This window comes from Acetobacter senegalensis, assembly GCF_001499615.1.
Lineage (GTDB): Bacteria > Pseudomonadota > Alphaproteobacteria > Acetobacterales > Acetobacteraceae > Acetobacter > Acetobacter senegalensis.
This window is the reverse complement of record NZ_LN606600.1, coordinates 403700-519042: the sequence shown is the minus strand read 5'-3', so window position 1 is coordinate 519042 and position 115343 is coordinate 403700. Positions and strand designations below refer to the sequence as shown.

Sequence of the window (115343 nt, the reverse complement as noted above, 5' to 3'; positions counted from 1 at the left end):
ATGACCACCGTGCGCAAAGATGCGCCATGGTGCCCAAGCAATTTAGAATTTATCCGCCGTATTAATGACCTTGGCAGCATTGATGACGTGTACAACATTGTCTTTAACGCCAGTTACGTGGTCATGGGGCTGGGAGATGTCTATCTGGGCGCTCCAGTTGCAACGCCGCTAGACCCGCGTCATAGGCTGGTAACCACAAAATATAACCCGGCCCGCACCTGGACAGCAGAAAACTCGGTTGGCATCGGCGGGGCTTACTTGTGTGTTTACGGCATGGAAGGCCCGGGGGGCTATCAGTTTGTAGGCCGTACCTTGCAAATGTGGATGCGGTATCGCTTGCCAGAAGCGTTTCAGGGTAAATCATGGCTCCTGCGCTTTTTTGACCAGGTCCGTTTCTATCCGGTTTCAGCTGAAGAGCTTGAAGTTATTCGCCGAGACTTTCCGTTGGGCCGTTATGATATCAAAATCGAACAAACAGAAATCGCTCTTTCGGATTATCATGCGTTTCTGGAGCAGCATCATGAGGCAATTTCTACGTTCCAAAAATGCCAGCAGGCCGCTTTTGATGCAGAGCGCCAACGCTGGATAGAAAATGGTACGGCTAATTTTGAAAGTAACGATGTAGCTCCAGAGGAAGGGGAGGATGTACCGCTAGCCAATGGCCTACAGGCCGTTGAAAGCGGCATTGCGGGCAACCTGTGGCAGGTACTTGTTAGCCTGAACGACAGAGTTGAAGTCGGTCAGGTCGTTGTTGTTCTGGAATCCATGAAAATGGAGATATCTCTTGTTGCACCCTGTTCTGGCACAGTCATGGAAATTCGCGTTCAACCCGGCGCTCCTGTCAGATCCGGACAATGCGTCATTGTAATCAAGGAAGACTGAACTCATGACAAACAATTTTCCTAATTTACAGATTGATAGTCTTTCCGCAGCTTATACTCGCGGCGATATAACCCCGCGCGACCTTATGGCACAGTTGAAACGCCGTGCGACGCAACTCAATGCAGAATTTAATCTGTTCATACATATTCTAGATGACGCGGAACTCGAGCCTTATTTGGAAAGACTTGAAAATCCGGCAGCCAAAACCAAACCGCTTTATGGTATCCCGTTTGTTATAAAAGATAATATTGACCTAAAAGGTGTTGCAACCACAGCCGCGTGCCCGGCTTTTGCCTATATGCCTAAAAAAAGTGCCACCATTGTGGAGCAGCTAATTGAATTAGGGGCTTTACCTGTAGGCAAAGCTAATCTGGATCAATTTGCAACAGGGCTTAACGGCACACGCTCCCCCTACGGTATCTGCAAAAACAGTGTTCTGCCGGAGTATCCTTCAGGCGGGTCAAGTGCGGGCTCTGCATTGGCGGTTGCGTTGGGTGTGGCCAGTTTCTCTTTGGGAACAGATACAGCCGGTAGTGGGCGTATTCCTGCGGCGTATAACAATCTGGTTGGCCTTAAAGCCAGTAAAGGGCTTATTTCAACAGCTGGTGTTGTGCCCGCCTGTCGCACGCTTGATTGCACGACCCTTTTTACTGCTACGGCGGCAGAAGCCAGCCGCTTGCTGGGGTTGGTTGCCCGGCACGACCCGCGTGATGACTTTAGCCGCCACAACCCGGCATGGAACGATGCAACAGCCTTTGGCGATATTGAACCGGGTTTTCGGTTTGGTGTGCCAAAAGTAACAGAATTTTTTGGTGATGATGAAAGCGCAGCACTCTTTGCGGCCTCTATCACCACACTCAAAAACATGGGAGGAACAGAAGTCTCCCTAGATTTTAATCCATTTTTGGAAGCCGCCCGTTTACTGTATGAAGGGCCATGGGTGGCAGAGCGTTACCTGGTTGCGGGTCCATTAATAACAAAAAACCCAGAAGCCGTTTTGCCTGTTATTCATGATGTCCTTGAAAAAGCACCGCATTATTCAGCGCTCGATCATTACAAGGCTTTATACCGGCTGCAACACCTAAAAATGGTGTGTGATGCCCTGATGGCTGACCTCGACTTTGTAATAACCCCTTCCATGCCGCACCCGGTTACCCTGAATGACTTGTACAGGGAACCTGTTGAGGCCAATTCAAAATTGGGCTGGTACACCAATTTCATGAACCTGCTGGACTACGCTGCTGTAGCCGTGCCTGCCAGTTTTATGACCAACGGCCTGCCATGGGGCATTACGCTGTTTGGGCGGGCGTTTACCGATCAATACCTTCTGTCTGTTGCCAATAAATTCCAGTATACCACCAAGTTAGCGCTGGTGGGCGGCCACACACTGCCGGCTTCTGTGGGCAAAATGCGCCGGGCAAGTAATGACAGAGCCCGCGTTGTTGTTTGCGGTGCTCATCTGGAAGGTTTGCCGCTTAACTGGCAACTGCGTGAGCGGCAGGGGCGTTTGGTCTCTGCCACCACAACTTCTGCGCATTACCGCCTATATGCCTTGCCGGGTGGGCCGCCTATGCGCCCTGCCATGGTACGCGCTAGCGAAGGCGGGCAGGCCATTGAAGTAGAAGTGTGGGAAGTGCCTTCAGCAGAGCTAGGGTCTTTTTTAACCAACATTCCAGATCCACTAGGGCTTGGTAAAGTGGAACTGGCAGATGGCTCATGGGAGACTGGCTTTATCTGTGACGGCTATGCCCTTGCCGACGCACAGGAAATTACCAGTTGGGGAGGGTGGCGTGCATGGCTGAAGTCACGCGCTCCATAAAGCGAGGCGGGTTTGGCTCCATTTTCAATGACGTAATGATTCATTGAATAGTCTTAAAAATGGGTCTGCAATAGCCTTTATCATTAGCGTGGGATGCTGCGTTAGGTAAGCATTGTAATAGCGTGCATACAAGGCAGGTCATGGCATGAAGATAGGCAAAAACATGTGGGAGAAACAGCATTGGCTGCTTATTGCACCAATACTGCTTACTGCGTGTTTTCTTGCTGTTGTTTTGTTTGGGGTCGTGTTTTGGTCTGGTGTGGTTTTGGGGCGAGGTTCTACACTCATCTGGTATAGTGTGAGTGTTATTCTTTGTCTCGGCCTGCAGGCTGGGGCTGGCGTATGGCAGTTGGTTCTACAAGAAAAACGCCACCGCACAGCAGAGGTAGAGGCGCAAAACCACTTCAATGGGTTAAAAGCAGCGCTTGATGAGAGCACAAGAGCGCAGACTGCCCTACGTAGAGCGCATGATGCCGCTCTTGCCGCTAATGAAGCAAAAACACGTTATCTGGTCTCTGTCAGTCATGATGTTCGCTCACCACTAAATACCATTTATGGCTATGCGCAACTGTTAGAGCGAGGCAACCCTTTCCCTCCCAAAGAGGCTGGGGCTGTTATCCGTCAATCAACCGAGTATCTGACAAGCCTTGTCGAGGCCCTGCTTGAGGTCTCAAAAATAGAAAGCAAGCATGTAGAAGTCCAGTCAGACATTGTTTCAATACGAGACTTGTTTGAACATGTTATCATGATGTTTCGGGTACAAGCACAAGCAAGAGGCCTTAAACTAGACTTCATTGTGCATGATCCATTACCAACCACCATCAGGACAGATGAAAAACGGCTTCGTCAAATTCTCGTAAACCTCCTTTCAAACGCCATTAAATATACAGATGAAGGCTGCGTAACGCTTTCTGTCCATTATCGGAATGAGGTGGCACGGATTGAGGTGAGTGACACAGGGGCAGGCATTGCCCCAGATGATCTGGAGCGTGTGTTTGACCCTTTTGAACGTGGTTGCGATGCGCAAACCCAGGGCAAGCCCGGAATAGGACTTGGTCTAGCCATAACACGAGTGCTTACGCAGATGTTGGGAGGCGAGATCACAGTGGACAGTCATGTGGGGGTTGGGACCACATTTTGCCTCAGAATTATGCTGCCCATCGTTCATAACCTGTCCGATACAGCAGAACCCACGCCCTCTAAAGGTCAGATTGTAGGGTATAAAGGTAAGCCGCTTTCCGTGCTGGTGGTCGATAATGATGCGCTCCAGCGTGACTTTCTGGAAGCCTTGTTGGTGCCGCTAGGCTTTGTTGTGCATCAAGCGTATGACGGCCTTTCAGGCCTTCATGCCGTGGCGCAATTCCACCCAGATATGGTGCTGCTGAGCGTGAAAATGCCCATTGAAGATGATCTGGTAACGGTGGCTAAAATACGTTCAGAACACCCACGCAAACCAGCTATCATAATGGTTTCTGCCGGCAATGCCGAGTTAAGTGCAGATGCAGACAGAGCCCCAGATTATGATGCTTTTGTTACAAAACCGGTTGATAGTAACACCTTACTCACCACCATTGGCCATGTACTACACCTTGAGTGGATTTACGTGAAAGATGATGAGGTGGAAATTGACATACCTGATTTTTCTAACGGTTATTTTTCGGGTCTTTCATCAAAAATTCGGCAGTCTTTCGACAAAATTCGCCAAGCGTCAGAACTGGGGCATGTCCGAGGCGTAGAAAACGTGCTGAATTCACTCGCAATCGAAACTGAATCTGATAGAGTCTTTATTGCGATAATAAAACGGTATGTACGTGACTTTGACCTGGCAGCAATAACCAGAGCAATTAACGATGCCGAATTATGATCAACTGACAGAAGGAGCACAGCCATGTGTTCTGGTTGTCGATGATATGCCTCAGTCACTGCATTTTGTGACAGCTGCACTGGAGGAAGCAGGCATGACCGTGCTGATCGCTCGTGATGGTTTTGCGGCACTTGACCTTCTTAAGAAGGTGGTGCCCAACATTATTATTATGGATGGGTTAATGCCGGGTCTAGATGGTTTTGAGGTTACGCGGCGGCTGCGGGCCGACCCAACGTTTACCCATGTGCCCGTTATTTTTATGACAGGCCTGACCGAAACTGAGCACGTTGTGCAGGGCCTTAAAGCGGGTGGCGTTGATTATATTCGTAAGCCGGTTGATGTGAACGAACTGGTTGCACGTGTACGTGTACATTTGCACAATGCCAGAACAGGGCAGGCTGTTACGCAGGCGCTCGATTTTGGGCACCGCCCAACAATTGGTGTCGATAATCAGGGCATCTTGTTGTGGCACACCCCACAGTCTGCTGTTGTGTTAACTAGTGCTTTTCCCGGTTGGGCCATTAATCAGCCCCTGCCAGAGCCACTGCGTGCCGTCATCATCAACCTCCTCGAGCAGCACTCCCTTACGATGCGCCAAACAATAGAGGTTGCTGGTGGGGTTATAGAGTGTGTTTTGATGGGTACAATGGATGACAGCATAAACGCCGTATCGCTTTTATTAAAACGTCCAGGTGATGAGGAGCGTTTGCTTGAAACACGCCTTGGGCTTACGGTGCGTGAGGCACAAGTATTGCTCTGGATCAGCAAGGGTAAGTCTAACAGAGATGTGAGCATTATCTTGAACATCAGCCCACGTACGGTCAACAAACATCTTGAGCAGATCTTTGTTAAACTTGGTATTGAAAACAGAACATCAGCCGCAGCTATTGCTATGGCAACAATGAATAAGTGAGGCAGTTTCAATATTATAAAAATCTGTTAACTCACAAAATAGAATAAGTCTTTTCCTTCTCGTAACTATCACCTAAGGGAGTATAAAATCGATGCCGACATTGCCCGTCGCTCATAATGTCCCTTTGCGGGTAAAGAGCGTAGGAATATCAGTATGTTGCAAGAATAGGCTTTCATGATGCCGCATTTTCTTCTCAGCAACCTGAAGCAGGCTCGTAGCGCGCTTGAACAGGGCAACTTGCCAAAAGCACACTCTCTTGCCATGGCCGTCGTGGCGCAAGATGCGCGTTCAGCCGCCGCATATTTCCTGCTTGGTGTTTGTGAAATAACGAGAGGAAACATACGGGCGGGAAAAGATCTTTTAGAAACATCTGTTGGTTTTGAACCCTCTGTGGAAGGTTGCGCCCAGCTGGCACGTGTTTTTTTACTATTGCGGCGCGATGCAGATGCCTTAACTGCGTTGCAGGAGGCCGAATCTTGCCTAAACGCTGGCAAAAAATCTGATGCTATAACGCGCGATACAATAGGGTGTGCCTATTCTCGTTTAGGTATGCACACGGCATCTCTTGCACATTTTGAAGCGGCAACCCGTGGTGCGCCAAGCAATACAGCATTTTTGTATAATTGGGCAGTAGCTTTAAGCTTTGTTGGGCGTATAGATGAGGCCGATAAGGCTTTTGAGGCCCTTATAGCCCGTGCTCCAGATAATGCACGGGCTCACCACGGTTTAAGTGGGTTGCGGCGGCAAACCCCAGAGCGTAACCATGTGCCCCGTTTACGCGCAACACTGGCTCGGGCAGAAGGCCCAGAAGCGCGCTTACTGCTGGGGTATGCGCTGTCAAAAGAACTCGAAGAAATTGGGCAGGCAAAGGAGTCTTTCCAGTTTTTGTTTGATGCCAACAAAGCACACAAAAAGCAGTTGGCATATAGCATTGAGCAGGATGAAAAAATTTTTGATGCTATAGAACAAAACTGGCCGCTTTATGCTCAATCACCCGTCAATAATGCGCCTGTAGAGGCCCCGGTTTTTATTATAGGTATGCCAAGAACAGGTACAACCTTGGTGGATCGTATTATTTCCTCTCATCCAGATATGGTGAGCGCTGGTGAACTTCAGGCTTTTCCCATCGCAGTCAAAGCCGCCTCTGGTGTCAGAACCAGATTGGTCCTTGATGTTGAGACAATTGCGAAAGCTGCAGATAAAAACCTTGGCATGATAGGGCGCGACTATATTGCGCGTGCACGCTCACATTTGCCAGCACAAGGCATCCGCTTTAGCGACAAATTTCCCGGCAACTTTATGTATGCGGGGCTTATCGCCAGAGCGCTACCCTCTGCACGTATTATTTGTCTGCGCAGACATCCGATGGATACTGTTTTAAGTAATTTCAAAAACCTATTTGCTACAACATCACGGTATTACGATTACAGCTATAGCATAGAGGATATTGCCAGATATTACGTGCGTTTTGATAGATTAATGCGTTTTTGGCAGCAGGAAATGCCGGGTCGTATCTTGGAGGTTCAGTATGAAAATATTGTTCTAGACCAAGAAAATATCACGAGGAATATTCTCGAGCATTGCGGTTTAAGCTGGAATGATGCCTGCCTTTCTTTTCATAAGAACAGTGCCGCAGTGTCAACACCAAGTGCAGCTCAGGTGCGCCGTCCGCTCTACCGAGATGCTTTAGAGCGTTGGAAGCAGCATGAGGAAGCTTTAATGCCTGCACGCCGTATTTTGGAGCAGGCAGGAATCGCATTGTAGAAAACCGTCCTTTTTCGACGTGTGTAAAAGTGGTGGTTTTTCATCCCATTGTATCATTCTTTCTACAAAATGTTTGGTACAGCTGGTTTCTGCATGATGCTCTTTGTTCTTTTAGGCCGGCTCCCATGTTCAGTGTTTGTTATGATTGCTTGTCGAGGGTAAATTGATGTCATGTTCACAAAAAATGTCTTCTGTTAAAGCTGTATCTGAGCTCTCTGGGGCGGAAGATCTTGCGCAGTTTGGCTATGGTCAGGAATTGCGCAGAGAATTAGGGCCATTTGCATCTTTTGCGTCTGGCTTTTCATTTGTCTCTATTTTATCGACAATTTTCGAACTTTTTGCGACGGGTTATGGTTTTGGTGGCCCACTTTTTTTCTGGACATGGCCGATCGTTTTTATCGGCCAGTTTTCTACCGCACTCTGTTTTGCAGAACTTGCCGCGTCTTATCCTGTGGCCGGAGCGGTGTATCAATGGTCTCGGCGTTTATCCAATGAAAGCATAGGCTGGTCTGCGGGCTGGTTTATGCTGCTTGGCTATATTATGAGCGTGGCGGCCATTGCTATTGCCATGCAATCAGTGTTGCCAAGTGTCTGGATTGGCTTTCAGGTTCTTGGGGGTGATACAGCCTTGGGTTCGCCAACAGGTGCGGCCAATGCTGTTATTTTAGGAACAGTGGCCATTGTTATTTGCTCCGTAATCTCTTCTCTAGGGGTGCGGGCAGCAGCTACGGCAACAGCAATTGGTGTGTATTGTGAAATAATCGGTTTGATTATCCTGCTTGTTGTTTTGTTTACCCATACCAGTCGTGGCCCGTCTGTTGTGCTGGGTAGCGGGGTGCCAACACCTACATTCTGGAGTTTTTTGTCATCTACCTTAATGGCAGCCTATGTCATGTATGGGTTTGATAGCGCAGCAGAGCTCTCCGAAGAAACTAATGACCCACGGCGCACCACGCCCAAAGCTATTATTCAGTGTCTTATGGTTTCATTTTTTGGCGGTGCTCTTATGGTCATGGGGGCTCTTATGGCCGCGCCATCGTTAACAGACGGCAATTTGGCCAAAGATGGCGTTTCCTATGTTTTGGCCGCTGTAACAGGTGGTTTTGCAGGGCACATACTGTTTGCAATGGTCGCAATTTCCATTCTCTCTGCCACCCTTGCCATTCAAAACGCGGCAGCAAGAGTTATGTTTTCGATGGCGCGCGATGGTGCGTTGCCTCTATCTTCTTTTTTAACACGCGTGTCAGTCAGAACCGGAACACCTTGGGTTGCAACACTCGTGGTAACTGTACTGGCTATAGCACTGTTGTGGCTTTCTTACGGTGACCCCGCTATTTTTAGTGCTTTGTGTTCTGTTACGACTGTTACAATTTATTTTGCTTATTTGTTGGTTACGCTCCCTATGCTTATTTTGCGCATCAAGGGTGTTAACCCTGTCTCAGGGGGGATGGAGTATTTTTATTTGGGACGGAGCAAAGGGCTTATCATTAATTTTGTTGCTGTCGTTATTGGGGCTCTTCTACTTGTTAACGTGGCATGGCCCAGATTGTCAGTTTTTGATCCCGGCAATACCCATTGGTACCTGCATTATTTCCCGATTATTTTTATGGTCGTTGCATCTATTTCTGGCTTTATTACGTATAAATATAAGAATAAATAAGCCGGGTTATTGTTCAAGCCCACTACCAGTAGCCAAAAAACTGTGGGCTTGGCGTTATAGTGGACTGGGTTCTGCTAGGTTCAATAGCTGTTAATTCATTGAACTAATCTGGCTGTTGTGATTCGCAGTCTTGCCGGTCGAGGTGAGTCTGTAAGTGATGTGTTTTGCTGTCTGAGCGCCAGATGGAACGGATTGAGCCGTTTTTTCCTTTGATGCATGGTGCTTCGCGTGTGGATGGCGGGCGTGTTATGAATGGGATTGTTTATGTGATGCGCAACGGCCTTCAGTGGAAAGATACGCCGCAAACTTATAGCTCGCACTAGACCTTATGTAATCGCTTTATCCGCTGGAGCCGCCTGGGTGTCTTCGACCGGATTGTCATGGCTCTGACTGATCAGACTGGTCGTTCAAAGCGTCTTATGATAGATGCAACACATCTCAAAGCACACAGAACGGCAGGCCTCTGCTTAAAAAAGGCTTTTCGCCGCCATATCGGGCGCACAAAAGGCGACCTGAATTTAAAACTCCATGGCGCGTGTGATGGTCAAGGCAGGCCTGTCCGGCCTTCGTCTGACAGTAGGGCAAGTCAGTGACTTCAGAGGCGCAGACGTGCTGCTGAACAACCTTCCGGATGAGACATCAGAAATCATCGGGGACCGGGGATACGACAGTAACAAGATCAGACAGTCTCTCGCGGACCGGAATATCATTGCCTGTATCGCGCGGAAGAAGAACCGGAAATCAAAGGCACCTTACAACTGGCATCTGTATAAAAAGCGTCACCTTATCGAAAACATGTTCATGAAACACAAAGACTGGCGACATATCGCCACCAGATACAACCGCTGCGCTTATACATTCATGTCCGCAATCCACATCGAAGCAAGCTTCATCTTCTACCTCTACGAATGAGGCCTGAGCCCAATAGACGCTGTTCTTGAGGTGAGCATTTAGAGGAGGAGGGACCTCATGGAGATTTACGGTCCCAGCTATGAATAGAAGAGAATTGTATTTTTCTCTTGTCGTATCTTGCAATTCAGCAAGAGGGCTGCGGCCTGCGCAAAATCATGAAGTTTTAACAGGCTGAAGCTGCCAGAAAGGCGGCGTTGTGCAAGGGGGGGGCTGGCGATCTGGCATTGAACATCGGAATACCGATTAAATTCATTCACGGCTTCCGTCAGGGTGTAGTTATTCATAATAATCTGGCCGTTACGCCATGCCTTGCGTGCAAAAGCATCATCATCAGGCAGTGTCTGCTTGCCGACGAGAACGGGAAAACTCTTGGATTCCTGAGAAAAGAGAAGAATATTAGGAGAGGTAAGCTTTAAAGATTTATCGGGGCTTTTCCAGTTAAGGGCGCCTGAATAAAGTGCGACAATAACGTCAGATCCCTGCACGGAGATATCAAAGTCTGCCTTTTTGCTTCCAAGCCACATTGTTCCCACCGTGACATGCAAAGGGTGACGTTGAATTTGCAGGCCGATTCGGCCATCAGCAATCAGAATGGCGTCATGGTGTTGGGTGGAAGAAAAATATGCGCCCGACCGCGCATCCACAGTAATCTGGTTGCCATGCCATTCATAACGCTGCGGCGCTTGCCGGCCTCGATGGCGCAGAGAAAAATGTTCCGTTATGGCTTTGGGTGCAACAAGCGCCGCTACTCCGGCAGCGCAGGCCGCTGTCAGAAAATGCCGCCGTGCGAGAGACGGGGAAGGTGTGGGAACAGGTGCGGTTATGTGCTGGCCAGAGCGATAGTCAAGCGCATGGTAGATGCTTTTGGCCTGAACAAAGGCCCCCAGATTGCGCGTGTCAGCCTGAAGCCAGTCATCCAGTTGTTTTTGTTCATCAGGCAGCAGCGCGCGCGCATCTGTTAATGCTACCCAATGGGCAGCATCTTCTTTCCGCCGTTGTCCATCCGTTTGAGAGGTGGTGGAGTACACAAGCAAATCTCGTCTGGTTGCCAGACATGTTTTCCGTCAACGGGAAACAGATGTCCATCCCTGATTAAAGGGAGTCTGATGATATGTCTGTCTTGTTATAGAGTATGAACCGGCCAATTTTATTTGGAACGCTTGCTGGCTTCTATCAGTTTCTGAAGTCCGCGCCCTATATGCCGCTCAACAGCGCGGCGGGAAATGCCTAATGACTGCGCAATGTAATCATGGCTGTGATTATAGATTTTTCTGAGAATGAAGACATCCTTGCAGGGGCTGGGTAATGTCATCATTTGTTCGCGCAGCCAGTCGAGCTGTTGGCGGGCTGCCAGGTTCTGCTCCGGGTTGGGGCGATCATCTGCAACATTGCAGGCTTCAAGGCCGAGATCTGCATCCAGATAGCGTATTTTCGATTTTCTGGCATATTCTATCACAAGGTTTCTGGCGCAGGAGAAGAAAAAAGCCCGACCGTTCTGAATGTCCTGAAATGGTGCGGCACAAAACCGTGCATAACATTCCTGAATAATATCATCCTCGGTAACGCCGGGCAGGAGGGTGCGGGAAAGCCATTGTCGCACTGCGTTTTCATGCGGCATCACATCCTGAGCAATCCATGCCAGATGATCCGTATCCGGCAACGGAGACGATGGTTTTGCCGCAGTTTCTTCCGGTGGTGTCGCACGTCGTTTCATAGGGGGCTCAACGAGCATGAACGGATCTCGCAACAGGGGGATAGGGCGGGACGCGTTCATCTACACTGCGCCTGTGTGCAAGCGCAAGAATACGCAGAGTGAGGGATGTTTCCGTTAAGTTGTTGTTATAACAATATTTATTTTGACCACCTGAGACTGACACAAAACCTTAACATAATTCCGGCACGGAAAGAGGGGGGAAGGCGGTGTGCGGTCTCGTCTTAAGGGGTAAGTTTCTTACTGTGTTCGAAGGTAATCTTTCCCCATGCGTTCAGTTAAAGCGATAGGTGCGCTTACTCTGCTTCCTTCTACCGTGTCATGGAGTGCAGCGCTGGGCGCAACACACATGTTCAATATCCCGGCAAGCACCGTGCCCGAGGCCCTGGCGGCGTTTCAAAAGCAGTCCGGTGTAGGGGTGATTGCAAAAGGCGCGGATGTTCAGAAAATTCATGTTTCGCCAGTGCATGGCATGATGGATGATCAGGCTGCTCTTCAGAAATTGCTCGCCCAAACACCTTTGCAGGTGCAGACATTGGGGAAAAGCTCGACGCTGGTGGTCAGCAGGAAACCCGCTCCGCATGTCCGGAAATCGGGGATCAATGACATGGAAGGACTGTTTGTTGTCGGGCACCGAAAAAGCCAGACAGAGAAACGTACTTCAAATATTGTCATGGACACGGTGCCTTATGATCCCTTTGAAAATCTGGGCGGAAATTCCTCAATTGCGTCTTCTCTTGTCTTGCTGCCAGGGGTTACGGGCATCGTGGATGGGGACGAGCCGCGCTATGTGAGTTTGCGCGGCATCAGCCCGGATCTGAACCATACCACTATTGACGGTGTAACGCTTGCCTCGGTCGGGGAAACGGGATCAGGCACCCGGCGTGTCAATTTGCAGGATATTCCAGCAGAAATGACCTCCCGCACCAATGTCTATAAAAGCTTCACTGCCGAGCAGGATGCGGACGCCATTGGCGGCGTGATTGACATGATTCCTATGAGCGCCTTTGACCATAAGGGTCTTTACAAATATTTTGACGGATATGGCATTTATTCAAGTTATCGCGGTTCTGTAGGGCATAATGGCCTGAAGGGGTATGATCCCCACATGGGCGCGGGCGCAAAGGGAACTATTTCCGATACATTCGGTAAAGATCACCAGTTTGGCATTATTCTTTCCAGCCGTTATCAGGCACGTGTGCGGAACTCCCAGAAACAGTATGGCAATATGGGATATACGGACTCATCCGGTAAGGTGATGACCAACCCGGAAGATGGTGACTGGAATGGTCGCACGGCACCCATCAGCTTTCAGTCTGGCAAGTTTGCCAATGCCATTACAACTGTTGGTGGATCTGGCAAGCTGGAATGGCGGCCCACTGGCACCAATCTCTATGCCTCCGTTATGGGCTGGTCTTATGACAGATGGGAACATTCTGTTATGGATAAACAGGATTACAATCTGACCGGCACTGTTTCTGATCAGACTGATGAAGGCGGAACACGCAGGGTCAACAGCATTTATATCCGGCGGCGTCAGGATCAGTGGGATCGGCATCATAGTGGCGTGATCGGCCATGTTGACTGGCACAGAGGGCGCTCAAACCTTGTGGCCCGTGCCGGCTATACATGGGAGACCTATGATAACGTATCCACGTATCTTGCGGGGCGCACGTATCCTAAAAATGTTTATGCCAATTATGATCACAACCCTGCTGATGGCAGCGTGTATCTGCTGCGCTCATTAACAGACCCTTCAATCGCCTCTTCTTCAAAATATGCGCTGAGTACAGCCTCTGTAACGCGTCCGCATGCGTGGGAGGGGATTCCCACAGCCCGTCTTGATTATACGTTCAATGCGTCACCGACCTCCCGCGGGTTTGGTCTTGTTTCCGGCTTTCAATGGCGGGAACTGACAATTACCAATGATGTGAACGAAGATGAATATGGCACCGGCAGTGACATGACCGGCCAGATTGATCATACAAATTATGTCGCGTGGAAGGATAGAACACCGGCCTCCTTCGTAGGGGTAAACGGGTATCACTATCCCTGGTCAAGCCTGAAAAAGAATGCAGCGCAAAGCCTTTATGATTCCCGTGTTTCAGACTACAAATATCGTGAAAACATTGTGGATGGGTACCTCTCCCTTCATTACCAGTTGAAAAACACGACGTTTATTGCCGGTGTGCGGGTGGATAATGTCAATTATTCCTCATGGACACCCACAATTTCCAATGGAACGGCTTCCGCCGGCAAAAGCAAAACGAACGGTTCCTATATCAATCCGTTACCATCCTTTGATGTGGTGCATCATCTGCCATATCAGATGAACCTGCATGCGTCTTACAGCCGTACAATCGGGCGGCCTACGCCGGGGAATATTGCACAGGCCGCCAATATTTCCTGTGATGGAGACGGCGGAGATGGTGGTGGCGTAGCCGAGTGCAGCATTACGCAGGGGAACCCCAACCTCAAACCGCGTCGTTCCCATAACTTCGATATTTCTCTGGATAAATGGTTCAACCATAATCAGGGTATGTTCAGTGTCGCCTTTTTCAGTAAATGGATTCAGGATGACATTTACACCATGCGCACCACGGAAGTGATTGATAATACGCTTTATGATGTGCGCAAGCCCATGAACGCCAGCAGTTCAAACATCAAGGGCGTTGAAGTGTCCCTTCTGAACCGAAACATGAAGCTCTGGGGCCAGTATTTTGATGCCTCGGCCAACGCCACATGGCTTGGTGGCAGCATGAATTATTCAAACGGCACAACCATGTTGCGCAGCCACCATCTGATCTATCAGCCGGATGTTCTGGTCAATGGCGCACTGACATGGCACATCCCCCAGATTGAAGGGGGCCTGCGGGCGACGGCCAATTATTCTGGAAGATATCTGACATCTTTGGGCGCTACCCCTAACCAGAATACGGGTTTCGGATCTCTGTTCACCTTGAATCTGGCTTTCTGGCATCAGGTCTACAAAGGCATCAGCTTCAAATATGAGGTCATGAATCTGGCAAACCAGCAGCCTAAATGGCTTGTCGGGGACAAGCTGCAATATACCAATCAGATGGATAACTATGGGCGGGGTGTTTATTTCCACGTTATTATTCACTGATTTTTCCGGTGTAGTGCGGGCTGTTTGCGGTCTGGCGAGAGAGTTTGTCTCGCCAGACTGTTCTGTTTTCAGGCGTTGTTTCAGGAGGGAAGAAAAATGTCGGTCAGTCGTCGGTCGCTTTTATTAAGGGGTATGGCAGGATTTGCCGGAAGCAGCTTCATGCTGCGGCAGGCATTTGCAGCAGAACAGGCCCCACGCAATATTGAAAAAAATCCAAAATTTGTGTCAACGCCCTTTACCTTGGGCGTGGCCTCGGGTGACCCGGAAGCAGATGGGTTTGTGATCTGGACCCGTCTTGCCCCCACGCCGCTTGAAGAAGCTGGTGGCATGGTTTTGAAACCCATGTGGGTGAACTGGGAGGTTTCGGAAGACGAGCATATGTCTCGCATAGTAGCGCGTGGGCAGGCGTTAGCGCATCCGGAACTGGCACATTCTGTGCATGTTGAGGTGGCCGGATTGAAGGCAGCGCGCCCCTATTGGTATCGTTTCCGCGTTGCGGATTACCAAAGCGCGGTAGGGTGCGCGCAAACGCTGCCTGCGGCTGGAGCATCTGTAGAGAGAGCCCGTTTTGCCGTTGCCGGATGCCAGCATTATGAAGAAGGACATTACACAGCCTGGCGCGCCATTGCGCAGGAACCTGTTGATTTTGTCTATCACTATGGCGATTACATTTACGAGGGCGCGGATAGCGGGCCCGGATACCGTAAAATGAACGGCCAGCCCTTCAAGGTGCTACGCAGGCATATGGGGCCGGAATGTTATTCTCTGGATGAATATCGCCGCCGTTATGCTCAATATAAAACTGATCCGGATCTTCAGGCGGCGCATGCTGCGACATCATGGTTTGTGAGCTTTGACGATCATGAAGTAGATAATAACTGGGCAGGCGATACGGATCAGGACGGCACGCCGGAGGAGATATTCCTGTTCCGCCGGGCCGTTGCCATGCAGGCTTATTATGAACATATGCCATTGCGGCGCAGGTCTTTGCCAAATGGCAGCCACATGCAGATCTACAGAACTGCAGGGTATGGCGATTTGCTGAACGTTTTTGTGCTTGATACGCGGCAATACCGGAGCGATCAGGTTTACGGTGACAAAGATGGTCCGCAGGGGAACGATGTGTGGACCGCAGACCGCAGCATGATGGGGCAGACGCAGGAGCAGTGGCTGTTCAATGGGCTGGCGCAGTCCGATACACGGTGGAACCTGTTGGCGCATCAGGTCATGATGCTGAATCTGGCACATCGTAAATCGCCCAGTTCTCCGCTTCTTTACAGTATGGATCAATGGTCAGGCTATCTTTATAGCCGTAAGCGCCTGCTTGAGTTTGTTCAGGCTCATTGTCCGGGCAACGTGGTGAACGTGACGGGGGATGCACACCGGCACTTTGCTGGGGATCTGCTGATTAACCCGGACGACAAACAGCCTGCTTCTGTGGAATTTCTGGCAACGTCTATTACATCAGGCTCAGATGGTGTGGGCGATGATGATACTTTCAGCCAGTCGGTTCGGCACGAAAACCCTTGGCTGAAAGCCACAACAGATAAACGTGGTTACGTTCTGTGTGATGTTGGCCGTGACCAGTGGAGAGGAGATCTGAAAATAGTCGATCAGGTCATGCAGCCTAACGGGGTGACGTCCACCTATGCCAGCTTTGTCACGGAAAGAGGGCATCCGGGTTTGCAGAAAGTGTAGAGACTGTTTGGGTTTATCAAAGCCCATTCTTGAAGAGGAAGGCTGCACTCTACACCGCTGGCTTTCCCTTCAGGGGCGGACGGCGCTGAGGGGTATTGGCGTTTTTTTTACGCAAGGGGCAGATTAGTCAAGTAGCACTGCTAAACGTCATAAGAAGGAAGGAGACTATTGCGGCAATGGTCTCCTTTTCCGCTGTGGTGCCCCTTCCTTGCGCGCAGGCTCCTCTTTTCAGAACAGGCGGCTACCATCGGGCACAGTGCGTTCAGGCACAGCCAGAACAACCTGTTTGTGTTCGTCAGGAAACCCCAAGGTCAAAACTTCGGAAATAAAAGGGCCAATCTGGCGCGGTGGCAGGTTCACGACACAGGCAACCTTGCGGCCAATCAGATCCTCAGCAGTATACAGGTCTGTAATCTGGGCGCTGGAGCGTTTTAGGCCAATTTGCGGGCCAAGGTTGATGGTTAGTTTCCATGCCGGTTTCCGTGCTTCCGGAAAAGGCTGGACATCCGTGATTGTCCCGACACGGACATCAATTTTAACGAAGTCATCAATAGAAATCATGCTCATGAATGGCTCTTTTCCTACAGCGGGGTGCAAATTTCAAACAGCTTCCAAGCGGCAAATTCAAAATCGGTTCGACGTTTGGGCACTGTTTGAGGGACGGAATGATATGTCAGCGTGTGGGTAATGACAAAGGAAAGGGTGGCAACGTCCTGTCCACGTGGCAAGTATTTTCCCGTAGAATGCTGTAGAGTGGGGGAATGTGTTCCCGGCGGGAGGCATCTTGCCTTTCTTGGGCAGAGGAAGCAGGTGGTTCATGGGTCTCGCACGGGCTACCAAAAAAAGAGAGCGGAGTGGGGCCTCGATAAAGCGAGGCATGGCTTGCGTGGTCTCTTCACGATCAGAATGATTGGGGGCTATGTGGGCGGACAGAGTAGTATGCAGTCTCTGCAACCGCGTCTGTAACAAACGTTCCATCATGAAAATAACGAAGAGGCTCCGGATGGAGGGACACGCACGGGCTCGTGATCAAAACTGGTGAGAGCTACATCCCGGTGGGGATATGAACCTGTTTTTCGCCGGGGTACGCGGCTTTTTGTGACTCTGGAGCCCGCATGGTTATTCCCTGCTCAGTTCGTCAGTGAAGCATGGGCGGAGCAAGGCTGATCAAATAGGGAAGGTGCTTGAAATGTGCAATCGAAGATAATAAGAACAATTCGCACTTACGGATGGCGCTGAACTATAAGGATCCTTCTTTTTTGGGGAAGGTGGCGGAGAAGGGTACGGATCTTGGTGCAGCAAGGCGTGTTACTGGCCTTATATTCAACGTATCGCCGTGACCTCGTAAATTACGCCAATAGTTTTACGGGCGATATGGCGCGGGCGGAGGATATTGTGCAGGAGGCGTGGCTGCGCCTTCAGGATGCCGCACAGAAGCAGGGTTTTCGGTCTCCGCGGAGCTATCTGTACAGTATTGTCCGCAACCTCGCGCTTGATGGTCGCCGCCGGGAAAAGCGCGAGCGAATGGTTGTGGTGTCTCAACCGCTGGATACGGTGGCAGAGATATCAGCCGACCGTCAGCCGTCTGTTGATCAGGTGCTTCTTCATCGGGATGAGATGGAACGTTTGTATGCCGCTCTGGCCGAATTGCCCGAACGAACACGCATAGCCTTTGAAATGCATCGCTTTGGGGAACGAAAACTGCGGGAAATTGCTGCGTGTCTTGATGTTTCTGTGGCCAAGGCTCATACGCTTGTTGTTGAGGCGCTGGAGCACTGCAAGGAGCGTCTGGATCAGCCATGATGTCACGCAGCACAGAATGGCATGCCCTTGCCGCACAGGAAGAGGCGGTCTTTGTGGAAATACCATGTCTTCGCTCGTCTGATAAACGAGGGAGCGCCGATGTGCGTAGCGGTCCGGCACGCGGAATGTTGTGGTGGGATCATGCGGCGGGCTGCGTTGAAGGATAGACATGGCGACATATTCTGAACAGGAGAGGCGACAAGCCTCCAAAGAAGCGTCGGCATGGTTTGTCCTTCTACAGGAAGACCCTGAGGATAGCGGACAGCGCACCAGATTTGAGGCATGGCGTGCGTCATCCTCCCTGAACGCGCAAGCGTGGGAGATCATGCAGCGCACGGTGGGCGTTATCGCCCGCATGCCGCCACAGAATACGGGAAACTGGCAAAGTGGCCGACAACACGCTCGCTGGTGGTCTCGGCGGTTTGCCATGCAGGGCGTTACGGTGCTTGCGGCAGCGGCCTGCGTTGCACTTGTGGTTTTTCCCTATATGGCGGTGCGCCTTCAGGCAGATTGCATGACCGCAACGGCTGAAACACAAAACGTAACGTTGGCGGACGGAAGTACGGCCAGACTGGCGCCACAAAGCGCCATAGCAATAGACTATTCTAATGGGTACAGGCAGATCAGGCTGTTAGCCGGAGAGGCGTTTTTTACCGTCAAGCATGATCCTGCCCGGCCCTTTGTTGTGATGGCGGGGGCCGTGCGGACAACGGATATCGGGACCGTGTTTGATGTCCGGCGCAAAGGGGCGGATGTTATTGTGGCGGTGCGCGATGGGCGCGTTAAGGTTGAAGGAGGGGCCGCGCTGCATGGTGGTCAGGAACTTGGCGCGGGTGAGGTGCTTGATGTGCAGGAGAAGGGCGCTTATCGGAGCACGATAACACCAGATCATGTTGGCGCATGGGGAGAAGGCTGGCTGGTTGCGGATGAGGAACCCATGAGCGACGTTGTGGACCGTTTGCGTCCGTGGCTTGGGGCGCATGTGGTGATGGCTTCCCCTCACGCAGCGCGGCATATTACCGGCGTTTATAATCTTGCCGCGCCTCAGGAGGCGTTGCGGGCCGTGGCCAAGGCGCAGGCCTCTGAAATTTATCGGTTTTCCTCCTGGTTCGAGGTGGTGCGCTAACCCTGAAAAGGGGGATGAGCGCGAAAAAAAAATCAATCTTGTGGAACTTTTTCTGGAAAAGCATTTCCCCCGAACGTCTCAGGAGCGGGAATGCGAATGCAAGCAGATCGCAATAACGCGGTGCCGAAACCTGTCTCCTTTGCTTCCCGGTTGATCATGTTGCGTGAAGGGATAAGCAGAGGTGTGGTCCGGGATTGAATACTTCCTGATAAAAGGAAGAAAAAAGAGGAGTTTTCTACTTTTTGTCAGTGCAGCCATGGCTGCGTCTCTCCCTTCAGTCACATTGGCAGCTTCAAACCCAACAGCGCAGACGCAGGATGCCGGTGCGCGGGTGTTTGATGTTCCCGCACAATCCTTGTCCGCAGCCTTGATGCGTTTCAGCCAGCAGGCCGGTGTGCAGGTTACTGCGGATTCAACCATTTTGCGGGGTGTACAAACCTCAGGCGTGCATGGCCGTCTCACCGTGCAGCAGGCGCTGGCGCAACTGCTGGCGGGCACGGGGTTGAGCTATGTTCCCTCGGGCCGCGGCACCGTGATGCTGACCCGGGCTGCAAAAAATATCGTTCTGGGGCCGGTGCGGGTTCATGGTTCGTTTATGCGGGAATCAGCCATCGGGCCGGGCGTGGGGTATGTGGCGCAGACCTCTTTATCTGGTACAAAAACCGATACACCCATAATGGAAATTCCCAATTCCATTTATGTTGTCACCAAGCAGCAGATGCAGGATCAGCAGGTTCAGAACCTTGCCGAGGCGCTGCGCTATACCCCAGGTATTTATGCGGAAGGCATGGGGCAGCAGACAAACGGGGCGGCAGCCGGTTTTGGCCATGGGTCCTACATGCAGCGCGGGTTTTCCTCGGCACAGTTTATTGATGGTATGATCAGTAATTCTGAGGTTGCGCTGGACCCGTCCTTTATTGAACGTGTTGAGACAATCAACGGCCCGTCTTCCGTCATGTATGGGCAGTCTTCTCCCGGTGGCATTATCAATGAAACGTTAAAACGCCCTACCGATACGCCCTTGCGGGCTGTATCGGTAGGGTTTGGGAACTGGAACCGGTATCAGGCCACGTTTGATATCAGCGACAAGATTACAAAATCCGGCAATCTCAAATACCGGATAGCGGCCATTGGTGTCTCTCAGGATACGCAGACAGATTACGTTCGCTATCATCGGGTAGGCGTATCACCCTCCCTGAAGTGGGATATTGATGAGAATACGGACCTGACCGTTATCGGGAATTACGTCTATACCCCGGAAGATGGTGCTTATTCCTCTTACCTTCCGGCTGTGGGGACCATTTTTCCCGGCCGGTATGGACGCCTTTCCCGGCATCTTTTCATGGGTGAACCAGGTTGGAACAATCATAAGGAAACAGGGGCACTTTTTGAATATGTGTTTTCCCATCGCTTCAATTCCCATCTGACCTTTCAGCAGACGTTCCGATACGAGGAATCAAAAACAAATTTCAGCTACGTTTATACCAAATCCGGTGCGTTGGAGGATGATGGCGTCACCCAGCCGCGTGTTGCATTTGCGGTGCCAAACACTACCCGCACGGCATCACTGGACAGCCGCCTTCTGGGAAAATTCAATACGGGCAAGGTCAAGCATACCGCCATCGCCGGTGTTGATTTCTGGGATTACCATTCCACTGGTGATTATTATAGATCCGATGCCAACAGCCTGAATGTGTATGCGCCCCAGTATGGTCAATTCACGCCGTCCTTTGGGTATCCGGGCATGGGGCCAGCCAATGCAAATTCATGGTCCTGGTTCGGGCGAGACACATATGATCAGGTAGGCGTCTATTTTCAGGATCAGATCAAATACAAACGGCTCACCGTTACGCTAGGCGGACGGGAAGACTGGTATTCACAATATTCGTGGTCGCAATCCAACACGCCTGCCACGGGGGAAAGCACAACAACCAGATCACCTTTTTCCACGCAGGCTTTTACCTGGCGTGCGGGGGCGACTTACGAATTTGATTTTGGGCTGGCTCCCTATTTCAGTTACGCTACCTCGTTCCAGCCGCAGACAGGCACGGACTCTCACGGGAACGCATTCAAGCCCACCAAAGGCGCGCAGTATGAAGCCGGGTTGAAATACAAGCCCCACGGCTTTGATGCGCTGTTTACAGCATCTGCGTTCCATATTGATCAGACAAATGTTCTGACGCAGGACCCGGACAACGCAAATTTTTCAGTGCAGAGTGGGAAGGTGACTTCCAAAGGGGTTGAGGTTTCTGCGCAGGCAAACATAACAAAAAATCTGCGCCTGATTGCATCCTATACTTACGATGATGCACGCTACAGCAAGAGCACCAACACGGTTGTTCCTTACTATTATGATCCCACATCAAATTCTGCGGGGTATCATATGCGGCAGGGGGAAAAGACGCCTCTTCAGGGGAAGTACGTCAATGCCCTGCCACGGAACATGACGTCGCTTTTTGTGAATTACGCCCTGCCGGGCAAGATCTTGTCCGGGCTGGAACTCAATTTCGGCGTTCGCTATGTGGGGTGGACCTACGCGAATACCGCCAATTCCTTCAAGATTCCGGCTTTTATTCTCTTTGATACTGGCATGCGGTATGATTTTGGAAAAGCTGCGTCTTTTCTGAAAGGGCTTGAAGGGCAGGTGACACTCTCAAACCTTACCAACAAGTACTACATCACCTCCTGCGGCACCACGCAGTGTTATCTGGGGCAGGGGCGACGGGTGTATGGCAATCTGAGCTACCATTGGTAAGGCAGGGTATCACGGATTTGTCAGGCCCTGTTTTCAGATAAAATGGGGCAACACGTAAAAAAACGGGCCGCTTGTTCGTCCATGTAAGTAAGAGAGGTGGCTTGAACGCCCGTTGGGGCGTCGTGTGTGTCCTCTAGCATGTTTTCCAGAAGCCAGAGGGCGCATGATGATGGAACGGATAAGCCTTGATCCAGCGCGTTTTTGCGATTTACTCGCACACGCATGTCTGATCGGGGTCGGTACATGACCACGCGAACACTCCGCCGCTGGTTTGTGGTGCATAAATGGTCCAGCCTGGTGTGTACCCTTTTTCTGCTGATTGTATGTGTCACTGGTTTGCCTATGCTGTTTTCAGAACAGATATGGGACACGTTTGTGGGCGATGATGACCCACCCTATGAGGTTCTGCCTCCCGGCACACCCAACGCCAGTCTGGATACGCTTGTAGAAAAAGCGCGCGCCATGTTTCCGGGGCAGATTATCACCAATGTGTCTCCCATGGATGATGAACCTGCTGTTCTGCTTTCCATGGCGCCAAGCTGGCAGGCGCTTGAGGAAGACAAGAAGTATCCAGACCGTAATTCCAGCCACTGGATCAAGTTTGATGCGCGCACCGCCAAGGTGCTTGAACAGTCTCGCCCCGCCAACGCTCCCCCGGAACCCCGCACATGGACCGGTCTGATTATGGGAACGTGCACCCGCCTGCACATGAACCTGTTTGCCGGACTGCCCGGAGCATTGTTCATGGGGGCCATGGGCGGGGTGTTTGTGGTCTCATTGATATCCGGCACGGTCTTGTATGGGCGTTTCATGAAGCGGTTACCGTTTGGCGCTGTGCGGAGAGACCGTGCTTCCCGCCTGACGTGGCTGGATCTGCATAATCTGTTGGGGGTTGCCACGCTGGTGTGGGCACTGGTGGTTGGCTTTACCGGGTTGGTGAATGAATTGCAGAGGCCACTTTTTGGCCTGTGGCGCGTGACGGATGTGCGGCAGATTTTAAAGCCTTATGCCCATCTGCCTGTGCCGCCGCAGGATCATCTTGCGTCCGTGCAGGCTGCGTTTGAAACAGCCAGAAAGGCGGCACCGGGCAACGAGGTGACAGGCCTTTCTTTCCCCGGTGCGTCTTTTGGCAGCCCGGTGCATTACGTGTTGTGGACCAGAGGTGCTACGCCCTTGCGCGCCCGCCTGTTTACCCCGGTTCTGGTGGATGCCCGTACCGGCGCTTTGACGGGTGCGTATCCGATGCCGTGGTATCTGCGGTTTCTTGAAGTGTCGCGCCCGCTTCACTTTGGAGATTACGGGGGCATGCCGCTTCGTATTCTCTGGGCGTTGCTCGATTGTGTTGTGATTGGCGTGCTTGTAAGCGGCGTGGTGCTGTGGGCAGGCAAAAGAAAGATTGCAACAGACGCACGCCTGCGCGCGCTGGGGTATGCGCTTGATGAAGGCGAGGTCTCGCCTGTTTCGGCTTTGGCGAAGGGGGTGTCATGAAGATCACTCCGCCGCCGGAGGGCGCTTTTTCCGTTGTGTCTGATGTGCGTGGCCGTCCGCAGGTTGCTGTGTGGCGGTGGCCCATTGCGCTGGGCGCACTCACGGTGTTTGGCCTGTTCTCCGCCCTGCTGGGGCAGGAGGGGCTCTGGCTGGTGCTTTCATGGATCAGCCTTTCCATTCCCTTTATCGTGACGGTGGTCTGCCTCCTGCAAGCGTGGTGCGTCCCATCAGTCAAAGGAGGTCGCTCATGACCGATATTTCGTTTTCTCCGTGGGAAATGTTTATGAATGCCGGGCCTGTTGTCCGGTGTGTGATGGTTCTTCTGGCGTTGGCATCCCTGCTGACGTGGACGGTCTTTTTTGCCAAAACGGTTGAACTGGTGCGTGTGCGGCTGAAGCTGGGCCGGGCGGAGCGGGCGCAGGAGGAAGCGGGAACGCTGGATCTGGGAGAAGAGCACACGCGCGGTGCCGGGATTGCCCATGCGCTGGTGATGGCTGCGGAAACGGAGCGCGAACGCTCACAGGATATTCCCGATGACCGTGAGGGTTTGAAGGAGCGGATCGTGCTGCATCTTGAACGTCTGGAAGCGGCGGAAGGCCGCCGTCTGATGCGTGGCACGGGGCTGCTGGCTACCATTGGCGCAACTTCCCCCTTTATCGGTGTTTGGCACGGTATGGGGAATCATGACCTCCTTTACCGGTATTGCCGCCAGCAAGGCGACTAGCCTTGCGGTGGTGGCGCCCGGCATTGCCGAAGCACTTCTGGCCACGGCTCTGGGGTTGGTGGCGGCCATTCCGGCGGTGATCATCTACAACCATCTTGCACGTCAGTCCGCCGCGTGCCGGGCGCAGGTGGCAGATCTGACCTCGCTGGTCATGCGGCTGGTCTCGCGCGATCTGGGGCGGATGCAGGCGCAACTGGAAAGCGGGCAGGTGGTGCGCTTGGGTGTCAGCCGCATGGCCGGGGAGTGACGGGGTATGATCCGCATCCGTCACACTGATGAAAACCCGCATGAGGCCAGTGAGATCAATGTCACGCCGTTCATTGATGTGATGCTGGTTCTGCTGGTGATCTTCATGGTCACGGCCCCGCTGACCACGGTGAACGTGCCGGTTGATCTGCCGTCCTCCACCGAAAAGCCCACACCCCGGCCGGATGATCCCGTGTTTCTGACCGTCAAGGCCGATCACGGTCTGGCGCTGGGCGAGGACGATATCGGTGAGGACGCGCTTGCCGGTGCGCTGGAGACAGCGACGAAAGGCAACAAGGACGAACGGATCTTCCTGCGGGCCGACAAAACGGTGGATTACGGCACACTGATGGGCGTGATGGATAAGCTGCGCTCTGCCGGATACCTCAAGGTAGCGCTGGTCAATCTGCAGGGGCAGGAAGAAGGGGCCGCACCGGCTACTCCGTCCAACGCGCCCACCCCGGCTGGGGGAACGCCATGACCACGGCGGTTGTCGAACAGGGCGAAAAAACCGTGCACCTGTCCCAGTCTTTTGCCGAGTGGCAGAAGGATCATACCCGCCATATCCGCCGGGAGGAAGCGCTTCGCTGGGGGATATCCTTTGTGGCGGTGCTGATGGTGACAGGCGGGGCGGTGGCATGGATCATGCGGCTGCCTCCGGTTGTGGTGCCCGTGCCGGAACCTCCACCTGCGGCCATTGCCATTGATATGGCGCCGGAACCTGTGTCCACGCCGTCTCCTCCAACAGATGTGCCGCCCGGCCCGCAGCAGACCCTCTCGGAACCGGATCCGGCACCGGAAGAGCCGCCCAAGATATCGGCCCTGCCATCACCCGCAGCCAATCCGCCAGTGCCGGTGCCCAAACCAGAAAAGCTGCGCAAAATTGTGAAGAAACACAAACCCGCGCCGCATCTGAAACAGCCGGTGCCAGACAAAACGCCACCAGCAGAGCAGACAACCGCGCCACCTTCTACCGAGGCGCCGCCTGCACCAGCTCAGGCTGCACCCGCACCGGGGGCTTCCTCGTCTCATGCGTCTCAAAGCCCGGCAACGTGGCAGGGGGCGTTGCTGGCCCGTCTGGAAAAATACAAGCGGTATCCGGCAGAAGCGATGGCTGACCATCAGGAGGGCGTGCCAATGCTGCATTTCTCCATGGACCGCAAAGGCCATGTGTTGTCCGCCAATATTGAAGGCAGTTCCGGCCATGCCTTGCTGGATCAGGAAGCGCTGGCATTGGTGCGCCGTGCCGAGCCTCTTCCGGTTCCGCCCGATAGCGTTGAAGGAGATCCCGTTACGCTGACTGTGCCTATTGAATTCTATATCGAACACGGACGCGACTGAGAGGCTGTTTGAAAAGTCAGAAGGCGAGAACAGAGAAGAGCTTTTTTGAAGCTGAATATGCAGATGTGAGGCGTTCGATGCAGAGCCACAGGGCCGACCATCCATCGCAGTCAGCCACAATCAAAGTCTCACCAGATCGTCCCGACAGATTTTTCAAGCTGCTTCCCCAGCCTCTTCCAGCAACAGAAAGCTATTTGTCATGACCTCTTTTCCCGAACGCCGCCGTTCTCCTCCCGCTCTTGCCTGTCTGCGCCCGGAATATCGTGCTGATAGCCAGCTTCTCAACCGTTTGCTGGCGCGGTGTGAACGGGCAAAGATTACGCTGACAGGATTGAGGCTTATCATGTTGCACGGTTTGCTACGGACGGGTGAGAACGTAACGGCGGTTGCGTTATGGAAAGTGCTGATGGAGATAGTGGATGGCCCAACCCCGAGTGCGGGTTCCATTCAGCGCAATCTGAATATCTTTGTTGATCGGGGTATTTTGACGCGCACCGTTGGGGCTGATCGTATCTGGCGCTACCGGATTGCCCAAGGCATGGAACCGGACGGCCCGACCGTATTGTTTATTGATGCCGGAACTGGCCGTATGCGCCCCTGTGATCTGCCCGAAGTGACCTCCTTCCTGCATCGGTTGGCGGAGCGCCGTGGGTTGGATATTCGCAGTGCGGCCATCACGTTGCAGATGGATACGTCACAGCCACTGTCCTGATTTCTGAATTTTTTTGTGTGAGCGGGTGAAAAATGTGCGCGGTTGTTCGTCTCTATAAGTGAAGCCCGTATGATAGGGCTCGGGCTGGTTGCCGCGTGACGTTGAGGCCTTTTTGTGCAGCGGCCTATCGTGATCATGCAGCTTCTGGCAGCGGTGGTGCCTTCCGGTGTTCTGCCTCTGCCGTATCTGCCTGTTTCAGATCTGCCTGCTGCATTCCCTGACCATTCTTTCCGCTGGCATAACGGCCGTGATCGCGCTTGATCTGTTCGGGCTACCTTTTTCAGGCATGGCGACTGTGGCCATGCTGCTGACAGGTATTTTCCTGCTGTGCGAAGACGTATTCGCAATGCTGCGCCTGGGCAAAGCAGATGTGTGTTTGATCGGTGCTTGTTGGGGAGAACGGGAGTGTCTGCCCGGTCTTGCATATGGGTGGGGCACGTAAGATGAGTGCCCCACAGCCACAGCCACAGCCACAGCCACAGCCACAGCCACCGGAAGGGGGTGGCGGCGATCTGTCAGAGGTGTTTGTTAGTCGATTGCGACAGTTGCTTCGCTTGTCAGCACACGGAAGACAAAGCTTTCCTGCAGGTAAAGCTCCACCGTTTCAGCCGTGTGGCTCAAATAGCCAATGGAAAAATCCTGCCCAATATCCAGCGCCAGATCGCCACCACGGGTGGAGACAACAAATGCACCTTCAATGGCGGGGGCCCAGATGATCTTGCCGTCAATAAGGCTCTCAAGATGTTTGCGGATGGGGTAGCCTTCATCATCGCCGCCGTTGACGGCCTGAAATGCCGAGGCTCCCAGCACAATGGAGTAAGGGCCATTGACGCCCGCCAGACGTAATTCATTGAGTGCGGCAGAAATAACGGCAGGATAATCCTTGACCGATGCAGGGAGTTTGAGATGCGTGTTTGACGTGCCCTGACGGATGCCCGTCATGCCGGCTGCGGCATATCCGTCAAAAATGGCGCGATCTTCTGCAAAGGCAATTTTCTTTGCAGCGTCCTTGACCGGCTGCCAGTCTGAATCAAGGGAGCCGCGTTCCACGGCATCAATTTCATCGCGTGATACGGTAAAGGGAACACGCAGTTCCACCAGCGGCAGAACATCCCGCAGAACGCTCCGCACACCTTCGCCCAGTGTTTCAATCTGTTTGGCGCGGCCTGTGCCCACACCGGCAAAAGCGGTGCCTTTGGGGTCTGATGTGTCCACAACCCGGCGGCCAGCCAGATGGCGGCGGATGGTGCGGGCGGCTTCATCTTCAATCTCGGCCCAGGCGGCGGAGGAAATGGGAGCCAGATGTCTGTGCAGATTGTTCATGTCAGAACTCCTTATTTGAGTGACCCAATTCCAAGAGAGCCGCTCGGCAGATCAGGGGTAGGTGAAGGGGCTGGCGTGGGTGCAGGTGCTGGCTGATCGGCTGTTTCCAGATCAGGCGCGCCGTCCAGAAAATCACTTGTGGGAATAAAGAACAGCGTTCCCGTAACGGCGGTGCTGACATCCAGAAGTCTGTCGTAATTTCCGGGTGGTTTGCCCACAAACATGTTTTGCAGCATCTGTTCCGTGCGGGAAGGGGAGCACGCATAGCCGATAAAGTAGGTGCCAAACTCTCCTTTACCCACTTCACCAAACGGCATGTTGTCGCGCACGATCTGAAGCTGTTGCCCGTTTTCTTCAATATTGGTCAGCACATTATGGGCATAGCTTGGTTTATCGGCCTCTGGCAGTTCAATATCCGATAGTTTCTTGCGGCCAATAATATGTTCCTGCACTTCAGTTGGGATGGCATCCCATTTTTTCAGGTTATGCAGGTATTTCTGAATAATGACATAGCTGCCGCCAGCAAAAGCCGGGTCTTCCTCACCAATCAGGGTCGCATCAAGGGCGGGCTGGCCGGTGGGGTTTTCCGTGCCATCGACAAAGCCGAGCAGATCACGTTCATCAAAATATTTGAAACCGTGAACTTCATCCACAACGGAGGCGACGCCTTCCAGCCGGGACACGATAGCCGTGCCCAGTTCAAAACACAGATCCATGCGGGTGGCGCGGATATGGAACAGCAGGTCTCCCGGTGTGGAGGGGGCGTGATGCACGCCATTGATTTCCCTAAAGGGATGCAATTCACGCGGGCGTGGTGTGCCAAAAAGGTGATCCCACGCGTTGGACCCAATGCCCGTAATGCAGCTCAACCTGCCGTCAGGCACCCGGAATCCCACACCCCGAACAAGGGAGGACAGGTCACCCATAAGGGCCTTGATCTGCGTTATGGCCGCGGCATCCGGGGTATTACTGTTCAGGGTTACCATCAGGAAAAGAGCGGCCTGGGTCAGTTTTGTGTCAATGGGTTGAGGTGTGGCCAACGGTCTGAAGCTCCTCGCGCAACAACGCGATCGTGTAACGATATCAGAGCCATAGCATAGGCATGCAGCGCAGCGTGGCAAGATACAAGAATGCGACAGATAAGTAGAATGATCACAAACGGGTCACCATTATAACTGCTGTTTATTATTATATAAGGAAAAGGTCTTGGACGGCAGAGCTCATGCTGATCTAGTACAGGGCAAGAGCATTGTGGCTCGTTGCGGAACAGGATGGTTCCCTGCGGCGTTTATGGCAGGAAGCAGCCCCTTTCTTTCAGGGTTTGTGGAGGCTGTTTTCTGGTGGAGCAGCCACATGCATATGTTTGGATGAGACCCAATGCAGCCTGCCCATGACCTTGCGCTTCTTCTGGCGCGCTTTCAGTTTGCCTTTACCGTAGGCGTTCATATTATTTTCCCCGCTTTCTCCATTGGACTGGCGGCCTATCTGGCTGTGCTGGAGGGGCTGTGGCTCAAGACCGGAAGACCAGTTTTTCTCGATCTTTACCGATACTGGATCAAGGTTTTCTCCATTGTCTTTGGTATGGGCGTGGTCTCCGGCCTGGTCATGTCCTATGAATTTGGCACCAACTGGTCTGTCTTTTCTCAAAAGGCCGGGCCAATTACCGGGGTGCTGTTATCCTATGAAGTCATGACCGCCTTTTTTCTTGAGGCGGGTTTTCTGGGCGTCATGCTGTTCGGCATGAACAAGGTGGGACGGGGACTGCATTTTGCCGCCACGTGCTGCGTTTCCATTGGCACCCTGATTTCCATGACATGGATACTTTCCTCCAATTCCTGGATGCAGACGCCGCGCGGCTACAGCATTGATCCCACAACCGGGCGCTTCATGCCGGCGGACTGGCTGGCCATTATCTTCAACCCCTCTTTCCCGTTCCGGCTGGTGCATATGGGGCTGGCGGCGTTTCTCTCCGTGGCGTTCATTGTTGGGGCAACCGGGGCGTGGCACATGCTCAAGGCCCGGCGTGAAGGGCGGATTGCCAGCGAACCTGTGCGGGTGATGTTCTCCATGGCCATGTGGATGGCCGCCATTGTGGCTCCTATCCAGATCATGGCCGGGGATGCCCATGGCCTGAACACGTTGAAATACCAGCCCGCAAAAATTGCAGCGATGGAAGGTGACTGGACATCAGAAGGGCGTGCGCCGGAACTGCTGTTTGGTATTCCCAACATGAAGGAAGAGCGGACGGATTATGCCGTCAAGGTGCCGCTGCTGGGTTCACTCATTCTCACCCATAGTCTGGAAGGCAAGGTGCCGGGGCTGAAGGATTTCCCCCGTGATCAACGGCCGCCATCGCCGGTTATTTTCTTCTCCTTCCGCATCATGGTGGCGTTGGGCATGCTCATGGCGCTTGTGGGGTTCTGGTCCCTCTGGTTACGGCGCAACAGCACCCTGTTTACAAATACACTCTTCCATCGTGTTGCCCTGTGCATGGCCCCCGCTGGTTTTCTGGCGCTGCTGTGCGGCTGGATCACCACCGAAGTCGGCCGTCAGCCCTGGACTGTTTACGGCCTGCTGCGCACGTCAGACAGCGTTTCTCCCATTGCTTTGTCCAGCATGGCTGTGACCATGACGGCCTTTGTGGTGGTGTATGTGCTGGTGTTTGGTTCTGGCATGGGCATTCTGGTGCGCCTGCTAGGGCGTGCGCCGCAGGAAGGCGAACATGACACTCCTCCCTCTCACGCATCCGATATTCTGGCAGCCCGCATGCATCCGGATGTGATTGACCCGTCTGCTGGCAAAGGAGCCTGATCCATGATGGACTTTGCATACTGGCTCCCCATTGTCTGGGCTGTCATTCTGATTGCAGCCATAAGTATTTACGTCATTCTTGATGGTTTTGATCTGGGTATCGGCATGCTCTTTGCGCTGGAGCGTGATCCCGGCCGCCGGGATGTGATGGTGAACACCATTGCCCCCGTATGGGACGGGAACGAGACATGGATGGTTCTGGGCGGTGCCGTGCTGTATGGGGTTTTTCCCGGTGCGTATGCTACTCTGCTGCCCGCCTTTTACCTGCCCATCGTGCTGATGCTGCTGGCTTTGATCTTCCGGGGCGTGGCGTTTGAATTTCGTGTCATGACGCGCGGCACCCCGCGTGAGCGGCTCTGGACCACTGGTTTCATGGTCGGTTCCGGCCTGGCCGCTTTCTGTCAGGGTGCCATTCTGGCCGGTGTGGTTCAGGGTGTTACCGTTACGGATGGCGCTTTTGCCGGTGGGCCACTGGACTGGCTGACACCGTTCAGCATTCTGTGTGGCTTATCCGTGATGTGCGGCTACGCCCTGCTGGGCGCAACATGGCTGATCTGGCGTACAACCGGCGTTCTGGAGGCATCGTGCCGCAGGTGGGCGGCGCGTCTGGCTGTGGGGCTCTTCCTTTGCATTGTTGCTGTCAGTATCTGGACCCCGCTGCTGCATGCGCCTTATCTGCGCCGTTGGACGGCGTGGCCCAATATGCTGTTTGTTGCGCCTGTGCCTGTTCTGGTCGCGCTGCTTGGTGGCCTGATGGTCATGGGCCTGCGGCGGGAGCATTCCAAGGGGCCGTTCCTGTGTGCGCTGGGCTGGTTCTTTCTGTGCCTCTCCGGGCTGGGCATTACCATCTGGCCCTATGCCGTGCCGCCGGGGCTGACGTTGTGGGATGTGTCCTCTCCGCCCTCAAGCCAGTTTTTTCAGCTTGTTGGCACGGCCATCCTGCTGCCCATCATCCTGACCTACACAATCTACTCTTATCGCGTGTTTCGCGGAAAGGTGACGGAAACAGATGGCTATCACTGATATTGTTCAGGGCAATGGGGATGGCGCACCCAAACGGCCCGGCGCACGGGTTGGCTGGTTTGTGGTCATCTGGTCGCTCAGCACGGCGGCGTTCATTGCCGCTGCATCTCTCCTCCATTTGTTGATTCCCAAGTAGGGCGGCAACGCTTTTGCCGCTCTTTCCTCCACCGCTCACTCAGGACAGGGTCCGATGCTTTTTGAGTTTGAACGTGATTTTGCCGGGTCATTGCGTTGCATTCCAATGATTGCACGACAGAAGCTGGATATTGTCTGCATCAAGCTGAGCCTGCGGCAATGGAGCCAGTTCTCGCGTGAGGAACGGGCGGAGCTTGCTGATCTTCCCTGCACAACGGTGCAGCAGCAAACCGTTTATCGGGATCGCGTTGTGCACCTGATTGAGGTTCGCTGTGATGAACCGCTCCGTCCGCTGGCTGCGCCATGCCTGGAAGACTGGCAGGAGCCTGACCGGATGCCGGAGGCCGTTATACGGCAGGCTCAGGCTGATGGGGTACCCCCACCGACACCCGACCAATGGGCGGCTTTGTTGCCGCTCCAGCGTTTTGCGCTGATCAAACTTGCACGCTCCAAGCACGAAAACGAAAATTTTGTTCCTGCCATGAAGGAGTTTGGTGTTCTGGTGTGTGACCCGCGGGTGGCGGCCTGAGGCAGCCTTTCCTGAAAAATACCATCCAGATTTTGCAGAATTCCTGTATCCGGCAGCCCGGTAAAGACCAAAGAGGGTGATCTTATGAGCAAAGAAAAACAGTCTGAATTCAAACCGTATCATCATCCTGCCGGGGGCTGGGGAGCAGCTGGCGCCACGGCAAAGGTGCTGATGGAGCAGAGTGTTCTTGTCAAGGGATCACGCGGGCTTCTGGCCATGAACCAGCCGGGCGGCTTCAAATGCCCAAGCTGTGCGTTTCCTGACCCGGACCACCGTAAAACGCTGGAGTTTTGTGAAAACGGCGCCAAGGCACTTGCGCATGAAGCCACAAAGGCGCGTGTAACGCGGGAGTTTTTCGAGAAATATACCGTTACCGAGCTTATGCAGAAAAGTGACTACTGGCTTGAAATGCAGGGGCGGCTGACCGAACCCATGCAATATGATGCCACAACGGACAAATATGTGCCGATCGCGTGGGATGATGCCTTTGCCATGATTGGCCGCCATTTGCAGGCGCTTGAAAGCCCGCATCAGGCTGAATTCTATACATCGGGCCGCACGGCAAACGAGACGGCTTTCCTGTATTCCATTTTCATTCGTGAATTTGGCACCAACAATTTTCCCGACTGCTCAAACATGTGCCACGAGCCGACAAGCCGTGGGTTGCCGCCTTCCATTGGCATTGGCAAAGGCACCATTGTGATGGCGGATTTTGAGCATGCCGAGGCCATTTTTGTGGTGGGGCAGAACACTGGCACCAACTCACCGCGCATGATGACCAATCTGGTGGATGCTCGTAAACGGGGCGTGCCCATTATTCTGATCAACCCCATGCCGGAACGGGCACTGATCCGCTTTACGGAGCCGCAGGATGTGCTGCAGATGAGCACGTTTGGCTCAACCCCCATTTCCAGCGAATTCGTGCATGTGCGGATTGGCGGAGACCTCGCCATTTTCAAAGGCATGATGAAAGTGCTGTTTGAAGCGGAGGCTCGTGGGGAAGACGTACTGGACACAGCCTTCATTCAGGAACACACCGCAGGGATTGATGCGCTGCGGGATGATGTGATGGGATGTTCCTGGGCGGATATCACCCGTATTTCCGGTGTTTCTGAAGAACAGATTCGTAAAATTGGAGAAATTTACAAAAACTCCAAAGCCACTATCATCTGCTACGGTATGGGGCTGACGCAGCATCAGGAAGGCTCTCGCCTGTTGCAGCAGGTGGCCAACATTCTGCTTCTGCGTGGGAATTTTGGTAAACCCGGTGCGGGTATTGCGCCTATTCGCGGCCATTCCAATGTGCAGGGGGATCGCACGGTCGGGATAGATGAAAAACCGACCCAGCTTTATCTGGATCGCGTGCGGGATGCGTTTGGGTTTGAGCCCCCGCGTGAGCACGGCCACCATGTGGTAGAGGCCCTTGAAGCCATGGAATCCGGTACGGCCAAAGTCTTTATTGGTCTGGGTGGCAATTTTATTCACGCCGTGCCGGATACGCCCCGGTCCTACGCAGCCATGAGCAAGTTGAACCTGACGGTTGGCATTGCCACAAAGCTGAACAGGGGGCATCTGGTGCATGGCAAGGACGCGCTGATCCTGCCTGTTGTTGCTCGTTCTGAAATTATCCGGACTGAAGCAGGCGAACAATTTATCACCATTGAAGATGCCATGGCGAATGTCACGGCGTCTCGCGGTGTGTTTGAACCCGTGAGCGAACACGTTCTGCCCGAGACGGAAATTGTCTGCCGTATGGCCATGGCCGCGCTGCCGCATTCCAGAACGCCATGGGCGCAGTATATGGTGGATTACACCCCGATACGGGACAAGATTGCTGAAGTCTATCCTGAAATCTATGCTGATTTTTCAGAGAAGATCAAAAACCCTCATGGCTTCCATCTGGATATTCCACCACGGCGGCGCGTGTGGAAAACGCCTAATGGCAAAGCTAATTTTCTGGTTCTGCCCGGTCTGGAAGTTGATGTGCCAGTTAATGATACGGCCATGCTGCGTCTGGCAACCATCCGCTCGCATGATCAGTATAACACGACCATCTACAGTAATAATGACCGGTATCGGGGGGTGTACAACACCCGGCTTGTCATCTTCATGAACAAGGAGGACATGGCGGAGCGCGGGCTGGAAAATGGCGCCGTTATCGGTCTGGAAACCTATAGCGAGGATGGCGTAAGACGGTATGTGGACGGGTTGAGCGTTATTGCCTATCCTATGCCGCGTGGCTCCATTGCCGGATATTATCCTGAACTCAATCCGCTTCTGCCACTCGATTATTTTGATGAAATCAGTGGCACGCCGGCAGCGAAGTCCATTCCTGTCAAGGTGGTGGAAAGTGTGGCCTCTGCGCCGCCCCTCAAAATTGCTGGATAAGGCGCACAGGGCGATCATGACTGGCGAGGAGGAGGCCGTGCAGAGCATTGCCCCCTGCCGGGACAGACGTGGTCGCCCACTGAGGGATTTGCGGATATCGGTTATGGACCGATGCAATTTCCGCTGCTCCTACTGCATGCCCGAGAGCACGTACCATGAAGGGTTCCGTTTTCTTCCCCCGGCAGAACGGCTGGATTTTGACGAGATAGAATGCGTGGTGCGGGTTGCGGCCAGTCTGGGCGTGACAAAAATACGCCTGACGGGTGGTGAGCCCCTGTTACGGCCCGAACTGCCTGACCTTGTAAGCCGTCTGGTGCGTGTGCCGGGTATTGAAGATATTGCCCTGACAACCAATGGCGTTCTGTTGCCCCGGTGCGCGCAGGCGCTTTGGCAGGCGGGCCTGCGCCGTATCAGTGTCAGTCTGGATAGTCTTGATCCTGCGGTGTTTGCCCGGATGAGTGGCGGCAGGGGCGCGCCGCAAGCTGTGCTGAAAGGGATTGAAGCTGCGCAACAGGCAGGGTTTGAAGGCGCCATAAAGATCAATACCGTTGTGCAGCGCGGCGTGAATGATGCAGGGGTGCCCGATCTTTTAAGCTATTTTCGGAATACGGGCTGTGTGGTGCGGCTTATTGAATACATGGATGTTGGCAACCGCAACGGGTGGGAGAAAAAAGATGTTGTCCCATCAGAGGACATGCTGAGGCGGATTCATGCCCTCTGGCCGCTGGTTCCTCTTTCTCCGCATTATCAGGGCGAAGTGGCGCGGCGTTATGGCTATCTGGATGGGGCAGGGGAGATCGGATTTATTTCCTCTGTCAGCGCGCCATTCTGCGGGGCATGTTCACGGGCACGTCTTTCTTCAGATGGAAAGATTTATACGTGTCTTTTTGCAACACAGGGTCAGGATCTGCGTGCGCTGTTACGGGACCAGAAACAGGCGGAGCGGGATGCATCGCTTCGTGCGGTGCTATCGGGAATATGGGGCAACCGAACAGATCGCTACAGTGAGGAACGTGCAGCACGTTCTACCCACAGCGCCGCAGCACTGGATGCAAAAGCGGACAAGATCGAGATGCACTATATTGGTGGCTAACAGGAGCAGGCCCGTTGCCCTTTTGTAACTGCGGCGCAGAGAGCCTGTGTTGGCGTTGCCATTTTGTAAGGCATCCCTTGGACGGGTTCACGCGTTGATGGCGTGGACTTTTTGGTCTGCCCTTTCTGGCGGCGGGAGGAGGGCGCTCTTTTTATAACAGACAACCGTTTTTCTTGTCCGGTTCCTTATGGCACGGCGTGAGAGGCGCGGACGGTATCATCATATGACATGCTGATCGTCAATTAGGGGACGATAAGACGTGTTTTCCGGAGTAAATATGATTCTGAAGCAGCTTTATTATCTTCGGGAGATCGACAGGTTCAAAAGTTTTTCAAAAGCAGCCGTGGCCTGTAATGTTTCGCAACCAGCGCTGTCCCGCGCGGTGCGGATACTGGAAGAAGAACTTGGCGTTGTTATTATTGACCGTAAGAAAAAGGTCTTTGGTTTTACGGAAGAAGGCATCCGTATTCTGAAATGGGCGCATGATATTCTGCATAGTGTGACGGAAATGCGGAATGAGGTGTCTCTGACCAGGCAGGATCTGGCGGGTGCGCTGAAAATAGGGGTTATCCCTACGGCTGTGCACATTGTTCCGGTTCTGATTGAAGCGATACAGGAAAAAATTGGTGATTTTTCCTGCGATGTTTCTGTTCTGGTCAATGCGGATATTATTGAAAGGCTGACCAAACAGCAGCTTGATATCGGCATCATGTATTATGAGGAATGCCCGCAGGCACAGGCTTTTGTTGTCCGCTCATTATATCAGGAGGAGCAGGTGCTGGCGGGAACGGCGGCTTATGCCTTTCCTGAAGAGCGTGACATCAGTTGGGAGGATGCTGCACAGTTTCCGTTAGCGCTTCTTAGCAAGGCCATGCGGTGCAGGCAGTTGGTGGATACGGGCTTTCAGGCGGCGGGCGTCAAACCTATTGTCCGGCTTGAAACCATGTCTCTGGAGTTGATCCATGCTGAAATAATGAGCGGCAGATTAGCCACCATCCTGCCTATTTCGTCCTTTCCGCTCAGGGTGCCTCCTGTCGGCAGGTTGCAAATGCGCAGGTTGGTCGGGTTTTCCGCAGGATCAATTGGTCTGGTCAGACTAAGCGAGCGCCCACCTTCAGACTTCTTTGATGAGGCATGGAAGGTGGCGCAGGCAATAGATTACAGGCAGCAGTTTGATAATCTCTGCTGTCCGCAGTCTGCCTGATACAGGCTGCCCCAAGACTTTCTGAATGGGAAGGAGGGAGAGCAGTAAGGACACTCCCTCTGGCGTTCTGCCGCATGGAAGGCGCTGGAAAGGGGCGGGCTGGTCAGGCTTTTTGTGGCCTGAAGAAGAGGCTGCGATGGCCCGGTGATGTTACGCTGGGCCATCAAATCAACCATTTTGGCAGCAGTTTTTCAAATTGAAAAACTCTTTCTTCCTCTCTCTTGGGCCGCAAATCGGTCTTTTGAAGAAAGAGGATGAGAATAGTCTTGTGAAAAGACCCACTCGTTAAAGCGGGTCTTTTCAGATTTAGGTCTTATTTGGAGGTAGCTGCACTCTTGCCGCCCTGAGTGGCGGGAATGGCCGTTTCCACAAAATCCTGAGAGACAAAGATAAGGCTGTTGAGCGTCTGGTCCAGCGCATCCAGTGCTTCTTTGGGCTGGCGGCCTTCCGTGAAAACAGTGGCGCGGTTCAGGGCGCCTTGTGTTTGTGCCAGCGGGGCCAGTGCGACAATGAAATCCACATCCTCACCCACAACCTGCATGCTCTGCGCGGCCTGCTGCGTGTCACCAGACTGCAACTGCTTGTTGGCTGTGGCTACGGCTGCTTTTTTCTCAGGTGCCAGTGTTTCGCTCGCAATAAATTCGCCGCCGACCGGAATCCAGTCTGTCGGGGTGGTGGAAGGCACGTGGCCTGTTGCGGGAGCATGCTGGGGAGCAGGCTGCAAGGAGGCTTCTGCGGCCTGGAATTTGGTGCTGGCTTTGCCTGCGGCGGTCAGGCGCTTGCTGGCGTCATACAGCGCCGGGATGGCGGCATCTGTATTCCCTGCGGCCAGAAGATCACGCGCTTTCAAGATATCACCAAAGGCTTTCTGCCCATCCATGGACAGATGGCGGAAGGCGCGCCCAGCCTTGTACTGTTCCCAATGCGTGTGCAGGGAGGTGGCGTGGCTGGCAACAGGTGTCAGGGCAAGGCTGGCGGCAACGGCCATAAGGGGAATAAAACGCATCTCTATACTCATCTCATCTATAAAACGGAGTAGCGTTACGGCTTTTCAGGCATACGCAATCCCGGAACAAAAATAAAAAGTCTCGTTACGACAGTGCAAAATAGGCACTGTGCTGAACCAAAGCGAAAGGCAGCAACGCTGCGCTATGTCTAACCTGTTCCGCTGGGGTAAGGAAGATTGCCCGTCCATGATGATGGAAGCGGGCATGACATGGCAGCCTTGCTTTCTTGAGGTATTCTTTCCTTAACGGGAAAGGCGGGCAATTTCTTCCGAGATTTCCCGTTCGCGTTTACGCAGAGCCGCTACATGCCTCGGTTCCGTCTTTTCTGATTCAGCAATTTTACGTTGCAGATCTTCCAGTTCTTTCTGGAGAGAAGAAAGAGCGGGCGGGGTATGGGAAGGATGGCTCATTTGCGACCTGCCAGAACTTTTGTTGCCAGTGCCTGAAGTTCAGGTGCCGTAACACCTTCCAGATTATGCTGTGCCTTCTTGGCGATTTCGCGTTCCAGTTCAGATGCGTGTTCGCCGCCTTTCAGCACAAACCCCGCCAGTTCAAGCACTTCTGCCTTGGTGGCCAGTTTGGGCTGCGCAAGCGCGCGTTCTGCCAAATGGTGAAGGGAACTTGTTTCGTGTGGTGCTCTATCGTGCGGCATGATGATCTTACTTTCTTCCTGTAAGGCCCTGTGCAGGACCAACTCTATCTTGAAGATGGGATCATGCCGGGGAGAATGACAGCCGGAGGGAGAGCATGGCAGTTATTCACAAAAAAACTGCGCCCCCACACAAAAGCTTCGGCTGGAGTGTGAAGCATGCGGGAAATGACACGCCATCCGCCGCACGTATGTGGGGGAAAGTCTTCCTTATCGGAAAGGCGTGCCCTGAGTGGCAGGGGGTGTAAGGGGAGCCTGTTGCGGTGTGGAGGGTTTAGGCCCGGTTACCGCAGGAGATGTGGCCGGGGTAGCCGGTGTCAGCTTGTCTGGAGCCGTTGCCTGAAAAGGGGGAACAGGCTGCCCCGGATAGTAATAGGGGCCGCGGTAGTTCTGGTTCAACTGGGCATTATTCAGCCGGTCAACCAGTTCATCCCCCGTGCCGTCTGAATAGCGGTTTGGCGGAGTGGCTGTCTGTGTGGTGGTGGGCGTGGCGGGCTTGGGTGTCGGTGCCGTAGAAGGAGATGCGGAGCCAGACTGCGCAAAAGGCGTGTGGGGCAGGCGTGTTGTCCTGCCTGCGGCCCAAACAGAAGCAGGGAACCCAACCGCCAGCAGGCTTGCCATAAAACAGGCATGGAATGCTTTGTTTTTCATGACCAAGTTATCCTTGCAGGACGCAGCAGAGAAGACAGGTATGTGCCTTTTGGCACTGTGTCTGAAACGCCTGAAAACGGCATCGGATGCAAGGGGGCTGAAAACAGAACGCCCCGTTTCCGGGGCGTTCGCTGACAAACTGGGTAAAGGGCTCAGGCGGCGGAGAAACGGGCCGCTATGTCTGCAATCCGCTTGCCATAGTGAACCGCTGTGTCCAGATCACCTTGCGGAATTTCATCCACGCTGGCGTCTGCCGGGCTCTGTACCAGCAGGCCAATGGAGCCACCCAGATTGTTGAGGTCCGTGCGCTTTGCTTCCTTGGTGTTGCTGGGCAGCAGACCAAGGCTGACCCAGATGCCGCCATGCTGTGCGGCCAGCGTGCTCAGCCAGTCCAGCGTGCAGCCTTTATCGCCGCTCAGGCTGGCGCTGTTGGTGAAGCCGCCGAAAATCTTGTTTTCCCACCCACGGGTGAACCAGATTTTGGAAGAAGCATCAGCAAATTTTTTGAACTGCCAGCTTGCGTTGCCCATGTAGGTCGGCGCACCGAAGATGATGGCGCGGGCAGCGTTCAGCTTGGCCCAGTCAGCCTCTGTCACATCTCCATGTTCATTGATGGCGATAAGCTCGGCATTGGCACCTTTGGCCACATGTTCCGCCACCTTGCGGGTGTGACCATAGCCAGAATGATAAATGACAACAGTATCAGCCATACTCTTTTCTCCTAGAACCAGAAGCGGTGGCCACTGCTGCGGCCATCGGTATGGGGCTCACAATGGCCTCCTTCTTTCTGTTTGATAATCGGCCAAAAAGAAAAGTCATCTCATACCAATGGTGTGAGATTGTTTTGGTGCGGCTGAGAGGAAAAAGGGAAGGCGGAGGGTAGGCATGGCTGGTTTGTGATCAAGCCTCTCTGAAAGGTTCCAGTATAGAGCTAGAAGATGGAAAAGCAGTTGAAGATTGTGCTGCAAGGCGCAGTAGGCCGAATGGTCTCATTTGCCATGAAATGGCCGTAAGGGCAGGGCAAGCAGCCCGGCAGCAGGCCTCGGGGAACGGGCTTAAAAAGAACAAGAAATGATGTTGACCAATGGTGCATAAAAGCTGGCTGGCGGGGGTTGCTCTGGGGAGCATGATGATAACGGGCAACATGCCACAGGCGCATGCCAGATCATCGCTTGCGCATCCGCCGCAATCCCGCTCCGCACTGACTCATCCCTCACGGGCGCACCGCTATCCCTCCGCCGCACGGGCGGGGAAAAAGGCGCAGCAACAGCCGCAGGCACCCACACCGCAACAGGGGGCAGCGGCCCCGGCAGGGAAGCAACTTCCTCTCTCGCCGCAGAGTGTGGAGACCGAGCATGCCGCGCCCCCATCGGCCCCGGCGGCGGAGACATCGCAGAGCGCCCCGCATATTGGCAATCTGTTTCGCCCAAAGCCAGGCCATGCGGCATCGTACTGGGATGGGCTGGAAGGGCATCTTTCAATAGAAGCTGGAATTACCGGCAACCCATGGACGCGGTCAGGCCGAAACTTTGGCCAGTATTATAATGATCGCGCCAATACCGTTACAATGAACCAGATTATGGGATCACTCTCCCACCCGGTAACGGACGTTGGTGGCGGATATGGCATAGGGTTTGTGCTGGAGGCCATGTACGGCTCCGATGCACGGTTTGATCCTACAATCGGCATGGGCGATGGCGCTATTACGGGTTTGTATCAGTGGGCACCAACACAGGCCCATGTGGACGTGCATCTTCCCTGGATTTTCAAACACGGCATTGATGTGCAGGTGGGCCAGATGTACGGCCTGATGGGCGCGGAAGGCACACCCGCGCTGGCCCGGCCTTTCTATACCTTCAATTACGCTTCTGATTATATTGTGCCCTTCCAGACAGTGGGCATTGTGGCCACTATGCATCTCAGCAAGCATGTGGACTGGATTCTGGGCGTGGATGCCGGAAATTCCACCACCTTTGGCGCGGCAGGCAACAATAACAAACCTAAAGGGTATTTTGGCTTTGCCTTCAACCATCTGCTGGATGGCAAGCTTGATATTCACGCCATGGGGCGGTTCGGGCCGGAAGGGAACAACGGGCGGGCCGTGACATCCCCCGATGGCTGGACCAGCGCGGGCCTTGGTTCTGATGCCAATCACCTCATGCAGTATAATGGGGATATCATGGCCACGTATCATGTGAATGATAAGCTTAGCGTTACGGTGGACGGCACCTATCTGCATGATAACGCCACACGGGATGACGTGTATGGGGTCACCAGCTATCTGGCGTGGGATATCAAGCCATGGCTGACGTTCAACCTGCGCGGGGAAGTCTTCAGGGATAATACCGGTGGCACCGTGAGCGAATATGCCAGCTTCATGTTCTACACGCATTCCCTGAGCAACCGGCCTTACCCGTATTACAACGCGCCCCCCACCACGTATGGGGAGTTGACGGTTGGGGCCTCTTATCGTCCGGAATTCATCAACAAGAATTTGGGGCTGGGCAAATTCACGCTGCGGCCAGAGATCCGGCTGGACAAATCCCTGAATGGTACACGGCCTTTCAATCAGGCCGGAACGGTGCAGAACCCGGTGGTTACAAACGGCACCAACAATATGCTGTGGTTCAACTGTGATGCTGTCTGGGCATTCTGACGCCGTGCGGGCAAAGGCGCAGGAGCCATAGAATATCAGGACGCGACAAGATAGTTCGCATCCCCAGCTCTTGCATGAGTAGTGAGGTGCGGGCCTGATTGTCCTCGGTCTTTCGTGCTCGTTTCAATAGGCGGGTGAGACGGCACCGTCGTTTATGGTACGTGCCGCGTTCGGGCTGTCGGTGGTGCTACCAGAATGAGGAGTGGTGTGAGGGCGTGTTTAGGCTCATGGTGGTGGCCTTCACTCTAGCTGGATGGTTGAAAAGCATGACGAAGAAATCCGTATTACGCGCCGTGATGATCCGATCCTGCACTGCTTTGGCGGCTGTTGGCCTGTGTGCAACAGCCGTGCCGCTGGTGGGGGCGCAGCGTGCGCTGGCCGCGCTGGCACAAGGGGAAACCGCCCCTGATTTTACGTTGCAGGGCGCGCTGGGGGGGAAGCTCCTCACGTTTTCTCTGAAGGATGCGCTGAAAAAGGGGCCGGTGGTGCTCTATTTCTTCCCGGCGGCTTTTACCAAAGGGTGCACACTGGAAGCCCATGCTTTTGCTGAGGCAACGGAGGATTTTGCCAAACAGGGCGCGACTGTTGTTGGGGTAACGGCGGGCAATGTGGACCGTGTTGCTGAGTTTTCAAAGGAAGAATGCAGAAGCAAGTTTGCCGTGCTGGCAGACCCCGGTGCAAAAGTGGCTGGTCTTTATAAATCACTCAGCTCGCAGGGCATGTTTCTGCATTCAGACCGCTCGTCTTACGTGATTACGCCGGACGACAAGATTGTGCTGAGCTACACCAGCCAGGACCCGGAAACGCATGTCAGCAAAACGCTGGATGCCGTAACCGCATGGCATGCCAGCGCACAGTGAGCCCCCTGAAAGGCACCGTTTTTTACATCAGACCAACCGGACAGGGTTTTCAAACAGCCTTTTAGATCTGCACAATGGTTGAGAAATCGAAATCCTGTCCCTTGGGGTTTTCACCCAGCCTGATGGTGGTCGGGTTGGGCATGAAGTAAGGGGGAACCGGCAGGTTGTAGGGGGCGGGTGCCCCCTTGAAGACGCGCCCTGCCAGATCAAACTTTGAACCATGGCAAGGGCAGGCATAGCCGCCAGCCGGAGCGGCCTTGGCCTCTGCCGGTGCCCCGCCGGGGGCGGGTGCATAAGATGGTACACACCCCAGATGGGTGCAGATTCCTACATACACACCGTATTCAGGCGTGAGCGACCGATGCCAGTTCTTGGCATAGGCAGGCTGTTGCAGATCATGCGAATCCCCGTCCCGCAGGCGGTCTGTCAGCGCGGCATCCTGAAGTTTGGCAATGTCTTCTGGGGTGCGGTGCAGAATGAACACGGGCTTGCCCTGCCAGACCACAGTTGTCTGCTGGCCGGGAGCCAGTTTGGAGAGATCGACATCAACGGGCAGATGGGCGGAGGCGCTATCCTGCGGGGCCAGACTTTCCAGAAACGGGATAGTGCATGCGGCAACGCCGGTTACAGCGCCTGCCGTTGTCACCATGCCCAGAAAATCACGCCGACCGGCGGTGTGTTCCGGGGTATCGGTTTCAGGCGTGTTCTGCGGTGCGGGGGAGGTGTTTTCCATCTGTCAGTTTCCGTCCAGGCGTTTCCAGATTTTCTTCTTCCATGCAATGGCCAGCAGAAGCAGAACAATCAGGTAAAGCACAACCCCTTTGCCAATATGGTGGCGTGCATTGCGGTGTGGGTCAGCGGCCCAGACCAGAAAAGTTGAAACATCGCGTGCCTGTTGGTCCACCGTGGCCTTGGTGCCATCCGGAAAGCTCACGCCACCTTCTACCAGTGGTGGAGGCATGCCAATCAGGTGGCCGTCAGTCCATTCATTGTAGAACTTGCCGGGCACCATGGGCGCGCCGGGCGGTGGTGGCATGCGGTAGCCGGTCAGGAACGCGTAAAGCCAGTCTGCCCCGTGGGGCTTGATCAAGGCAAGGCGGGACTGATCAGGCGGGGCTACGCCGCCCATCATGGCTGCTGCGGCGGCTTCACTCGGGAAAGGGGATTTGAAGTGGTCATCCGGCGTGCCGGGGCGGGTTGTCGGCTGCCCGTCCTCATCTACCGGCCCGGGGAACTGCTTGCTATGCGCAAGGTCTGAAATGGCTTTGGAGCTCAGGCCGATACCCGCCAGATCATTATAGGTCAGGCTGCGCATGCCATGGCAGGTGGAACACACATGGTCATACACCAGAAAGCCACGTTGCAGGCTGGCCTGATCAAACTGCCCGAACGCTCCGTCAAAGCTCCATTTCTGGTGAGGCGGGGCTGCGGGTTCTGCCGGTGCAGCCGCCGGGGAAGAAGCCGGAGCGGAGGGCGTCTGAGCCAGAGCGGTTTGCTCAGGTGTTGCCAGGAACAGGCCGGAGAGCAGGCATGCACCCCCTAAAAATGCGCGAACAGACATTCAGGCGTCTCCCTGCGCAGCGGAAATGGAGGCAGGCAAGGGGCGTGTTTTTTCCAGACGCGGTGCCAAGGGGAGGAGCACAAGAAAATAGCCAAAATAATAAAGTAGAGACACGCGCCCAAGCGCCATCCAGCTTCCCTGAGCGTGGTGTTTACCGACCAGTGCCAGCAGCACAAATGCTACGACCAGCCCCAGCAGGCCGACGCGGCAAAGAGGCCGGAAGCGCATGGACCGCACGGGGGAACGGTCCAGCCAGGGCAGGGCAAAAAGAATCAGCAGGGAGCCAGCCGCCGCCAGCAGGCCGCCAAACTTGGAAGGCACGGACTGCAACATGCCATAAAAAGGCAGGAAGTACCATTCCGGCTCGATATCCGCCGGGGTGTGCATGGGGTCTGCCGGGGCGTAGTTGTCTGGTTCAGTCAGCAGGCCGGGCCAGAAGAACATCAGCAGAGCAAACACCAGAGCGAAGAGCACCAGCCCCACCAGATCCTTGCTGGTGAAGTATGGATGAAAAGGCACGGTATCTTTGGGGGTTTTGGGGTCTATGCCCAGTGGGTTGTTGGAGCCCGCCACATGAACTGCCACAACGTGCACCCCCACCACGGCAACAACCAGAAATGCCAGAATGAAGTGAATGACAAAAAAGCGGTGCAGAAAAATATCGCCCAACTGATCACTGCCCGCCAGAATATGTTCCAGCGTGTTGCCAATAACCGGCACTGCACCCACGGCCTTGCTGATGACATCTGCCCCCCAGAAGGACATCTGCCCCCATGGCAGCACGTAACCGGCAAAAGCCGTGGCCATGACCAGCACCATCAGAACAAGGCCGCTGATCCACAGAATTTCACGCGGGGCCTTGTAGGAGCCGTAATACAGCCCACGAAACAGATGGATATAGAGCGCTGCCAGAAACAGGTTGGCCCCGACCATATGCATGCTGCGCAGCATCCACCCACCGGGCAACTGCCGGTCTATAGCCTCAACAGAAAGAAAGGCTTCTGCTGCGGTGGGGATGAAGTGCATGGCCAGAAAGGTGCCGGTTGCCAGCATAAGCAGCAGAACGACCGTGAGAATCGCACCGAAGTTCCACAGGCCGTTCAGATTCTTCGGCATGCGGAAATCAATATACTCCGCCCTGAAACCACTGATGACAGGTAGGCGGCGGTCAATCCATCCGGCCACACCAGAGCTTTCTTCCGGGTGGCGAGAAGGCGGCTGGCCCGCCATGTTGGGTTTGGTCATGGGTGGTTCCATAGAATGCGGAGAGGAGCCGGGTCGTGGCTGCATGGTATCCAGATCAGGCGGAATGGGCCAGCGGAGCGCACGCAGGAAAGCGCAACCTGTGCAATTTTCTTGCTATCTGCCAACAGGATGGCCCGAAAAACCATAAGGCACGGAAAGTCATGCGGAGGCTTTCACACTCTTCTGTGCAGGAGAGATCACTCGGGACATCATGGTTGCCTCGGTCGGTTTTGCAGGAGCATGACAGATGCCTGATCATAATTAAGCCGAAACATTTTACAAGATTGCATACCGGGCGGAATGAGCGCGGAAAAAGGGTTCCGACGGGGCCATGGCGGCTTGCGCTAAAGGCTCACTCAAAAGCGTGATGTATTTCTCTCTTGCATGCTGAGCGTATTATCCCCATCATACGAAATACAGCCGCTTTTCTGGCGGGTGTGACGTTCTCAGGGCAGGGTGCAATTCCCTACCGGCGGTAAGTGGTCAGGTCAGCCTGCCATAAGCCCGCGAGCGCCTGCTACGGCAGGGTCAGCAGATCCGGTGTAATTCCGGAGCCGACGGTGATAGTCCGGATGAGAGAGAACGATGGCGGCGTCTGCTCTTTCTGTATGGAAGGCGGCAGGCGGTGAAAGCCGCTGTATGCCCTGAGTCTGTCTGGTGTGGTCAAGGCAGATAATGGAGTCAGGGCGTTGCAGGAAAATCCTTCGCACTTTGCGCCAGTGTTTGTGCCTGAACAGGTCGGGCAGGCTTTCCGTACGGCTGTGGCAGAAGCATGCCGCTATCTGGGCCAGACAGCACCCAACCCCGCAGTAGGGTGCGCGCTGCTGGATGCCGAAGGCGAGGTGCTGAGCGTTGCGGCCCACCACAAGGCAGGCGCGTTGCATGCAGAACGCCTTGCTTTGGAACAGGCAAAACAGGCTGGCGTGTTTGATCGTGTGCGGACAGCCGTGGTCACGCTTGAACCCTGCAACCATACAGGGCGCACACGCCCCTGCACGGAAGCCTTGCTGGCTTCTCCGGTCAAAACCGTCTGGATTGGTTGTGCAGACCCCAACCCCACAGTGGCGGGGGGCGGCGCTGCGCGTCTGGTTGAGGCTGGTATAAGCGTGCACTGGTTGGAAGAAAGCACGAACGGGGCTGCCCTGTTTGCTTTGTGCAAGGCTTTGCTTGCGCCGTTTGCCTGTAAAATGACGGAAGGCAGACCGTGGATTACGGTCAAGCAGGCCGTGAACAGTGCTGGCACAATGGTGCCGCCTGAAGGGCAGACAACCTTCACTTCTCCTGAATCTCTGAAATTCGCGCATGTGCTGCGCCGCGCTACGGATGGCGTGGTGACAGGCACGGGCACTGTTATGGCGGATAACCCTGCCTTTACCGTGCGGCATGTGCCTGATTACGCGGACCGTCGCCGTCTGCTGGTGGTGTGTGGCCAGAAGGCGCACACACCGGAAGACTGGCTGGCCGAACGGCAGAAGCAGTTTGATGTTCTGTTCTGCCGCTCCTGTGCCGATCTTCCCGCCCTGCTGGCCAAGACAGATGCCCTGTGGGTGCTGGTGGAGGCCGGGCCAACACTTCTGGCCGCCCTGAAAGAACTGAATTTGTGGGACGACTGGCTGACCATTCGCCAGAACGCCGCCGGGGTGGACCATTACACCGTTTCAACCCGTCATGATGTTACACCGCTTGCTCTGTTTCCGGAGTGGGCTCGGTGCACGCAGGAGCAAGCATGTTTTCCGGAATAGTTGAATCTCTTGGCCATGTTCTGAAAGCCGAACCGGGAGACAAATCCCTGATGGTGGAAGTGGATACGGGGCTCACAGATATTGCTGAAGGCGAAAGTATTGCCGTGAATGGCGTGTGCCTGACAGCAGTTGAACCTGCGGCAACCGGCGTGGCGCGGTTCTTTATCAGCAGTGAAACGCTGGACCGCTCCACCCTTGGGGCGCTCAAGACTGGCAGCCGTGTCAATCTGGAACGCGCCGTAACCCCTGCCACCCGGCTTTCAGGCCATATTGTGCAAGGGCATGTGGATGGCACAGCGCGGTTTGCCGAGTGTACGCCCTCGGGCGATGCCCGCCGCGTGGTGTTTGAGGTGCCGGAAAACCTGCGCCGCTACATGGTGGAAAAAGGCTCCATCACACTGGATGGCATCAGCCTGACCCTGAACGAGATTGGGGACGTGAAAGACGGCGTATTTCCTATTGCGCTGATGATCATCCCCCATACCTGGACCCACACCACGCTCGGCACCCTTTCCGTAGGAGATGCCGTGAATGTGGAAGTGGATGTGATTGCAAAATACGTGGAGGTTCTATGCCAGACAAAGTGAAAGGGGCGGCTGTGGTGCCTGCTCTTCCCTCTGCGGCGCTGGCACGGGCGGTTGAAGCCCTGCGGGCCGGACGCATGGTTATCATGACGGACGATGAAGACCGTGAGAATGAAGGCGATCTGGTGATGGCCGCCGAGTTCATGACGCCCGAGGCCATGAACTTCATGATCACCCATGCGCGTGGGCTGGTGTGTCTGCCTCTTACACCGCAGCAGGTGGAGCGGCTGGGGCTGCCCATGATGGTGCGCGATAATACTGCCCGCCACCACACGGCCTTTACGGTGTCAATCGAGGCGCGGGAAGGGGTTTCCACCGGCATTTCCGCTGCAGATCGTTCCCATACGGTGCAGGTTGCAGCGTCTGAAACCGCAACCCCGGCTGATCTGGCGACACCCGGCCATATCTTCCCGCTGCGTGCTGCCCCCGGCGGTGTGCTGGAACGGATTGGCCATACGGAGGGCTCGCTTGATCTGCTCAAGCTGGCGGGGCTGCGCCCTGCGTCCGTGATCTGCGAGATTCTGAATGAGGACGGCACCATGGCCCGCCGTCCGGAACTGGAAGTGTATGCCCGTAAGCATGACATGCCCATTATCTCCATTGCGGAACTGGTGCGATGGATCAGCGCCCATGGGCTGACACCTCTGGCTTCTGATGTAACGGACGCGGAAGCAGCCTCCTCCTCGCCGGAAGAAACGCTGGTTGATCTGGCGGAAGCCTCACTGCCCAGCGCTTATGGCGGGGAAGATCTGGTGATCCATGCGTTCCGAGATGCGCAGGATGTGGAGCACGTGGCGCTGGTGAAGGGCAACCCCGCAGCGCCCGGTGCTGTGCCACTGGTGCGGCTGCATTCCGAATGCGTGACGGGCGATGCGCTGGGGTCCTTGCGGTGTGATTGTGGCACGCAGTTGCACGCAGCCCTGAAAGCCATAGGGCAGGCGGAAACCGGAGTGCTGGTTTACGTGCGTGGGCACGAAGGCCGGGGCATTGGGCTTGTAAACAAGATCCGCGCTTACGAACTTCAGGACGCCGGGCTTGATACGGTGGATGCCAACCACAAGCTGGGTTTTGCAACCGATGTGCGGGACTGGACATCCGCCGCCGCCATTCTGCGTGATCTGGGCGTGGGGCAGCTTGATCTGCTCACCAACAATCCGGACAAGGTGCGCGCGCTTGAAGCGCGTGGGTTCATGGTGCGCAAGAGAATCGGGCTGGAAACACCTGTTAACCCCTTCAACCGGGCTTACCTGAATGCCAAGCGGCAGCGCATGGGGCATCGGCTGAGTAACTTTTCCGTGAGTGACGCCACGGTCAGCGCGGCGGTCTGAACCGGCCGCCTGAATTTGAGACTGTCTGCAAAGCAAGGATGATTTTATGAGCACACGGATTCCGGTTTCTCTGCCGGACCTCAATCTGGTTCCCGCCCCGCGTCTGGCCCTGATTGTCAGCCGCTTTAATGAGGACGTGACGGGCGGCTTGCGCGATGGCGCCATTGCGTGGCTGGGCGAGCACAATATTACCGTAGGTGAGAACGATATTTTTGCAGCCCCCGGCGCGTTCGAGATGCCGCTTCTGGCGCAGACACTGGCAAAATCTGGCCGGTATGAAGGCGTGATCTGCCTTGGTTGCGTGATCAAGGGTGATACGGCGCATTTTGAGTTCATCAGTCTGGGCACCACCATGGGCCTGATGCAGGCTTCTCTGGCGACGGAAGTGCCCATCGCGTTTGGGGTGTTGACCACCTATACCGATGAGCAGGCGGAACTTCGCTCCCGCGATGACATTCATAACAAAGGGCGTGAAGCGGCCGCTGCGTGTGTGGAGTCACTTGCTTTGCTGCGTCAGATTAAGGTCTGATCAGAACAGGGCTGCTGCGTGAGCGCGCGGTCCTGAAAAAGCAGGGGGAAGAATGAAGCGGGTTACCGTCATCGCAGGTCTTCTGGGACTGGGGCTGACTGTCTGGATGTTGATGCAGTTCGGCGCTCGTTCCATCCTTTCCCTGATGGTAACAGGCGGCTGGGGTGTGCTGGCCGCCATAGTTTTTCACGCAATTCAGGTCGCACTTTCCGCGCAGGCATGGCGCACCATTGCGGGCCATAAACATGGCGCATCCCTCTCCTGGCAGGACTATTTTGCCCTCCGCTGCGTGCGGGAGGGAATCAACAATCTTCTGCCGGTCGCGCAGGTGGGTGGGGAAGTGTGGTCCAGCCGCCTGCTCGCCAAACGCGGGCTTGGCACGCGCAAGGCTGCCGCCGCGACCATTTGTGATCTCACGCTCGAACTGCTCAGTCAGGTATTATTCACCTTCATGGGGCTGGGCCTGCTGCTCTTTCTGGTCAAACGCTCCCATGTGACGGATGAACTGCTGGAAAGCGCGCTGGTGGCGCTGGCCATCGGGCTGGCGGTGTTCGCCAGCCAGTGGTTGGGGGCCGTGGCGTTTGTTGAGGTGCTGCTGGTGAAAATCGCGGGGCATCTTGGCTGGAACGGTGTGGATGGCATACGCGGGCTGCATCAGGAAGTGCTCGGCCTCTACAAGGTCAAGCGGAACGCCGTTTCTGCTCTGATCCTTCAGTATCTGGCATGGGCGCTGGGCGCAGTGGAAGTGTGCCTGATTCTGCATTTTCTGGGTCATGACCGCTCTCTGGCCGTTGGCTTCGTGATTGAGGGCGTGGGTGAGGCCGCAAAATCCGCAGGCTTTGCTGTGCCCGGCGCCCTTGGGGTTTCTGAAGGCGGCTATATTCTGGTGGGCAGCCTGTTTGGTGTGGCGCCCCCCGTCGCCATTGCGCTTTCCCTGATCAAACGTGTGCGAGAAATTGCATGGGGCGTGCCGTCCCTCTGCCTGTGGCAGGTGCTTGAACACAGGTGGGATACCCCCGCGCAAGGGGCCGAACGGCCCGCATCCTGCGCTCAGTCTGTGGGTAAAAATCCTCTTTCCCGTTCTGGTCTATAACGCGGGACGTGCCTGCTTTTGACATCATCCCTTGCATGAAGCGGGGCGGTTGGGCCAAACGAAAACAGCTTTTGGCCTTGCGCCGTGAATTTTTGGGAACTGATCGCCAGCTATGCTCTCCGCACCCATAGGTCGTTTCATTACATTCTGCGCCCGTCACGCTTACGCTGTGGTCGCCCTGTTCTTCATTCTCTCGGGTGGCGCCGTTTTTGCGGGCATGAATTTTCTGGGGGTCACCACAGATACCAGCAAGATGCTCTCTGACCGGCTGGAGTGGAAACAGCGGTCTGATGAAATGGGGCGGCTGTTCCCGCAGAAGGAAAACCTTCTGGTTGCGGTGATTGAGGCCGACCTGCCGGAGGAAGGGCGTGAGACCGCGCGCTTGCTGGCGGAGCGGCTTGCGGCCGACCACACCCACTTCAACTTTGCCGAGCGACCGGATGCAAACCCGTATCTGGTGCGCAACGGCCTGATGTTTCTTGACCCGCAGCCGCTTTCCCAGGTGTTGAATGACACCATTACGGCCCAGCCCTTCCTGTCCGCTCTGGCGCAGGACCCCTCCGCCCGTGGGTTGTTTGGCACCCTTTCCCTTATCGCCGAGGGCGTGAAGCAGGGGCAGGCGGATCTGGGCGGCTTTCAGACCGCGCTTTCCGGCTTTGCTGACAATATGGAAAAAGCGGCGGCCGGGCACCCGCAGCTCCTCTCGTGGGAGCAACTGCTCGGGGGGAAGCTGTCCGATCTGGCCGGGCGTTACCAGTTTGTCATCACCAAGCCCAAGCTGGATTACGGCTCCTTCCAGCCGGGTGGTGCAGCGGCGGATGCCATGAGCAAGGCGGCGCAGTCTCTGGAGTTTGTGCGCAACGGCCATGTAAAGGTGCATCTCACTGGCCAGGTGCAGCTTGATGACGAGGAATTTGCCACCGTGGCCGAAGGCATGGTGGCGGGGTTACTGGGGTCTCTGGCTCTGGTGACGTTATGGCTGACGCTGGCCGTGCATTCCTGGCGCGTGGTGCTGCCTATTGTGGTCACGCTGGTTGTGGGTCTGCTGCTGACCACCGGCTTTGCCGCCGTGGCGGTCGGCACGCTTAATCTGATCTCGGTCGCGTTCGCCATTCTGTTTGTCGGGATAGCGGTGGATTTTGCCATTCAGTTCTCGGTCCGGTTCCGGGCCCAGCACCAGAATGGAGAAAGCGAGCAGGGCATTCTGGCCGCGCTGGCTGAAACGGGAGATGAAACCGGGCACCAGATTCTGGTGGCTGCGCTGGCAACATCCGCCGGGTTTCTGGCCTTTACGCCTACCGCTTTTCTGGGCGTGGCCCAGCTTGGGCTAATTGCCGGCATTGGCATGATGGTGGCGTTTGTTTGCACCACCAGCCTTCTTCCGGCCTTGCTGAAAATCTTTCACCCGCCGCTGGACTGTCCGAGCATGGGCTATGCCTTCATGCAGCCGGTGGATGTGAAAATTCGCCATCACCGCAAGATTCTGCTGGGTATTTTTGGTGCCGTAGCTGTGGCAGGGCTGGCCCTTGTGCCGCGCCTGCAATTTGATGGTGACCCGCTGCACACCAAGAACCCCAATTCCGAGGGGATGAAGGCGCTGCATCTGCTTATGACAAATCCGCAGTCTTCGCCTTACAGTGCGGAACTGCTGGTGAAATCTCTGGATGAAGCCAAGGCGCAGGCAGCCCGTCTTTCCGCAGTGCCCGGCGTGCATGATGCCATGTGGCTGGGCTCCTTCGTGCCGGAAAAGCAGGATGAAAAACTCGCCCTGATTCAGGACGCCGCAACGGTCTTGCTGCCTACCCTGATTGTGCCGTCTCCCAAACCAGCGCCAGATGCGCAGGCGTTGCGGGATGCCGCGCAGAACACGGCCACGGCTCTTGGCGGTATTCTGGATAAACTGCCGCAGCAGGACCCGCTCCGTCGTATTCAGGCGGCTTTGGCGAAACTGGCCACGTCATCTGACCAGATTGTGCAGGATGCCAACACGGCGCTGGTGCGCTTCCTGCCGCAGGAACTGGACCAGTTGCGCGTGATGCTTCAGGCAAAGCCGGTCACGGTGAAAGACGTGCCGCCTGAACTGGCGGATGATTACCTGCTGCCCGATGGCCGTGCGCTGGTGGAAGTGCATCCCAATGGTGTGATGTCCAACAGTGGGGCGCTCCGCAAGTTTGTGACATCCCTGCAAAAGGAAGCCCCCGATATTGCCGGGACAGCCGTGGATATTGTGGAGAGCGCGCGCTCTATCGTGCGGGCGTTTGAACAGGCTGCGGCTGCCGCCATTGTCATGATCGCGCTGATCCTCTTTCTGGCTCTGCGTCGTATCCGGGATATGGCGCTGGTGTTGGCCCCGCTGATGCTTTCTGCCCTCATGACGGTGATCCTGATTGTGCTGCTGCCGGAAACACTGAACTTTGCCAACATCATTGCTCTGCCGCTGCTGTTGGGCGTTGGGGTGTCTTTCAACATCTATTTCGTCATGAACTGGCGGGATGGTGTGCAGCACCCGCTGGCGTCTCCCACTGCGCGCGCTGTTCTGTTCTCTGCCCTGACAACAGGCACCGCGTTTGGCTCTCTGGCACTTTCCCATCACCCTGGCACGGCCAGCATGGGGCGGCTGTTGCTGCTCTCTCTGGGCTGCACGTTGCTGGCAACGTTGGTGTTTGTGCCTGCTCTGCTGCCCAAGCGGGATATTGATAAGGAATAAGCTCTGATTGCCCGAGCCATCAGGCTGTGCGTAAAAAAGGCTCCATGAAGGAGCCTTTTTTTATGGACGAGTTCAGGAGGAAGCGGCTTGGCGCTGCGGCTTTTTTTGCAGCACAACCCAGGCCACGCAGGCCAGCACGGCTCCACAGACCATAACGGCTATGGCCCCGCCACCAGAAAGCACCATGCCTCCCACCAGCGCGCCTGTGCCAATACCGGCGTTAAAGCCCGTGACGCAAAATGAGGAGGCCGCTTCGTGCTGGCTGGGGGCCAGTTCCAGCGCGTAACTTTGCAGACCGAGATTCATAAGGGCGGAAACCATGCCCCACAGGGTCAGATCAACCCAGGCCACGGCGTTGAACTGAGCGGAAAGCACCAGCAGCCCGAAGCTGGCCACAAGGCCGATCAGGGAGAACCCGACTGTCCGCCCGGCGGAGAAGGGGAGCCGCCCGCCAACCCAGTTACCCAGAATACCGGCTCCGCCAAATACCAGCAGCATGAGCGGAATCTGGGCTGATGGCGCATGCGCCAGCGTTTGCAGTAGCGGCACCACGTAAGTGTAGGCGGTAAAATGGGCGGTGACGGCGCAGGCAGTCAGCAGGGCGATGTAGCGCAATACGGGCTGGCGTATCAGGTGGCGGATATCAATATGTCGCTTGGCACTGGGGAGCGGAGGTAGCAACACCAGTGCAGCCGCCAGCACCACTACGCCAAGAACCCCGCTGAGGGAAAAGGCGGCGCGCCAGCCAATCCAGTGCCCGATGGCGGAGGCCAGAGGAATACCGCCCGCAAATGCAACGGCAACGCCCGTAAAAGCGATGGCCGTTGCGCGCGCAATGGGGAGTTCGGGCGCGAGCCTGACGGCCAGACCGGAAATAATGGACCAGAACACCCCATGCCCCAGCGCCAGTACAATGCGCAGCAGCGCCATGAGGGTGTAACTGGGCACCATGGCTGAGAGCAGGTTTACGGCCCCCACCAAAGCCAGAAGCAGCGCAACAAGAAAGCGGCGGTCCATGCCGGATGTCAGAATGGTCAACGGAATGGCGGTCAGGGCAACCAGCCAAGCATAGCCCGTAACCAGCATGCCCACCTGCGCTTCCGAGACATTCAACCCATGGGCGATATCTGTCAGTAACCCGATTGGCAGAATTTCCGTCACCTGCCAGACAAACGCCCCCAGAGAGAGCACAAGAAGCCGCGCGATCATGACAGAACAACCTTCGTTGTGGGGAGCCCGGCGCAGCACGCTGCGCGTGTTGCTGAAATACCGAAGGGGTAAAAACAGGAGGGAACGGAGACAAGGAGTGTCGGATTGGTCACGAAGTATCCCTGAGGCAGAAGAAAAACAGAGGGGGCTATCCGATCCACAAGGTGTTCGGAAGCGAAATGACTATGCCATTATGCAGGCATATCGGGGCACGGGAAGAGGAGAAGACGGCAGCCTGCCAGAGAGCATGCAACAGGTGAAGGAGAAAAGTGTCTCCTTATGTGGGAACAACACGGACCGTTGCTCACCCTCGCGTTCCGACACTTCGGGCGTGGAGCGGCAGGGAGGGAAGGGTATTTTCTCGTCTCACTCTTGGATGGATAGGGCATTGTCCAGCCCGAGACGATCACCGCACAGTGCTGTTGACGCAGGAACTTGGCTGAGGAACTTGGCTGATAACGTGCCAGTGCCAGTGCCAGTGCCAGTGCCAGTGCCAGTGCCAGTGCCAGTGCCAGTGCCAGTGCCAGTGCCAGTGCCAGTGCCAGTGCCAGTGCCAGTGCCAGTGCCAGTGCCAGTGCCAGTGCCAGTGCCAGTGCCAGTGCCAGTGCCAGTTTGCTGGTGTTTTTGAGGCTGAAGGGGGGAATTTTTGTCTCGACGCCTTGCATCAAGCACCCAACGCCAACGCCTTCAGTCACACATACGTCTCGGCAGCGTTTACGCGTTGATGACTTTACCCAGCGTTTAAAACGTCCCTCTCCGTCAGGAGAAGGACGCTGATATCATCAATGGGTCAGCCTTTGATCCAGTCCGGATGATGCGGCACGGTGACATCCCGGCCTTTGAGCATCATGTCCCAGTACACGCGCGGGAACACGGTGGATTTCAGGAACCAGGCAAAACGGCTGGGTTTGCGCTGATCATAAGGGAAGCTGGGGGCAGGTTTGCCGCCATACAGGAACTCGGCCAGCACAATCTTGCCGTACGCTACCGTCAGCGGGCAGGCGCCATAGCCGTCGTAAGCCCCTGTCAGCGGCTTGCCATCCAGAGAGGCGAGCAGGTTTTTGGTGATAACGGGCGTCTGGGCGCGGGCTGCGGCCATGGTCTTGGCGTTTGACGTGCCGATAACGTCGCCAAGCCCGAAAATGGCGGGGTATTTGGTGTGTTGCAGGGTGGTGGGGTCCACATCCACCCAACCGCCACCATTGGCCAGCGGGCTCTGCTTGATGAAGTCCGGCGCGCTCTGCGGTGGGGTGACATGCAGCATGTCAAACTCTTTCACCACATGCTCGGTCTGGCCTTCCGCATTGGTGACGGCAAATGTCGCCTTGCGTTCCGGGCCGTTTACGGCAACCAGATTGTGCTTGTACTGCAGGTTGATGCCGTAATAATCAACGGCTTCCTGCAACGGCGGACGGTAATAGGCCACGCCGAACAGGGCATCCCCGGCAAGGCAGAATTCCACATTGGTACGGAACAGCGTGCCGTGCTTGCGCCAGTAGTCAGATGCCAGATACGCGATTTTCTGCGGAGCGCCTGCGCATTTGATAGGCATGGGCGGCTGGGTGAACAGGGCGGTGCCGCCAGCAAGGGACTGAATGCATGTCCAGGTATATTCCACCGTTTCCTTGGAATAATTGCTGCACACGCCATTGCGGCCCAGCGTTTCCTTCAGGCCCTCAATCTTGTCCCAGTCCAGTTGCAGGCCGGGGCAGACTACCAGACGGTTGTAGGCCACGGTGCGACCATCTTCCAGTGTCACCTGGTTTTCATCCGGCTGGAAAGATGCTGCGGCAGCACGCAGCCAGGTGCAGCCGGAGGGAATAAGGCCGCCTTCCTGGCGGAGCGTGCTTTTCAGGGTCATGGTGCCAGCGCCCACCAATGTCCAACCCGGCTGGTAAGCGTGGGTGGTGGAGGGCTCGATAATAGCGATATCAAGGCTCGGACGTTCGTGCAGAAGACGGGCCGCTACCGCGATACCGGCAGTTCCGCCCCCCACGATAACAACAGTGTAGTGAAGGTCCGGCTTGGTACCGGTTTCAGGCTGGGCCATGAGTGTCTCCCTGGACGCTGTCACATTTACACAATTACGTTAACACACATCGATAATTAGTTAAGTCCCCTAATTATCGATGTGGTATGTGCTGAGAGCAGTTCAGTCCTTGATCCAAACTTCCACCGGGCCCTGAAGTTTCATGGTCAGGGGGTTGCCGTGCCGGTCAACGGTTTTGCCCACGGCCACGCGGATCCAGCCTTCACTGATGCAGTATTCTTCCACGTTGGTTTTTTCCACGCCCTTGAAGCGCACCCCAATGCCGCGTTCCAGAAGCTCACCATTGAAGAACGGGCTTTCCGGATTGACGGAGAGGCGATCGGGCAGGGTATCGGCTGACATGGTTTTTCTCGTCCTTGTCTGGTTGGATGAATGGCCTGTGTCTTACCGTCTTTTGGCGGGAATGACCATGTGAGTTGCCCTCAGGAGGGATGAGAGGACGCAACATCCGCATCGGGCCGGTGCCTGCCGGCAAAGCGGTTGCGCAACGCGGTGGCCTTGCGGCGTGTCCATGCGCTGAGGCGATGCATGAACAGATACACAACCGGCGTGGAATACAGGGTGAGCAACTGGCTTGTGGCCAACCCGCCTATGACCGCAATGCCCAGCGGGCGGCGCAGTTCAGAGCCATAGCCATGCCCAAACACAAGCGGCACCGCGCCAAAGGCGGCGGCTAGGGTTGTCATCAGAATGGGGCGGAAGCGGGTGATGCACGCCTGATAGATAGCCTCCCGCGGGGGCAGGTTCTGCTCGCGCTCGACATGGAGGGCGAAATCAATCATCAGAATGGCGTTTTTCTTCACAATCCCGACCAGAAGAATAACACCGATCATGGCGATCAGGGAGAACGGTTCCTGACAGATCCAGAGTGTCAGCATCGCCCCCACGGCGGCGGATGGCAGGGTGGAGAGAATGGTCAGGGGCTGGATGTAGCTTTCATACAGAATACCCAACGTGACATACATGGTGGCCAATGCCGCTATGAACACCAGCAGTTCATTGATCATGTTTTTCTTCATATCTCCGGCCTGACCGGAGAAATCTCCGTGCAGGGCAATGGGCGTATGAAGGCTGATCATGGCCTTCTGAATTTCAGATGTTGCATCGCCCAGGGATTTTCCGGGGGCGAGGTCAAAGGATATGGAGCCGGAGATAAACCCGTTCTCGTGACTGACCTGTAGCGGGGTGGGGGTAGTGACCAGCCGCGCCACGGTGGGGAGTGGCACCATGGTTTCAGAGGAAGAAGACACAGCCGACCCGTTGGAGGCTCCGGCACCGCCACCTGCCAGCCGGTTGGCAATGGCGTTGCGGAAGGATTGCTCGCTCAGCGTGACGGCCTGCGATGTTGAGGCATCGGTCGGTTTTTTGACGCGCACTGTGTTGGATGCAATGGCGCCAGAGGCCGTGCCGCCAGCGGTGGAGACCCAGAGCGTTTTGAGGGTATCCGGGTTTTCACGGAAATATTTTTCAACTTCCATCACCACGTAATAGGTCGTCAGCGGTGTGGATATGGCCGAGGCTGTTCTCTGCCCGAAGGCATCGTACAGTGCATTTCCGATCAACTGGGGCGTTACCATATAACGGGCTGCGGTATCACGCTGAATGAGCACATGCATGGCGGTACCGTTGCCGGAAAGCTGGCTGTTGACCCCAACCAGAACCTTGCTTTTGCGCAGCAGTTCCGTCAGGCGCGGCACCCACGTATAGATGTCCTCATCATTATCGCTCTGGAAGATGTAGGTGTAGGTGCCCTGATGCTGGCGCTGCCCACCACCATTGATATCCCCGGCATTGGAAATACTGGCGGTAAGGCCCGGAATATCGCGCACCCGCGCCCGCACACGGGCGGCAATCTGCTCCGGTGTTGAGGTGCGGCTTGCCTTATCCGTCAACTGCGCAAAAACCTGCGCTTCATTGGCGGAATCCTCGCCTGCAAAGCCCAGAACGGCTTCAACATCATGGTCAACCATCATGGCCTGCACCACTTTGCGGGCCTTGTCTGATGTAGCGGTGAAGGAACTGGTCTGGTCCGTGCTCAGATAGCTTTCAATCAGCGAGATATCTTCTGCCGGAAGAATGGTTTTGGACATCACGATCAGAATGCCGATGGTGGCAAAGAAGCTGAGCGGCAGGGAAGATAAAATGAGCCACGGATGCCGCAATGCCCAGCGGAGCGAGCGGGTGTAGCCGCGCATCAGCCATTCCAGCCCCTTATCCGTGGCGTCGGCCAGAAGGGAGGCCATGCGGACCAGAATGTTCCTGCTGACGGTATGATGGCCCCCTTCCTGATGCACTTCCAGCATGTAGGCGCACATCATGGGGGTGAGCGAGATGGACAGGAAAAACGAGACCGTGACGGCTGTTGTCAGCGTCATGGCGAATTCAAAGAAGATCTTGCCCGGCACACCGCCCAGCAGAAGCAGGGGCAGGAAAACCGCAATCAGGGAAATGGTGATGGAGAGAATGGTGAACGCAATCTCGCGCGAGCCCAGAAGTGTTGCCTCCATGCGGCTCATGCCCGCTTCCATGTGACGGGCAATGTTCTCTACCACTACAATGGCGTCATCCACCACAAAGCCGGTGGCGATGGTGAGCGCCATCAGCGAGAGGGTATCCAGCGAGAACCCCAGCACATGCATGATGGCCAGAGAACCAGCCAGTGAGATGGGCACGGTAATGGCTGGAATAAGCGTGGAACGCCAACTGCGCAGAAACGCCAGCACCACCAGCACCACCAGCAGGACCGAGATCAGCAAGGTATATTGCGTATCAATCAGAGCGCCACGGATGGATACGGACCGGTCTGACACCAGTTTGAAAGACACATCAGGCGGCAGCGCATTGCTGAGAATTTCAGCGCGTGCGCGGATGGCGTCTGTCACTTCAATCACGTTCGCGCCGGGTTGCGGGCGGATAACCGTGATAATGGCGGGCTTTTTATTATACCAGCCCGCCTTGCGCTCATCCTGCGGGCCGTCGCGCACCTTGGCCACATCGGTCAGCCGCACGGGCCGCCCGTTACGGTAACCAATCACCAGATCCCGATACTGCTCTGCCGTGCGGGCCTGATCATTTGTTTCTAGCGTCAGGCGCTGGCCGCCGGAATCCACGAAGCCTTTGGGGGTATTGGCGTTGGCAGAGGCCAGCGCCGAGCGCACATCTTCAAACCCCACGCCATATTTATAGAGCAGCAGGGGGTTCATTTCCACGCGGACCGCGGGTTTGGAGGCACCTACCAGTTCCACCCAGCCCACGCCCTTTACCCCGGAAAGCAGAGGCTTCAGCCGCGTTTCCGCCAGATCCCGCAAAGCGGAGGGGGACCGGGTATCCGATGTCATGGCCGCCAGCATGATCGGGCTGTCAGAAGGGTTGGCTTTATAATATTGCGGCGGCATCAGCAGGGTGTTGGGCATGTCCTGCCGGGCAGCTTGCAAGGCGGCTTCCACATCACGCGCGGCCCCGTTGATATCCCGGCTGTCATCAAAAAACATCAGGACAAAGGCGTCCTTGTCCGTTGAATCGGAGCGCATGCTGGTCAGGCCCGCAATCTGGCCCAGATGCCGTTCAAGCGGGGTGGTGAGAGAACTGGCCATCTGCTGCGGCGAACTGCCGGGCTGGGACGCCACAACATAGATTACGGGGACGGAAATATTGGGCAGATCAGCCACCGGCATGGCGCGGTAGGCAAACACGCCTGCCAGCACAAAGGCCAGGGCCATTAAAATGGTGCCGACAGGCCGCATGATAAAAAGTCGGCAGAGGGACAAGCGTGATCTTCCTTAGCGTACGGGGAATTTTCCCGGCGCTGCGGTGCAACGCGGGGTGAGGTGGGGCACCGTGTCTGTTCCCGGCAGCATAATGTTAAAACTGGGTAACGAAAATACGAATCTGTGGGCCGGGGACGCTTCTGCGCAAGGTAGAGGGAAAAAAGCGCAGGCTCATGGTATTGCGGTCACACGGTCAGCATGGGTGCGGGCAGGCGGTGCGCTGGCGTCTGGAATAATTTTGCCGCTGCCATCGCGTTCCGTCGCCAGAGTGTCGCCTACCTTGTCCACAATAATGCTGCCGCTGGACATGACGTGAAAAACGCCCACATCCGTATTCCCATGCATCACGGCATCCCCCGTGCTGGCGGAGGTGATTTCAAGCGCCTGCAAATGGCCGGACTGTGCGGTGAAGGTGGCTGATCCACCCAGATAGAGCGCCAGCGCAGGGGCCGTAATGGCACGAATGGTGACAGGTGCTGCCGTTTCAGAGCGGATGCGCGCGGAATCTGACAGGATGCGGATGGTAATGGGGCCGGTGGAGGTGGAGACCAGCCCCAGTTCGCCCGCTTTGCCCATTTCCACCGGTGCGGACCCGGCACGGATGAACACCGTGCTTTTGCGGTCATCCAGCAAAACTGCCGTGCGGTCTGCGTTGTCTATGGTCAAAGGGGTTGTGGGGCGGGTGGTAACGGTCAGGGCGCTGGCCAGCGGTGTGGCGGCCGTGCAGTTGGCCTGGGTAATGTAGATTACGTTGTCCTTGCCCACAGTGGCGGTCACGCCGGAGGGGAGGGCATCTGGCAGTTGTGCCGCGCCATGAATGTCGGTTGAAGCCGCCACATGCAGGCGCGTCAGGCACGGTGTGCTGATGCTTACACCTTTACCATCCAGATCAACCGCAGCGTGCGCTGGGCGTGTGGCCAGTGCCAGAAAGGGAAGGATCAGGGCGGCGCGGGATACAAGGTGAATAAGTCGGGCGGCGGAATGCATCATGGCGGTATTATGTGCCATGCCTCAGGCTGGGCCGTCCAGTTGGCGTTGCACCGTGGGCGGCCCAAGTCTTCATAAAAATACCCGGGTGGCCCGTGTTGTTACAGGGACCGTTTTTTATGCGTAGGGTTGTCAGTCGTGGGTGCCGCTGCCTCCTGTGCCTCCCATAAGGGTGTCATGCAGGCGGTTCAGGGTTTCAGTCAGCGTATCATGGGCACGTTTGCCTTTGCTGCCCACAACGGTGACGGTTGTTGTCATGCCCGCGGCAAGCTGGGTGCCGGGGGGAATGCTGTCAATGTGAACACGCACCGGAATACGTTGGGCCAACCGCACCCACGTATAAACCGGATCAACCGAGGGCAGGCCCTGCGTGGCGGGTGTTGCGTTGGGGGTTGCAATACCACGGGTGATACTTACCACATGGCCCCACATGGGCGCGCGGTACCCCATCAGATCCATGCGCACGCGGTCCCCGACATGAATGGCGCGGATCTTGGTTTCTTCAAAATAACCATCCACCCAGTAGGATGACGCATCAATCACCCGGATGTTGGGTTGCCCCGCCGTGGCAAAATCCCCTACACGCATGATCAGGTTGGTGACATAGCCTGTCACCGTGCTGCGAACATGGGTTCGGTCCAGATTGATCTTGGCCTGCGAGAGCGCGGCCAGAGCCTCCCCATACTGGGCTTTGGCAATGTCTGCCGTGGCCTGATACACCTGCTTTTCTTCCCGCGAGGCAGCAGCTTCCGTCAGTTTGTCACGCCGGGTCTGCTGGGTGTCTTTCAGCACCATGTCCGCCTGCCGCTCATTCACGCGGGCAGTGGCCGTTGCAAGCGCGACCTTGAAGTCAAAAGGATCGATATCGTAAAGAACATCGCCTGCGTGGACAAACTGGTTGTCCCGCACGCGCACATCAATAATCTGGCCGGAAACACGGGGGGCGATGTCTGCCACCTGTACACGCACCTGGCCGTTACGGGTCCAGGGCGCGGCGGTATAATAGTCCCACAGCACAAAGGCAACAACGGCGGCAATGGCAAGGATTGTCCCGGTCGTGACAAACTGCAGGGCGCGGCGGGCGCGTTCAAACACGGTGGGAAAGTCCTTTCACAGCAGAATAGTATAAAGGCCGATCAGGCAGACAAGCAGCCCGAATTCAGCCAGTGGCAGGTTCCAGATCACGCGGCGGGCGCGCACTTTTGCCAGAATGGGGCTCAGGATCAGCAGCGTGGCAATAGCCAGCCCGGCATGCACCACAAAAGAGGACACAAGCAGTCCCCCCACATCCAGAACGGGCCTGAGGTCAAGTTCCATCAGGTGGCCTTCCAGCGTTGGTCAGGCAGCGGCAGCAGATCATACAGATGCAGGGCCGAGCGGTTATGTTCCAGCAGCCGGATGGCCCCCACCATGGCGGAGACAGCCGCCAGTGCCGTGGCCATCTGGCCATGTGGCAGGGTGATGCTGTGGTCAAGCAGCAGGCGGGCCTTGTGGCGCATGCGGTAAACGGCGGCATCAATATTGTAGATGATGGTGGAACGGTAGGCGGCCTCCGCATCTGCACGGATAGCGGGAATGGTGGCGGCACGTTGCAGATGGCGGCGTGCACGGGCCAGTTCCACGTTCAGTTCATCCAGACTGGAAAGCCGCATGAACACGCGGGTCTTGGCCTTGTTGGAGGGCAGGTAGCTGTTCCATTCCAGAATACGGCACAGGCGATCATAATGGCGGCTGATCAGGGCGGAGCCTGCCTGCTCCCCATGCCCTTCAAACTGGAGCCGCAGATCATGCCCGATTGTCAGCGCCACGCGGAAGCGGCGACGGTTGGCGGAGGGCGGCAGCAGCAGCACCAGTGAAATGAAGATGATGATGGCCGAAAACAGATAGAGCACATTGCGGTCAATAAAGGCCGAGGGCTCGTAATTCTGTTCGTTCGCCACGCCCAGAATGACAAAGAAGAACACGCCGGCGTTGAACCCCACGGTGGCGGTCTTGGGGTTGAGCAGCAGTAGGCAGGCCGCGAAAATAACGGGCAGAATGGCCATGGCCAGAAACGGCATGTCCGCCCCATGCGGCAGCACGCCAAAATTGAGGACTGCCGCAACCGCAACGGCCAGAGGGGTGCCGATCAGCGCGCCCATGCCAAAGCCGCGGGCGTTATAGGTGGTGGCCGCCAGCGTAAGAATAATGGCCACCTGAGACAGCGCCGTATAGGTGGCTGGAATATCGGAAATCACGCACAGCCCGGCGGCGACCGTAAAGCCGACCAGTGTACGCAGCCCGGCCAGCAGGGCGGCAATCACGTCCTGATGCTGGTCAATTTTCAGGTCGGGCGCGGTTGTGCGGGCGCGGCGACCGTTCTCGAAGGCATCAATGCCGTCCGCGGCCCAGCGGGCATCAGAAAGGAGGGCCATGGAGCGTTCAATCAGCCACGCCTCATCCAGTGTCGGCCCGCGGGAGAGTTCCTCGGCATGGGCTTCCCGCGCCAGATCTTCCAGATCATGCACGGCCTGACGGGGGGAGGCGACGGGCGTGCCATCTCCAAAAGCTGTGCGGATATGGTTGAGCACCGGGCCGGAGATTTCTCCGCGCCGCAGAACAGCAGCAATGGCGCGGCTACAGCTCAGCATTTCCAGCAGGGCCACCATGGCGGAGCGTGCCCCGGCCAGCCGCACATGGGCATCGGGCAGTTCCGTTTTGGCGAAGGAGGCCTGAGACGTCAGGGCGATGATCTCGCCTGCCAGCCCGGCGCAGGCTGTCTCATCAGGAATGCCGTGGCCCGCTATGGCCTCACGCGCAATGCGCTTCACCATGTCTGCTGTGCGGTGGAGGTTGGCGGCCAGTTTTTCAAAGGCGGTGGGGGAGCCAAAAAAGTCGTTTACGGCGGCAGTGGCGGCAATCCCCACGATAATGGCGGACACGCGGTTAACCGTGACATCAAAGGCGGCTGCCGGATTATCAATGCAACTGATACCCACAATGGCCACGGTGTAGCCGGAGAGCATGGCGGCATAGGCGCGGAAATCTTTTTCCAGCGTGCCGATAATGGTGCACAGCGTCAGCCACAGCGCCACGCCCCCCAGAAACACGCCGCGCTCCTGATTAAAGCAGGCGGTTAGGAACAGGGCCACAAACGCGCCGATCATGGTGCCAGCCAGCCGGTATACCGCCTTGGAGAGCACCTGCCCGCGCAGGGGCTGCGCCAGAATCATCACGGTTACGGCGGCGGAACCGGGGGAGGAAAGTTGCAGCCAGAAGGCCGTGCTCAATGCCAGCACGGCGGAAAGCCATGTGCGCAGGCAGAACAGGAACCAGCCCGGCGGAAACACGCCTTTGGGCAGTGGAAGGCGCACGCCTTTCCAGAAGCCGACAGTAGAGGCGGCTGGGTGTTGTATACTCATCCTTTTTCCGCCCGTGCCGCTTTACTCGAAACCATTTGCGCCAGACATGCGCGACTCAAACCAGCCTGCCCCCGACTCCTATTGGTATAAAGTCTATTAAATTAAAATATAAACTCTGGCGTGATGCCTGTAACGCTGGTCGGGGTTGCGTGGAATGCGCAAGACCCCGCGCCTCCGGCTTTCGGGGCCCGTAACCCTAGAGCCTGCCTTCTTTTATGGCACCTGAATAAGGTGTCACAAAGGCGCACCCGCCATGGTTTTCTTCTTCGGAATGTGATGTTCAAGGGAAGGAATAAGGCCGGATGGGATCATGTGATGAAATTTGTGCACACGTCTGACTGGCAGATTGGCCGGACATTCCGTTTTGCGGATGATGACACTCTGGGCGCCCTTCAGGCCGAACGGGTGGAGGTGATCAGGCGGCTGGGGCAACTGGCCCGGCAGGAAGGGGCTGCCCATGTGCTGGTGGCGGGGGATGTGTACGAGCATGAAACTCCAACCGAGAAAACCCTGCATCAGCCCATGGAGCGCATGCGCCAGTTTGCCGATGTGCAATGGCACCTTATTCCCGGCAATCATGATGCGGATACACCGGAAGGCGTCTGGGCCCGGCTGCTGCGTGAGGGAGCCGTGCCGGAAAACGTGACGGTGCATCGGCAACCCGGCCCCGTTCGGCTGGTGGGGGCTGAAGAGGCATGGTTGCTGCCTGCCGTGCTCCAGCGCCGCCATGTGCTGAGTGATCTGACGGCTTATATGGATGAAGCGCCCACCCCGCCGGATGCCTTGCGGATTGGCTTGGCCCATGGCTCGGTAACCGGCTTTGGTAATGGAGAGGAAGCCGACCATAATCCGGTTGCCATAGACCGCGCCAGAAAGGCGGGGCTGAGTTATCTGGCGTTGGGAGACTGGCACGGGTTCTGCCAGATTGATGCCCGCACGGCGTATTCCGGCACGCCGGAGACAGACCGTTTTGGGGCCGGTGGTGGCGGTGGCGGCGAGGCGCTGGTGGTAAACCTGCGTGGCCCACGCGCCGAACCAGAGGTTACCCGGCACAGAACCGGGCGTTATGTCTGGAAAAAGTTTGAGGATGTGACCCTAACCAACGCCGAGGATATTCACGCGCTGGAAGCCCGTGTGCGTGGTGTGGCACCAGATAATCCGGGGGCTGTTCTGGTATGGCTGGTGGTTTCCGGTTTGCTGAATGTGGACGATATGGCGCTGTATGAAAGCACCATCATCCGCCGTTTGAGCGGGGCGGTGGCGTGTCTGCGCCTGTCTGGCGCGCCACAGCTTTCTGCCGGGCTGGATGATCTGGAACGCTTTGGCCCCGGTGGGGCCGTGCGCACGGCGGCGGAGGTGCTGCTTGAGCAGGCGCAGGGCGGAGGAGAGGAAGGCGCAGTGGCTGCCGATGCATTGCAACGGCTTTTTCTGTTCTGGAACGAAGTGGGAGGGCAGGCAGCATGATCCTGACTGATGTGCAGGTTGAAGGGTTTCGCCGTTTTGCTTCGCCCGTAAGGCTGGATGGGCTGGGGCCGGGGCTGAACGTGCTGGCTGCCCCGAACGAAGCCGGAAAATCCACATTGTTGCTGGCGTTGCGGGCGGCGTTGACCCTGCGCCATTCTTCCAAAAGCAGCGTGATCAAGGGGTTTGCACCCTATGGCGGAGGCGCGCCGCATGTGGCCCTGAGTTTTACCTGGAAGGGTATGGCCTGCACGTTGGAAAAACGGTTTCTGAACAAAACCTGCGCGCGGTTGCGGCTGGGGCCGGAGCAGTTTGAAGGGGATCAGGCTGAAGAAAAGCTGCGGGATCTGCTGGGGTTGGCGGACGCAGGGAAAGGCGAGGCCGCAGGGTTATGGAATGCGTTGCTGGTGGGGCAGGGAGAAAGTTTTACCCAGCCGAACCTGAATGAGGCCGGGCATGCCAGTTTGCGGGATTGCCTTGAACAGGGCGTGGAAAAAGCCGTGGGCGGTGCTGCGGCCAGTGCCGTACTGGCTAAAGTGCGGGACCGCCTGCTTCTGTTGCAGACAGCCTCTACAGGGAAACCGACAGGCCGCTACAAACAGGCGTTGGAGCAGGAACAGGCCGCACAGGACCGTTTGCAAACTCTTGAAGCGCGTAAAGCGGCTTTGGAGGAAGATCTGGTGGCGCTGGAACAGGCGCGCCGCATCCTGCGGGAGCAGGAAGACCCGGAGCGTAGGGCGCATGAAGAAGCCGCGCTGAAAGAATTGCGCCTTGTGCGGGACAAGGTGCTGCGGCTGGATGCCGAGGAACACGCCGCCCGTGCGGCACTGACCGCTGCCATTACGGCCTGTTCAAGCGCGCGGCAGGAACAGGAAAGGCGGCAGGAAAATAAGGTAAGGCAACTGCACCTTGAGCGCGCGTGTGCCGAGAGCCAGCAGACGCTGGATGGGCTGGCGCAAAAGGTGCGGCAGGCTCGGAGATGCCTTGATCTGTGTCGTCAGAAACGGGAACAGGCTGAACAGCATCACCAGCACCGCAGACAGCAGCGTATGGTGGCGGCCCGGCACGCGACGTTGCAGCAGATGCAGGACTCGTTGGCGCAGGAGCGGGCGCTTTTGCATCGTGCGGAAGCCGCTTTTGCGCGGCTGGAGCAGGAACAGGCTATTCTGGCGGCTCTGCGCGTGGATGAAGCGAGCATCCAGCGTATTCGCAAGGCCGCGCGGCAGCATGAGCAGGCAGTTGCCTTGCTGGAGGCAAACGCCCCTGTTCTGAGCATGGCCCTGCTGCCCGAAGCAGCGCAGCGCGTGACGTTGAACGGCGCCCCCTGCCGTGAGGGAGAAATACGCCTGACCGCCATTACTACCGTACAGATTGAAGGTGTCGGGCAGTTTCAGATCACACCAGCCCGGCAGGAACAGGACGACGTGCAGGGTAAGGTTCAGGCCACCCTTGCCCAATTGGAAACCCTGCTGCAACAGGCTGGTTGCCAGAATGTTGCGGAGGCCGAGCACCGTTTTGAGGAGCATCGACAGGCGGAAGTTCGTCTGGTGGAAGCGCGTGCTGCTTACAGGGCGACATTGCCAGACGGCACCGATCTGGCGCGCGATAACGGCGGCCAGGCGCTTGCGGCGTTGCGCAAGACGATCATGCAAAAGGATGCTGATCTGGCGCTGGCCCGTAAGGAAAGTATTGCTGAGGGAGAGGGGGCAACAGCCGACGCTGACGGCGTGCCGCCGTGTGGTGCTGATACGCTCCTGACGCCTGATCAGGCGGCTGAGGCCGAAGACCAGGCCGCGCGCGAGGCCGAGAATGCTCGTCACGCCGAACGGGATGAGCAGGCTGCCTGTGCTGTGCTTCAGGCTGAACAGGACAAAGCGGATGCCGCGTTGCGTGCGCTAACGCAGGCGCTGGAGCATCTTCAGCGTGAGCAGGCCGTGAGCGTGGCGCGGGAAGCAGATGAGGCTCTTGCCCAACGGGCTGAGGAGGCGCAGCGCGCGCAGGCCACCGCACAGGCCCGCGTGGAACAACTGGCGCAGGCTCGGCAGGAGGAACAACCTCTTTCCGTGGTGGAAAGCGGTATCAGACGGCGCGAGCAGGCTCTGGATACGGCTCGGACTGCCATCACCCGGTTGCGGGAAGATATTCGCGGGCGGGAAACCCGCGTGCGTCTGGCAGAAGGCGAAGGGGTGGATGAGCAGATAGCCGAGGCCCGCCGTGCCGTAGAGCGCCTGCGCCTTGAACGCGAGGGCTGTGAACGGGAGCGGGCAGCGCTTGTGCTGCTGCAAAACACGCTGGGGCAGGCAGAGCGAACCCAGACCGAACGCTATCTGGCCCCGTTACGGCGCACCATTCAGCCTGCTTTTTCGGCCGTTTTTCCGGGTGCCAGCGTGGCGTTTGATACAAGCTTCGGGGTGGAGGCGCTTACACGCCGGCAGGCGGAGGAGTTCAACAAGCTCTCGGATGGCACGCAGGAGCAGATTTCCGTTCTGGTGCGGTTGGGCTTTGCAGAACTGCTGCATGCGCGGCAGGGCAGCAGCATTCTGGTGCTGGATGATGCCCTGAGCTTTTCTGATTCCCTGCGGCTGGAGCGCGTGTTTGATGTGCTGGCTGATGCCGCCACACGCTTCCAGATTCTGGTGCTGACCTGCCGGGCAGAAACCTTTGCAACGCTGGGTGGCAGGGCGTTAACCCTGCAACCCTTGGCGGAGTTTACAGAACCACGTTGAACTGAAGCGCCATAACGGCGGCATCATGGAAGGTGGTGGTGCCGCCGGGGCGGTTGATATACTGGAAGTCTGGCTGAAGGGTCAGCCCGTTGGCCACATGGGCGTTATAGAAGAATTCGTAAATGTTTTCGTGCGACTGCACGCCCCATACCTGCCCCCACTGGTTGGACTGGAAGGGCTGGCCACCAAAAATGGAGGCCTCCTGCTGCAAGGCCACCGTGCGGCTCATGTTCAGCCACTGATACATGACGCCAATGCTGTCCAGCGGGCGGCCCCATGGCTTTCCGGTTTCCAGCATGCCGGTCCAGATATGGTGGGACATGGCGGTGGTCTTGCCGTCCGTCCACATATAGCCAGCCATGGCGATCAGGCCGTTGGTGGGGCCTTCTCCGTTGCGCACAAGCATCTGGTCTGCATGCACCCAGGCGCTGGCACGGCCCGCATGGTAACGGGCAGGCTGGCCGGTCAGCACCCATGGGTTGCCGTTCACGTCCTCATACAGATCCTTGTATTTGGAGTTATCGTAGCTGTACCCGGCTTTGTAATGGCCTACCAGCTTGTCCTTGCCGAAGGACGGCATCCAGCCGATTTCAACCGGGGTTGAAAATTTGCCCAAGCCGTCCTGTGCCCATGCCCAACCGGAAATACCACCGTTGAAGGCATGGGGAGAAACGGCAAACAAACCAGCCATAATATAAGTGTCATTTGTGGGCATGACACGAGCAACAGCACCCAGGTTGCCGGAGGGCCAGTCCCGGTTGCCTTCCGTGTATTTGTTGGGGGCGGGGTTACCGCACACCGCCACGTTCATATACATACAGTAGAGGGGGGAGGCGGCAAAAAAGCTGCCAACCGGAATCCAGCCTGCACTGATATCCAGATGATTGTTCAGGAAGGAGTGCTCCCCATACAGATAGACCAGATGCGCCACCACGTTCCCACGCGCACCGTAGATCTGCTGCACACCGCCAATGGAATCACCAATGTAATCCGTGCTCAGGTTCCGCCCGTGGCCGTTCACCACCATCATGTGGGTCCAGAACCCGTCCATCAGTTTGGTGTTGGTCAGCTTGCCCCAGTCCACATCCAGTTCCACCCCAACCTGCCCGGCGTTGGTGACACCCTGCTTGCGGCCCCCTTTGAAGTTGCCTGCCAGTTCTTCATGCACGTCAGCCAGAATATGAATGCCGTGGTCCAGCAGCCATGGCTGTGCGCCCCACCAGTCCCCAAAAAAATGGTTGTGGCCATAGGGGGCAGAAAACAGAGGGCCGGGATCTTCTACCGGGCTGGCTTCATTATTGGCTTCCAGACTGGGCCAGAGCCCGACCGAACTGTTGCCGCCCGTAAGGATCTGGGCATGAGCCTGACCGGAATAGGCCGAAACAAGCAGACAGGTAAGGGAAAGCGCGCAAAAGGAAGAAAGGCCAGGAGAAGAGAGTGCCATGATGTGTTGATTTTTTCTCGTGGATTAAAGAAACTTCGCCGAAGTAAAGTTTTCGTTTTTGGAGAGGGCGGGGTTCGGATTAAAACATTTTTACATGGTTTGGTTCCCAATATGCGTGTTTGATGGTGATTTTCGGGCGCTGGTCTGTATTTTTTTGACGAGTGATGCGTTGCTGCATCAGAAACTAAAGGGAATAACCCCACTCTTATGAGCAAGATTGATACAACCCGCCCGTTTCTGCCGGTGCGTATTGCAGTCATGACTGTATCGGATTCACGTACATTGGAGACCGATACATCAGGCCAGGCACTGGTTTCCCGCATTGAAGGCGCGGGTCATGTGCTGGCGGACCGCACCATTGTGCGGGATGATGTGCAGCAGATTACAGAACAGCTTAGAAACTGGATAAACGATCCTCTGGTTGATGTTGTCATAACCAACGGCGGTACAGGTGTGACCGGCCGGGATGTGACGCCCGAAGCGTTTGAGGACGTCCTTGAAAAGCGCATTGAAGGCTTTGGCGAACTTTTCAGGATGCTATCCTACAGGAAAATCGGCACGTCCACAATCCAGTCACGCGCGCTGGCGGGTGTGGCGAACGGCACCTACCTGTTTGCGCTGCCCGGTTCCACGGGCGCTGTGAAGGACGGATGGGACGATATTTTGGTGTTTCAGCTTGATAGCCGGCACCGTCCCTGCAACTTTGTGGAACTGATGCCCCGCCTGCGGGAACATCTGAGCGAAGGAGACCACCATGGCTGATGATGCTGTAAAACTGCTGATGCTGGCAGGCGACTATGTTGAAGATTATGAAATCATGGTGCCGTATCAGGCGCTCCTGATGCTGGGTTACAAAGTGGATGTGATCAGCCCCGGCAAAAAGGCAGGGGACAGCGTGATAACCGCCATTCATGATTTTGAGGGCGCGCAGACCTACAGCGAAAAACGCGGCCATAATTTCACGCTCAACGCCACGTTTGAGGACGTTGATACGGATGATTATATTGGGCTGGTTGTGCCCGGTGGGCGTGCACCGGAGCATCTGCGCATGAACCCGCGCGTGATCGAGATTGTCAAAGCCTTTGCTGATCGGCCTCTGGCAGCCATCTGCCATGGCGCGCAGCTTCTGGCCGCGGCGGATATCATCAAGGGGCGTAAGGTTTCTGCCTATCCGGCGTGCCGCCCGGAAGTAGAACTGGCGGGCGCGACCTATGCCGATATTCCGGTAACGGATGCCGTGACTGATGGCGAACTGGTAACAGCGCCTGCATGGCCGGCGCACCCCGCCTGGCTGGCGCAGTTCATCACGGTTTTGGGAGCATCAGTCTCTATTTAGTGCATTGGCATCTCCATCCTGTTGTGCATCATAACGGTGTATTTTCAACAGGATGGAGCCAGTTTTGATGCGTAACGCCGTACCTTGTGCCGTAATTGGGCTCTCTCTTCTGGGGGCAGCCATTCCGGCATGGGCGCAAACGCCAACTTCCATCCCGCCGTCTGATGCACCATCCCAGACGCCACAGAGCAAGGAAACGACGGCACTCCCGCCCGTCAATAAGCCCTTGGTTCTGAAGCAGCTCACCATTGCCGGTAACCAGCGTATTCCCTCAAACCGTCTGATGGCGGCAGTACCCTTTCATGTTGGAGACACCATTTCCCAATCCCGCATTACCGAGGGATTGCAGGATGTGATGAAAGTCTACCAGCAGGAAAATGTGGGCGGGAAATTCCACCAGAACCTCAAGATCAACGGCAAGGACGTGATTGTGGAGTGGACGGTTGAGGAAACGGGCGCTGCTGCTGATCCGGTCCGTCCTCTCAAGCTGGAAAGCGCGGACTTTACCGGCAACCTGCATATTTCCACTGCTAACCTGCGTAAGGCGCTTCACATTCAGCCCGGCGGCATCGTCACACCAGCAGAAGTGCTGAGTGATGAAAAATCCGTGCAGGCCATGTATGTGAAGAAGAACATCGGCGTGACGATTGTGCCGGAAGTGCGCTACCCGCATCATGATGATCGCGTGGCCATTACCTATCACGTGACCGAAAGAGCTCCCGACTGATCAGGAGCGGTAGCTGAGGCAGATATACCTGCCCGGCCCGGTGTTCATCACGTTTGTTCAAGCAGGTTATGGCAAGCGTGAGGAAGGATTTCCTTCTGACAGGGCATCGGCGTTTCAAGAAAACGCAAACGGGTGCCAAGGCGGCGGCGTCCCTTGGAAAGAGGAGACGGCTACTTTGACCGTGGAACTTGTCTTGGAAAAAAGCAGGCGCGGGGCCGATGTGGCCCTTTTGGGGCTTAAAAAGCCCCTGCCATAAGAAAGAAAAAGCCTGCCAGACAAATCAGGCAGGCCTTTCAGTCGTTTCTCAGTATTCGCAGGCGCTGGGACGATTGAGCATGGCCATCAGTTCGCGCCGCGTGTCAGAATTGGTGCGGAACACGCCCAGCATGCTGCTGGTAACCATGGACACACCGGGGCGATGCACGCCGCGCGTGGTCATGCATTCGTGGCTGGATTCAATGATAACCGCAACGCCATGAGGTTCCAGCACATCGTTGATGGTGTTGGCAATCTGGGCGGTCAGCCGTTCCTGAATTTGCAGGCGGCGGGCGAAGGCATCCACCACACGGGCCAGCTTGGAAATGCCCACAACCCGGCTACGCGGCAGATAGGCTACGTGAGCACGGCCGATAATGGGGGCCAGATGATGTTCGCAGTGGCTTTCAAACCGGATGTCCCGCAGCAGGACAATCTCGTCATACCCTTCCACTTCTGAAAACGTGCGTTCCAGCAGGGAACGGGGGTTTGTTTCATACCCTTCAAAGAATTCTTCATACGCACGCACCACGCGGGACGGGGTATCATGCAGCCCTTCACGGGTGGGGTCATCCCCGGCCCAGCGCAGCAGGGTGCGAACGGCCTGTTCGGCTTCCGTGCGTGACGGACGGTTATCGTTTTCGGGCAGAGAGTCGCTGCTCATGCCAAGCTCCAGCAATTGTCTTATGGAATGAAGGGGGGGCTAATGGATCTGCCGGATCTGAAACGGGCTATCCAGACTGAAGGCCGGAATGGCGATTTCAAACCGGCGGCCTGAATTGAGGTCCCGCATGTGGTAAGACCCACGCATGAATCCGCCAGCCGTGGTGAGGGACACACCAGAGGTATAATCAAACCCGTTCTGCGGACGGATGACGGGCTGTTCACCCACCACGCCTTCTCCATGCACATATTCTGTGCGGCCGGAGGCATCCGTGATGTGCCAGGTGCGTTCTGTGAGTTGCACAGTGGCGGAGCCTGCATTTTCAATGCGAATGCGATACACCCAGCAATACATGTGCTCATCAGGTTCAGACTGGTCGGGTAGCCAGAACACCTGCACACAGACGCGCACATCCTCAGTTACGGCCTCGTAGGCCGGAACTGAAGAGAAGAGTTCGTTCAAGGCGTCTTCCGGATCATGGGACATGGGCGGTGAAGCCGACCAGTCGGACATGGGTTCTCCTGCTCCTGATGCGTGGAATGGCGTGTCTTGTGCACAAAAAAGAGGAAGGCAGTGCCAAAACAGGCAGCAACTGTGCTTTGCCCCTATCATGAACACGCGCAGCAGGGAAGCCGCCTGTGCCCTTTCTGCCACGGCGCGGCAGAAAGGGAGAGTAAGCTCGGTCTGTTTAGCTGCGGGGCAGGGCCGCTACGCCACGGGCCAGATCTTCAATCAGGTCTGCACTGTCTTCCAGCCCGACGGAGAAGCGGATGGCGCCATCGGAGATGCCAAGCCGTGCCCGTTCTTCCGGCCCGATCTTCATGTGGGTGGTGGTGGCCGGATGGGTGACCAGAGAACGCGCATCCCCCAGATTGTTGGAAATGGCGATGAGTTGCAGCGCGTTCATGAACGCAAATGCGCCTTCCTGCCCGCCTGCCACTTCAAACGCCACCAGGCTACCGCCGCCAGACATCTGGCGCTGGGCCAGTTCATATTGCGGGTGATCCTTGCGGCCCGGATACCGGACGCTGACAATACCCGGTGCCTGCGCCAGATAATCAGCCACGGCGGCAGCGTTGCGCGTCATGGCATCCACTCGCAGGGAGAGTGTTTCAAGCCCCTTGAGCATGACCCACGCATTGAAGGGAGATAGCGCGTTGCCGGTATTGCGGGTGAAGGGCTGAAGTGTTTCGGTAATCCACTCCTTGGGGCCCAGCACGGCACCGCCCAGAACGCGACCTTGCCCATCAATGTGCTTGGTACAGGAATACACAACCACATCAGCCCCCAGTTCCAGCGGCTTCTGGTAAATGGGGGAGGCAAATACGTTGTCCACCACAACCAGCGCGCCTGCCTTGTGGGCCAGATCTGCAATGGCGCGGATGTCCAGCACATCCAGCATGGGGTTGGACGGGCTTTCCAGCAGCACGGCGGCGGTGGGTTTGGAAAGGGCTTCTGCCCATGCGTTCAGGTCTGACCCATCAACAAACACGGTTTCCACGCCGTAACGGGGCAGCAGGTTAGCCACAATCCAGTGGCAGGAGCCAAACAGCGCGCGGGAGGCCACAACCCGTTCACCAGCCTTGACGTGAGAGAGCAGAGCGGAGGAAACTGCGCCCATGCCGGTGGAGGTGGCCACACAGGCTTCCGCGCCTTCAAGGTCGGCCAGGCGGCGTTCCAGCGCGGTAACGGTGGGGTTGGCAAAGCGGCTGTACTGATAGTGCTCCACCTCACCCGTAAAGGTTTTGGCGGCCTGCTCGGCATTGTCATACACAAAGCCTGAGGTCAGGAACACGGCTTCACTGGTTTCACCAAATTCCGTGCGTTCCAGGCCTGCGTGCAGCAGGCGGGTTGCGGGGCGCCAGGTGGAAGGGGTCTTGTTTTCACTCATAATGAGGTATCCGGTTCTTTCCTGCTCATGATGGCCTGAAGAGAAGCACGGACAATGAGGTGTTTCCGCTTCAGTCATACTTGCTCATCTGACCGTGGAAACCATGGGACAGGACACGCCTGCCCAAAGCCTCTTTAGCGCGTCTGTTTTACCTCGCCGCAAGCCGGCCGTACAAATCACGAGGGCCCAGCGCGGGAAAATAAAAGCACCAGACAGAAATGGTTATGCGAACTGCTCTGTGTTTCGTCAAGAGTGGAATAGAGCGGCACCAGCGTTGTGCCGAGAGGGAGGCTTGATAAAAACCTTTACAAGCAGCCTCCATAAAAGAGGATGACACAAGCGTTTCAAGGAGAAAGCAGATGGATGCGCCCGCCGTATGTCAGGCTCTGGTCTCATGGGCTTTGACACAGCCCACCGTTCAGGGCGTGGCTCTTGTCGGCTCCTATGCCAGAGGCGCGGCACGTGCTGAGTCTGATATGGACATCATGATCTTGACCACCGCGCCGGAAGGTTATCGTGAAAATGGCGCGTGGGTGCAGGATGTTGCATGGCCAGCAGAGATGGGCCTGCCGCAGCAAATACAGGATGAAGATCACGGCGCGGTCTGGTCCCGCAGGGTCTGGTTTGCGGCAAAAGGGGATGAAGTTGAACTGAGCTTCGGTTTGCCCTCATGGGCAGACACAACCCCACTGGACGGGGGCACTTATCGGGTTGTGTCTGACGGCTGCCGCATCCTGTATGACCCGGCAGCCTTGCTGGAAAAACTTCTCCGCGCCGTGCGGCAGAGCTGAGGAGAGAGAAATGTTCTCTCACCCACTCTGCGCCGCCTGATTGGCGGATACGGAAAAAGCTACAGCAGTTCCTGAAGGAGCGGAATAAACGGCAAATCGGCTTCAGGCATCTGATACTGACCGAGATCTTTTGGGGCAACCCACGCCAGCGCCTGTCCCTCACGCGGTGTAGGGGTGCCACTCCATCTGCGGCACAGATAAAGCGGCATCAGCAGATTAAAGGCACGGTAGCTGTGTGAGGCAAAGGTGAAAGGAGCCAGACAGGCGCGTGAAACGTCCAGCCCCAGTTCCTCTTCCAGTTCACGGATCAGCGCGGCTTCCGGGGTTTCTCCGGCTTCCACTTTCCCACCGGGGAATTCCCACAGCCCGGCCATGCTTTTTCCTTCCGGGCGGCGGGCCAGCAGAATACGGCCTTCCTTGTCAATCAGCGCCGCAGCGGAAACCAGAACAAGCCGCCGCACTGTGGCAGGCTCCGGGTTCGGGTGGGTGGTGTGATCCATGTCTGCGCGTGTCATTTCAAAAATCTGCACAGGGTAGTCCTTGCCCCGCGCCACAAACATCTGTTTGTCCGTGCCAATGGGCTTGAACCCGACGGTGGCAAGCACGCGGGCGGACGCCACGTTATCTTCTGCAACAGTGGCGCGCAGGCGGGTGATATCCAGATTGGCAAAGGCCCAGCGGGCTACGCGGCCTGCGGCCTTGGAGGCAACGCCAGCCCCCCAGTAGGGGCGGCCAACCCAATAGCCCAGTACGCCAACGCCCCCCACCTGTGGCAGGGTTTCAATGCGCAGACCCACGCAGCCCAGAAAACGGTCCTGCGCGTCCAGAATGGCAAAATGGTAGCCTTCCCGTGCCCGGTGCTGGTCAAGGGTGGAGGCAATCCAGTCATCCGCCAGTTCACGCGGGTAGGGAAAGGGCAGGCGGCTGAGCATGCGCACCACCTCCCAGTCATTGACTAGGCGGTGGAGGGCAGTGGCATCATCTGGCAGAAGGGGGCGCAGCCGGTAGGGCGGCGCCTCAAGCATCAACGAGACGATATCATGCATTTTTGGCGGGTGCGGGTGGAACCCCACATTCTGCCAGCAGGCCCCGCAGGGCGTTGATGACAGGGAAGACCTCCACATTGTGGTCTCCGCCCAGTTCGCGCCATGCGTTCTGTTCCAGTTCCACAATTTCACGGTCTTCGGCAAAAATCCGTTCCGTGAAGGCGACAAGGAACGGCCATGCCAGTTCCAGAACACCCGGCATTTTGGGCCGCTTGACGGAGAGCAGACCAAATGTGCGGTTTGTCAGTTCCTCAGCATCCTGCGGGGTATAGACAATCCACAGATCCATCACCGGGTCTTCATCGCCTGTCTGGATGCGCAGGGTCTGATACGGATATTCCGTGCGGATGGTCATGACATCGCGGTGCTGGAACTTCTCGGAAGAATCCCGACGCTCGCCAAAAATCAGTGCTTCACCCAAAGGCTGCTTGCCGCTTGTGCGGGCAAAGGAATAACGCGCTTCCACCAGACCGGCTTCGCGTTTCTGGCCCAGAAAGCGCGGGCGCATCTGGCCCATCTGCTTCATGTGCATGAACTGGTGGTTCATATCCATCAGGTTTTCATGCATGAAACTGTAGTGGCATTTTACTTCCCGCCCGAAGGAGCGGGTCTTGTAGCCAGCGTCTCCCACACGGGCCAGACGCGGAGCGAGCGGAACTGTATCCGCTTTTTCCGGATCACCGGGGAAGATGAAGATCAGGCCGTCCTGTTCCCGGCAGGGGAAGGTACGCACGCCGTTGGGCAGTTTGCCCTTGCCCAGATAAGGCACATCAATGCAGCGGCCTGAACGGCCATAGGCCCAGCCATGGTAACAGCATTGCACGGACTGTCCGTTTACTTTGCCTTTGCTGAGGGGTACCTGACGATGAGCGCAACGATCTTCAAGTGCGAAAATCGGCCCTTCATCCGGGCGGACCAAGGCAATAGGCGTGCCCGCATACCGTGTGCCAATGGTCTTGCCAGGCTTCAGTTCCTTCGACCACGCAACAGGATACCAGAAATCCGGATTGGACCGGATGCGCCGAAGGTCCGTTTTAAGGGGATCCGCGCCGTGCGTTTCGGTTTGGGCTGGGGTATCGGTCTGAACGGTGTGGTCCATCTCGCCTCAATCAAATGAATACCAGGGCTGCGTCACTCTGATGCTGCCGTATCGCGACGCATGCAACCTCATATCACACAAAGAGGCAAGGCGTGGAAGCAATAGCGCGTCGTTACGCTGTTTTTGGCGTGGGGCGGGGCAGCGGGCCTTCACGCTTCAGGCCGTGCCAGGAAATCAGGCTGTCCCCCAGAAACAGGCCCAGCGCGCCCACCGTACAGGCCAGCGCCGCGCCGAACAGGAACACCAGCCAGTTTGCCACTGAAGAGTCCCGCACGCTGCCCATGAACAGGACAAACGCCGCCCCGCAGGAGGCTGCTCCCCCAAGGCCACCGGCCAGAATGGCGGCATCCAGCATCAGGGTGCGGCGGTGCAGGCGCACCAGATGCCGCTCAAGGATCCTGTTGCGGACCATGTCATCATTATCATCCGTCAGCAGGGCGTTGGCCTGTTCTATGTGGTCTGACACGCGCGCCAGCCGCGTATTGAACAGGTTCAGCAACGTTCCGATGCCCGACAGCATGAACACAGGTGTCAGGGCAATCTGGATAATGTGGGCTACGCTATCAACAGGTTCAGCAGCAATACCTCCAAAAACGGGGAGGGCCATAAAGCAGGTTCCTTGGTCTATGGGCAGGCAGTATGAGAAGGAGCTAGCGGCCTTCCGCCAGTTGGGCTGTCAGATCCTCAATGAACTGAAACGCCACCCGGCCGGAGCGCCCACCGCGGGTAATGGCCCACATATTGGCCTGAGCCGCAAGATCCTCATCACTGATGGGAAGGGCGCGTTCTCTCGCATAGGTACGCACCATGTCAAGGAACACATCCTGCGGGCAAGCGTGAAAGCCCAGCCACAACCCGAACCTGTCAGAGAGAGACACCTTCTCTTCCGTGGCTTCTGAAGGGTTGATGGCAGTTGCGCGTTCATTCTCGATCATGTCACGCGGCATCAGGTGGCGGCGGTTGGAGGTGGCGTAGAACAGGACATTTTCCGGGCGGCCCGCAATGCCACCATCCAGCACGGATTTCAGGGCTTTGTAGTCACGGTCTTCCTTTTCAAAGGACAGATCATCACAGAACAGGATAAACCGGCGGGGGCTTTCACGCAGCATGGCCAGAAGCTCCGGCAGGGTGGCCAGATCTTCCCGCTGAATTTCAATCAGCGCCACGCGGCCCTTGCCGGGTTCGCACGGTTTGCCGTCCACACTGTTGACCAGTGCATGTGCGCCCTTGACCAGTGAGGATTTGCCCATCCCGCGAGACCCCCACAGCATGGCGTTGTTGGCGGGCAGACCGCGCGCAAAGTGCTCGGTATTGTCCAGCAGCGTCTGACGTTGGGAGTCCACGCCCTGCAGCAGGGTGACGGGCACATGCGCCACATGGGCCACTGGCAGCAGCTTTCCCCCTTCGGATGCCACACAAACGCATCGGCCTTGTCCACGCCCTCAAGGCTGGGGGGCGGGGGAGAGAGGCGTTCAAGCGCTGAGGCAATACGTTCCAGAACAGAAAGCTGGGGTGTGGTCATATCCATCAGTCTGGGGTCCTTACAGCTTACAACGGGGTCTTTGGCCGGAAACCTAAGCCAACATGAGCGTTGAAGAAAGCGCCATTCCGCACACAGACGCTTGACGCGCGAGCAGCGAAAATTATGGTCAGCCACTCTGTTGATGCAACCAGCCTTCTGGAAGGCCCGCCATAATGTCTGATTTCTTTATTTCCACAGCTTACGCGCAAACGGCCGGAGGGGGCGGCGGCATGTCCAGCATTATGTCCTTTCTGCCGTTTGTGGCGGTGTTCGCCATCATGTATTTTCTGCTGATTCGCCCGCAGCAGCAGCGGCAGAAGCAACTGCGGAATGAGCTGAAAACCCTGCGCCGTGGTGACCGTATTGTTACAGCCGGTGGCGTAGTGGGCGTTGTGCAGAAAAGCCGGGAAGACGCTGCCGAGGTGGAAGTTGAAATTGCGCCTAACGTGCGCGTCATGGTACTGCGGGACACCATTACCACTGTCCTGACTAGCACGGCCAAGCCGGCCAATGATGCCGCGCAGCCTAAAAAATAAGCCCAAGGCCTCATAGCCTCGGTATGAAAAAAGCGGGCATGGTCCCGCTTTTTTTTGTCTGGCTTTACCCCTTTGTTCCCCTTGGGGCTGCCAGAGTGCGACACCGGCGAGCGTGCCGCCGGGGAATCAGCCGCGCGAGCGGCACTTCCTCCGCAGGGCGGCCCATCCTTTGAACAGGCTATTTCGGCCCGGCGTCTCAAAAATCTCGTCCGGCCCATGTGGGTCCAGAATTTCATTGTCAGCCAGCCATTCCTCAATGCCTGACAGAGCGGGCACGCGGTAAGGGGTCAGCGTGCGGCCGGGGGAGCGCAGGCGCTCAATGGTTTCAATCAGGGAGCCTGTCTGCTCCAGCAGGTCTGCCACTTGATCGGGGGTGACGCCCAGATGTTCGGCCAGCAGATCATTCCGCAGTGCTGCAATTTTTGGGCCAGATGATGCGTTGTCCCCTTCATCCGTGCAGAGAAGGACATCGCATTCGGTATCCAGCCGCAGGGAACGGTTGTTGAAATTTGAGGAACCAACCCGCAGGATATCGCTATCAACCACTGTTACCTTGGCATGAACGTAAATGGGCGCGCCTCCCTCCGTTACCGGATGGTAGAGGCGGAAGCGGCCATGCGTGTCCAGTCGTTGCAACGCCTCAACCAGTCTGGCGCGGGCGGTATCCATGGCCACAGGCTCCAGCCAACCCTCGGCTGAAAGCGGATTGATGACGACTATTTCGGGCCCGTCTTCTTCCGTCAGGCGTTTTGCAATGGCGTGCGCCACCTTTCGGGACGCAAAATACTGGCTCTCAGCATAAATGAATCGCTGTGCACGGGCGATGAGGCTCAGATAGGCCCCTTCAATTTCATGGCAGGGGGCTGTGTCTTCCATTTTGGGAATGGTGCGGGCTATGCCCAGCTTTACGGTCTCAAAGGCGGGGGTAAACTCCTCGGGCCAGCATGTGTGTCGGCTGGCGGGTAGGGGTAGGCATTCGCCTGTTACGGTCTTCCAGCGGTCACGGGCCAGATCTCCAATGGCGCGGGCTGCTTTTCCATCAAACATGCTGGTGGCGTCGTGCCAGGGTTTCAGGGCTGTGCCATCCGGGCTTTTGCGTCGGGGGTCATGATCCCGATGTGCGCGGGTATCCCATCGCCCTACGGTCATGTCTATTCCGCCACAGAACGCAAGCTGGTCATCAATGGCGACAATTTTGTGATGCTGCGAGCCCGAGAACGGGTGTTTTCCATCCAGCCGCAAGGTAATACGGGGGTGCATGGCCCAGCGGGCAAGGGTGCGCAGTGAGCGCCAGCATAGCAGGGACTTGAGTGCACCCGTATCCCAACGGAGCAACCGGATTTGCAGCGTGGGTGTTCTTTCTGCAAGCCAGAGAATGAACTCACCCAGCGTGGCGGGCTCTCCTTTTTCGGGCTCGCCAAATTTTATGCGCGGGTCAAAGTCCCAGCCCAGCAGCAGAATGCTGTGCCGGGCCTCCAGCATGGCGCGACGGGCCGCCACAAAATAATCAGCAGCATCAATAATAACGGAAAAACGGTCGGCATCCTCAACACGCCAGCATGTTTTTCCGGGCTGCAAAAGCTGCCTGTCCATCATATGCCGGTGGTGTCCTGCCGTTAGGGGTGTGCCTGTTCAGGGCGGTGAGACGCATGGTGGTTTATGCGGTATGGCTTGTAAGCTGTTTTTCCAGCGCTGGTCCAGCCATCGGGCTGCTGGCTTTTCAAACAGGCTCGCGGCTCTATTGAAGAGAAAATTATGTTTATAAAATGACTGATCGTGCGGCATTCAAAATAGCGGACACGTTCTTTCTTTCACAAAACAGATTCTGACTGTTTTGGTGTGGACCGACATTTCTGACAATAAACACAGGCTGTTCAGGCAGGAAGGGAGAGCACGTGCGTATTATTGCAGTAATAGTGTAATAGGTTTCTGGTTATTTCGGCTTTCCTGGTTCATTACAGGAAGGAGACCGGGTCAATATCCACGTCCACACGCACGCCTTTGCCGGGTTTGACCATGCTCAGCCAGCGGCGGAGGATGGGCTGCACCGCAATGCTGCGGACAGTGCGCAGCAGAATACGGCGGCGGTGGCGGTTGCGTAGAACGGCAATGGGGGCAGGGGCAGGGCCAAGCACCTGTATGCCCTCTCCATACGGCGCTTTACGGCCAAGTTCGGCGGCCGTTGCATCGGCTTCCCTGGCGTCTTCCGCGCTAATGATCAGGGCCGCCAGCCGACCATAAGGCGGCCAGAAGCCGGGGCGGCGCTGTGCGGCTTCCTGCGCCATGAAGGCATCAAAATCCCCAGACAGAAGTGCCTGCATTACCGGGTGTTCCGGCGTGTAACTTTGCAACAGCACGCGCCCCGGTGTGCTGGCGCGCCCTGCTCGACCTGCCACCTGATGTAGAAGCTGGATGGTACGCTCGCCAGCGCGTAAATCTCCGCCGCCAAGGCCAAGATCAGCATCCACAATGCCAACCAGAGTCAGATGTGGAAAATGCCAGCCCTTGGCGACAATCTGCGTGCCGATAACAAGATCAACCTCCCGACGAGAGATTTTGGCGACAGCTTCCGCCGTAGCGGCAGGGCCGCCGAGCGTATCGCTCGCCATCACCAGAATACGGGCATCGGGAAACAGGTTTCTGGCTTCTTCCGTAATGCGTTCAATGCCAGGGCCAATGGCGGTCAGACTGTTCTCCGCCCCACAGGTGGGGCAGGCGGGGGGCATGGGCTCGGTGTGATCGCAATAATGGCAGGAGAGCAGTTTTTTGGCCCGGTGTTCCACCAGCCATGCGGTGCAATGGGGGCATTCCATACGGTGCCCGCAGGCGCGGCAGAGGGTGAGCGGCGCATACCCCCGGCGATTGAGGAACAGCATGGCCTGTTCCTGCCGCTCAAAGGTGGCGGTCATTTCTTCTGTCAGGGCGGGGGAGAGAAACAGCCCGCGTGGTGGCGGGTGGTCCCGCATGTCCAGAATCCGGGTTTCCGGCAGCGATGCTCCCCCATGGCGTGAGGGCAGAACAAGGTGGCGGTACCGGCCAGCTTCCACATTGGCCAGCGTTTCAAGGCTGGGGGTGGCAGATACCAGCATGATGGGAAAACCGGAAAGCCGCGCGCGCACCACGGCCATGTCCCGCGCGTTGTAAATCACCCCTTCTTCCTGTTTGAAGAGGGATTCGTGTTCTTCATCCACAATAATCAGGCCGAGTTTTTCAAACGGCAGAAAGAGGGCGGAGCGTGCGCCAACCACCACTGTGGCGCTGCCATCCGCTGCTGCGTGCCATGTCAGCCGCCGGGCGCGCTGCCCAATTTCAGAATGCCAGATGGCGGGCTGGGTGCCAAAACGGCGGGTAAAGCGCTGCATCCATTGGGCGGAAAGCGCAATTTCAGGCAGAAGCACCAGTGCCTGTTTGCCCTGTTCAAGGCAGGCGGCAATGGCTTCCAGATAGATTTCCGTCTTGCCTGAACCCGTTACCCCTTCCAGCAACGTGACGGAGAAGCCGCCTTCCTGCACGGTCTGGCGCAGGGCGGCGGTTGCGGTTGCCTGCTCCCCTTCCAGCACGGGTGGTTTGTGGTGCGGGTCCGGCGCATCAAACGGGCGTTCCGGACCAAGTTTGACGGCTTTCAGGGCTCCGGCATCGGCCAGCCCCTTCACTACGCCCGGCCCCACGGCTGCGGCATTTGCAATATCCGTGGTGGTGCGGGCCGTGCCGTCCTGCAGCAGGGTCAGCACTTTTTGCCGGGCGGGGGTTATGCGCAGAGTTTCTGGCAAAGGGGAGGCGGCCAGCCAGCCAGTGCTTGGGGTGGGCACACCCCGCATATGCAGCCGCAAGGTCATGGCCAGCACCATGCCGGGGGGCGAGAGCGTGTAGGCCGCTACCCAGTCAATAAAATGCCGGAGTTCGGCAGAAAGAGGCGGCAGGTCCAGCAGTTCAGCCACCGGGCGCAGGCGGGCCGCTTCTACCGTGCGTTGTGGCGGGGGGGCAAAATCTGCGGGCAGGGCGGGGATTGATTCCCACACCACGCCTGTCTCACGCCTGCGGCCCAGCGGCACCACCACAATGTCCCCCGGTTTCAGCGGCATCTCGGCGGGGGCGGCGTAATCAAACGGGCCGGGAAACGGCATGGGCAGCAGAACAGACACCCTTTGCCGCTGCCGCGCCGGGGTGGTCGGGCTGTCCGGCTCAGGCAGAAGGGAGGAGAAGGAAGCTGGCACCATGTGTTCCTGTTTAAGCGGCTGTGCGGCCAAAGAACAGTGCTTGCGTGAGAAGAAAAACTCTGACCAAGTAAGGAGTTGTTTCAGGTGCGGCCAGACCGTTCAGAGGTGTAGGAGGAAGCATGACTGCGGAAGAGGCCGTCCAGACTTTTCTGGCGTGGATGACCACGGAAAGGCGCGCTTCACCGCTGACTGTTGAAGCCTATCGGGCTGATCTGGCCCGTTTTCTGGGGTTCATGGCCGAACATCTGAACGGCCTGCCAGATATGGCGGGGCTGGCCAAAATAAGCCTGCGGGATATGCGGGCCTGGCTTGCGCATGAACAGGCAAAGGCCGCCAGTGCCACGGTGCGCAAGAGCACACCAGACCGCGCGGCGCGCACACGCTCGCGCCGGGTTTCGGCTGTGCGGTCTTTCTTCCGCTATCTGGCGCGGCGGCACGGGGTGGAAAACCCGGCAGTTGGTTTGCTGGCGACGCCGCGCACTAAAAAGCCGTTGCCTCGGCCCCTGAGCGTGCAGGATGCCAAAGCCGTGCCGGAAGATATTGCGGCTCTTGCCCATACGGATATGGCGCAGCAACGGGATGGGGCACTCTTCCTGCTGCTGTATGGGTGTGGGCTGCGTATTTCAGAAGCGCTGAACCTGAATGTGGGTGATCTGGGTGTTATGACATCCAGCGGCGTGTTGCGCATCAAGGGGAAGGGCAACAAGGAACGGCTGGTGCCTGTGTTGCCGCAGGTGCAGCAGGCGCTGGAGCATTGGCTGAAACATCATCCGTCTCCTCTGGCCGGGGAGCCGCTTTTCCCCGGCGTGCGCGGGGGGCGGCTGCAGCCCGGCGTGGCGCAGAAGGCCATGCGGGAATGGCGTGGGCTGGCTGGCCTGCCAGACCATGTTACGCCCCATGCGCTCCGCCATTCCTTCGCCACGCATTTGATGGAAGGCGGGGCGGATCTGCGTGTGATTCAGGAATTGCTCGGCCATGCCAGCCTTTCCACCACACAGCGCTATACATTGGCTGATGAGGCGCGATTGCTGGATGTCTGGAGCCGTGCTCACCCTCGGGCCGGTTCCGGCGTTCAGGGTGACTCGCGCTCTGCTGCTTCTGCACCGCGCTCCGAACCAGTTTTGGAAAAAGAAGGACCCCACACCTCATGACACCCGCCTACCGCGCCCCGTGGCCAGAGATTGATCCCTACAAACATGGCTATCTGGATACAGGTGAGGGCCACCAGATTTACTGGGAGGAATGTGGCAACCCGGATGGCGTTCCGGTGGTTTTCCTGCATGGGGGGCCGGGGGGCGGCTGCAATGCGGCTCAACGGCGGCTGTTTGACCCTTCCCTGTATCGCATTGTGCTGTTTGACCAGCGCGGCTGTGGGCGGTCCCGCCCGCATGCGTGTTTGGAGAACAACACCACGTGGCATCTGGTGGCGGATATTGAACGCTTGCGTGAACAGTGTGGCGTGGAAAAATGGGCTGTTTTTGGCGGCTCGTGGGGGTCCACTCTGGCGCTGGCCTACGCACAGACGCATCCCGACCGTGTTCAGGCCCTGATGTTGCGGGGTATTTTCACGCTGCGCCGAGCTGAGCTGCTCTGGTATTATCAGGAAGGCGCATCCTGGATTTTTCCAGACAAATGGGCAGACTTTCTCGCCCCAATACCGGAAGCCGAGCGCGGTGATCTGATGGCGGCTTATCGCAAACGTCTGACATCGGGCGATGTGGCGGAGCAGCACAAGGCTGCCGTGGCGTGGAGCCTTTGGGAAGGCCGGACTCTCACTCTTCTTCCTGCCCCAGCGATTGAACAGCAGCACGAAGAGGCCGATTACGCTTTGGCGTTCTCGCGCATTGAAAACCATTATTTCGTGCATGGCGGTTGGCTGGAAGAAGGCCAGTTGATCCGGAATGTGGAGCGTATCCGGCATATCCCCACCGTGATTGTGCAGGGCCGGTATGATATGGCCACCCCGGTCCGCACAGCATGGGATCTGCATGACGCATGGCCGGAAGCGGAGTTTCATCTGATTGATGCCGCAGGCCACGCCTTGTTTGAACCCGGTATCCTGACGGCATTGTTGAATGCCACGGACCGCTTCGCGCGGGAACTGGCCTGAGCCATGACGCACACACGCTCCTTTCCCCGCCATCTGGCTTTTGCATCTTCCATGGCGTTGATGGCCGTGGTGAGTGCTTTTGCGCCGCAGCCAGCCAGCGGGGCGGAAGGGGCGTGCAAGCATGAGCGCGTGGCGCGTCTGCCCTTGCGGAATGATGCCGGTTTTCTGAATGCGCCGGTGGAGATCAACGGCCATCCCGCAAGCATGATTGTGGATACCGGGTCAGAGGGAAGTCTGATTTCGCCTGAAGGGGCGGACCAGTTCGGTCTTTCGCTTGATCCTTCCGTGCATACGGTGGTGCGCGGTACGGGGGGACTAGGCCGTCTGGTGCCAAACGTGATTGTGCAGAGCTTCAAAATGGGCGGTCTGGAGACGGGGCCGCTGTCCATCCCTGTTGGATATCTACCCGGAAAGCCACAGACACAGCCTCCAATAGAAGGGTTGGTGGGGGGAGATCTGCTTTCCCGCTATGATATGGAATTTGATGTGGCCGGTGGCTGGCTGACGTTCTGGGATACCAGCAAAACATCGGCTGTGTGTGCCGGGCCGCAGGATTGGCATGTGATCTACCGTGCTTTGCCCATGCAGTTTGATGGACGGCGCGTGACCATTCAGGTGGAACTGGATGGAAAGCCGTTGAAAGCATTGGTGGATAGCGGCGCGCGCTCGCGCATTGTCTCAGAGGCCGTTGTGGCCCGTCTGGGGGTGACATCCACCATGCTGGAGGCTGATCCCGGTGGAATTACCAGCGGTGTGGATGGGCACCGGCAGGTGTATCACTGGCACAAATTTCGGTCATTGAAATACGGGCTTGAAGAAGAAAAAGCCCCGGTTCTGACCGTGGCCCCCATTCAGGATTCCGTGGATATGCTGCTTGGATCAGACTGGTTTGCGGCGCACAAAGTCTGGATTTCTTACCGGACCGGCAAGCTGTACGTCATGCCGTCTCTCAAACGGTAAGGCGGAGCGTTCCGCTTTTCTCGAAGCACGGGCGAAGGGTTGTAAAAGGAAAAGGCCGGAACACCCACGGGGATGTTCCGGCAAGGCAGCTTAGCCGCCCTTGAGGCGGGTGTTGCACTGGCTGTAGTAGCCGCCGCCCTTCTGAATCCACTTCAGCGAGCCGTTGCCACCGCTCGTCTTGTTGGCCTTGTACTGGTCCAGGCAGGTTTTCATCCGGCCTTTGCCTGCGCTCAGACTGGCGTATTGTGACGCAATGGCGGAAGGGAAGATCACGCCAGCTGAGCTGACAGGGGTTGTGGCAGGCTTGGCAGCTTCCGTGGGGGTAGTGCCGGTGGTGGCAGCAGGAGCCGCCGGGCTGGTGGCGGGAGTCTCGGCCGTGGTTGCCGGTGCATCACACGTAGCAGCCTTGAATTCCTTGTAGCTCTTGCCATTCAGGGTGCCAGCGGTCCGCGCTGCGGCAAAATTCTGGTGGCACTCTTTGGCAGTCAGAGCGTGAGCGGCTGGTGCGGAAAGCGCGGTAGCGCAGCTCAAGGCCAGTGCGGCCAGCGCAATGCGGGCAGAAGATGTCATGCGGACAAAACCTCATCCAAAGCCAGGGTTGGAAAGACACGGCCCTATGCCGTCACGCCCTGTATTGTCCGTAGCATATGACGAACTTGTGTCTTTGGGAACGACCGTCTTGTTCTGAAAGCAAAATCCGGCCCAGACATGAAAAACCCCTCCCAGCGGCTGGCGCGGGGAGGGGTTCAGAATTGAAAGAGGGCAGGCGGAGGTTAGTTGATCCGTTCCCCATGCAAGGACATGTCCAGCCCTTCCAGTTCCTGATCCGCCGTGACACGCAGACCCATGGTCATGTCAATCAGCTTCAGCAGAATGAAAGAAATGGCGCCGCACCACAGGATGGTGACAATCACGGCTTCACTCTGCACCACAAGCTGGTGGACGGAACCCACAATACCCGTGGGGTTGGTGTCTGTTGCGGAGAGCGGGCCGTAAGCGAAAACGCCCGTCAGCAATGCCCCCACAATGCCGCCTACGCCGTGCACGCCAAAGGCGTCCAGACTGTCATCATAGCCCAGCAGGTGCTTGAGGGAGGTCGCGCTCCAGAAGCAGACAACGCCGGTAATCAGACCGATAATCAACGCGCTGCCGGGCAGCACGAAGCCCGCAGCGGGGGTAATGGCAACAAGCCCCCCCACAGCGCCGGAGATCACACCCAGCACGGTCGGTTTGCCGGTGCGCAGCCATTCGGCCAGCATCCACGCAACACCGGCTCCTGCTGCGGCAATCTGGGTGGTGGCCATGGCCATGCCCGCGCGGCCATTTGCGCCAACGGCAGACCCCGCATTGAACCCGAACCAGCCAACCCACAGCAGGGAGGCCCCGATAATGGCGTAGGTCAGGTTGAAGGGGGAGAGATCATCCTGCCCGTACTCTTTCCGGCGGCCCAGCACCAGCGCACACACCAGCCCGGCAATACCGGCGTTAATGTGAACCACTGTACCACCTGCAAAATCTGCTGTGCCAAGGCCTGCAAGCCAGCCCACGGGGCTCCATACCCAATGGGCGATGGGCGCATAGACAACCAGAGACCAGATGATGGAGAACACGCACATGGCGCTGAACTTCATGCGTTCCGCATACGCCCCGGAAATCAACGCCGGGGTGATGATGGCAAACGTCATCTGGAACATCATGAAGATGCTCTCGGGGATGGTCATGGTCGTGGCGTTGGGAGAATCCGCCCCTAGGGTGAAGGCGATATCCGACCCATTATGGATGTGAGCACCCAGCCCATTGAGGAACATGCGGGAGAGCCCGCCAATCCATGGCGTGCCAGTGGTGAAGGTAAGGGAATATCCGGCCACCATCCACACAATGGACATGATGCAGCACAGCGCGAAGGACTGCATGAGCGTTGCCAGCACGTTCTTCTTGCGCACCATGCCTGCATAAAACAGGGCCAGACCGGGAATGGTCATCATCAGCACCAGCGCAGTGCTGACCAGCATCCATGCCGTGTCACCCGTATCAATGGCAGGCTCGGCGTCAGCAGCATGGGCAAGCCCGGAGGGAAGAAGCAGAATACCACCCACCAAAGCGGAAATAACTGCCTGCCTGTTCAAACCGCCTGAAACAGGCGAAACCGTAAAGGACCGCGAGGCCATGGAGTCTTGTTCTCCCTGTAGTGCTTGTGCCGAATTAAAGGGCACGGACAGAACGTCGTGATATCATATTTCTTTCTTTTACCGTAGCCTGAACGAAATGATTTTCTCAGGAGCGGATTTTTCTTCCCATAAAAATCAGAAGCGGGAAGGGAGCTAAAATATTTACAAAAATAGAATTATTTATTTCTGGCTATCATATGGAATAAATTTATAAATTCATTCCATATGAAATATTATCGCTATAGATTGATATCTATTACTGTTTTCTTTTCATGATTTTGTTTTGGGGCGGAATAAAAGGTGCAAAGCCGTTAAAGGAGCACCATCTGGTGCGCGGCACCATTCTCCATTCTGGGCGAATATAATTTCTGAATGTCCGTCGAATCGTCCAGCATAAAGACAATCAGCTGATAGGCTGGCGGGCCCCGTAATGCGGAAGGCAAAGCCGCATAAAGGACGTGCTTGCCCACGGGAGCCGCAGAAGGTTCCTGTGCTGTCCCAAGCGCTTTCGTGCTGATGGATATCAAGGGTTCTGTATTCTATGTCTGGGAGCTCTGTGCCGCCTTCGAGACTGAAACCTTCTAGACTTCGGGCAACGGGATATGAAGCATCAATAATGAGATCGCCTGATGGTATACCCTTTACGGAGGAGGTTTCACTCTTAAAGTCACCGAGCGTTGAAACGTGAGCAGTTAAAGCCAAGGGCCATTTCAGATCAGAAGAGAGAATGTCCCTTAACGGAGCTCGTCCGTACAAGGTGTCTATCGCTTGTTGAGGCACCATCATTGCCCCGTTGTCTCGTCGTTTACCTAAAAAGGGGCCGGGAAGGTTATAAATATAATGGGATGTGGGGGCTGTGAGCGTTCGGCATATTTTTTCAAAAGTCACAAAGCAGGAAAATGTTGACCGGCTATTGCCTACAAATGTGGAAAGATGAAGGGCAACTTCAAAATCGAGAATTGATGAGACCAGTTTGGATTTTAGGAGATCAGAAGGCAGAAAATCTGATTTCCAGAATAGCTCTATGCCGAAAGCATCAAGAACATGTTCACGGATAATGTCTTTACTGACAGGTAGGCATCCTTCATCACACAGCACGTAAGCCTTTTTTAGCCCCTTCCCTAAGGTCGCCACTACCTTCTGCATGATGCCTTGAAAATCGGGACAGTAATCTTCGTCTTTTTCAGAAAATGTGGGCAACACATCTGCGGAATACCCTTGCCAATCATTTTCTATACGCATTTGAATGGCGCAATCTATGTTGGCCGCTTCAACTTTGGCCAGAAGCAGTTTTGCGCAGTCAGAGAGTAAAGGGGCCGGAACAAGGTGGCGGATAATCTGGCAGGTTAGGTCAGGGAGTGCCGCCATGCCTGCTCGACCTGTTTCTCCCCATCGGTCTGCGCCTTCCCAGAAGCATTGCCAACCATCCACATTTTCTGTCTCTGCCTGGGATTGTTGATTGCTGTAGGGAATATCAAAGGCATCAAAAACTTTCTCTAGTGGCGCGCGCTGGTAAATTTCATCAAAATTGCAGAATTCGTGCGCTCCACCCTGCGGGTGAAAAGAAACAATCTGAGGCAGAACTAAAGGAGTGTTATCTCTTAATGCTTTATGGATAAGGCCAATCAGGGCGATTTTCTGATTGGTCAACCCAGCCGTGATGCCAGGATAGCAGATTGCCATTTTCTTGGGTGCTCCAGAAAGTTTTCAGAGGCAGGGCAAAAACATGTCAGGGATACGGCGTAACTTGCTGTATCCACCTTCTGCCAGAAGTGAAGTTATGGGGAGACTATCAAGGGAGGCATCTTCCTGCTCGTTCACAACAGTTTGGACGAGATGGATCAGATCTTCGTCTCTGCTTCTCTGATGGTGGCCAAAAGCTGCGCCCTGCTCACTCCATTTCATTGATCGTGTGAGATTCAGTCGCATCAGGCTGCGTTGCAGATCGCAATGTTTAAGGTGAAACAGCCAGAGATCTTCATCAAGAATTGAGGGCTGGTTGCAATTATGAAAGCCAGGGCTCCATTCCGTAGGCACTTTGGTCACCAGAGGTTTGGATTCCCAAGGTGTTATAAAGCCGTACGGGCGTTGAGGGAGTATGTTTGAAGCAAAATTGACCGGAGGCAGCAACATGGCATTGGGCATCACATCCACACCCACTGCGCGCACAACGTTCCCGTGATGCTGTTCGCGCAGATAAGTTACAAGTGAGTTGTAACGGGTTGGGCGTGGTACCAGAAACTCATCACAGTCAGTATAAAGCACGCAGTCAAAATAGGTGAGGAGGGACGCATGAAACTTATTGATGAAACCCACACGCTGTACATCATCAAAATTATCACGAGGGATTTTGATGACATTTCCAGGTATTCTCGCCGTGGAACCATCATTTGATCCATGATCAATAATGTATAAATTCTCGAACCCTAGATTTTTACCGTAATAATCTATCCATATAGGTAAGAATTTGTCTTCATTATATACCATGGTAACAGCAGCAGAACGAAAACCCATAACTCACCCTCAAATAAGCCTTAGGGGGAGAGTAGCATAGTTTTTCGGATGGCCCGAATACCTAAGAACGAGAGAGGGCCGAACTGCTAAACCAAAGCCAAAGAATGTGATGTGAGGTAAAGAGACGCGCTTGGTGGTAATGAAGCTCTATAGAGCATCATCACCCGTCTCACGGGTTCGGATGCGGATGACCCGTTCCAGTTCGCTCACAAAAATCTTGCCATCGCCAATCTTGCCGGTGTGTGCGGCATCCAGCACGGCTTCAATCACCTGATCGACCAGTGTGTCGGATACGGCAATTTCCACTTTGATCTTGGGCAGGAAGCTGATGCGGTATTCTGCGCCGCGATAAATTTCCGTCTGGCCCTTCTGGCGCCCAAAACCTTTGACTTCAGAGACAGTAAGGCCCTGAATGCCAAGGGGGGCCAGAGCTTCACGAACATCATCAAGCTTGAAGGGCTTTATAATCGCGGTCACCAGCTTCATCTGGCCTGTGTTCCTTCTGGCTCCAGACATAAAGCTTCCCCTCTGGCAGGACGCTTTATGAGCGTTAAATTCGTTCCGGATGCAACATGCCAGATTTTTCCGGCGTTGACGAGCCTCCGTCTTTGGCCTTTCTGCGGGGGTAGGGTAGAAGAGAGACCTTCAGAACCCCGGGCAGGCTTTACGCGCGGGGGATGTGCATAAGGAATAAAGACCATGGTTGCCTCCACCGCATCCGCTGTTCATGACACCGCGTCCGCAGGCCAGATGCTGCCGGATGTTGATGTCTGTATTGTCGGCGCAGGGCCTGTTGGGGCAACCTTGGCGTGCCGGCTTGCAAAGGAAGGGATCACGGTCGCCATTATTGACCGTGCCGACCTGCCGCCCATGGAGCATCCTGATTTTGATGGCCGGGCCTATGCCATTGCAGCAGGGCCCAAGAAGCTGCTGGAAGAAGCAGGTGTGTGGGAGGTTCTGCCGCTGGAGTCCTGCCCCATTGAAGATATTCTGGTAACGGACGGACGGCCGGGCGAACCAGCGTCCTCCCTGTTTCTGGAATTCACGCGGGACGATGCCTCTCAGCCGTTCGGCTGGATGGTGGAGGCACGGGCGCTCCGTGTGGCTCTGAATGAAACCTTGCACACTCAGCCCAACCTGACGGTTCTGGCCCCGGCAGAAGCGACTGTGGAACGGCAGGCCGATGGCGCGACGGTGCGGCTGCACGATGGCCGGACCTTCCGCGCTTCTGTCGTGGTCGCGGCTGATGGCCGGAAAAGCCGCCTGCGTTCACAAGCTGGTATTCCGTTGACCAAACTCTCCTACGGGCAGACGGCCATTGTCTGCGCCATTGCGCATGAATTCCCGCATGATAACGGCGCGTTGGAACATTTTCTGCCAGCAGGCCCCTTTGCCCAACTGCCCATGACCGGAACAGAGAGCCATCCCTATCTGTCCGCTATTGTGTGGAGTGATAAGGATGGCGTAGCCGAACGGTTTGCCGCTCTGCCGGATGAGGTGTTTGCCCGCGAAATCGAACGCCGTATGGGGAACACCCGGCTGGGCAAGGTGACGCCGGTGGGGCGGCGCTGGACCTATCCGCTTTCTGCTCAATATGCGCAGCGTTACACGGATACGCGCCTGCTGCTTGTTGGGGATGCCGCCCATGGCATTCACCCTATTGCAGGGCAGGGGCTTAATCTGGGGTTTCGGGATATTATCGCGCTGAGTGACATTATGATTACTGCGCACGCAAAGGGCGAGGATCTGGGTGGCCCAGCGTTGCTGGCGCGGTATCAGGCGCGCTGCCGTCCGGCCAATATGCTGATGCTTGCGGCAACCGATACACTTGATAGACTGTTCAGCAACAACAATCCCGTTATTCGTCTGGCGCGTGATCTGGGTATTGCAGGCGTCAACCGGTTTCCCAAGCTGCGCAAGGCCTTTGTGCGCCACGCCATGGGGATTTGATCGTTTCTCATTCTGGAGAGAACTCACCGATGAACAAGGTGCATTCCAATTCTGTTCTATCCAGTCATTTTGATGAGGCCAGCATGGCGTGCGGCCCTCAACTGGAAGTCCTGTGGCAACAGATGATCGCCCAGGCCTGCGTCTGCAATGACCCTCTGGTGCGCGGCCTTCTGGCTACCGGGATACGCAGCCACTCCGATTTTGCCTCCGCACTGGCAGCCCTGTTGGGGCGCAAGCTGGGGGATCGCTCCGTTGCGGCAGATGCGCTCTCTGAACTGGTAATGGAAGGGTTTGAAGCGCAGCCCGAAATTGTCTGCGCTTCTGCCGCTGATATGGTAGCCATTCGGGAGCGTGATCCTGCCTGCCCGGATTACGTGACGCCGTTTCTGTTCTTCAAGGGCTTTCATGCCGTGCAGAGCTATCGTGTGGCGCACTGGCTCTGGCATGAAGGCAGGCGGCATCTGGCCTTGCATCTGCAAAGCCGCGCGTCCGAATTGTTTGGTGTCGATATTCACCCGGCTGCCCGTCTTGGCAGGCGCATCCTGTTTGACCACGGGACCGGTATTGTGGTGGGGGAAACCTGCATTATTGAGGATGATGTCTCCCTGTTGCAGGAAGTGACGCTCGGCGGCACTGGCAAACATAGCGGAGACCGTCACCCCAAGGTACGGCGCGGGGTGCTGATCGGGGCTGGCGCTAAAGTGCTGGGCAATATCGAAGTTGGCGAAGGCGCAAAAATAGGAGCGGGCTCCATTGTTCTGGAATCCGTACCGCCCTTTACCACCGTCGTTGGCAATCCGGCCCGCAAGGTGGGCACCCGTCACTCCGGCATGCCCGCTTTCACCATGGACCAGATGCTACCGCCGATTGACTATATTATCTGAGCGGCTTGCAACGCTAAGGCACCCTGCAATCTGCACGCCTAAGAGAAAGTAGGGAGTGGGAGTGGAAGCAGAGTGTGTTTTTTACACGCACTCTGTTCGCCACGCCGAACACGGGCTTCCTCATTCCGATGGGACAAGGGAACAAGAGACGTTTCTCTCACCAGCGTGGGTAAACGTTCGCCCTAAAGGCTTCTGTTTGTTGTCCCCGGTCCTTCTTTCGCCTGATCCTGATGCTCTTCAAAAACCCGTTCTAGCCCCAAAAATCCCTTGCGTTGCTTGGGACTGGACCTTTCAAATGGCCTCCCAGCCTCCCAGCCTCCCAGCCTCCCAGCCTCCCAGCCTCCCAGCCTCCCAGCCTCCCAGCCTCCCAGCCTCCCAGCCTCCCAGCCTCCCAGCCTCCCAGCCTCCCAGCCTCCCAGCCTCCCAGCCTCCCAGCCTCCCAGCCTCCCAGCCTCCCAGCCTCCCAGCCTCCCAGCCTCCCAGCCTCCCAGCCTCCCATGCCCTCCAGTCTGGGGAGGTGGTAATCGCTTTCTAAAGCCCCTTAAAAAAACAAGTGAGAGGGACGGCGACGGGAGACTATGGCTTTCTTGGGACGTAGGAGAGGGTTCAGGAGAGCACTTCCATTCTGTTCACATCGACCATGCCGAAATCCGTGATTTTCAGGTGGGGAATAACGGGCAGCGGTAGGAAGGCCAGTTGCAGGAAGGGTTCTTCCAGCGTGCAGCCGAGGGTGCGCGCAGCGGCGCGGAGCGTGATAAGTTGGTCACGTACCACTTCAAATGGTGCATCGCTCATCAGGCCAGCCACGGGCAGGGGCATATCCGCCAGAACTTTGCCGTGCTGCACAACAACAAAGCCTCCGCCCAGCTTTTCCAGATGGTTCACAGCTTCTGCCATGTCAGCCGGGTCCATGCCCACTACGCAGATATTGTGACTGTCATGCCCCACGGAGGAGGCAATGGCCCCACTGGTCAGACCAAAGCCCTTCACAAAGCCCCGACCTATGTTGTCGTTATGCCCGTGGCGCGCCACCACACATACAGCGGCAATATCCTGCGTGACATCTGGCAGCACCACGCCCTCTTTGGTAGGCAGATCGGCCTTGAGGAAAGGCGTTATGATCTGGCCCGGTATCAGGCCAATAACGGGGCGTTCTGTTCCATCACCATGCACAAGCATATCAACGGCAGTCACGGGGGCAGGGAGTTGTACGCTGCCAATACCTGTTGCGGGGAGGATATCCCGTGTTTCAAACAGGGCATCATTTACCAGCCGGCCCGCGCTGATCACGTCTGAAACGCGACATTCGCGCAGGTCATCCAGCAGGACAATATCCGCGCGGCGGCCGGGGGCGATCAGCCCTCTGTCCCGCAGGCCAAAAGCCTGTGCCGCGCTGAGTGTGGCACAGCGATAGGCGGCCAGAGGCTCCACGCCCAGAGAGATAGCAAGCCGGATGAGGTAATCCAGATGGCCTTCATGGGCGATTTCAAGCGGGTTACGGTCATCCGTGCAGAAAGCGAAGAACTGTGCCGTCTGCGGTGTGAGCAAAGGCACGAGGGCTCTGAGATCCTTGCAGACGGAGCCTTCGCGGATCAGCACCATCATGCCTTTGCGGATTTTCTCCAAGGCTTCTTCGGCTGTGGTGGCTTCATGATCGGTGGTGATGCCAGCCGCCAGATAGCCATTCAGCTTGCGGCCACGCATAAGGGGCGCATGTCCATCAATGTGGCAGCCTTCAAAGGCTTCCAGCTTTTCTATGCACTCCGGGTCACAGTTCAGAACCCCCGGAATGTTCATGAATTCCGCCAGGCCGATCACCTTGGGGTGTGTGCGGTAAGGGGCAAGGTCTACGGCCCGAAGGCATGCGCCGGAGGTTTCCAGCGCCGTAGAAGGCACACAACTGGAGAGATTGACCCGTAGATCCATGATGGTGCGGGTCGCGGCCTCCGTGAAGTAGTCCAGCGCTGCCCGCCCCAGAACGTTCGCCATTTCGTGCGGGTCGCAAATGGCGGTGGTTACACCATGGGGTAGGACGCAGCGGTCAAATTCAAAAGGCGTGATCAGCGAAGATTCAACATGCAGATGCGTATCAATAAAGCCCGGCACGGCAATGCGGTTCCGGCCTTCAATAATGCGCTTGCCCTCGTACGTGTCCAGCGTGCCGACAATTCTGTCCCCGCACAGGGCGATATCCGTGGGAATAAGCTCTCCGGTTACCAGATCAAACAGCCGGACATTCTTGATGACCGTATCCGCTATTTCAGTTCCGCAACCTTGTGCAATGCGGTTGGAAAGTGTGCTGCCTGTCATGCCTGTTTCATTTCCCCCGTAAAGCAGGAGGCTGGCTGAGGCCTCAGTCTCCAAAAATCCTCATCAGCCCCGATCCGTTATTGTTCCTGATACGGGTGGGGAAGGCAAATGCTGTTTCTTTAAAAGAAAAAGGCGAGGGCAACCAAAGTTGCCACTCGCCTTTCAGGCTTTCCGCCCGTTTCGGAACGCAGCCGGAGCCGCCTACCAAAACGGTAAGGAAAAAGGACCTTAGAAGTCCATGCCGCCCATGCCGCCCATGTCAGGGCCGCCAGCCGGAGCCGCTTTCTTTTCCGGACGTTCTGCCACCATAGCTTCGGTGGTGATCAGCAGACCAGCAACAGAAGCTGCATCCTGCAGAGCCGTGCGAACAACTTTGGTCGGGTCGATAATACCGGCATCAACCAGGTTCTTGTATTCGCCAGCCTGTGCATCGAACCCGAAAGCGTATTCTTTGGATTCAAGCACCTTGTTGGCGATAACCGCACCATCTTCACCAGCGTTGTGAGCGATCTGGCGCAGCGGAGCCTGCAGAGCCTTGCGGATGATGTCACCACCAACGCGCTGATCGTCATTGTGGTAGTGCAGGTGAGACAGGTTGGCAGAAGCGCGGGCCAGAGCCGTGCCACCACCAGGAACAATGCCTTCTTCCACTGCAGCGCGGGTTGCGTGCAGGGCGTCATCAACGCGGTCCTTGCGTTCCTTGACTTCCACTTCCGTGGAGCCACCAACGCGGATCACGGCAACACCGCCAGCCAGCTTGGCCAGACGTTCCTGCAGCTTTTCACGGTCGTAGTCAGAGGTGGTTTCCTCGATCTGCGCACGGATCTGCTTGCAACGGCCCTTGATGTCGTCAGACTTGCCAGCACCATCAACAATGGTGGTGTTTTCCTTGTCGATACGCACCTTTTTGGCGGTGCCCAGCATCGGCAGGGTAACGGTTTCCAGCTTGATGCCCAGATCTTCGCTGATCACCTGGCCACCGGTCAGGATAGCGATATCTTCCAGCATGGCTTTACGACGGTCACCAAAGCCAGGAGCCTTGACAGCAGCAATTTTCAGGCCACCGCGCAGCTTGTTGACAACCAGGGTTGCCAGCGCTTCACCATCAACGTCTTCTGCAATGATCAGCAGCGGACGGCCAGACTGCACAACGGCTTCAAGCAGCGGCAGCATCGGCTGAAGAGAAGACAGCTTCTTTTCATGGATCAGGATGTAGGGGTTTTCCAGATCAGCCGTCATCTTCTCCGTGTTCGTCACGAAGTAGGGAGAGATGTAGCCGCGGTCGAACTGCATGCCTTCAACCACGTCCAGTTCTGTCTGGAAGTGCTTGGCTTCTTCAACCGTGATCACGCCTTCGGAGCCAACTTTCTGCATGGCTTCGGAGATCATCTGACCGATTTCAGATTCACCGTTAGCGGAGATCGTGCCAACCTGAGCTGTTTCAGCCGGGGTGGTGATCTTCTTGGTGTTCTTCTTCAGTTCTTCAACAACCGCAGCAACGGCCTTGTCGATACCGCGCTTGAGGTCCATCGGGTTCATGCCAGCGGCAACGGCCTTGTGGCCTTCACGCACAATGGCCTGAGCCAGAACGGTTGCAGTGGTCGTGCCGTCACCAGCGATATCGTTGGTTTTGGAAGCCACTTCGCGCAGCATCTGTGCGCCCATGTTTTCGAACTTGTCAGCAAGTTCGATTTCCTTGGCGACGGACACACCGTCCTTCGTGATGCGGGGAGCGCCGAAGCTCTTGTCCAGCACAACGTTACGGCCTTTGGGACCGAGCGTGACCTTAACAGCGTCTGCAAGGATGTCGACACCGCGCAGCATACGCTGGCGTGCGTCACCACCAAACTTTACGTCTTTGGCAGCCATTGAAATTCTCCTGTGAGGATCAGTTAAATATTGAAAAGCGGATCAGGGCGTCACTCAGGCGGAAATAATGCCCAGAATGTCGCTTTCTTTCATGATCAGCAGCTCTTCACCGTCGATCTTCACTTCTGTGCCGGACCATTTGCCGAACAGGATCTTGTCGCCAGCCTTGACATCAAGCGCTACGATCTGCCCCTGCTCATTGCGGGCACCCGGACCAACTGCGACCACTTTGCCTTCCATCGGCTTTTCTTTGGCCGTGTCAGGGATAATAATGCCGCCAACTGTCTTCTCTTCGCTTTCGAGACGACGGACGACTACTCGGTCGTGTAAAGGACGAAACTTCGTCATTATGGATCGCTCCACATTCATTTTTGCTGCGGTGGCGCCCTTGTCTGGAAGCGACACCACCTGCTTTTACCGCGCGTAACGAACGCCGCGTTGCGTTAGCACTCCCACCCCGGGAGTGCCAGAACAGGAGATAGGTTTGTCCTCCCCGAGAGTCAAGAAATGTGGAAAACTTTCTTCCAGTTTTAACACTTCACGCAAAAGGAGTCGCCGCCATGGGGCATGCAATCACACTACAGGCTGAGGACGGACACAGCTTTTCAGCCTATGAGGCAGGCGGAGCGGATCTGCCCTATGCGCTTGTTGTGGTGCAGGAAATTTTTGGCGTGAACGATCATATCCGCCATGTGTGTGATGATTTTGCGGCTCGCGGTTTTCATGTGATTTCGCCCGCTCTGTTTGACCGCGCCCAGCCGGGGACGGAGCTGGCGTATGACAAGGCCGGAATTGATCAGGGCCTGGCTCTTCGTGCCCAGATTCCCCCGGAAAAAACCTTGTTGGATCTGCGGGCGAGTGCGGCTGCGCTGGCGCATAAACGTGGCAGCGGGCGCAGCAAACCGGGCATTATCGGCTATTGTTGGGGCGGCACGCTGGCATGGCAGGCCGCAACCCATACGCATGATTTTGCAGCCGCTGTCTGTTGGTATGGTGGTGGTATTGCCGCCAGCCGCAACGAGACTCCGCATTGCCCGGTGGAAATGCATTTTGGCGGGCAGGATAGCAGTATTCCTCACATGGATGTGACCGCCATCAGGGAGGCGCAGCCGGGAATTGAAATTTTCGTGTATGACGAGGCAGGGCATGGCTTTGGCTGCGCGGAACGCTCGTCTTTCAACGCGGAGGCCTACCTTCTGGCGCAGCAGCGCAGTGTGGCGTTTCTGGAAGCGCATCTGAAGGGCTGAAACTGCCGGAATCGCGCACAGGCGGGGTATTTTGATTGACATTCCCGCCGCTTCATGAGCGGATAGAGGGGTCCTGTAGCCGGCATATGGTTGCCCGGCAGGAGACTATCAGGGAAAGTTACCCGCCTATGCCGACCGGTACAGTAAAATGGTTCAATGCCACCAAAGGCTTTGGCTTCATCGCTCCTGATGATGGAGGCAAAGACGTTTTTGTTCACATCACCGCTGTTCAGGCTGCTGGCCTGCGTGGTCTGAATGAGAATGAGAAGATTTCTTATGAACTCGTGACAGAGCGCGGCAAAGTGGCTGCTACAGAGCTCAAGCCTCTCTAAGGCTGCCTGCGGGGCGAGGGCGTTTACGCAACCTGCTCCGCACTCTCTGCAGAGACTGTCTGTTGGTTTCGCTAAAGCCGTGCCAACTGACACCTGTGGCACGATCTGGCAAGAAAACGCTACGTCGTTATTCTTGGTGGTTCCTGTTTGTCTCTGCTACACATTTTGATTATTCCAAAAATTATTTGAAAAGCCTGTCAGTTTTGTGCGGCAGTTTTTCTGCGTTGGATGATGTTGGTGTTTTTAAGCCAATATCCTTGCGCTGAGCTTTTCTATTCTGCTTTCATTACAGGTGGAAACGCACGCTGTTTCCGATTGCTGAGGGTTTAGACGCAGCCTTTTGACTTCAGCATGCAAAGCCGCCTCGTAAGGCATGTTGTCACGCCCCGAGTTGTCGCGTCCAGAGCGCGATGGGCCATCGCCGTTCAGTTTTGAGGCGTGCGTGGCAGAAAGTTTTCAATTTCCCGTGCTGTGTCCGCCAGCCCCATCCGTCGCACTTCGGCCCCCGGTGGGAAGGCTGAGAGCAGGCGCGAAGGCGTTCTGCGATCCAACAGCACAAAAACACCCCGATCTGACTGGCTGCGGATGAGCCGTCCAAACGCCTGACGCAGTCTGAGGCGGGCAATCCGGTCATCATATCCAGTTGTATCGCCACCAGAGAGATGAATGCGCCGTTCACGGTGCAGAATGTCAGGCCGGGGCCACGGAACACGCTCAAAAACCACCAGTCGCAGGGCATTTCCCGGCACATCCACACCGTCCCGCATGGCATCCGTACCCAGCAGGCAGGCATGTTCTTCCGTGCGGAAAATATCCACCAGCGTTGCGTTATCCATTGCATCGACATGCTGCGCATAAAGAGGCAGGCCGCTTTCCTCCAGCGCAGGCGCAATGCGGGAGTGAACGCCGCGCAGGCGCGATATGGCGGTGAACAGCCCGAGCCCTCCGCCACCAGAGGCCTGAAACAGGGTGCGATAGGCGGCAGCCAGATCGGCAATACTTCCATGGTCTATGTCGTTGACAATAAACGTGCGCGTCTGCCGGGCGTAATCGAAAGGACTACTCAGGCTGGCCCGAATGGCGGGGGCCGGAAAGTGGTTTGCTCCGGTTCGGGCTTCAGCCGCTTCCCACGCACGTTCCGATTCTTCCGAGTAAAGGTCTTCCGTCTGTCCCTCTTCTGTCGGGGGTTTGCGCGGGGTGTCAGACTGATCGCGCAGGGTGGCGGACGTAATCAGCATGCCCTGTGCAGGCATGGCCATAACCGCAGCAAAAGGCACGGTGGGGTCCAGCCAGTGGCGGTGCAGGCCTACATCCTGCTCACCCATGCGCTGTTTTTCCCGACGATCCAGTCGGATGAAATGAATGTGGGTCGGGGTGGCATCTGCTGGCGGTGGGTGATCCAGCGCGTCCAGCATGGCAATCCAGGCGTCCAGCCGGGTAATGGCCCGGCGGCGCAAGGCGCGCACCATAGCCTCAATTCGCCCTCGGGTGACGCTGTCCAGACTTTCTGCTTCATCCTGCAAACGGGCGTGCAGGCGTTCCGCTAGAATGCGGAGCGGTTCTGCCAGCCGCCCCAGTGCCCGCGCCAGCGCCTGCCCGGCCTGTGCAAGGTCGGGCAATAAAGGGTGCAGGTCACATTCCAGCGCGCCGTAGGCATGGTCTGCGCGCCCGCGTTCCTGACTGCGCGCCAGAACCTGTTGGCGCAGCAGTTTGAGAAACATCTCGGTCGGGTTCTCAAGCACGGGCTCAACGGCATTCTGCACCATGGGGAAAAGGCCATCTTCTCCCTGTGCAGGCACGTCTTCGGCGGGATGAGGCGGTGGTTCGTTCTCACCTTCTGTTCCGGCCAGCCGCGTGGACCAGCCGGGGGCGGGCAGGGCGTGCGCCGCCATCAGGGCAGCGTCCAGCGGTGTTTCCAGCTTGGGCAGGCCGACCACCAGATCATCCAGCCGCCGCTTGAGGCCGCGCGCGCGGGAACGGCGGCCTTCCGCGCCCAACAGCCAGCGCCGCAGTTCCGCAGCTTCCAGCCCCGAGAGTTCGGCGGAAAAGGCACCGTCTGCCGCATCTGCCAGATGATGGCCTTCATCAAAAACATAGCGGGAGGGCGTGCTGTCTTCTTCACCTTCTTCCGAATCATCCGCCATGGCGTTTTCAGAATAGGCTGCTTGCGCCATCACCAGCGCATGATTGGCAATGACCAGATCTGCCTCCCGCGCCCGGCGGATGGTATGTTCCACAAAACAGCGCTGATAATGCGGGCAGGCACCGTGAATACATTCGCCGCGCCTGTCCGCAACGCCGGTAATGTTGCCGTGGCCAAACAGGTCTCCAAACCAGCCGGGCAGGTCTCCGCCTGTCAGATCACCATCAGCGGTGGCGCGGGCCCAGCGGGCGAGCATCGCCAGCGCAATGGTCACGCCTGCGGGGCGGGAGGCCGCACTGTTGACGGCTTCTTCCATGTTCAGCAGGCAGAGGTAATTCTCGCGCCCTTTGCGCAGCACCACATGCCGGCGGCGTGTGGCGTCATCCGGAAACAGGCGGTGCGTTTCCTGCTCAATCTGGCGTTGCAGGTGGCGCGTGTAGGTGCTGATCCACACACTGCCGCCATTGCGTTCCGCCCACACGCTGGCGGGTGCGATATACCCCAGCGTCTTGCCCGTTCCCGTCCCGGCTTCCGCCAGCACCACGGCGGGATTGCCGCGCATGGTGCGAGGTTCGAACGCAGCGGTGGAGACACTGGCAAAATCTGCCTGTCCTGCGCGGCTTTCAGCCCCTTCGCCCAGTAGCATGGTCAGGCGGGCGCGGGCTTCGGCTGACGTGATGGGATGAGACGCCGGAGGCGGGCGTGGGGCAACATCCTCCCATTTGGGCAGCACGCGCCACACGCGCAGGGCGTCTCCTGGTTGCATGGCGTCTTCTGGCAACTGTCCGCGTGGTCCAAGTTTTTCATGCAGGCCGAGCGTTTCCGCGACAGTTCCCGCCCAAGGCCAGCCCGCTTGCCCCAGCCGGACGGTTAGTGCGGCCAGAAACTCTGCTTCCGGGCTGCTTTTGTGGCGCGCGAGTTCCGCCAGCATCAGGGAGGTCAGAAGAGGGAGCAGATCAGCTTCCGCCTGCCCAATTCGTTCCTCTTCTACCCCAAGGGCGAGGGCCAGCCCACGCGGTGTTGGGGCGACGGAACGGGCCGGATAGACAAAGGCGAACAGTTCCAGCAGGTCCAGCCACGGGCAGGGTTGGCCTGGTGCATGCAGGCCCAGTTTGCGGGCGAAGGCGGGCGCATGCACCACCAGCGGGCAGGGCATGGTTTGCAGCCGCTCGCGTATTTCCGCGATGGAAAGGGTGAGAAATTCCCCATCCTCCGTCAGCACGGAAATGCCGCGATGATGCGCTGTGAGCGCGGGCGCATCATGCGCAGAGGGAAAGGATGACTGCATGGAAGCCTTACTCTACGCAAGTTGGGGCGTACGAACCAGAGGCTATTCCATATGGTGAAAGCCTGATGCCCACAGTGCGCTGTTTCTGAAGCGGGCCTGATACCGTATGATCACCCCAGTATTTTGTGCGGGAAGGGATGGATATCGCCTGCCTGCTTTTGCTCTCAGTGGAAAAGGACAGACACGTGTTTTCCTGTGTTGGTTATGCTGCTTCCAGTGCTACGGCTCCCTTGGAAGCCATTACGTTCGAACGGCGCGACTGCGGCCCGCGTGATGTGCAGATAGATATTGCCTATTGTGGTGTCTGCCACTCCGATATCCACACGGTGCGCAGTGAATGGGGGCCGAGCTTTTACCCCTGCGTGCCCGGCCATGAAATTATTGGGCGTGTGGTCCAGACGGGCGGAGATGTCACCCACTTTAAAAAAGGTGATCTGGTGGGTGTGGGCTGCATGGTCAATTCCTGCCGCCATTGCCATTCCTGTGAAGCCGGGCTGGAACAATATTGTGATGCCCTGCCAACCTGGACATACAACAGCCCGGACCCGGCTTTCCCGAAAGAAGGGGCCCATACCTATGGGGGTTATTCCCGCAGCATTGTGGTGGATGACCATTTTGTGCTGCGCGTGCCTGAAAATCTTGATCCTGCCGCCGCTGCGCCGCTTCTGTGCGCGGGGATTACCACGTGGTCTCCGCTGGCGCACTGGAAGGTGGGCAAAGGGCACCGTGTTGGTGTTGTCGGGCTGGGCGGCCTAGGTCATATGGCAGTCAAGTTTGCTGTGGCGCTTGGGGCGGAAGTTACGTTGTTCACGACATCCCCCAACAAGGTGGAAGACGGCAAGCGGCTGGGCGCACATCGCGTGGTGATTTCCCGAGATGCCGAGGCCATGCAAGCGGAAGCCAATCGCTTTGACTTCATTCTGGATGCGGTTTCTGCCGAGCACGACGTGAACGAATATCTGGGCCTGTTGCGGCAGGATGGGCACATGGTGCTGGTGGGGCTGCCGGAAAAACCCATGTCTGTGGGGGCGTTCACACTGGTGGGCAAGCGCCGCAGCCTGGCCGGGTCAGCCATTGGCGGCATTCAGGAAACGCAGGAAATGCTTGATTTCTGCGGCAAGCACAACATCACGGCCGATATCGAAATGATCAAAATGAATCAGATCAATGAGGCTTATGAACGCGTCCTGCGCTCTGATGTAAAATACCGGTTTGTGATTGATATGGCGTCCCTGCCAGAAACGGCGTGAGAGAAAGCCTCAGAAGTTTGGGCGCAGTCTCATGGGGAGCAAAGTAATGTGGGACGCCGAAGGGCGGTGTTGAGTGGCACGCGGGGAAGACGGGCGCAAACACGGCCTTCAGTCACACATCGTCCTCTAGACACTCTACCCGGAGAGGCCGAATAAGCTGGTCAGGCTGATCTGTTAAACCGTACTGCGTTTCCTGATGGGCTGTTTGAAAAGTCCATCAGGGCAGTCTGCCGTCTCTTTTTTTTAACGCGAGGTGGAAGCACCTAAAAAAGAAGGCCGCCCACAGTAAATGTGAAGGCGGCCTTCTTTAAAGCTGGAAATGGGAAAAGTGGCTTCAGGCGTCCTGAAGGCTTTCCGCAACCACTTCAAGCAGCTTGCCGTGCATGTTGGCGTTGCCAGCCACAATCATCACATCGTCCGGCATGTCATCCAGATCCTGCCCGGCGGGGTCAGTTACCTGACCGCCAGCTTCACGCACGATCAGGATGCCTGCTGCGCAATCCCACGGTTTGATGCCAAATTCCCAGTAACCTTCGTACCGGCCAGCCGCAACCCATGTGAGGTCCAGAGCCGCGGCACCAAAGCGGCGGACACCGGCCACACGCGGCATCAGGTGGCCCATCACGCGGGCGAAGGGCAGGCGCTGCCGTGCAGGGACCTTGGCAAAGGGGATGCCTGTTGCAAACACGGATTCATGCATGTCCCGGCGTGCGGAAACACGAATGCGCCGTTCGTTCAGGTAAGCCCCGCTGCCTTTTTCCGCCCAGAACATTTCACCTGCGGCCGGGTTGTACACCAGCCCGGCTGCAAGTTCGATCTTTCCATCAGGCAGGCGGCGTTGCAGACCAATGGAAATGGCCCAGTGCGGAATGCCGTGCAGGAAGTTTGTGGTGCCGTCCAGCGGGTCCACAATCCAGCGCCACGTCCAGTTATCACCGCCTGAAGCGCCGGATTCTTCCATCAGGAAGGCGTAGCCCGGGCGAGCCCGTTCCAGTTCTTCGCGTATGGTCTGCTCTGCCCGAAGATCTGCCTGAGAGACAAAGTCACCGGGGCCTTTGATGCTTACCTGAAGCTGCTCGACTTCATTGAAATCGCGCAGGAGACGCTTGGCTGCTTTTTGGGCAGCTGTCTGCATCACCATCATGACGGGGGAAAGACGCATGGCCACTGTGTTTTGTCCTGCTCTGGAGTGGTGCTGAAAGGTCAGTCTTTGGCGCGTTCTACGTAAGAGCCGTCTTCTGTTCTGACGACAACCCGTTCGCCCGCTTCAATGAAGGGGGGCACCATGGTTTTAACACCATTGGAAAGTTTGGCCGGTTTGTAGGAGGAGCTTGCCGTCTGCCCTTTGACAACGGGGTCCGCTTCTACAATTTCCAGCGTGACCTGCGGGGGCAGATCCACGCCAACCGGGTCACCTTCAACAAGGTGGAGGTTGATGGTCATGTTGTCCTGAAGGAACGGTGCCTGGTCACCCAGCAGATCAACCGGGATCATGTACTGCTCGAACGTTTCCGGGTCCATCAGCACAAGCGTTTCACCATCGGTGTAGGAATACAGATATTCCTTGTCCTCGGTCATCAGCCGTTCAACGCTGTCAGCGGTACGCCAGCGTTCGTTGGTTTTGTTGCCGGTTTTAAGGTCGCGCATTTCCACCTGGATGAATGCGCCGCCTTTGCCGGGGGTGATGATCTGCTGTTTCAGCACCGTCCAGCGACGGCCATCATGCTCGATAACCTGTCCGGCCCGGATCAGGTTCGCCTGCTGTTTCATAACTCGTCCCTGAATGGATTGGGTATTAAAGAACGGCGTTCTACAACTCCAACCCCGTAAGAGCAAGCGTGAGGGCAGTGAAACCCTACAAACAGTTTCTGCCCACACCCCCGCTAGACAGAAAAAGAAGGCGTGTTTATAAGACGTTCGACCTGATGCAGGAAGGGTGGCCGAGTGGTTGAAGGCTCCAGTCTTGAAAACTGGCGTGCGGGTAACCGTACCGTGGGTTCGAATCCCACCCCTTCCGCCATCAGGGTAAAAATTCTCCGATAAAATTTAAGAATAAGCCGGTCGGCTGAAGAAGCACGTTCTTCTCATGCGTCTTCTTGCAAAGGGTTGCTGGGTAGCAATCTGGCAAAAAGAAGTTGGTGTTTTTTTAGTCCAGTTGAGTCTGCGCGTCCTGGTGGCTTTGGGTAGAGTGGTCATCCGCACGCCTCCTGCCCAAATAGTCGGGGTTGAGAGGAGCGGGGCATGTTCCGGCTGCCAAGAGATCAGTGCAATGCTCCAATTCTTCTCAGCTCCGGGTATTTGTGCAACGCTTCCCGGTAGCAGGATGAGCGTCTGCCCGTTCTGCATCCTTCGGAAGCGTTGAAACTAAAGGGCGTCACTATGAAGCTGTATTTCTCACCAGGTGCGTGTTCTCTCGCTGCTCACATCATGCTGAACGAGACCAGATTGCCTCATGAGCTTGTGAAGGTGGACCTGAAAGAGAAAAAGACAGCCGATAATCAGGACTACACAGCAATCAATCCGCGTGGTGCTGTTCCGGCACTCGAAATTGCTCCCGGTGTGGTTCTAACGCAAAATGTTGCCGTTCTTACCTATATTGGCCAACAGTCTGACAACACGGAATTTCATCCGGTCCCAGATAGTCTTGAGTTTTATCGACTGCTTGAAGCCTTAGGGTTTTGTGAAGACGTGCATGGCGCGATTGGGGCATTGTTCGCCCCCAATGTGCCGGATGCCACGCGCGAAAAGCTGATGGGTCTTATTGGGCGTCGTCTTGCACAGGTAGAGGCCATTCTTGATCGTGGCGATAATGGCTACCTGTTGCCCGTTGGTTTTACACAGGCCGACGCCCTTATGGCGGTCATTCTGAATTGGACGACCCCTCTCAAAATCGACATCTCGGCTTATCCCAAGGTCAGTGCCCTGCGGGACAAAGTCTTCGCTCGCCCAGCGGCTCAAAAAGCCCTGAAAGAAGAAGGGCTGATCTAACTACTCCATGTCTTGGGCCTGAGCTGGATAGGGCGGCCTCGGGTCAGGATTTTACGGCAGCCAAAAAATAACGGTTGCCGTAAGGGGGTGGACGGAAAAGCAGGTAGCGGCGCTCATAACGTATTGCGACTGGGCGCTCGCCGGATGCTAATCCACCCGATACTATGTCTGACCGCAATACGTCAGCCAGCGGGCCCAAATGGCCTCGACAGCATTGATGCGACTGGCAACAAAAGCGGGGAGGGCTGTATCCTCAGTGCCCTCGGCATATCGGCGGTCTCCTGTCGGAACGACGATTACGGGCGCAGCGCCGAACTGATCGGCAGTAATATCAATGATGTAGCCACACGCTTCCACCCAGGCGTGACTTTGCCACTGTCCATTTGCATGGAAGCCAATAGGCCCAAGTTCAGGGCCGTCTTCAGAGTGGCGCGGCACTCCTGTTTTCCAGGTTGCTGTTATCCCAACGTGCCTGAGGGCTTTCACAACAAACAGACTGCTACGACCACACGTAGATTGGGACGGAACAGCAGGAAGCTTGCCTCCCCAAGCGGTGTGCCATTCGATCCACACCGGCTCAAGGAACGAGCGTGCTGTGGTTGCCATCTCGATCAGGTGCTTCTGCATATCGATAAGCTTACGGCGGAAAATGGTCTTATGAAAAGATCGTCTTGCAAGCGCGTCTCTTTTGGTCAGGGAGGAGGCGTTGCGGTGGACGACATGAATTACCCAAAAAACAGAGCCCCGAACGCTTATTCACCGCTCTCCTACTCATGGTCGCGAGGAAGACAGGAATGTTTGTGAGACAGTGGACCGGGGAATGATACGCCGGAGGGAAATTGCAGACGCAGATAAGAGGCTAATTGAACGGTCAGCAGGAGGACTGGTGAGAGATTTTTGAGGCTGAAAAGGCGGATATAAAGGCGCGACGCTGGCGGGTGGCACGAAATTTTAACGTATTCCGCCCTTAAAAGACCTGCATACTGACTTGGCAGATTGTTCAAACCGCCGTTCAGGTCAAATTGTATCAAGGAAAGGGGGCCGCTGAATGTCTTACGGGAAGAACGCTTTTTCATTACTTCTCCGCTATTCTCTTGCTCATGAAATAGATGAGTGGGGGTGGGAAATCGGCCCACACAGTTACGGTGCTAACGGTTCACCTGTTGTTATTGAAGCGCAGTATGCCCGGCTCAGAATTGGCGATTATTGTTCCATTGCCCAAGAAGTGCTGATGATTCTGGGAAATCATCGGCCGGATACCGTGACAACGTACCCTTTCAAGGATCTGAGTAGTTTCTGGCCAGAGGCTGCAGACGCAACGGACGATCATTCCACCAAAGGAGATATCGTTCTCGGTAATGATGTCTGGATTGGAGCACGGGCAACCATTCTCTCCGGTGTTACCATCGGGCACGGGGCCATTATCGCAACGGGTGCAGTCGTCACCAAAAACGTGCCGCCTTATGCAATTGTGGGCGGCAACCCGGCGCGTGTTCTCAAATATCGTTTTCCCGAAAAAATCATTGAACGCTTGCTGGCAGTGGCGTGGTGGGACTGGCCTGAAGACGTGATACGCGAGCGGATGCCAAAATTGATGAGCGACGATATTGAAGGCTTTCTCAAAGATTTTGGGTAGTCAAAGCCACCGACCATTACGCAAATCACCCTTTGCGAAACTGCCATCATAGTGGCTCTTGGCAGAAAAGGAGGGCAGGGGTTCGCCAGAAGCGTGTGATGGGGGAGTATTTTTTCTCGCCATCCTCTTACCCTTCATAGTCGAAGGCATGATCCGCTTCCTGCGAGAGGGACTTGAAAAGTCGCGTGTTGAAGACAGGCACAGGCTTGTTGAGCCTGACAAGATCGCTCAGACGGCATGAGGCGGATGCGGAAGGATGGTGATCCAGGCCGTCGTTTACGTGCAAAGAGGACTGTAAGCTCGGTTGGACCGCTTTTTCGATCAGACTATTGCCTGGCTGCAAGACGCTATCTGCAAAAGATGCGACTGCACAAACAGGATCAGATGAAAGGAAAACAGCCTGAACGGACTTGATTTCCTGCCTCGCTTTTTCTGGCAGTTTGTTCCGGGCTGTTTTGTCTTGTCGTGGTCCTTGCGCCGGATTGGCCCCTCAAGCGTGAGACTTGAGGGGATGCGCGGTCAGGAAGGCACCATTTACAGGGGTGTAAAGATGGCCTGTTCCGGCAGGCGTGATTTGGGAAGCCGGGCGTTGAAATCTGCATCGGAATGGTATCCAAGCGAGACAATAACCACCGGTGTCAGGTCTTTTTCTTTCAGGCCCAGTTCTTCTTCAAGAATGGACGCCTCAAAACCTTCCATCGGGGTGGCATCCACGCCAAGGAACGCAGCAGAAAGCAGAAGGAACCCTTGCGCAATGTATGTCTGCTTTTGCGCCCATGTTGCCACGTCTCCAGCCTGCTCATGAAGGCCGACAAAAGTGGCACGGCCCTTCTGCGCGACATCCCGGGCTTCATCGGTCGCAAAACGGCCGTCAGCCTGTTCCTGCGCGCCCAGTGTCTGAAGATAGTCGGGAGAGAGGGTGTTCCGCGCGCAGAGCACGATAACGTGGGAGGCATCCAGAACACGGTTTACATTGAAGGAAAACACGCCACTGGTTGCTTTTGCAATCCGGGCTTTCCCTGCATCATTGTCAGCAACAAAGAAATGCCAGGGCTGCGAGTTAACGGAAGACGGGCTGTAGCGCAGCGCTTCCAATAACTGAGTCACGATACTGGCAGGAATTTTGCGGTTCTTGTCGTAAGCTTTGGTTGTGTGCCGATGGGTCAGGGTTTCCAGAAGGGTCACAACATATCTCCTCGCTAAAACAGAATGGTCTGGAGAACCAGAGCGTTCAGGTTAGAAGATGCGGGACAGGAGAGATAGGGGGGATAAAGCGGGTCAACACCACGGGAAATGGAGGTCTCCTGTCTCTTTCTTCCCTCTCGCCATTTATTTTTTTCGCCTTGTAAATCCGTGCCCGGTCTTTGCCGTTAAGGCCTGAGGGTCAGCTACTCGGCATGTTCTCCTCCGACCCTTCTTTTCAGAACCAGACTACGCGTTTGAAAGACTTATTACAAAAAATAGCAGGCGTTTCCGCACATAATAAAAACCGTGGGCGTGTGAGTATTTCAAAATGGACATTGCAGGAAAAGTGGTGAGTAACCGCCGGGAAGAGCTTGATGCCCTGCGCGGTATTGCGGCTGTTGTTGTGCTGCTGCACCATGCACACTGGTTGTGGCCGCCCCCTTGGGCCTTGCCAGACAGTCTGCTGCTTCACACGCCTTTGCGCATGATTGCAACAGGACGGGCACCGGTACTGTTCTTCTTTGTGCTGAGTGGTTTTGTGCTGACTCTGGCTGTGCAGCGGCGCAAATCCTTCAGAATGACAGACTGGTACTGGCGAAGAACGCTGCGCCTTTGCCTGCCCATTACCGCGGGCCTGCTGCTTTCCCTGCTTCTTTATCATTTATGCAGGTTTCATCCCATTTCTCATCGGCTTAATCCCTTTTTCTGGCAGGCTCAGTGGGGGCGGTTGCCAACTTGGACGGACTGGTTTGAAGAAACGGCTCTTCTTGGCGATGCCACAGGAACAGGATACCCGCTGGATGCCGCAGTCTGGTCTTTAGCCCATGAATGGCGAATTTCTGTTTTGCTGCCGTTGGTTGTGATCTGGCGCCGGGCCTGGATACCCACCATTGCGGTGTCTGCCCTTGTGTCCGTGGTGCTTATTTTTTCGGGGGAGGTGGCGCCGGATATCACTCTGGGCAGAGGTCTGATGAACGGGCTTGCATCGACGCTTTATTTTACGGTCTTTTTTGCAGCGGGTTACGCCATGGCGGTTTCGGGCGCGCGGTTGCCCAAAGGAAAGACTATCCGGTTTGTGGCCTGGATGATGGTTCTGGCTGGCTGTTCCATAGGGCGGGATAGTGTGGTGCTGCTTGGCTCCTGTGCCCTGATCGCGCTGGTCAGTGATCCCGCATCCCGGTCATGCCGTTTGTTGCGGGGCGGTATCTGGCAGGAACTGGGGAGAATTTCCTATAGCCTGTACATTACCCATCTGCCGGTTTTTCTGACTGTTGTGGCGTGGTGCGGGCTGTTTATGCCCCCGGTGGAACTGGCCGTTGTGAGTATTGTGTGTGCTCTTCTGGTTGCCACGGTTTTTTTCTGGACCGTGGAAATGCCAGCGCATCGGCTTAGCCAGTTTCACCGCAAAAGGATCGCTCCTCCTGTTCTGGGGGGCGACCTGCCGCCCACCGGCCCCACGCCATTGTAAGGCTTTTCAAATATGATGTACGGCTGGCTGGTTTTTCTTATGACTGCTCTGTGATCAATAGAGGCTTCATGGCGTATGTTGCAGGCTGGCTTTGGAGGGCGGAATGGTCTGAACTGTCGTGATGTGACCCCGGTGGACGAGAAACGCATAAACAGTTGCCGGTCAGGAGCCTTCCGAGGATGCCTTCACACTCTTTGACGTCCCCTGAAATTTTTCAGCATGTTCGCATCGTTATGGGTATGGTTGTCGGGTTGAGTGTTACCCGACTGCTCAATGGTCTGGTTCGTATCATTCAGCATCCGAATCAGACACGGATCTACCCGGTTCATATTGGCTGGGTTCTGGCCCTGCTGCTGATGCTCCTCCATTTCTGGTGGTGGGAGTTGTGGCTGGTTGAACTGCCGGTCTGGACGTTTGAGACTTATCTGTTTCTGATTATCTACGCGATTACTCTGTTTTTTCTAAGCGCGTTTCTATTTCCGGACTCAATTAGTGACTATACAGGGTATGAGCAGTTCTTTATTGCCCGCCGCAAATGGTTCTTTACCTTTTTTGGGCTGACAGTTGTGTTTGACCTGATCGATACCTTGATCAAGGGGCCAGCCCATTACGCTATGTTTTCAATCGAATACTGGTTTCGGGTGCCCGTTTATCTTGTTTTGTGCGGTATTGCGATTGTGTCTTCCAATCGTCGGTTTCATCTGGCTTTTGTCATGCTTGGACTATTTTATGAAATGTCCTGGATCATCCGCCATTTTGAAACATTGCAATAACGCCACGGCACAGTGGAACGCGGGACGCTCCGCCGTGCCTGTCTGGCAGGGCTTTAATGGCCCGTTTCTTAGTTACAGGTCTGGATGACAGACTTTACACCGTCACGCGCCTCAGGATTTTCACCGTAAAAGCCGGGGCAACTGCTGTGATAGAAATTTTTGCAGCCAGAGAGCGCCAGCGCGATCAGGGCCATCAAGACGGTTTTCTTTCCTGTGCTCATGATCACGTTCCCTCCCTTGAATGCCCTTTGGTCCCATCGGGGGAGGGCTGATTGCGCCACCATTGCGCCATGAGGGTGAGAAAGCAAGGGGAGAGCGGCGGCAATGCCACCCGGAGGGGCGTTTCGTAGGACGTGCGTGACCTTCAGGCCATAACATATTCCTCACACCACCGCACTATACAGCCAGAGGCACAGATGCGCTGGCCCATGCTTGGGGGCAGAGAGTACCGCCTGAGTACGCCGTAGGGTGCGTTATGGCTGGCATGTCGGGGGGCTCTATCTCTCTTGGTAGGTGCACACTAAACAAGGGGCTGGTTTGCATAAAGTGGAGATGGGGGCGGTTCCGCATGGCTGTGACGTGGGGCGATTTTCAGGCTGTTGTTCAACTTTCAGCCGGGTTGAACGTGGCTATTCTCAGCTTTGTGGATATCAGTCTGCCTGCCATCAAGGAGCGCAGGCGCGTTTTTGCCAAGGCGCGGCAGGAACTGGATATCTACCGTAAAAACCCACACAAGCGTACTGTTGAAGACAAGGCTGTGCATGCTGAAGCAGTAGGAGAGGTGGATCGTCAGCTTTTTGACTTGTGGAAGGAGACATCCGCATTTGAAAGCATTGAAGACTCTCTTATGAAATCTACTGGCGTATTCGGGTTTTTTGGTGCAGTGCTGAGTATCAGTCTTCTATGGTATTCCGCCCTGCATTATGAAGAAAACATCTCCCTTGCAGGGGAAATTCTGACTGTTGTGTCATTCTTTTCTCTGGCTGGTGCTTTTCTGATCAATTTTTTCACAGCGTCCAAAGCCTCCCAATATGCCAAACGCTGCAATGATCTGCGCGAGCATATGCGAAAAAAGCTTTAGGGAAAGGACGTTTTTAAATACGTTGCTCGGAGGTTCTGGCTGTCCTGATGGTCTGGTGGCTTAATTCTGGTCAAAAAAGACATTTATTCATTTTTTCTCCAGAAAAACGTCATAACGTGTAATCTTTTTTTTCTGCTTCTGCGTTGCTGCAGTTGTGCAAAGCTGTGTTTGCTGAACATCATGGCCGATACAGCGTTTTTCTGGGGGAGAAAGAGGAATGCGGTCTGTCTGGCTGGGTATGGCGTGTGGTGTGGCAGTTCTCCTGCCCTTGTCTGAAGCAATAGCCGCTCCCCCTGTGGATCGGTTGGAGGTGCCTCCCGGCTTCCATATTTCGGTTTATGCCGCCCCGGTTCCAAGCGCGCGGGAAATGGCTTTGGGGGCGCGGGGAACCGTTT

The 115343-nt window shown here is 56.4% G+C and carries 100 protein-coding genes, 1 tRNA gene, 3 pseudogenes and 2 riboswitches (2 of these 106 running past the window's edge); of the genes and pseudogenes, 58 read left to right on the top strand and 46 right to left on the bottom strand.

What is annotated here, in order from left to right:
* The 7 genes and pseudogenes from uca to ASN_RS18430 form a co-directional block, all read left to right on the top strand.
* Positions 1-882: the 3' portion of an urea carboxylase gene (gene uca, locus ASN_RS02235; RefSeq protein WP_058987082.1), read on the top strand. 2718 nt of this gene lie to the left of the window's left edge; only the last 882 of its 3600 coding nucleotides appear in the window; its start codon lies off the left edge, out of view; it ends in the stop codon at positions 880-882.
* A gap of 4 nt (positions 883-886) precedes the next feature.
* Positions 887-2701 (top strand): allophanate hydrolase, encoded by a 1815-nt coding sequence (gene atzF / locus ASN_RS02230; protein WP_058987081.1) that lies wholly within the window; start codon positions 887-889, stop codon positions 2699-2701.
* Between the two features lie 145 nt (positions 2702-2846).
* Positions 2847-4565, top strand: a complete 1719-nt coding sequence (locus ASN_RS02225) for an ATP-binding response regulator (protein ID WP_058987080.1) — start codon at positions 2847-2849, stop codon at positions 4563-4565.
* Positions 4552-5478, top strand: a complete 927-nt coding sequence (locus tag ASN_RS02220) for a response regulator transcription factor (protein WP_058987079.1) — start codon at positions 4552-4554, stop codon at positions 5476-5478. Before ASN_RS02225 ends, ASN_RS02220 begins: the two co-directional genes overlap by 14 nt.
* 174 nt (positions 5479-5652) lie before the next feature.
* On the top strand, positions 5653-7242 hold the full coding sequence (locus ASN_RS02215; protein ID WP_197603320.1) for a tetratricopeptide repeat-containing sulfotransferase family protein: 1590 nt from the start codon (positions 5653-5655) through the stop codon (positions 7240-7242).
* A 166-nt stretch (positions 7243-7408) separates the two neighbouring features.
* Positions 7409-8902, top strand: coding sequence for an amino acid permease (locus tag ASN_RS02210; protein ID WP_058987078.1), 1494 nt, complete (start codon positions 7409-7411; stop codon positions 8900-8902).
* A gap of 182 nt (positions 8903-9084) precedes the next feature.
* Positions 9085-9814 (top strand): annotated as a pseudogene (locus ASN_RS18430) (IS5 family transposase).
* Positions 9815-9891: 77 nt separating this feature from the next.
* Here the strand turns inward: ASN_RS18430 and ASN_RS02195 are convergent.
* Together ASN_RS02195 and ASN_RS02190 are read right to left on the bottom strand one after the other, a co-directional pair.
* The gene (locus ASN_RS02195; protein WP_157765079.1) at positions 9892-10842 is read right to left on the bottom strand and encodes a FecR family protein; all 951 of its coding nucleotides are present in this window, start codon (positions 10840-10842) and stop codon (positions 9892-9894) included.
* Between the two features lie 119 nt (positions 10843-10961).
* Positions 10962-11588 (bottom strand): RNA polymerase sigma factor, encoded by a 627-nt coding sequence (locus tag ASN_RS02190; protein ID WP_058987076.1) that lies wholly within the window; start codon positions 11586-11588, stop codon positions 10962-10964.
* A 205-nt stretch (positions 11589-11793) separates the two neighbouring features.
* On the opposite strand from ASN_RS02190, the gene ASN_RS02185 reads away from it, so the two are divergent.
* Positions 11794-14652, top strand: coding sequence for a TonB-dependent receptor (locus ASN_RS02185; RefSeq protein ID WP_231948328.1), 2859 nt, complete (start codon positions 11794-11796; stop codon positions 14650-14652).
* A 96-nt stretch (positions 14653-14748) separates the two neighbouring features.
* On the top strand, positions 14749-16350 hold the full coding sequence (locus ASN_RS02180; RefSeq protein WP_058987075.1) for an alkaline phosphatase D family protein: 1602 nt from the start codon (positions 14749-14751) through the stop codon (positions 16348-16350).
* A 228-nt stretch (positions 16351-16578) separates the two neighbouring features.
* Here ASN_RS02180 and ASN_RS02175 read toward each other — a convergent pair whose 3' ends face one another.
* Positions 16579-16917 (bottom strand): tRNA-binding protein, encoded by a 339-nt coding sequence (locus tag ASN_RS02175; RefSeq protein ID WP_058987074.1) that lies wholly within the window; start codon positions 16915-16917, stop codon positions 16579-16581.
* A gap of 726 nt (positions 16918-17643) precedes the next feature.
* On the opposite strand from ASN_RS02175, the gene ASN_RS02170 reads away from it, so the two are divergent.
* The 12 genes and pseudogenes from ASN_RS02170 to ASN_RS20105 all read left to right on the top strand — a co-directional run bounded on the left by ASN_RS02170 (position 17644) and on the right by ASN_RS20105 (position 26987).
* Positions 17644-18153, top strand: coding sequence for a sigma-70 family RNA polymerase sigma factor (locus ASN_RS02170; protein WP_082666766.1), 510 nt, complete (start codon positions 17644-17646; stop codon positions 18151-18153).
* Positions 18150-18320: a hypothetical protein gene (locus ASN_RS19400; RefSeq protein WP_156479015.1), complete on the top strand. Its 171-nt coding sequence runs from the start codon at positions 18150-18152 to the stop codon at positions 18318-18320. The genes ASN_RS02170 and ASN_RS19400 overlap by 4 nt, the downstream gene beginning before the upstream one ends.
* A gap of 2 nt (positions 18321-18322) precedes the next feature.
* Positions 18323-19279, top strand: coding sequence for a FecR family protein (locus ASN_RS02165; protein WP_058987072.1), 957 nt, complete (start codon positions 18323-18325; stop codon positions 19277-19279).
* Between the two features lie 256 nt (positions 19280-19535).
* Complete coding sequence (locus ASN_RS02160) at positions 19536-22034, top strand: TonB-dependent siderophore receptor (RefSeq protein ID WP_006560196.1); 2499 nt, start codon at positions 19536-19538, stop codon at positions 22032-22034.
* A gap of 243 nt (positions 22035-22277) precedes the next feature.
* The gene (locus tag ASN_RS02155; RefSeq protein ID WP_058987071.1) at positions 22278-23522 is read left to right on the top strand and encodes a PepSY-associated TM helix domain-containing protein; all 1245 of its coding nucleotides are present in this window, start codon (positions 22278-22280) and stop codon (positions 23520-23522) included.
* Positions 23519-23773, top strand: a complete 255-nt coding sequence (locus ASN_RS02150) for a hypothetical protein (RefSeq protein ID WP_058987070.1) — start codon at positions 23519-23521, stop codon at positions 23771-23773. The genes ASN_RS02155 and ASN_RS02150 overlap by 4 nt, the downstream gene beginning before the upstream one ends.
* Positions 23770-24493, top strand: a pseudogene (gene exbB / locus ASN_RS02145) (tonB-system energizer ExbB). The gene ASN_RS02150 and the pseudogene exbB overlap by 4 nt, the downstream one beginning before the upstream one ends.
* 6 nt (positions 24494-24499) lie before the next feature.
* On the top strand, positions 24500-24973 hold the full coding sequence (gene exbD / locus ASN_RS02140; protein ID WP_058987069.1) for a TonB system transport protein ExbD: 474 nt from the start codon (positions 24500-24502) through the stop codon (positions 24971-24973).
* On the top strand, positions 24970-25833 hold the full coding sequence (locus ASN_RS02135; protein WP_058987068.1) for an energy transducer TonB family protein: 864 nt from the start codon (positions 24970-24972) through the stop codon (positions 25831-25833). Before exbD ends, ASN_RS02135 begins: the two co-directional genes overlap by 4 nt.
* Positions 25834-26032: 199 nt before the next feature.
* Complete coding sequence (locus tag ASN_RS02130) at positions 26033-26545, top strand: hypothetical protein (protein ID WP_058987067.1); 513 nt, start codon at positions 26033-26035, stop codon at positions 26543-26545.
* Positions 26546-26659: 114 nt separating this feature from the next.
* On the top strand, positions 26660-26806 hold the full coding sequence (locus ASN_RS19815) for a hypothetical protein (RefSeq protein ID WP_167541270.1): 147 nt from the start codon (positions 26660-26662) through the stop codon (positions 26804-26806).
* Positions 26793-26987: a hypothetical protein gene (locus tag ASN_RS20105; protein WP_231948325.1), complete on the top strand. Its 195-nt coding sequence runs from the start codon at positions 26793-26795 to the stop codon at positions 26985-26987. The genes ASN_RS19815 and ASN_RS20105 overlap by 14 nt, the downstream gene beginning before the upstream one ends.
* A gap of 86 nt (positions 26988-27073) precedes the next feature.
* On the opposite strand, the gene ASN_RS02120 is transcribed toward ASN_RS20105, so the two are convergent.
* Both ASN_RS02120 and ASN_RS02115 read right to left on the bottom strand, forming a co-directional pair.
* Positions 27074-27868 (bottom strand): family 1 encapsulin nanocompartment shell protein, encoded by a 795-nt coding sequence (locus ASN_RS02120; RefSeq protein WP_058987065.1) that lies wholly within the window; start codon positions 27866-27868, stop codon positions 27074-27076.
* A gap of 11 nt (positions 27869-27879) precedes the next feature.
* Positions 27880-28908, bottom strand: a complete 1029-nt coding sequence (locus ASN_RS02115) for a Dyp-type peroxidase (protein WP_058987064.1) — start codon at positions 28906-28908, stop codon at positions 27880-27882.
* A 337-nt stretch (positions 28909-29245) separates the two neighbouring features.
* Between ASN_RS02115 and ASN_RS02110 the strand changes: the two genes are divergently transcribed.
* From ASN_RS02110 to ASN_RS02085, 7 genes are all read left to right on the top strand, one after another.
* On the top strand, positions 29246-30679 hold the full coding sequence (locus ASN_RS02110) for a cytochrome ubiquinol oxidase subunit I (RefSeq protein WP_006558393.1): 1434 nt from the start codon (positions 29246-29248) through the stop codon (positions 30677-30679).
* A 3-nt stretch (positions 30680-30682) separates the two neighbouring features.
* Positions 30683-31702: a cytochrome d ubiquinol oxidase subunit II gene (gene cydB / locus ASN_RS02105; protein WP_058987063.1), complete on the top strand. Its 1020-nt coding sequence runs from the start codon at positions 30683-30685 to the stop codon at positions 31700-31702.
* Complete coding sequence (locus ASN_RS18420; protein ID WP_082666543.1) at positions 31689-31838, top strand: DUF2474 family protein; 150 nt, start codon at positions 31689-31691, stop codon at positions 31836-31838. The genes cydB and ASN_RS18420 overlap by 14 nt, the downstream gene beginning before the upstream one ends.
* A 54-nt stretch (positions 31839-31892) precedes the next feature.
* Positions 31893-32366 carry a nitrate reductase associated protein gene (locus ASN_RS02100; protein ID WP_058987062.1) on the top strand — a complete coding sequence of 158 codons (474 nt, stop codon included), beginning with the start codon at positions 31893-31895 and terminating at the stop codon, positions 32364-32366.
* An 84-nt stretch (positions 32367-32450) separates the two neighbouring features.
* Complete coding sequence (locus ASN_RS02095; protein WP_058987061.1) at positions 32451-34754, top strand: FdhF/YdeP family oxidoreductase; 2304 nt, start codon at positions 32451-32453, stop codon at positions 34752-34754.
* Between the two features lie 16 nt (positions 34755-34770).
* Positions 34771-35847 carry a GTP 3',8-cyclase MoaA gene (moaA, locus tag ASN_RS02090; protein WP_058987060.1) on the top strand — a complete coding sequence of 359 codons (1077 nt, stop codon included), beginning with the start codon at positions 34771-34773 and terminating at the stop codon, positions 35845-35847.
* Positions 35848-36124: 277 nt separating this feature from the next.
* Positions 36125-37051 carry a LysR family transcriptional regulator gene (locus tag ASN_RS02085; protein WP_006558386.1) on the top strand — a complete coding sequence of 309 codons (927 nt, stop codon included), beginning with the start codon at positions 36125-36127 and terminating at the stop codon, positions 37049-37051.
* A 313-nt stretch (positions 37052-37364) separates the two neighbouring features.
* Here ASN_RS02085 and ASN_RS02080 read toward each other — a convergent pair whose 3' ends face one another.
* From ASN_RS02080 to ASN_RS02065, 5 genes are all read right to left on the bottom strand, one after another.
* On the bottom strand, positions 37365-38057 hold the full coding sequence (locus ASN_RS02080) for a YfdX family protein (protein ID WP_058989063.1): 693 nt from the start codon (positions 38055-38057) through the stop codon (positions 37365-37367).
* Positions 38058-38300: 243 nt separating this feature from the next.
* Positions 38301-38468, bottom strand: a complete 168-nt coding sequence (locus tag ASN_RS19395) for a hypothetical protein (RefSeq protein WP_157765078.1) — start codon at positions 38466-38468, stop codon at positions 38301-38303.
* A complete protein-coding gene (locus ASN_RS02075; RefSeq protein ID WP_058987059.1) occupies positions 38465-38710 on the bottom strand; it encodes a hypothetical protein in 246 nt (81 codons plus the stop codon). Before ASN_RS02075 ends, ASN_RS19395 begins: the two co-directional genes overlap by 4 nt.
* A 207-nt stretch (positions 38711-38917) precedes the next feature.
* Positions 38918-39358, bottom strand: a complete 441-nt coding sequence (locus tag ASN_RS02070) for a hypothetical protein (protein ID WP_058987058.1) — start codon at positions 39356-39358, stop codon at positions 38918-38920.
* 152 nt (positions 39359-39510) lie between these two features.
* Positions 39511-40068: a flavodoxin family protein gene (locus ASN_RS02065; RefSeq protein WP_006558380.1), complete on the bottom strand. Its 558-nt coding sequence runs from the start codon at positions 40066-40068 to the stop codon at positions 39511-39513.
* A gap of 374 nt (positions 40069-40442) precedes the next feature.
* On the opposite strand from ASN_RS02065, the gene ASN_RS18415 reads away from it, so the two are divergent.
* Together ASN_RS18415 and ASN_RS02055 are read left to right on the top strand one after the other, a co-directional pair.
* Positions 40443-42014 carry an outer membrane beta-barrel protein gene (locus ASN_RS18415; protein WP_082666542.1) on the top strand — a complete coding sequence of 524 codons (1572 nt, stop codon included), beginning with the start codon at positions 40443-40445 and terminating at the stop codon, positions 42012-42014.
* 266 nt (positions 42015-42280) lie between these two features.
* The gene (locus ASN_RS02055; protein ID WP_082666765.1) at positions 42281-42874 is read left to right on the top strand and encodes a peroxiredoxin; all 594 of its coding nucleotides are present in this window, start codon (positions 42281-42283) and stop codon (positions 42872-42874) included.
* Positions 42875-42935: 61 nt separating this feature from the next.
* Here the strand turns inward: ASN_RS02055 and petA are convergent, their stop codons facing one another.
* The 3 genes from petA to ASN_RS02040 are packed head-to-tail and all read right to left on the bottom strand — an operon-like array spanning position 42936 to position 45680.
* Positions 42936-43607 (bottom strand): ubiquinol-cytochrome c reductase iron-sulfur subunit, encoded by a 672-nt coding sequence (petA, locus tag ASN_RS02050; RefSeq protein WP_082666541.1) that lies wholly within the window; start codon positions 43605-43607, stop codon positions 42936-42938.
* Positions 43608-43610: 3 nt separating this feature from the next.
* Positions 43611-44435, bottom strand: coding sequence for a cytochrome c1 (locus tag ASN_RS02045; RefSeq protein ID WP_082666540.1), 825 nt, complete (start codon positions 44433-44435; stop codon positions 43611-43613).
* Positions 44436-45680 carry a cytochrome b gene (locus ASN_RS02040; RefSeq protein WP_407922292.1) on the bottom strand — a complete coding sequence of 415 codons (1245 nt, stop codon included), beginning with the start codon at positions 45678-45680 and terminating at the stop codon, positions 44436-44438.
* A gap of 438 nt (positions 45681-46118) precedes the next feature.
* Positions 46119-46268: riboswitch (FMN riboswitch) on the top strand.
* A 137-nt stretch (positions 46269-46405) separates the two neighbouring features.
* Between ASN_RS02040 and ribD the strand changes: the two genes are divergently transcribed.
* The 6 genes from ribD to ASN_RS02010 all read left to right on the top strand — a co-directional run bounded on the left by ribD (position 46406) and on the right by ASN_RS02010 (position 53663).
* A complete protein-coding gene (ribD, locus tag ASN_RS02035; RefSeq protein WP_058989057.1) occupies positions 46406-47422 on the top strand; it encodes a bifunctional diaminohydroxyphosphoribosylaminopyrimidine deaminase/5-amino-6-(5-phosphoribosylamino)uracil reductase RibD in 1017 nt (338 codons plus the stop codon).
* A complete protein-coding gene (locus tag ASN_RS02030) occupies positions 47407-48009 on the top strand; it encodes a riboflavin synthase (protein WP_058987057.1) in 603 nt (200 codons plus the stop codon). The genes ribD and ASN_RS02030 overlap by 16 nt, the downstream gene beginning before the upstream one ends.
* Complete coding sequence (locus tag ASN_RS02025) at positions 47994-49334, top strand: bifunctional 3,4-dihydroxy-2-butanone-4-phosphate synthase/GTP cyclohydrolase II (protein ID WP_058987056.1); 1341 nt, start codon at positions 47994-47996, stop codon at positions 49332-49334. The genes ASN_RS02030 and ASN_RS02025 overlap by 16 nt, the downstream gene beginning before the upstream one ends.
* Positions 49335-49380: 46 nt before the next feature.
* Positions 49381-49863 (top strand): 6,7-dimethyl-8-ribityllumazine synthase, encoded by a 483-nt coding sequence (gene ribH / locus ASN_RS02020; protein WP_006558368.1) that lies wholly within the window; start codon positions 49381-49383, stop codon positions 49861-49863.
* Between the two features lie 52 nt (positions 49864-49915).
* A complete protein-coding gene (locus ASN_RS02015) occupies positions 49916-50956 on the top strand; it encodes a lysylphosphatidylglycerol synthase domain-containing protein (protein ID WP_006558367.1) in 1041 nt (346 codons plus the stop codon).
* A gap of 112 nt (positions 50957-51068) precedes the next feature.
* Positions 51069-53663 carry an MMPL family transporter gene (locus ASN_RS02010; RefSeq protein WP_058987055.1) on the top strand — a complete coding sequence of 865 codons (2595 nt, stop codon included), beginning with the start codon at positions 51069-51071 and terminating at the stop codon, positions 53661-53663.
* A gap of 72 nt (positions 53664-53735) precedes the next feature.
* Here the strand turns inward: ASN_RS02010 and ASN_RS02005 are convergent, their stop codons facing one another.
* The 9 genes from ASN_RS02005 to ASN_RS01965 form a co-directional block, all read right to left on the bottom strand.
* Complete coding sequence (locus ASN_RS02005) at positions 53736-54872, bottom strand: MFS transporter (RefSeq protein ID WP_058987054.1); 1137 nt, start codon at positions 54870-54872, stop codon at positions 53736-53738.
* A gap of 191 nt (positions 54873-55063) precedes the next feature.
* Positions 55064-55537, bottom strand: a complete 474-nt coding sequence (locus tag ASN_RS19390) for a hypothetical protein (RefSeq protein ID WP_167541277.1) — start codon at positions 55535-55537, stop codon at positions 55064-55066.
* Positions 55538-55662: 125 nt separating this feature from the next.
* Positions 55663-56922, bottom strand: coding sequence for an NAD(P)/FAD-dependent oxidoreductase (locus ASN_RS01995; RefSeq protein ID WP_058987053.1), 1260 nt, complete (start codon positions 56920-56922; stop codon positions 55663-55665).
* A gap of 102 nt (positions 56923-57024) precedes the next feature.
* The gene (locus tag ASN_RS01990) at positions 57025-57264 is read right to left on the bottom strand and encodes a DUF3297 family protein (protein ID WP_006560414.1); all 240 of its coding nucleotides are present in this window, start codon (positions 57262-57264) and stop codon (positions 57025-57027) included.
* A gap of 80 nt (positions 57265-57344) precedes the next feature.
* Positions 57345-60665 (bottom strand): efflux RND transporter permease subunit, encoded by a 3321-nt coding sequence (locus ASN_RS01985; protein ID WP_407922291.1) that lies wholly within the window; start codon positions 60663-60665, stop codon positions 57345-57347.
* 195 nt (positions 60666-60860) lie between these two features.
* Positions 60861-61697 carry a hypothetical protein gene (locus ASN_RS01980; protein ID WP_058987051.1) on the bottom strand — a complete coding sequence of 279 codons (837 nt, stop codon included), beginning with the start codon at positions 61695-61697 and terminating at the stop codon, positions 60861-60863.
* A 111-nt stretch (positions 61698-61808) separates the two neighbouring features.
* Positions 61809-62771 carry an efflux RND transporter periplasmic adaptor subunit gene (locus tag ASN_RS01975; protein ID WP_006559761.1) on the bottom strand — a complete coding sequence of 321 codons (963 nt, stop codon included), beginning with the start codon at positions 62769-62771 and terminating at the stop codon, positions 61809-61811.
* A gap of 15 nt (positions 62772-62786) precedes the next feature.
* Positions 62787-62993, bottom strand: a complete 207-nt coding sequence (locus ASN_RS01970) for a DUF1656 domain-containing protein (protein ID WP_006559760.1) — start codon at positions 62991-62993, stop codon at positions 62787-62789.
* The gene (locus tag ASN_RS01965; RefSeq protein WP_058987050.1) at positions 62993-65077 is read right to left on the bottom strand and encodes an FUSC family protein; all 2085 of its coding nucleotides are present in this window, start codon (positions 65075-65077) and stop codon (positions 62993-62995) included. Before ASN_RS01965 ends, ASN_RS01970 begins: the two co-directional genes overlap by 1 nt.
* 315 nt (positions 65078-65392) lie before the next feature.
* Between ASN_RS01965 and ASN_RS01960 the strand changes: the two genes are divergently transcribed.
* Positions 65393-66541: a metallophosphoesterase family protein gene (locus ASN_RS01960; protein WP_058987049.1), complete on the top strand. Its 1149-nt coding sequence runs from the start codon at positions 65393-65395 to the stop codon at positions 66539-66541.
* Entirely contained in the window at positions 66538-69264 is a 2727-nt protein-coding gene (locus ASN_RS01955) for an AAA family ATPase (RefSeq protein ID WP_058987048.1), read from the top strand. Before ASN_RS01960 ends, ASN_RS01955 begins: the two co-directional genes overlap by 4 nt.
* Here ASN_RS01955 and ASN_RS01950 read toward each other — a convergent pair.
* Positions 69248-70708: a carbohydrate porin gene (locus ASN_RS01950; protein WP_058987047.1), complete on the bottom strand. Its 1461-nt coding sequence runs from the start codon at positions 70706-70708 to the stop codon at positions 69248-69250. The genes ASN_RS01955 and ASN_RS01950 overlap by 17 nt on opposite strands.
* Before the next feature lie 207 nt (positions 70709-70915).
* Here ASN_RS01950 and moaB point away from each other — a divergent pair, with 207 nt between their 5' ends.
* The 3 genes from moaB to ASN_RS01935 all read left to right on the top strand — a co-directional run bounded on the left by moaB (position 70916) and on the right by ASN_RS01935 (position 72771).
* Positions 70916-71470: a molybdenum cofactor biosynthesis protein B gene (gene moaB, locus ASN_RS01945; RefSeq protein ID WP_006559877.1), complete on the top strand. Its 555-nt coding sequence runs from the start codon at positions 70916-70918 to the stop codon at positions 71468-71470.
* A complete protein-coding gene (locus tag ASN_RS01940) occupies positions 71463-72044 on the top strand; it encodes a DJ-1/PfpI family protein (protein ID WP_006559878.1) in 582 nt (193 codons plus the stop codon). Before moaB ends, ASN_RS01940 begins: the two co-directional genes overlap by 8 nt.
* Before the next feature lie 67 nt (positions 72045-72111).
* Complete coding sequence (locus tag ASN_RS01935) at positions 72112-72771, top strand: POTRA domain-containing protein (protein WP_058987046.1); 660 nt, start codon at positions 72112-72114, stop codon at positions 72769-72771.
* Positions 72772-73075: 304 nt separating this feature from the next.
* Here the strand turns inward: ASN_RS01935 and folE are convergent, their stop codons facing one another.
* The 3 genes from folE to metZ form a co-directional block, all read right to left on the bottom strand.
* Positions 73076-73690: a GTP cyclohydrolase I FolE gene (gene folE, locus ASN_RS01925; protein ID WP_058987044.1), complete on the bottom strand. Its 615-nt coding sequence runs from the start codon at positions 73688-73690 to the stop codon at positions 73076-73078.
* A gap of 39 nt (positions 73691-73729) precedes the next feature.
* Complete coding sequence (gene apaG / locus ASN_RS01920; protein WP_035379548.1) at positions 73730-74203, bottom strand: Co2+/Mg2+ efflux protein ApaG; 474 nt, start codon at positions 74201-74203, stop codon at positions 73730-73732.
* A 175-nt stretch (positions 74204-74378) separates the two neighbouring features.
* Complete coding sequence (metZ, locus tag ASN_RS01915; protein ID WP_039905454.1) at positions 74379-75581, bottom strand: O-succinylhomoserine sulfhydrylase; 1203 nt, start codon at positions 75579-75581, stop codon at positions 74379-74381.
* A gap of 113 nt (positions 75582-75694) precedes the next feature.
* A riboswitch (SAM riboswitch) is annotated at positions 75695-75774 on the bottom strand.
* A gap of 166 nt (positions 75775-75940) precedes the next feature.
* Between metZ and ASN_RS01910 the strand changes: the two genes are divergently transcribed.
* A complete protein-coding gene (locus ASN_RS01910) occupies positions 75941-76372 on the top strand; it encodes a nucleotidyltransferase domain-containing protein (protein ID WP_058987043.1) in 432 nt (143 codons plus the stop codon).
* A gap of 59 nt (positions 76373-76431) precedes the next feature.
* On the opposite strand, the gene mutT is transcribed toward ASN_RS01910, so the two are convergent.
* The 4 genes and pseudogenes from mutT to ASN_RS01890 all read right to left on the bottom strand — a co-directional run bounded on the left by mutT (position 76432) and on the right by ASN_RS01890 (position 80039).
* Complete coding sequence (gene mutT / locus ASN_RS01905; RefSeq protein WP_058987042.1) at positions 76432-77418, bottom strand: 8-oxo-dGTP diphosphatase MutT; 987 nt, start codon at positions 77416-77418, stop codon at positions 76432-76434.
* Positions 77411-78517, bottom strand: coding sequence for an aromatic ring-hydroxylating oxygenase subunit alpha (locus ASN_RS01900; protein WP_035379555.1), 1107 nt, complete (start codon positions 78515-78517; stop codon positions 77411-77413). The genes mutT and ASN_RS01900 overlap by 8 nt, the downstream gene beginning before the upstream one ends.
* 112 nt (positions 78518-78629) lie before the next feature.
* Positions 78630-79124 (bottom strand): DUF2721 domain-containing protein, encoded by a 495-nt coding sequence (locus ASN_RS01895; RefSeq protein WP_006559280.1) that lies wholly within the window; start codon positions 79122-79124, stop codon positions 78630-78632.
* Positions 79125-79167: 43 nt separating this feature from the next.
* Positions 79168-80039: pseudogene (locus ASN_RS01890) on the bottom strand (ATP-binding protein).
* A gap of 170 nt (positions 80040-80209) precedes the next feature.
* Here ASN_RS01890 and yajC point away from each other — a divergent pair.
* The gene (yajC, locus tag ASN_RS01885) at positions 80210-80575 is read left to right on the top strand and encodes a preprotein translocase subunit YajC (RefSeq protein WP_176364820.1); all 366 of its coding nucleotides are present in this window, start codon (positions 80210-80212) and stop codon (positions 80573-80575) included.
* A 126-nt stretch (positions 80576-80701) separates the two neighbouring features.
* Here the strand turns inward: yajC and ASN_RS01880 are convergent, their stop codons facing one another.
* On the bottom strand, positions 80702-82171 hold the full coding sequence (locus tag ASN_RS01880; protein WP_058987041.1) for a phospholipase D-like domain-containing protein: 1470 nt from the start codon (positions 82169-82171) through the stop codon (positions 80702-80704).
* Positions 82172-82530: 359 nt separating this feature from the next.
* Complete coding sequence (locus tag ASN_RS01875; protein ID WP_058987040.1) at positions 82531-84792, bottom strand: primosomal protein N'; 2262 nt, start codon at positions 84790-84792, stop codon at positions 82531-82533.
* 119 nt (positions 84793-84911) lie between these two features.
* Between ASN_RS01875 and ASN_RS01870 the strand changes: the two genes are divergently transcribed.
* Genes ASN_RS01870 through ASN_RS01860 form a run of 3 tightly spaced genes read left to right on the top strand, consistent with a single transcriptional unit; the run spans position 84912 to position 87862 of the window.
* The gene (locus ASN_RS01870; RefSeq protein WP_058987039.1) at positions 84912-85943 is read left to right on the top strand and encodes a tyrosine recombinase XerC; all 1032 of its coding nucleotides are present in this window, start codon (positions 84912-84914) and stop codon (positions 85941-85943) included.
* Entirely contained in the window at positions 85940-86902 is a 963-nt protein-coding gene (gene pip, locus ASN_RS01865) for a prolyl aminopeptidase (RefSeq protein WP_058987038.1), read from the top strand. Before ASN_RS01870 ends, pip begins: the two co-directional genes overlap by 4 nt.
* A gap of 3 nt (positions 86903-86905) precedes the next feature.
* Positions 86906-87862: an aspartyl protease family protein gene (locus ASN_RS01860; protein WP_197603318.1), complete on the top strand. Its 957-nt coding sequence runs from the start codon at positions 86906-86908 to the stop codon at positions 87860-87862.
* A 90-nt stretch (positions 87863-87952) separates the two neighbouring features.
* On the opposite strand, the gene ASN_RS01855 is transcribed toward ASN_RS01860, so the two are convergent.
* From ASN_RS01855 to ASN_RS01835, 5 genes are all read right to left on the bottom strand, one after another.
* Entirely contained in the window at positions 87953-88432 is a 480-nt protein-coding gene (locus ASN_RS01855; RefSeq protein WP_006559271.1) for a hypothetical protein, read from the bottom strand.
* Between the two features lie 203 nt (positions 88433-88635).
* Positions 88636-90030, bottom strand: coding sequence for an ammonium transporter (locus tag ASN_RS01850; protein ID WP_058987037.1), 1395 nt, complete (start codon positions 90028-90030; stop codon positions 88636-88638).
* A 270-nt stretch (positions 90031-90300) separates the two neighbouring features.
* Positions 90301-91713: an O-fucosyltransferase family protein gene (locus ASN_RS01845; protein ID WP_058987036.1), complete on the bottom strand. Its 1413-nt coding sequence runs from the start codon at positions 91711-91713 to the stop codon at positions 90301-90303.
* A 24-nt stretch (positions 91714-91737) separates the two neighbouring features.
* Positions 91738-92544 carry a glycosyltransferase family 2 protein gene (locus tag ASN_RS01840; RefSeq protein ID WP_058987035.1) on the bottom strand — a complete coding sequence of 269 codons (807 nt, stop codon included), beginning with the start codon at positions 92542-92544 and terminating at the stop codon, positions 91738-91740.
* Between the two features lie 147 nt (positions 92545-92691).
* On the bottom strand, positions 92692-93030 hold the full coding sequence (locus ASN_RS01835) for a P-II family nitrogen regulator (RefSeq protein ID WP_006560253.1): 339 nt from the start codon (positions 93028-93030) through the stop codon (positions 92692-92694).
* 213 nt (positions 93031-93243) lie between these two features.
* Here ASN_RS01835 and ASN_RS01830 point away from each other — a divergent pair, with 213 nt between their 5' ends.
* Together ASN_RS01830 and cysE are read left to right on the top strand one after the other, a co-directional pair.
* Positions 93244-94494 carry a UbiH/UbiF/VisC/COQ6 family ubiquinone biosynthesis hydroxylase gene (locus tag ASN_RS01830; protein WP_058987034.1) on the top strand — a complete coding sequence of 417 codons (1251 nt, stop codon included), beginning with the start codon at positions 93244-93246 and terminating at the stop codon, positions 94492-94494.
* Positions 94495-94577: 83 nt separating this feature from the next.
* A complete protein-coding gene (gene cysE / locus ASN_RS01825) occupies positions 94578-95378 on the top strand; it encodes a serine O-acetyltransferase (RefSeq protein WP_058989055.1) in 801 nt (266 codons plus the stop codon).
* 606 nt (positions 95379-95984) lie between these two features.
* Here the strand turns inward: cysE and ade are convergent.
* From ade to groES, 3 genes are all read right to left on the bottom strand, one after another.
* Entirely contained in the window at positions 95985-97688 is a 1704-nt protein-coding gene (gene ade, locus ASN_RS01815) for an adenine deaminase (RefSeq protein ID WP_058989054.1), read from the bottom strand.
* Positions 97689-97916: 228 nt separating this feature from the next.
* Positions 97917-99557: a chaperonin GroEL gene (groL, locus tag ASN_RS01810; protein ID WP_006557940.1), complete on the bottom strand. Its 1641-nt coding sequence runs from the start codon at positions 99555-99557 to the stop codon at positions 97917-97919.
* Positions 99558-99611: 54 nt separating this feature from the next.
* Positions 99612-99905, bottom strand: coding sequence for a co-chaperone GroES (groES, locus tag ASN_RS01805; protein ID WP_035379617.1), 294 nt, complete (start codon positions 99903-99905; stop codon positions 99612-99614).
* Positions 99906-100117: 212 nt separating this feature from the next.
* Between groES and ASN_RS01800 the strand changes: the two genes are divergently transcribed.
* Positions 100118-100804 (top strand): dienelactone hydrolase family protein, encoded by a 687-nt coding sequence (locus ASN_RS01800; RefSeq protein ID WP_058987033.1) that lies wholly within the window; start codon positions 100118-100120, stop codon positions 100802-100804.
* A 128-nt stretch (positions 100805-100932) separates the two neighbouring features.
* A complete protein-coding gene (locus ASN_RS01795) occupies positions 100933-101136 on the top strand; it encodes a cold-shock protein (protein ID WP_006557943.1) in 204 nt (67 codons plus the stop codon).
* A 425-nt stretch (positions 101137-101561) separates the two neighbouring features.
* Here ASN_RS01795 and ASN_RS01790 read toward each other — a convergent pair whose 3' ends face one another.
* Positions 101562-104567: an ATP-dependent DNA helicase gene (locus tag ASN_RS01790; RefSeq protein ID WP_058987032.1), complete on the bottom strand. Its 3006-nt coding sequence runs from the start codon at positions 104565-104567 to the stop codon at positions 101562-101564.
* A gap of 185 nt (positions 104568-104752) precedes the next feature.
* Between ASN_RS01790 and ASN_RS01785 the strand changes: the two genes are divergently transcribed.
* Positions 104753-105817: an NAD(P)-dependent alcohol dehydrogenase gene (locus ASN_RS01785; protein ID WP_058989053.1), complete on the top strand. Its 1065-nt coding sequence runs from the start codon at positions 104753-104755 to the stop codon at positions 105815-105817.
* A gap of 334 nt (positions 105818-106151) precedes the next feature.
* Here the strand turns inward: ASN_RS01785 and ASN_RS01780 are convergent, their stop codons facing one another.
* Complete coding sequence (locus tag ASN_RS01780; RefSeq protein WP_039903713.1) at positions 106152-106979, bottom strand: inositol monophosphatase family protein; 828 nt, start codon at positions 106977-106979, stop codon at positions 106152-106154.
* Between the two features lie 41 nt (positions 106980-107020).
* Positions 107021-107587 (bottom strand): elongation factor P, encoded by a 567-nt coding sequence (efp, locus tag ASN_RS01775; protein WP_006557949.1) that lies wholly within the window; start codon positions 107585-107587, stop codon positions 107021-107023.
* Between the two features lie 160 nt (positions 107588-107747).
* Between efp and ASN_RS01770 the strand changes: the two genes are divergently transcribed.
* Together ASN_RS01770 and ASN_RS01765 are read left to right on the top strand one after the other, a co-directional pair.
* Positions 107748-107837, top strand: a tRNA-Ser gene (locus ASN_RS01770).
* A 359-nt stretch (positions 107838-108196) separates the two neighbouring features.
* Entirely contained in the window at positions 108197-108805 is a 609-nt protein-coding gene (locus ASN_RS01765) for a glutathione binding-like protein (protein ID WP_058987031.1), read from the top strand.
* Between the two features lie 162 nt (positions 108806-108967).
* Here ASN_RS01765 and ASN_RS01760 read toward each other — a convergent pair whose 3' ends face one another.
* On the bottom strand, positions 108968-109432 hold the full coding sequence (locus tag ASN_RS01760; protein WP_157765076.1) for a lasso peptide biosynthesis protein: 465 nt from the start codon (positions 109430-109432) through the stop codon (positions 108968-108970).
* A 421-nt stretch (positions 109433-109853) separates the two neighbouring features.
* Between ASN_RS01760 and ASN_RS01755 the strand changes: the two genes are divergently transcribed.
* On the top strand, positions 109854-110441 hold the full coding sequence (locus ASN_RS01755) for a CatB-related O-acetyltransferase (protein ID WP_058987029.1): 588 nt from the start codon (positions 109854-109856) through the stop codon (positions 110439-110441).
* 534 nt (positions 110442-110975) lie between these two features.
* Here ASN_RS01755 and nfsB read toward each other — a convergent pair.
* Positions 110976-111626: an oxygen-insensitive NAD(P)H nitroreductase gene (gene nfsB / locus ASN_RS01745; protein WP_058987027.1), complete on the bottom strand. Its 651-nt coding sequence runs from the start codon at positions 111624-111626 to the stop codon at positions 110976-110978.
* Positions 111627-111954: 328 nt separating this feature from the next.
* Here nfsB and ASN_RS01740 point away from each other — a divergent pair, with 328 nt between their 5' ends.
* Entirely contained in the window at positions 111955-113094 is a 1140-nt protein-coding gene (locus ASN_RS01740; RefSeq protein ID WP_058987026.1) for an acyltransferase family protein, read from the top strand.
* Between the two features lie 179 nt (positions 113095-113273).
* Positions 113274-113867 (top strand): hypothetical protein, encoded by a 594-nt coding sequence (locus tag ASN_RS01735; protein ID WP_058987025.1) that lies wholly within the window; start codon positions 113274-113276, stop codon positions 113865-113867.
* A 68-nt stretch (positions 113868-113935) separates the two neighbouring features.
* Here ASN_RS01735 and ASN_RS19385 read toward each other — a convergent pair whose 3' ends face one another.
* Positions 113936-114088, bottom strand: a complete 153-nt coding sequence (locus ASN_RS19385; RefSeq protein ID WP_156478931.1) for a hypothetical protein — start codon at positions 114086-114088, stop codon at positions 113936-113938.
* 347 nt (positions 114089-114435) lie between these two features.
* Between ASN_RS19385 and ASN_RS01730 the strand changes: the two genes are divergently transcribed.
* Both ASN_RS01730 and ASN_RS01725 read left to right on the top strand, forming a co-directional pair.
* Positions 114436-114948: a hypothetical protein gene (locus ASN_RS01730; protein WP_006557960.1), complete on the top strand. Its 513-nt coding sequence runs from the start codon at positions 114436-114438 to the stop codon at positions 114946-114948.
* A gap of 217 nt (positions 114949-115165) precedes the next feature.
* Positions 115166-115343, top strand: the 5' end (the start) of a protein-coding gene (locus ASN_RS01725; RefSeq protein WP_197603317.1) for a PQQ-dependent sugar dehydrogenase. 935 nt of this gene lie beyond the right edge of the window; 178 of the gene's 1113 nt are visible here — the first part of the coding sequence; its start codon is at positions 115166-115168; its stop codon lies beyond the right edge, outside the window.

What these genes read in the sequence shown, in the direction of transcription:
- atzF (WP_058987081.1), top strand. Translation starts at nt 887, where the DNA reads ATGACAAACAATTTTCCTAATTTACAGATTGATAGTCTTTCCGCAGCT.
- ASN_RS02225 (WP_058987080.1), top strand. Translation starts at nt 2,847, where the DNA reads ATGAAGATAGGCAAAAACATGTGGGAGAAACAGCATTGGCTGCTTATT.
- ASN_RS02220 (WP_058987079.1), top strand. Translation starts at nt 4,552, where the DNA reads ATGCCGAATTATGATCAACTGACAGAAGGAGCACAGCCATGTGTTCTG.
- ASN_RS02215 (WP_197603320.1), top strand. Translation starts at nt 5,653, where the DNA reads ATGATGCCGCATTTTCTTCTCAGCAACCTGAAGCAGGCTCGTAGCGCG.
- ASN_RS02210 (WP_058987078.1), top strand. Translation starts at nt 7,409, where the DNA reads ATGTCATGTTCACAAAAAATGTCTTCTGTTAAAGCTGTATCTGAGCTC.
- ASN_RS02190 (WP_058987076.1), bottom strand. Translation starts at nt 11,588, where the DNA reads ATGAACGCGTCCCGCCCTATCCCCCTGTTGCGAGATCCGTTCATGCTC.
- ASN_RS02185 (WP_231948328.1), top strand. Translation starts at nt 11,794, where the DNA reads ATGCGTTCAGTTAAAGCGATAGGTGCGCTTACTCTGCTTCCTTCTACC.
- ASN_RS02180 (WP_058987075.1), top strand. Translation starts at nt 14,749, where the DNA reads ATGTCGGTCAGTCGTCGGTCGCTTTTATTAAGGGGTATGGCAGGATTT.
- ASN_RS02175 (WP_058987074.1), bottom strand. Translation starts at nt 16,917, where the DNA reads ATGAGCATGATTTCTATTGATGACTTCGTTAAAATTGATGTCCGTGTC.
- ASN_RS19400 (WP_156479015.1), top strand. Translation starts at nt 18,150, where the DNA reads ATGATGTCACGCAGCACAGAATGGCATGCCCTTGCCGCACAGGAAGAG.
- ASN_RS02165 (WP_058987072.1), top strand. Translation starts at nt 18,323, where the DNA reads ATGGCGACATATTCTGAACAGGAGAGGCGACAAGCCTCCAAAGAAGCG.
- ASN_RS02160 (WP_006560196.1), top strand. Translation starts at nt 19,536, where the DNA reads ATGGCTGCGTCTCTCCCTTCAGTCACATTGGCAGCTTCAAACCCAACA.
- ASN_RS02155 (WP_058987071.1), top strand. Translation starts at nt 22,278, where the DNA reads ATGACCACGCGAACACTCCGCCGCTGGTTTGTGGTGCATAAATGGTCC.
- ASN_RS02150 (WP_058987070.1), top strand. Translation starts at nt 23,519, where the DNA reads ATGAAGATCACTCCGCCGCCGGAGGGCGCTTTTTCCGTTGTGTCTGAT.
- exbD (WP_058987069.1), top strand. Translation starts at nt 24,500, where the DNA reads ATGATCCGCATCCGTCACACTGATGAAAACCCGCATGAGGCCAGTGAG.
- ASN_RS02135 (WP_058987068.1), top strand. Translation starts at nt 24,970, where the DNA reads ATGACCACGGCGGTTGTCGAACAGGGCGAAAAAACCGTGCACCTGTCC.
- ASN_RS02130 (WP_058987067.1), top strand. Translation starts at nt 26,033, where the DNA reads ATGACCTCTTTTCCCGAACGCCGCCGTTCTCCTCCCGCTCTTGCCTGT.
- ASN_RS02120 (WP_058987065.1), bottom strand. Translation starts at nt 27,868, where the DNA reads ATGAACAATCTGCACAGACATCTGGCTCCCATTTCCTCCGCCGCCTGG.
- ASN_RS02110 (WP_006558393.1), top strand. Translation starts at nt 29,246, where the DNA reads ATGCAGCCTGCCCATGACCTTGCGCTTCTTCTGGCGCGCTTTCAGTTT.
- cydB (WP_058987063.1), top strand. Translation starts at nt 30,683, where the DNA reads ATGATGGACTTTGCATACTGGCTCCCCATTGTCTGGGCTGTCATTCTG.
- ASN_RS18420 (WP_082666543.1), top strand. Translation starts at nt 31,689, where the DNA reads ATGGCTATCACTGATATTGTTCAGGGCAATGGGGATGGCGCACCCAAA.
- ASN_RS02100 (WP_058987062.1), top strand. Translation starts at nt 31,893, where the DNA reads ATGCTTTTTGAGTTTGAACGTGATTTTGCCGGGTCATTGCGTTGCATT.
- ASN_RS02095 (WP_058987061.1), top strand. Translation starts at nt 32,451, where the DNA reads ATGAGCAAAGAAAAACAGTCTGAATTCAAACCGTATCATCATCCTGCC.
- moaA (WP_058987060.1), top strand. Translation starts at nt 34,771, where the DNA reads ATGACTGGCGAGGAGGAGGCCGTGCAGAGCATTGCCCCCTGCCGGGAC.
- ASN_RS02085 (WP_006558386.1), top strand. Translation starts at nt 36,125, where the DNA reads ATGATTCTGAAGCAGCTTTATTATCTTCGGGAGATCGACAGGTTCAAA.
- ASN_RS02080 (WP_058989063.1), bottom strand. Translation starts at nt 38,057, where the DNA reads ATGCGTTTTATTCCCCTTATGGCCGTTGCCGCCAGCCTTGCCCTGACA.
- ASN_RS19395 (WP_157765078.1), bottom strand. Translation starts at nt 38,468, where the DNA reads ATGAGCCATCCTTCCCATACCCCGCCCGCTCTTTCTTCTCTCCAGAAA.
- ASN_RS02075 (WP_058987059.1), bottom strand. Translation starts at nt 38,710, where the DNA reads ATGCCGCACGATAGAGCACCACACGAAACAAGTTCCCTTCACCATTTG.
- ASN_RS02070 (WP_058987058.1), bottom strand. Translation starts at nt 39,358, where the DNA reads ATGAAAAACAAAGCATTCCATGCCTGTTTTATGGCAAGCCTGCTGGCG.
- ASN_RS02065 (WP_006558380.1), bottom strand. Translation starts at nt 40,068, where the DNA reads ATGGCTGATACTGTTGTCATTTATCATTCTGGCTATGGTCACACCCGC.
- ASN_RS18415 (WP_082666542.1), top strand. Translation starts at nt 40,443, where the DNA reads ATGGTGCATAAAAGCTGGCTGGCGGGGGTTGCTCTGGGGAGCATGATG.
- ASN_RS02055 (WP_082666765.1), top strand. Translation starts at nt 42,281, where the DNA reads ATGACGAAGAAATCCGTATTACGCGCCGTGATGATCCGATCCTGCACT.
- petA (WP_082666541.1), bottom strand. Translation starts at nt 43,607, where the DNA reads ATGGAAAACACCTCCCCCGCACCGCAGAACACGCCTGAAACCGATACC.
- ASN_RS02045 (WP_082666540.1), bottom strand. Translation starts at nt 44,435, where the DNA reads ATGTCTGTTCGCGCATTTTTAGGGGGTGCATGCCTGCTCTCCGGCCTG.
- ASN_RS02040 (WP_407922292.1), bottom strand. Translation starts at nt 45,680, where the DNA reads ATGACCAAACCCAACATGGCGGGCCAGCCGCCTTCTCGCCACCCGGAA.
- ASN_RS02030 (WP_058987057.1), top strand. Translation starts at nt 47,407, where the DNA reads ATGTTTTCCGGAATAGTTGAATCTCTTGGCCATGTTCTGAAAGCCGAA.
- ASN_RS02025 (WP_058987056.1), top strand. Translation starts at nt 47,994, where the DNA reads ATGCCAGACAAAGTGAAAGGGGCGGCTGTGGTGCCTGCTCTTCCCTCT.
- ribH (WP_006558368.1), top strand. Translation starts at nt 49,381, where the DNA reads ATGAGCACACGGATTCCGGTTTCTCTGCCGGACCTCAATCTGGTTCCC.
- ASN_RS02015 (WP_006558367.1), top strand. Translation starts at nt 49,916, where the DNA reads ATGAAGCGGGTTACCGTCATCGCAGGTCTTCTGGGACTGGGGCTGACT.
- ASN_RS02010 (WP_058987055.1), top strand. Translation starts at nt 51,069, where the DNA reads ATGCTCTCCGCACCCATAGGTCGTTTCATTACATTCTGCGCCCGTCAC.
- ASN_RS02005 (WP_058987054.1), bottom strand. Translation starts at nt 54,872, where the DNA reads ATGATCGCGCGGCTTCTTGTGCTCTCTCTGGGGGCGTTTGTCTGGCAG.
- ASN_RS19390 (WP_167541277.1), bottom strand. Translation starts at nt 55,537, where the DNA reads ATGCAAGGCGTCGAGACAAAAATTCCCCCCTTCAGCCTCAAAAACACC.
- ASN_RS01995 (WP_058987053.1), bottom strand. Translation starts at nt 56,922, where the DNA reads ATGGCCCAGCCTGAAACCGGTACCAAGCCGGACCTTCACTACACTGTT.
- ASN_RS01990 (WP_006560414.1), bottom strand. Translation starts at nt 57,264, where the DNA reads ATGTCAGCCGATACCCTGCCCGATCGCCTCTCCGTCAATCCGGAAAGC.
- ASN_RS01985 (WP_407922291.1), bottom strand. Translation starts at nt 60,665, where the DNA reads ATGCGGCCTGTCGGCACCATTTTAATGGCCCTGGCCTTTGTGCTGGCA.
- ASN_RS01980 (WP_058987051.1), bottom strand. Translation starts at nt 61,697, where the DNA reads ATGGCACATAATACCGCCATGATGCATTCCGCCGCCCGACTTATTCAC.
- ASN_RS01970 (WP_006559760.1), bottom strand. Translation starts at nt 62,993, where the DNA reads ATGGAACTTGACCTCAGGCCCGTTCTGGATGTGGGGGGACTGCTTGTG.
- ASN_RS01965 (WP_058987050.1), bottom strand. Translation starts at nt 65,077, where the DNA reads ATGAGTATACAACACCCAGCCGCCTCTACTGTCGGCTTCTGGAAAGGC.
- ASN_RS01960 (WP_058987049.1), top strand. Translation starts at nt 65,393, where the DNA reads ATGAAATTTGTGCACACGTCTGACTGGCAGATTGGCCGGACATTCCGT.
- ASN_RS01955 (WP_058987048.1), top strand. Translation starts at nt 66,538, where the DNA reads ATGATCCTGACTGATGTGCAGGTTGAAGGGTTTCGCCGTTTTGCTTCG.
- ASN_RS01950 (WP_058987047.1), bottom strand. Translation starts at nt 70,708, where the DNA reads ATGGCACTCTCTTCTCCTGGCCTTTCTTCCTTTTGCGCGCTTTCCCTT.
- moaB (WP_006559877.1), top strand. Translation starts at nt 70,916, where the DNA reads ATGAGCAAGATTGATACAACCCGCCCGTTTCTGCCGGTGCGTATTGCA.
- ASN_RS01940 (WP_006559878.1), top strand. Translation starts at nt 71,463, where the DNA reads ATGGCTGATGATGCTGTAAAACTGCTGATGCTGGCAGGCGACTATGTT.
- ASN_RS01935 (WP_058987046.1), top strand. Translation starts at nt 72,112, where the DNA reads ATGCGTAACGCCGTACCTTGTGCCGTAATTGGGCTCTCTCTTCTGGGG.
- folE (WP_058987044.1), bottom strand. Translation starts at nt 73,690, where the DNA reads ATGAGCAGCGACTCTCTGCCCGAAAACGATAACCGTCCGTCACGCACG.
- apaG (WP_035379548.1), bottom strand. Translation starts at nt 74,203, where the DNA reads ATGTCCGACTGGTCGGCTTCACCGCCCATGTCCCATGATCCGGAAGAC.
- metZ (WP_039905454.1), bottom strand. Translation starts at nt 75,581, where the DNA reads ATGAGTGAAAACAAGACCCCTTCCACCTGGCGCCCCGCAACCCGCCTG.
- ASN_RS01910 (WP_058987043.1), top strand. Translation starts at nt 75,941, where the DNA reads ATGGATGCGCCCGCCGTATGTCAGGCTCTGGTCTCATGGGCTTTGACA.
- mutT (WP_058987042.1), bottom strand. Translation starts at nt 77,418, where the DNA reads ATGCATGATATCGTCTCGTTGATGCTTGAGGCGCCGCCCTACCGGCTG.
- ASN_RS01900 (WP_035379555.1), bottom strand. Translation starts at nt 78,517, where the DNA reads ATGGACCACACCGTTCAGACCGATACCCCAGCCCAAACCGAAACGCAC.
- ASN_RS01895 (WP_006559280.1), bottom strand. Translation starts at nt 79,124, where the DNA reads ATGGCCCTCCCCGTTTTTGGAGGTATTGCTGCTGAACCTGTTGATAGC.
- ASN_RS01880 (WP_058987041.1), bottom strand. Translation starts at nt 82,171, where the DNA reads ATGATGGACAGGCAGCTTTTGCAGCCCGGAAAAACATGCTGGCGTGTT.
- ASN_RS01875 (WP_058987040.1), bottom strand. Translation starts at nt 84,792, where the DNA reads ATGGTGCCAGCTTCCTTCTCCTCCCTTCTGCCTGAGCCGGACAGCCCG.
- ASN_RS01870 (WP_058987039.1), top strand. Translation starts at nt 84,912, where the DNA reads ATGACTGCGGAAGAGGCCGTCCAGACTTTTCTGGCGTGGATGACCACG.
- pip (WP_058987038.1), top strand. Translation starts at nt 85,940, where the DNA reads ATGACACCCGCCTACCGCGCCCCGTGGCCAGAGATTGATCCCTACAAA.
- ASN_RS01860 (WP_197603318.1), top strand. Translation starts at nt 86,906, where the DNA reads ATGACGCACACACGCTCCTTTCCCCGCCATCTGGCTTTTGCATCTTCC.
- ASN_RS01855 (WP_006559271.1), bottom strand. Translation starts at nt 88,432, where the DNA reads ATGACATCTTCTGCCCGCATTGCGCTGGCCGCACTGGCCTTGAGCTGC.
- ASN_RS01850 (WP_058987037.1), bottom strand. Translation starts at nt 90,030, where the DNA reads ATGGCCTCGCGGTCCTTTACGGTTTCGCCTGTTTCAGGCGGTTTGAAC.
- ASN_RS01845 (WP_058987036.1), bottom strand. Translation starts at nt 91,713, where the DNA reads ATGGCAATCTGCTATCCTGGCATCACGGCTGGGTTGACCAATCAGAAA.
- ASN_RS01840 (WP_058987035.1), bottom strand. Translation starts at nt 92,544, where the DNA reads ATGGGTTTTCGTTCTGCTGCTGTTACCATGGTATATAATGAAGACAAA.
- ASN_RS01835 (WP_006560253.1), bottom strand. Translation starts at nt 93,030, where the DNA reads ATGAAGCTGGTGACCGCGATTATAAAGCCCTTCAAGCTTGATGATGTT.
- ASN_RS01830 (WP_058987034.1), top strand. Translation starts at nt 93,244, where the DNA reads ATGGTTGCCTCCACCGCATCCGCTGTTCATGACACCGCGTCCGCAGGC.
- cysE (WP_058989055.1), top strand. Translation starts at nt 94,578, where the DNA reads ATGGCGTGCGGCCCTCAACTGGAAGTCCTGTGGCAACAGATGATCGCC.
- ade (WP_058989054.1), bottom strand. Translation starts at nt 97,688, where the DNA reads ATGACAGGCAGCACACTTTCCAACCGCATTGCACAAGGTTGCGGAACT.
- groL (WP_006557940.1), bottom strand. Translation starts at nt 99,557, where the DNA reads ATGGCTGCCAAAGACGTAAAGTTTGGTGGTGACGCACGCCAGCGTATG.
- groES (WP_035379617.1), bottom strand. Translation starts at nt 99,905, where the DNA reads ATGACGAAGTTTCGTCCTTTACACGACCGAGTAGTCGTCCGTCGTCTC.
- ASN_RS01800 (WP_058987033.1), top strand. Translation starts at nt 100,118, where the DNA reads ATGGGGCATGCAATCACACTACAGGCTGAGGACGGACACAGCTTTTCA.
- ASN_RS01795 (WP_006557943.1), top strand. Translation starts at nt 100,933, where the DNA reads ATGCCGACCGGTACAGTAAAATGGTTCAATGCCACCAAAGGCTTTGGC.
- ASN_RS01790 (WP_058987032.1), bottom strand. Translation starts at nt 104,567, where the DNA reads ATGCAGTCATCCTTTCCCTCTGCGCATGATGCGCCCGCGCTCACAGCG.
- ASN_RS01780 (WP_039903713.1), bottom strand. Translation starts at nt 106,979, where the DNA reads ATGCGTCTTTCCCCCGTCATGATGGTGATGCAGACAGCTGCCCAAAAA.
- efp (WP_006557949.1), bottom strand. Translation starts at nt 107,587, where the DNA reads ATGAAACAGCAGGCGAACCTGATCCGGGCCGGACAGGTTATCGAGCAT.
- ASN_RS01765 (WP_058987031.1), top strand. Translation starts at nt 108,197, where the DNA reads ATGAAGCTGTATTTCTCACCAGGTGCGTGTTCTCTCGCTGCTCACATC.
- ASN_RS01760 (WP_157765076.1), bottom strand. Translation starts at nt 109,432, where the DNA reads ATGCAGAAGCACCTGATCGAGATGGCAACCACAGCACGCTCGTTCCTT.
- ASN_RS01755 (WP_058987029.1), top strand. Translation starts at nt 109,854, where the DNA reads ATGTCTTACGGGAAGAACGCTTTTTCATTACTTCTCCGCTATTCTCTT.
- ASN_RS01740 (WP_058987026.1), top strand. Translation starts at nt 111,955, where the DNA reads ATGGACATTGCAGGAAAAGTGGTGAGTAACCGCCGGGAAGAGCTTGAT.
- ASN_RS01735 (WP_058987025.1), top strand. Translation starts at nt 113,274, where the DNA reads ATGCCTTCACACTCTTTGACGTCCCCTGAAATTTTTCAGCATGTTCGC.
- ASN_RS19385 (WP_156478931.1), bottom strand. Translation starts at nt 114,088, where the DNA reads ATGAGCACAGGAAAGAAAACCGTCTTGATGGCCCTGATCGCGCTGGCG.
- ASN_RS01730 (WP_006557960.1), top strand. Translation starts at nt 114,436, where the DNA reads ATGGCTGTGACGTGGGGCGATTTTCAGGCTGTTGTTCAACTTTCAGCC.